This is a genomic window from Candidatus Finniella inopinata (assembly GCF_004210305.1).
Classification (GTDB): Bacteria; Pseudomonadota; Alphaproteobacteria; order Paracaedibacterales; family CAIULA01; genus Finniella; species Finniella inopinata_A.
This window is the reverse complement of the sequence record NZ_SCFB01000007.1, coordinates 1-115,343: the sequence shown is the minus strand read 5'-3', so window position 1 is coordinate 115,343 and position 115,343 is coordinate 1. Positions and strand designations below refer to the sequence as shown.

Below are 115,343 nucleotides of genomic sequence, written 5' to 3'. Positions count from 1 at the left end.
AGATTCCAACTTTCCTGAAAAATTTTTCCGATTATTAAAGGCCTGTGCTGTTTTCACAGTCACATCTTTTCCCACAAACTTTTTGTAATCGGCAATTTTTACCAAGGGCCGATCCAACCCAGGTGATGAAACCTCTAACACATATTGGCTTTTTATAAGGTCCTCAACATCTAATAATGCTGCAATTGTATAGCTAGCGGTTGCGCAATCGTCGACTATGATGCCTTCGCCATCAAGCCTTTCGATCATAATCTGTAAGGTGGGCCTTTGTTCCCCAGAAAGTTTTACCCGTACGATACCATATCCCTTATGAGAGAGAGGATCCGTCAGTAAGTCTTCAATTTTTTGGATAATCGTCACGAAACTTTACGTTTAAATTAATAATCAATCTAATACTCTGGAATGTAGGGTCTCACCTTTTGAAATTCAAGTCTTTTCGTCTTTTCGTTTTTTCTTTTACAAAAATGGCTGAAATTTCTTCTGGAAAAGCATATAAAGTTCTATTTTTCATTTATTTGAAATTTTTCTCGAAATATTAATACTTTATTAAGCATTATAATTAATAATTTGTATATGTGATCTGTTTTATAAGAAAGAAGAAGTGATGAGAATGCCTTATAAATACCTTTTATTTTTGGGGGCTTTTGTCAAACTACTTAGCTTTTCAACGCCTGTTAGTGCCTCCGATGGTCAAAATACCTTCAACCCTTATGCTTTCAGTAACAGAGAGCTGCTTACCCGAATAGGAATAGGGGATGGCAGTACAACAATCATGCAGAAATTGGACACGTTGCAACAGGCACTATCAAGCAGTATTGCGCAGGGGGGAGGGAACTCTGTGAATAACGCCGTGGCAGAATTAAATACCTATATGAGTCAGCTGGGCACATCACAACAAAGATTCTCAAGCACTTTTTCATCGGGGATGGAGAGTTCTATGAATGACACGATGACGGAATTAAGCGCTAATGTTGGCGCTATGCGGAACTCAATGGAAGCTGATCTGACAACCTTAATGGCTCAAATGACAGCTGCCAGTCAAGGAATTGTAACGACGGGTGCGCAAATTAAAACATTACTTTTGGAAAAAATAATAGATGACTGTTTCTCTAACTCCCTTATTGCCAATCAAACACCAAATGTTGTTTTTATAGGTGATTCCACATTTGCATTGGCTGATGGTGAGGGAAAGTATGTTTTAAAAGGAGGCGCAGTGCCTTACAGCCTGTTTTCTAGTAACGGCGCCACTCAACAGGTTGCGGCCTCACTTTTATTACCAGCGGATAAGGGCTTAACTATTTTAAGGGTTCTCTTTGGTCTTTCGCAAACATGGATAACTGCTAATATTTCTGCTGCTGATGATTTGAGTGCAATTGTTCCAACTGTTTTTGATTATGTGTTGGGCACAGGGCGTGATGGTACGGGAAGGTTTAAAGATGGTTCAACCGTAACCAATGTTTTTTCTAAGCATAGTGCAAGTGCTGGGACGACAACGATTGTGGGAAAGGGTGTACTTGCAACTGGTGCCCCAGTGACTACATTTTTGACAAGTCTAGGGGTCACAGCGGCAACGGACGACGTGAAACGATTTCGCATGTTGTGTCGGTATTTGTTGGCGCCAAAACCATAAGGCGAAAGTATTTCATACCATAACCCCCCCGAAGGCGGGGGGCTGGTCGTATTTGTCTGGGTTCCCGCCTAAGCGGGGATGACATCTGTTGACAGTGCGGATATATCACCGAAACCCAGTTCTTTTGAACTTTGAGCGGTCAGGTTTAGCAGCATCGGATTTAAAAGGTTTCTTAGCAGCTGGTTTGCCCTTAAAAGATGAGGCTTCTCCAGGTGCTTTCTTTTGCCAAGTGCCTTCTGGCTTTTGCGGGCCGTCGCCAGCTCTTCCCTTGAAAGGCTTTCTTGGACCTTGGAAACCACCACCAGAACGTTCACCACCGGATCTTTCACCACTAGGGCGGTCACCATAAGGGCGGTCTCCGCTGGGGCGACGCTCACCACCTGGACGGTCACCGCTTGGACGACGCTCACTATAAGAGCGGTCGCCACCACCACCAGAACGACGTTCGCTCCGCTCGCCACCGTTGCTAGGGCGGTTAGCAGGCCGTGTTGAGTAGGATTGCCTTTCCGGCTGTTGTCCGGGGTTCATCAAACGATCAATAGCTTTCCAATATTTATTATCCTCTGGCGAAATCAGACACAACGCGTTGCCTTCCATACCGGCACGGGCAGTACGTCCAATACGGTGGATATAGTCTTCGGCACAATGGGGTAAATCATAATTGATAACGTGGCGAATCTGGGGAATATCAAGACCACGGGCAGCAATATCAGTCGCCACCAAGATACGGTTTCTATTTTCGCGCGTGTTATGAATAACCCGATCCCGCTGACGTTGACGCAAATCACCATGAATGGCATCAGCGCTTTGATCTTTCTGCCTCAATTTGTCAGCCAGATGATCAGCCCCTCTTTTGGTTTTTACAAACACAATGACTGATCCATCCCGTTGGTTTAATTCATGTAACAGGTGTCCAAATTTATCAGCCGCTGATGTGTGAATGATTTCCTGTTTGATTTTAGGTGCTGCGCTCGCTTCAGGGTTTTCTTTTATGCTGGTCGGACTTTTTAGATATTTGTCTGCAACTTTGATGATCGCAGGCAATAAGGTCGCCGAAAACATAACTGTTTGTCTGACTTTTGGAAGATAGGTTACGATTTTGTCTAATTGAACACCAAACCCCATATCGAGCATGCGGTCGGCTTCGTCAATGACGACAAAATTGGTTTCTTTCAAGTTCACGCTGTTACGGGCCAGGTGGTCATTAATGCGGCCTGGTGTACCAATAATAATACGTGGACGTGCCCGCAGCTGCATGAATTGCTTCATCATAGGCTCGCCCCCAATAAGGACCGCCATTTTTAAGGGCATGGCTTTGCTCAAAAGCAGCGCCAGGGAAGCTCTCACCTGTACGGCCAATTCGCGAGTGGGTACCAAAATTAAGGCAGCAGATTCGGGTTCATTCAGAAGTTTTGTGATCATTGGCAGCGCATAAGCCAAAGTTTTACCAGTTCCCGTTTGGGCCGAGGCTAAAATATCTTTTCCTTCCAGGCCAATCGGAATGGCACGGGCTTGGATGGGGGTTGGGGCAGTAATGTTAATGTTTTTCAGGGCCTCGACTAAAGCAGTCGGCAAGTTTAACGTTTCAAAAGTTGTCATTATAAATCCAAAGTTAATAGTGTGAAAAGGGCTGTCGGCCTTTAAAAACCTAATACCCTATGATTTCGATATACAAATTCGAAAATCAGGATCATGCCCCCAGTACATATGAAAGGGGTTAAAGTCCGCAATTTTCAAAAATATAGAGATCGAAAGGCGAAAGGGTATTTCTTCTTCCAATTGCCATTAATTTCACAACGACAAATTCTTATACGAAGTCACCCTGTCCTTATAAGTGGGTATGGAAGGATTAATGTCAAGTTAAAGGGTTGGAATATTATGAAAACACCCAACAGATCTGATGTCTGTTGGGTGTAAAGTAGCTAACTGTCTAAACGATTACAGACAAGATTAAGAAAGTTAAGCAGAAAGGGTGCTAATATAACCCATCACTGCATAAGATTTGTCCTTGTCTGCGAGCTCAGCAGGCGTGAAGCCATCGCCTTCGCTGGTTTTCATTTTTAATGCGTCATCCAAAAGACTATTCTCTTTTAAAAGATCCGCTGCAAATTTAAAGAAATCGACCGTATTAGCTGCTGCGCTGCTATGAAGGGTTGTATTCTTAAGAGGGCCTAATGGGGCCGACAACTCGCTAGCGGGCATACCCAAAAGCAAGCAAACTTTTGCGAACAAAACGTTATTTTTTTCTGCCGCCACATTTAGGAACGAATTCTGGAACTTATTTTTTACTGATAAAGCTTGTGTCCAGAAAGCTTTACGCATATCGTCCCTGCTTGAGTAGCTGCCTTTTTCAGCAAATTTCTCTTGACTTTTCTTCAGCCCATCTTCAAACGCTAGCATCATCGGGACATCTTGTCTTTCAGCAAAAATGTGAGCCAACGAACCTACATTTCCTGTAGGAGGCGTAGGATTGTAATAGTAGTAATAATAGGATTGTTGATCTGGCATAGAAAGGGGTGCTACAATGTCGATACTTCTGTTATAGGTAACCAGGTCATAGGCCACACCCCATGTGTTGTTCCAATAGATATTGTAAGCACACTCTGATGTGTGTTGGGCTTTATCTATATCAAGGGCATCCAAAATAGTGGAAGTTTGAGCTGCTTTTGAGGCACAGTCTTTTGCGGCCTTGGAATACTCGTGATGGTTGTCTTCGTTACAGGCGTTAACCGATAGGCTTGTTGCCGCTGATAAGGACAAAGCCGCAAAGCCTAGGATCATATTCATTTTTAAGGTCATTTTTTACTCCAAATTTAAAAAATAAATGAAGCGGAACTTCTGCTTCATATAAAATTTTAGAATTTATTTAGTAAAAAATTAGTTAATTTATACGTGTTTTTGTTTAATATCGTTTTATCCAGCTGAGGCCAAAGTTCGAATTTCCGCTACCGCCGATGTCAACATCCAGGTTAAGGCTGGGTGTTATGGCGGTTGAGATGGTGGCCTTGCTGCTGCCTGTTGTGACGGCCTGATCCAAAGAAATGCGCACTCGGCCAAATTCCTTACCAATACTGAGAGCTTGCGATGTGCTGCCATCTTTATCATTAGTGTTTTCTTTGATTTCCAACGCATCTAATCCAAAAGAAGATCGTACCTTGTCCATAATATTTAACCCTTTTTGACCATGCATCGAGGCCACAGCGGCAGCCAGCTGTAAACTTTGTCCCACAGATATTTTACTAAGCTCTCTTCCAAACAAAAGCCGAGACAGAATTTCTTCTTCCGCCATGGCAGGGGTTGATAAAAACGTGAAACGCGGGCTAGAGGCTCGCCCTTCCACCACAAGGTTAATGGTCACACCATCAACATCACGAACAGCAGTAATGGACAGAAAAGGGTCGTTGGGGACAGCTTGATCATATCGTATGTGCCCCTGGCTAATTTTCATGGACTTACCTAATAAATCCAATTTGCCTTTTACAAGGGTAATTGAGCCAACCAATTGGGTGTCGCTTAAGTAATTAGTAACATCCATTTCACCTTCCCATAAACTTTCCAAACCAAATCCTTGAATCATAAAGCGTTTAGGGGCCTTTAATTTCAGAAGGATGGGGAAAATTTTTAGCTCTGCTGGTTTTGTTCTTTTGTCCAAATGCTGCAATGACGACTCAATCAATTTAATGGCGGGAATTGGCGGCGTGGGGTTAACTTCCTCTAGCATCAGTTTTGCTGGGCTCAACGTAACGGCCCCTTCAACCTTGGCATGATGACAGGGCCCCTTAAATGTGATATCTCCATCGGCCCGGGCAAAAAAACTGTCGCTGGCTGCCACTTGAAAATCTTGCACCTTCAGGCTGACATCCAAGACAGGGTTAAATAAATCTTTTATGTGAATCACCCCTTGGCCGGTCAGTTGTCCGCTGGGTGCAGATCTTTTCGTTCCGTCACTTGCTTGAAAATTTACGATGGTAAGGTTTGAACCTTTGGCTTCAAGGTCCAGGTTCACATTCCCAATGCAAGTGCCAAATTCGGCGATTTCGTAAAATCCTTTTTTGATTTTAATCATACCCTGTAAAATCGGGTTTGCATAAGTTCCCGTCAAGTCCAGGTCAACCAAGGCTTTGCCACTGATGCGGTCCCCGTTGGAGAGCCACGGCATGATAGCGCTTAGGTTGAATTGACCGTTAGCCGTTATACGACAAGGGCTGTGGGCCAAGGCTTTTCCATCGGTTAGGGTCAAGATCCCTTTCAAGTTTAATGGCTTAGCGCTTCCGGGTTGATAGAACGAATTCCACATCAGTTCTCGGTACGACCATTCAAAAGCTGTTCTGATTTCAATATTTTTCTGGGCCAACTTGCCTGTTTTCTTTTTCGAACGAGAAATAAAGGTTTTAAGACTTAATTCCCCTTTAATTTTCGGATTGTCTTTTTCCAGGCTTAAATGACCGGCGCTGGTAAGGCTTAAGGATGTTCCCTTATCTGCAGGGGTTAAATCCAATTGATACGTCCCGATTCCTTGATCAAGTTTCAAAGTGGCTGTTGATTTGCCAAAAGCCAGCCCATGGACCGAGCCCGCCCCCAGTTGCAAATTGGCCTGTCCTGTAAGGGCCGTCGTCATTGTTCCCTTTCCGGAAAGCGTATGCAGGTCGATGCCATGGGTTGCTAACTTTTTCACCAAAAAGTCAAAAGCGACTGTATCCGTCATTTGATCCCACTGGATATCCGCTGTTGCCTGATGATCGGGACAGTTAACCTTTAGGTGGGGGTGGGAAAGGGTACCATCCAGAGTTGTTGCCACGGGGGCCCCTTGGAAAATATTGGCTATAAAAGCGCCCTTCACTTCGCGGGTTTCGGTATTGAGCTGCCCAGAACCCGTTACATTTTTATCATGATACGACAGAACCATATCCTCGATCGTCAACAAGTTATGATCTTTTGTAAGGGTCAACGAACAGCTTCCCCCTTTTGCCTCTGACAAAACAACACTGGCTTCAAGGGGGTTGTTGCTGGGCGCAAAAACCTTCACGGTTCCCTTGATTGCAAAATCTTTGTAAAAAAGTTGAATGTCATCAATGGTCATTTCATCGGCCCTTCCCTGGGCCAGGGTGGCGACAAGGCTCCCAATCGAACTTTTTAAGACAACATTCTGACCCTTTATGGGATGCGGGCGCCAAGAAAGCGTGCCATCATAAGCCTTTCCTGTTAAACAAGCGTCGATGGTAATGGATCGGGCCTCAAATTCCTGAATAGATCGTTGAGAAACTAAAATGGCCATTAACTCGGACAGGCTGATTGAAACATTATGGAAAACCGGCCGTTTTAGAACTTTTATGGATTCTAGGCGTATAAAACTGATTTTAAAGGGAAGCCAGGAAACCTTTATATCCAGCTGCTTTAAGTTCAGCCACGGCTCTGCTTTGTCATCATCCCCTTTGTCATAAATTTCAAGGTTAGGAACATTTAACGTAAAGGGCAAAATACCATCAACCGTATCGATGGCAACTTTGTGGTTCGGTTCGCTCAAGGCTTTTTCGATAACCCAGATCAGTAAATCTTTTTTGATAGACGGTATTTGAAGCGTGGTCAGGCCAGCACACAAAAGAACTGCGAGAATGCCTAATGCCCTTAAGGAAGACTTGACCATGGTGTCATGCTTAAAAGTGAATAATCTTTGATGTATATGACCATAGTTTCAAATTTTGGTCAAAAAAGATACAGATACAATTTGTCGATTCTTGTCAAATATAAGGTTTAAAAGTGATTTATGCATAAAAAGCACCGAACTATGCTAAAACTCGCTTTTGTTTTATCTGTCCAGGCCGCATTTTGAAGGGTCCCTCTCCCATTTGGTACAGGTGAATTTCAGGTATTAATGTTTCATGGTATTCAGCCCAAGCCTCACGAAAATCTGCATTAATTCTGCATAAATTTTCCGTGATAGAACGTTGGAATTTAAGCCCCAACTCTTTGGTGGAAGGGACAGTGATTTCAAAGTAAAAAGCTGGCCTAACGCTATGATCTTCTTTATGAACAATCCCTTGGCAGAACGAGCGCGTAATTTCGCTTAAGCTAGCATCGGAATAAATGATCTGTTCGATATCTTCTGGGTAAATATTAGCCCCCATGACACTTATGGTGAAGTCACTCCGTCCATAGATCCACATAAATGGTAAATTCAAATGAAATTTAGATTTCTCTTCCAAGGACTTAATATCGAAACCTAAGTCTGATAACTTATCTTTCATATGAGTATAAGTATCTATGCCCCCTTGGTCGTGAATATTGTATCTGATACGAGGGGATAAAACATTGCCACGATTGATGGTAAAAATCAGCTCACTTTTTTCATTCACCTCGATGTGGTGCGCCAAAGGATTATATTGAAAAACCATTGGCAATCTTGAATCCAAGCCAAACAGGCTTTTCCTGACATCATCGTTGTCGCGTGCCAGGCGGCGAATAGCCACAGAAATTGGTGTTTCTCCGGCAATGCCAATTTCAATATCAGTTGCTCCATAACCGCTGTAGACCTCTTGAAAATACGACAGTAAATAGTCACGCAAGCCCTCGGACATGCCTTCGCCTCCAACCAAAGCATTCAACGTATACATCTGGAGGGGGAAATTGCGGGCCTTAGCCTCGTCAATAATTTGTTTTACAAACGGCGGATAACCTAAAATTAAGTATCTGTATTTGGGCCCAAAAAACTCTAAAGTTTTAAATATTTTTTCGATGTCTGGCCCTATGTTTTTAACGATGGTATTGCGTTCCAGCGCAATCCCCATATTCAAGCCCGTAGCCCATGCACCCAATGAGAACGCATTTATAGTAATATCAACGTTCTTTCCAAAGCAATAATTAACAAAATAACTGATTGAACCGTGGGACTGGCGACGTTCATCAAGACTGCGAATCCAATTGAAAGGCGTGCCAGTGCTGCCGGAGGATTCATCAATCATAACTTTATGGCCTGGTATGTTGCCATGCTTGCACCGTTTCTCCGGCGTATAGGCTTTTATGTAATTTTCCTTATCCATCTCTGGAATTAAATCTGACTTAAAATTGCCAATAAAGTTTTTATAAGCCGGGACCTTACGTAATGCCCGGGCGTAAGCACGTCTCGCACTAGCGGCGCTTATTTTTTCAAGGTACTGTGTGCTAGCAAACCGCATGATATTGGAAAAGAGAAAATAATTTAAGGATATCAAAAATGCAAATATATCCCGCAACATTAAGGCTAGAAACCCTAATCGCTCAATGAAAGAAATCTTCTTATTGCGTTTCATTTTTGCCTACTTTTAAAAACTTTTACTTTCCAAACTAGGGCGTGTCATCAATTAAGCCAAATAGCCGCAGCAACCAAATGTATGGCTCCCAGGAAGTTTCGAGCTGTTTTATCATATCGAGTGGCTATGGCTCTGTATTGTTTAAGTTTGTCGAAGAAGTTTTCGATGAGGTGCCGGGCCTTGTAGAGGTCTTTATCATACGAACAAGGGTTGATCCTATTCTTTTTTGGGGGAATGACCGCCTCACATCCTTTCTCTTCAAGTTTTTTTCTCATACGTTCGTCTGCGTCATAAGCCTTGTCAGCTAAGACGGCACCAGCTTGCGTAAGGTTATCTATTAAGGCATCGGCACCTTCTAAATCGTGATCTTGTCCGGCTGTTAAATAAAACCCTGTTGGATTTCCCAACGCATCACAGGTGGCATGAATTTTGGTGCTTAATCCTCCTTTGCTTCGTCCAATCGCTTGGTCAGCTGAGAATTCTTTTTTTTAGCACCAGCACTGTGCTGATGAGCACGCACTATACTTGAATCAATCATAGCGTATTCATTGTCAGCATCTTGGCTTAATAGCTCAAAAATTTTCTTCCACACACCTGATTGGCTCCACCTCGAATGGCGTAGATGAATAACTCTAAAATCCCCAAAACGTTCCGGTAAATCACGCCACGGAATTCCAGCTCGATATCGATATAGAACGGCTTCTATAAATAGGCGATTGTCTTTTGCTGTTGCACCAACATATCCTTCCCTTCCAGGTAGCATACCCTTAATGCGATCCCATTGATCATCCCGTAATGCGTAGCGTCTCACCGAAAAAAACCTCGTAAAATTTTTCTCAATTAAAACAGAAATCTATGACTTATTCAATTGATGACACGCCCTAGCATAAAGAAGATTAACAAATTTTTAAAACCTTTGTGGATTCCAGGGGTATAAAGCTTATTTTAAAGGGAAACCAAGAAATATAAGAAAATTATCTGAAAGCTTTAAATAACCGCAGATTATAGTCCCTGTCGCAACTTTTCCACCAACCCTTTAAGGGCTTTTGATCGATGGCTTATTTGGTTTTTGACACTGTCACCAAGTTCGGCCAGCGTTTGATCGAATCCTTCGGGGATGAAAATCGGATCGAAACCGAAACCTTGTGTGCCTTTTGGTGGGAAGGTAATGGTGCCATGCATTTTGGCCTCGTAAGGTATTAGAACGTCCGTTTTGGGTATATACAAAACCATTGCGCAGTTAAAATAAGCCGTTGGTTTCTTGTGGTCTTTTAACAGGCCTGCCAATCTGGCAAAAGCCTTTTTCAAGGTTCCACACTCTTCAACCAAGTCCTTGGTTTTTACCCCCGGAAAATCAGCAAGTGGTTGAATACACAAGCCAGAATCGTCTGAGAGCGTTGGTTGCTGGATATGCTTCGCATAATATTTGGCTTTGTGAACAGCATTTTCCAAAAAACTATTGTAGGGCTCGTCTGGTTCAGTGATGGCATAATCACGCAATGACTCAACCGCAAACTCTAAGTCCTTTAACGTATCCAGAACGCCTTTGACCTCTTTGACTTTGCCTTCATTGGTTGACGCGACAACAATTTTGTGAATCATATACCCCATTCTTTGTCGCTGACACAAAAGTTATTTTATTCCCATTAAAGAACATGATTGGTGAAAAGATGATGTCATTTGAGACATGTTCAAAGCTCCCGCCTTTAGTTTCGCATTCACAAGCAGGCCTTCGACAGTCCTGGGTGATATTTTTAGAATATGAGCGGCTTCTTTCGCGCTTTTTCCGTAAGCGATAAGCCTAAGGCATTCGGTTTCCCTTTTAGAAAGCTGCACAAATTGAGAGCCAACTAAGATTGGAATGTTATTTATTTTTGTGGCGTCTAAAAAAAATTCCGTATTGATTGATGTCACGCCTGCTTCATCAATCAATACAAGATCCAGCCCATCTTTGAACTTAGCCAATTTTTTTTTATCAGAAACATCGATAATGTTGCAGGCTTTTACATTGAAGAATGCAATGAAGCGCTCTAAATGGTTAAGAATTTTTATGTAACTGTTGGGATCTTGATGCTGTTCTGGGTTAGTTGAAAATGTCCAAAGTTCGATGCTGTCGTCTTTTTTCCTGTAAAAGTTAATTCCGTTCCACATGCCATATTGGTTAAGCGATTGCAGAAAATGGTCGGAGGGAGAGGAGGGCCACATGGTTCTATAAAAGGCGAATTCTGGTGTGTCGGCACATTCTAACATGGCATTTTTAAAGAACTGGCCATGGTTATGAATTTCATAAAGATGGTGCGATTGCCATTGAGTGTTTGTGGACAAGAAAAGGTAGGAACCGTCTTTAAAGATCCTTTTGTACCCAAAGGTCATCAGGCCAAACGTTTGAAATAAGGGGGCGCAAATATCCAAAAGAGTGAGCTGCACACTTTCATTATACGCCACAGAAATACTGTTTTCACCATTGAAAGACATATTCTCAAAGCCCAAGTTTCGGTACTATACGCTACCTAAAAGAAACGTTTAAGTTTGTTCCAATAGTTGGGTTGTAGCACAAAATCTTAGAGAAAGTCCCCAGAATAATTCACCCCCATAGCTGCTTAATCCGTGCTTAAAATTCTTGGGAATCAAAACAGTATCGCCCTCTTTAAAAACCTTGTTGACTTCACCGGTCAATAAACATGTTCCGGCACAGGCGATCATAAGGGTATCCACGTCGTGTTCGTGAATATCAACCTGTTCATTCTGGCTAATTCTAACCCATTGAATGGAAAGAAAACCTGAGTTTTCTTTAAAATAATCCTTCAATACTGGATGGGTTGCAAAATTTTTAATGGGGGCCTTGTAACTTAAAGACTCTGATCCTTTTTTTCCATGGCTCAATAGTTCCCTTGGTACAATGTGAAGGTTTTTAATTATGTTTGAATTCCCTCGCATAGCTGAGCTCCTTATCTGGCGATAGCCTCTTATCTTTAGAGAAATATATACTTAAAACCGTGATCAAGGCGCTTACCATCAGATAATAATTCGGGATGACGGGGTCGTGAAATTTATCAATCAAGTAGGTAATCACCATGGGTGCCGTGCCCCCAAAAATTCCCATGCTTAAATTGTTGCTTAAGGCCACACATGTGTAACGTGTTTTTGTGGGAAAGCTTTCCGCCAAGAAGGACGGAATCGAGCCCAAAAAACAGCCTGTCAAAGTTGATAACATGATATGGGCCATAAAAAATGACTCTACCGAGCCATGGGTTATCAAGGGAATAGTCAGATATGAGACAAAAAACGAGCAGATGGCTGAATAAAGAAGGACGTTTTTTCTTCCAAAGATGTCTGAAAATTTACCCGCCACTATAGCAGCCAATCCAATGGCTATAACGCCTGGTGTATTCAGCAGAATAGGGGACACAGAGCTAAGAGAGGCAAAATGCTCCCTTGCATAGTTTGCGTAAAATATCGTCATTGTGTACATGCCAACGCCAAGTAGGCACTGGATAAGGACGGTTTGGAACAACGGTTTTGAACTTTCTGAGAAGGCTTCTTTTATAGGAATTCTTGCCAAATTACCAGCTTCTTTAAGTTCTGTAAAAACCCCAGAATCTTCTAATTTTACCCTTAGGTAAAGTCCCCAAGCTAATCCCACAATACTTAGCAAAAAGGGGATTCTCCAACCCCAATCAAGCAATTGCTGTTTTGTTAATAAGGCATGGAATACGGCAAAAACAAGGGATCCCGCCGCCATTCCAAGAACAAGGCTAAAGGCAGCTAGGCTTCCATAAAGGCCTTTTTTTGATGTTTTTGTGTTTTCCACTAAATAGACAATGGTTCCTGCATATTCCCCCCCCATAGACAGCCCCTGTAAAACACGAATACACAAAAGGGCGATGGGCGCAAAGATACCGATGCTTTCATAGCTGGGTAATAAGCCAATGGCGACTGTGGGAACGGACATAAGGTAAATGGACACAAGAAGTGCTGTTTTTCGGCCAAATCTGTCGCCGATGTGTCCAAAGAGAATCCCCCCCAGCGGGCGCACCAAAACGCCTATGGCAAAAACGCCAAAGGCTTTGAACAGAGAACCCAGGGAAGATGATGATGGGAAAAACAAAGTTCCAATGATGGCGGCAAAATAGCCGAATATCATGAATTCGTACCATTCGATAATATTTCCAATGGCGCAAGCTGCTAAAAGCTTTTTTTGATTCATACTGACCCCCACAAATTGTACGCGTCAAATTTATAACCGCACTATAAAGGGTATGGGGGTTTTGTGAACAGGTGTTTTTCACCTACCTCACCTATTGGTGTTTTTTATTCCTTCGAGCTCGATGCCCCTCTCTTCAAATCAGTTTGTTTCATTACCACGCCGCAGGTGGGTTTTCTGGTACGGTTGCATCACCGTTAACCATATAGTGCCGCTCTCCACCCTTTTCCGATTGTCGAATAACACCTGTGTTAGCTACGCCACCGATATTCGATATTGCAAACCTATAACCAAAACTTGTTCCTGCCGGAAACCGTAAAGGCCTCGATTGCCAATTGGGAAAAAGTCCACCCAAATTTGATGCAGATTGACTGCACGTCATCCCGTTCAAAAGATCAAATCGCACCCACCAATCTCCCAACACAGGGTGGCTTCCTGCAACACAAACTTGGTCTGTTGGTTGTGTTGCACCGCACACTGTCTTGAAGACTATGTCATAAGACTTTTGCTCATAGGTAGGTTTGCTCAGAACCAAAAATTTTGCGTCCATGGGGCTAACTTCAATGTTTAAATTAGACAGTTGGTAATTCCCCCTGCGTTCGGTTCCAAGGTCGATCAAGTCGTCATAGGATCCATCGGGAATGTAAACGCTCGGAATAAATTTATCTCTAATAATCCCTTGATTTAACCTGTAAGAATGAGTTGTTCCTCTGTTGATGACAACAAAACCAAACTGACGCGCAATTAAAAATACGTCGTCTGCTAATTTAACGATATATTCGTGTGGTGCATTCTTTTCTTCCATTAAAACGCGGAAAGCCAAAGCCCGTTGAATTAATTTCTTATTGTCCCTTTCATCTTCAAAACGCAAGATAAGGGGAGATCCGTCTCGTTTTGCGCATAAATAGGCAATCGCTAAGTGAGATTGGGCTTTATCAAAATCATCGTCTGGATGTTGGGATCTGCTGTAAAATCCGTTTTTCAAGGTATTGCCAACTTTTGGATAAATATCATGATTTACAGAAAATGTGACGGCAGGCATATTACCAATGGCCTCGGGCTTAGTCAGATCAACTGTTTTATCATAGGCAACAAAGCATTCGGCTAATCGAAAATGAAATACAAAATCTTCCAAAGGAAAGACGGGGCCAAAAGCTGGAAGATGCTTTAGATTGCCGCTCCAAACTTCTGCGTACCCAAAAGGAAAATCAGGGCTTTTTGCTAAAATGGCCCAAAGCCCCCCCAATCCACCTTCATTAGCTGTAGCTATGACGTGGTCCAAACGCAGCCCTACAACACCTATATCGTGGAGCAGCTGCAGATACCCTACGGCCATTGTTTGTACCATAGGATCATTAACATTCAGAACAGGTCCGTGTTGCCAAACATCCCGATTATAAGGATCAAAGGGAACAATGAAATTTGTTGCAGGTGTTGGAATGACTTCAACCGGAGCTGGAGCAGCAACAGGAGCTGATTCAACAAGAGCTGCTTCAGCAGAAGTCGTTCCTGTTGAAGTTTCTGTTGTAGTCGTCTCTGTGGGGGTTGCTTCAACAGATGCTGCAGACACTAAAGGTTTTGGCTTCAAGCTGCTCACTTTTGAATTTAAATGCACGTTGGAAAGGCTACTTTGGTCAATAAGACCGATGCCGGTGGTCTTAATGGATCCAATCTTGGGTCCGGAACAGTTAACGGCATGGAAAGTATAGCCAACAGGGTTCTCAGAGAACTCCTCGTTTTGCCATCCAATTTGGTGAAAAACCACATCGACAATAATGCCAAGATTGTATGCTTTTGCATTTTTGATCAAAGTTACAAGATCTGCAGCGGAACCATAGCGATCCGATCCCAACCGGTATCCAACCACCCGTTCGGTTTCATCACTCATCTTAATTTTTACCCCATACGTGGAATAATCTTTTAATGGTTTTCCTAAAACGACCGCTGCTGCCTCTAGCTCTTTTTGGTAATAAGGGGATGTGGAGGCGTCAGCAGCATAGCCTAAATCACAGATCAGCGGTTTATAGGAAACCCACCAAGCGTCATGGTATTGGACGCTTGGTGTTGTTTGAATGGGCGGTGAAATCTGTATGTGAGTGTACCCCTTACTCGCGATATACTTTAGCCTGTCATTGATCGGCGTTGTATTAGCCCCCTCAAAGGTCGGTGGTATCAAAGGATTCACCGTCACATAAGCCAAGTCGAAGGCATGGTATATATTGGCTTTTATCTTTCCCGAATTAAAATAAGATGGTCCATCTAAAGTGGAGGAGGTAAGAGCACATAAAGGTGCACAAAAGCTTAACGATAAACACAATACGGCACCACAACGTCGATTCATTTTTAATATACCTTATAAAAAACTATAAGATTTATTTTAGACTCAGAAGGGTGAACAAATGGTTAAACAAAAAATCATACCAGATGAAATACATCAACCTTCGATTCCAAAATTGACTTGTTGCCAAACTTAGCTGAGATGCCCCAACTGTGGGATTGTTTAATTGTTAGAAATTGCCCTTCGGGTATGAACATAATCTTATCTGTTTCCTTACTGAACAGATCTAACATGATCATCAAATGATGGGACCCTGTCCAGGTCAATTGGCTGGATGCCGAAGAGGTTAGGGTTTTAACTGATTTAGGTAAAAGATGCAGAGTTTCTAAGCTGTTTAGATAGCGATCAAGAATATCATCATGGGGTTTTACAGCACACACACCATGATCAATATTTCCCCAATCGTACAGAAAAAACAGACGATCATAAATCTCAAGAAAAGGTGTCAAATCTTTTAAAAATGTACACCCCATGTCTGCATAAATCCCGCCTTGGTTGTGCAGTACATTTAACCTGAAAATATCATTGGCGTTACAAAAGCGTTTATCGTTGTAAAAAGCCTCAAAAATAGATCGCCCTCTCATGGACGGTAAAATATCTTTAATGTCACGGATTTGGATATTGAGGCCCAAACGGTCCTTTGCTTCTTGTAGAAACTTCACCGTCTGAGGCAAGTGCGTTTGATCCATACACCAAAAAATATGTTGCCAGCCAGGCGAAGCATCCAGCATTTGAATGCTATCAAGGTATATGTTCAAACGATCAACCGGAACTTCGACAGGATTGTCCTCGCTGGTTATCCACGTTCTATGGCTGATTTGGGGTATGGGGGCGCCGTTGGGCCCCGCCTGCAGATTGTAGTAGGTGTCTTTAAAGCCTTGGTACAGCGCCTGGCGTTTTTCCTCTAACTGGGCTTTTTCAACCTTATACAAACTTTTGGCCACGGGTAATGTAAAGCGTTCTAACAACGCATCCTCTGTAAAGCTCATTCGATAAGGTTTGGCTAACAAGGATCTGTCGCCAAAGATAATTTCGGGGGATATCGGCTGCCGTTCCAACGACGTTTGACCAAACTTCCCGTCGCCTAACCAACTGGCCATATGGTTCGCCTTGACCAAAGAATCTGAGCCATAAGGGCAGGGGAGAATGCGGTCTGTCTGCCGTGTATGAAGATCCATCATCACCGTCAAAATGCCAAGCGCTGTCCACGGGGGGGTCGCAATTCCATCGCCAAAATTTCTAAAGTCTGGATGAACCCGGTCCACGGTATCTAGGAACCTTAATAGATTGCTGATAACGAGAGAGTTTTTTGGGGCTGCCAAAAAACTGGTTCCAGCCAGGAACCCTTCTTGACCAAAAATATAGTCAAATCTTTCCACGTAAGGGCCAAGGTCCGTGTTGTATTCGACGCCGAAATCACTGTACACCCCACCCTTTAGATTGATGATATTAAAACGTGCGATATCGCTGGCGGCTGTGTAATATTTTGCCTGATAGAGGCGCCAAAAAATATCCCTGGCCCGAAAAGAAGGCATAACCTCATCCAGTTTGTGTATTTGAATGCCGCAATCCGATTGCTCAAGAATCTTGATGGTTGTGGGAATTTTAGCAGGATCCAAACACCAAAAATGGTGCACCCACTTTGCCGATTTTAACTGCTTAAGGCTTTGAAAATACAAACTCAAGCGATCTTCCGGTACCTCAAAAGGATTCGCGTCGCTGGTCAGCCAGATCCGATGGGTCAGATAGGGAATAGGACTTAACCGCTTGGACCCCGTTTCATGCAGGACGTCCAGGATAGATCGGGTCCGTTGCAACAGCCGGGTCCTTTTTTCGCGCACGTTATCAACCGTTGTTGAGAAAAGTTTTTCATAAACGTTGGTAAAAAAATGGCTGTAATAGGCATAATTTCCTGTGCTTTTATCATAAGGATCTGCCAACAATTTGCGCACATATGGGTTGATGGGGCGTGCTGACGAGGATGCAGGGTCAATCTCTAAAATATTGATTTTCCCTTCAAGAATGGTGGCGTTCCCGAAAAGGTTTCCTCTTCGCCACGATTGCGCATGGCTTATGGTCATCAGACTTTTATCCCCCTCTGGAACAAACAAAAATCGAATATTGTCCATGCTGAATTTGTCGATACACGCCATCAAATGAGGTTCTTCACACCAAAACCGTTGGGTTTCAAAAGTTGGAGTCAGATCTTTAGCTGCTTTAGGCATTTGGTGCAGCCGATCAAGGCTGTCTAGATAGGCCTTTATAATCGGATCATTTTGTTGATAGCCGAAAAAAGATTGGCTAAGACATTTCCCATTAGACGACCATATGTGGTCATAGGCTTTCGCAAACGGCGTCAGGTCCTCCTGCAATAAAGTACCTAGATTCGCATAAATGCCCCCGTTCAGATAAACAATATTATGGCGCACGATATGGCTAGCCAGGCAAAAATGTTTGTGGTCATAATACGCTTGGTAAAGGTGGCGACCCTTCATCTGGGGCAAAATCTCATTCAGTTCATGAATATGAATGTCGGCTTTGCTGTCTTTCAAAAATTGAATGGTTTTGGGGATTTGATCTGCCCGCAAACACCAAAAATGATGCTCCCACGGCAGGGCTATTAATCGTTTGATGCTTTGAACATAAGACTGTAAATGGTGTGGGTCAGCCTCAAAAGGGTTTTCTTGGCTTGTCAGCCATAACCGGTGGGTTTTCAAGGGGATTGTGCCGTTTTTCTCGTTGTACAAATTTTCAAAAATGGCCGCACTTTTTTGGCTTTGAGCCGTCCGTTTTTGTTTGATCTCGTCGACAGACATTCCATAAACTTCTTGGCCCATTTTTAAGGTGAATTTCCCCTCCCACCAATCGTCTGGGTGTACCTGGTACGGTAAAAGAGCGCTTTTAAGATGGGCTGGATATGGACTTTGCGAGGAGGGAAAGACAGGCGTGGCGGTTAGGGCAAATAAGGAAAGAAAATATAATAAATGATGCACGGTAAAGCCACAATTGTACAAAGGCGCTTATCTAACATCTTGCCGTATATTTATTAAGGTATTGTTTAAAAAACCAAACAGATCCATGTCGCCAGCAAAATGGCGGGGGCAAAGGGGAAAAAAGGTGTGCTGTAGTGTTTTTGGTAAAGGATGGCTGAAAGAAGGCCAAGGCCACCCAGGATGCTTAAAAACGCAGGAAGGGTTTCAGGTTGAAGCCATGCAGCTGTGATAACCAACAAAACCCAATCGCCACTGGCTAAGGGGAAAGGTCTGCCCCTTACGCGCCAAATCACACACAAGAAAAATAACAAGCCAGCCATTATCAAAGACGATACAGGGAAACGTCCCTTCATCATTAAATGTAAGATTGTTAATCCCCCAAGCAATGCCAGGTCGTTGATGGGAATTTGGCGCCAACGCCAATCCCACAGGCTGATGTGTAATCCTATAACGATGAAAATATCGGTGATAAGAAGGGGCCAACCCAGGGGTAAAACGCTGGCCGTTAGGACGAACATTAGGCCTGTCAGGGTCTCAACAAATCCGTAAAGCAAGCTTGGGCGGTGATTACAATGGTGGCAACGGTTGCGTAACAACCAGGATGACAGAACTGGGATCATTTGAAACCACTTTAGTGGCCGACCGCACCCATCACATACCGACCGTCGCCAAAGGCTGGTCATAGGCTGAGCCAGGACCGTCACAAAGCTTGCTAAACAGGCGCCTATTAAAAAAGAAGCAATCATCATAGTCATTATACCCGATTCAAATCATTTTTCGGAATTTCTTTGTTCGCAATTTATAATATTGTTTATGTTATAAAAACATATTGATTTTTTAACTATATTTTAATAAAAAACCTTCAAAATCACAATAAATAAGGTCTGTTTATTTTGGGGGATTTCTATGCGTACAATGATGTTTTTATTAGGCGTCAGCCTGTCGGCGTTAACGTGTGCGTATGGGGCGGATGTGGTGAACTTGCAAATTACCTCAGGCGGCACCAGCTATCCGTATATTAGCATAAATGATGCCCTTACGACTGGGGTAAGCGCCCACACTACAACAACCCCCATCCTTACCCTTACGACAGCGACCGATACAGTGGAGGCAACCAGCACTGATTTAACCAACTTCACTGGGGGCGTTTCTATCACAGGTGCGTCAAGCGGAACGACTATAACGGGTTCATCTACCTCCTCTGGTTCATCCCTTTTCAGGGGAACCATTCCGAACACCATTAATTTTCAAAACATCAGCTTCTCATCGTTTGTAAACAGCACGGGTTCGGGAATCATAACTATGCCTGCTGGGGGTGCCCTTGCTTACACAGCCGACTCAGGATTCACGAGTGTTCTAACTCCGGCCACAGCAGGGGCGGCCCACGATACAGACATTGCTTCTAATGGCACTGCTACATTTGCCAAAGGCGGTGCGGGGACATTGACGTTGAATACCGTTAACGCCAATTGGTTGGGTGGTACAACCATCAATGCGGGCAGCTTGATTGTTGGTGATAGAAGCCATACAACTGCCCAGTGGGGAAGCGCTGATACACAAGGGACAATTACCTTGACCAGCGGTACCTTTGGTGGCTATGGAAAAACTTACGCCCCAACGATAGATTTGTCGGGCGGGACTTGGCTTTTGGGCCTAACCCCCAGCACGGCAACACAGGCACGCTTGAATTTGACCGGTAAGCTGACCTTGCCCACGAACATCGAGATTGACGGACTATTGCTTGGCACAAGTTTTACGTTCCCGACTGGTGGTTATACCGTGGCGACAGGGTCATGGCGATTGCACTGACATCTCCTCAGCCTAGTTTTTAAAATTACGGTTTCTGCTATTTCCCAAACTTTTGTAGATTGATTTGATTTTGTAGGTTTTGAGAGATCTACTTCCTGTTTTTTTTATTTTTAGACACTATCCTCCCCTTTAAAAGACTTACCGTTTATATCAGTCAATCCGCTCAAACGCGCTTTAAATTGTGGTCAGCGGTTAGAATTTTCAATAAGTATTTGTTGTCCCAGCCTGCTACCTTCCGTCGACAGCTCACCCCTCGTTTATTCGTTTTTTCTTGCTTGAGTAGATTCAAAGCAATACGTCTCATGACAGCCAAATTCTTGGCCGCGTGGCCAACATGCACCTGGTTATGGTCTTCCCTAAAACCTACATCCAAAGACCAGTGCAGGTTAATTTCTATGTTCCAGTGTTTTCTGACAGCAACCATAAACTGATCAATATTTTCATAGGCTAAACTTGTTAGAAAGTAGCGGGTACTACGCTCAACCTGATTATTAGTTGTGCGTGTTGTTTCAAGCATGCCAACACCCTTTAACCCAGGCCAACGAAGTTGAAATACTGCCGGATCGCGTGCTGATACTAATGTATAGCGACGTGTTTCTATGCGACCATGATCATGGATCTTCTCTACTTTCCGTCGATTAAGCATCTTCTTGTACTGACGTGATTCTCCTATATGGAAAATTGCCTTGACCATTTCATGAAGCTTCGGTTGATTATCTTTTAGAGCTAATACGTAGTCTGCACCTTGAATTAAGATCTCTTCAGCAATTGACTGCTGACAACCCATGGCGTCAATGGTGACTGTACTACCAGTAACATCAATCATCTTGAGTAATTTTGGAATGGCTGTAATTTCATTGGATTTTTCATCCGTTTTAACTTGCCCTAAAAGAAGACTTTGATTGCTTGCCCAGGCACTTACAATGTGTAGGGCTTTTTTCTCTTTTCTTCTGTTGCCAGAACCCCGTAGCGTTTTTCCATCAATAGCAATAATCTCAGAATTAACATCGATAGAGAGTGACTTGATCCATGCATAAAAGCAGGATTCAAATTGCTCTGGGTCAAGTATGGAAAACACACGGCCAAAAGTATCATGAGATGGCACACCATTAGGCAGCTCGAGAAATGTTGATAACCAATCGTATTTGGCTTTGCCAAATTCACTAATATCAACCCAGTTATCAGCGCCACAAATTGTGGCCAATATTGTTATTACCAAGATATCGTGCAATTTGTGAAGCTTGTTGTGGTTATCAATACGAGGATCGGCAAGAGGTTCAAAATGTTTGAGGAAAGTATCTGATAACTGCATCCCTGTTTCCTTTTTCTTTATTGAGAAAAAAGAATAATAACAACGGATAGAACAGCAGAAAAGCCGAATAAAAAATTAGGAAATAATTTTTAGAATACTAAACTAATTTTCAGTGCAATCGCCATGGCGACAGGGTACGCTCCCTCTGTGGTTTCAACCAGTCCTTTTGTGATGCTGAATAAACAACTGGCCCAGTATGGTCTGTCCCTTGGTGAAACCAGTTCTTCCCCTGGTTATAAACTTGCCTTGCAGAAACTGTCCGTAGCTGACGGTTCCGGTGCCATGGACGGACTTGACAAAGTAGGCCTCGTGACAAGGCAGCAAGCCATAGATTATCCCTCTAACTTTATAGGGACGCATACTCTTCGTGCTATCGCCACGGCCATTGGGTTTCCCAATAGCGACACAAGCTCTTCGCAACGATCCCATAGATGCGCCCCGATTTCCGCGGTTGTAAATGATGTCAGTACAAATGTAACGGGTCAGACGCTTACCAAGGCTGTGGATAATTTGATGGATTCAGTGTTTGGTTTTGAGGCTCTTCAAAATGACGTACGCTTCAGCGGTCTACCCCCTTCTGCGCCTGTACTGTCTTCTGGGTATAAGCTAGGTGCTCCCAGCTTCAGCTCTGGTGGTGTGCGTTTCTTGTTTTCTGGGTATAAGACAGGCGAATGTTCTGGTGCCAGCAGTGTTAAAAGTACAGGAGAGGTTGTGCAAGGCCCCACTGCCAACGAGTATACTATATTAGCAGGTAAACAAGCCGCTACTTTGTTCAATCAGTTAAGTAACTATTCTCCCTTTTCAATTACTTTGGTCATTGGCGGCACAGTCAGTGACACTCCTATCTGCAAAACGCCAGCTGAGCAACTGTCCATTTTTCTTAGGGCTATTTTTGGAATTTCGGACAGCATATACCAGGGTTGGTTCACCAGTGATCCTCTAGGTCAAGAAGATTCTGGAACGGTATTGACGATTATTTTCGATAATGTTTTGGGTCGTAATCATCTAACTGCAGTCAATAATTTCGGAGGAACAGGCGTTTTTGGTCGCATCAATGCAAGACAAGGCTGTGCTCTAAAGCCATATGGTTCCAACACTGCTTCCCCCACTTCTTTTGATTTAAAAACACCTTCGGCTTATTTTGATTTCGTTCTAGGTTCCGGTAAAACAGACCCCAAGTATGACATCTTGCGCGTCAGAGCCTTGATTCAAGACTTGCTTGTTCATAACGCTTCTTAGCTAAAATCTCTCTCACAAAAATCCCGAAAAATGATTTGAATTGGGTATGTATCTTAAGTATGATGGGGATCGTTAGCCCTTGTGGCGGAATTGGTAGACGCGGTAGACTCAAAATCTACTATTCGCAAGGATGTGGGAGTTCGAGTCTCCCCGAGGGCACCACACATTACAGGTTCCAGGTATCAGGTTCCAGAAAAATACAAAAGTACGCGGGCATTCAAAACCATGTGAATTTTGTACTTCTCTGAAACTTGACTCCTGGCACCTGGAACCTGCCTCCTGGAACTAAATGACCGGCTATGTTTTAAAGCGCCTTTTGCTGATAATCCCAACCCTGTTTGGGATTATGCTTGTCAATTTCATTATCATTCAGGCAGCACCCGGTGGTCCGGTCCAGCAAATTCTGGCCAAAATACGGGGCGAATCGTCAGACGTTGAGAATCGCTTTGGGGGCGGCGGCCAAGATTTTGGCTTTGATAGCACCGCATCCTATGAAAGCAGTTACAGGGGCGTCCAGGGCATCGACCCCGCGTTCATCAAAGACCTAGAGCGGCAATTCGGTTTTGACAAACCCGCCTACCAACGGTTTTTCATAATGATTGGCAATTACCTGACTTTTGATTTTGGCAAAAGTTACTTTCGTGATGAAAAGGTTGTCTCGTTGGTTTGTTCAAAGGTACCAGTCTCAGCCTCGCTTGGCCTATGGACAACCCTTTTGGTTTACTGCATATCTATCCCCCTTGGCATTGCGAAAGCGGTTCGTGATGGATCGCGCTTCGATGTCATAACCAGCGGCGTGGTCATTATTGCCTATGCCATTCCCAGTTTTCTGTTCGCCCTATTCCTGATTATCATGTTCGCCGGCGGCAGCTTTTGGAGCCTGTTTCCATTACGCGGACTCACCTCTGATAATTGGCAAAGCTTAAGCCTTTTTGGCAAAGCGGTTGATTATTTGTGGCATTTGGCCTTGCCCATTTTTGCCATGGTCATTGCGGGGTTTGCCAAATTGACATTGCTGACGAAAAATTCATTTCTGGAAGAGATCAGCAAACAATATATTGTGACGGCCCGGGCCAAAGGCCTTAGCCAGAAACGCGTCTTGTATGGCCACATTTTCCGTAATGCTTTGCTGGTAGTCATTGCCGGATTTCCAGCCGCCTTTATTCATATCTTGTTCACCTCGTCCCTTTTGATCGAAGTTCTGTTTTCATTGGATGGGCTGGGGTTGTTGGGCTTCGAGGCCGCGATGAGCCGCGATTATCCCGTCATGTTTGGAACCCTTTATATGTTCACGTTACTGGGCATGGTGTTGCACCTTATTGGGGACTTGCTGTACATGGCGGTGGATCGCCGCATTGACCTGACAGCAGCACGAGGCTGACAGTATGAACCCTTTGATGCAACGCCGCTTAAGGCAATTCAAGGCGAATAAACGCGGATACGTGTCCTTGTGCTTGTTCATTTTTTTATTTTTAGCAACATTGATGGCCAAATTTATCGCCAACGACCAACCATTATTGGTTAGGTATGACGGTCATTTTTATTGCCCTGTTTTTAAAAGCTATCCTGAGACTACATTTGGGGGGCATTTCGAGACTGCCGCCAACTATCGCGACCCTTTGGTCAAAAAGCTGATCGAGGCGAAGGGATGGATGGTGTTTCCCCCCATTCCTTATGCCGCCTCCACCGTTAATTATCACCTGCCCACGCCAGCGCCATCGCCGCCGTCAAGGGAGAATTGGTTGGGGACGGATGATCAAGGCCGGGACGTGTTGGCGCGGCTAATCTATGGCTTTCGCATTTCCATCTCGTTTGGCCTTATTTTAACGTTTTCTGCCGCCGTGATAGGCGTCTGCGTGGGGGCCATTCAGGGGTACTTTGGTGGGCGTGTTGATCTGATTGGCCAACGGATGATTGAAATTTGGAGCGGTTTGCCCATTTTGTATCTGTTGATCATTCTCTCCAGCATGATAGAGCCCAATTTTTGGTGGTTGCTGGGGATCATGCTGTTTTTTAGTTGGATGCCCCTGGTCGGTGTGGTCCGAGCTGAATTCTTCAGAACGCGGGCGTTGGATTATGTGAGGGCAGCCGAAGCTTTGGGCGTGCCCACGCGACGCATCATTTGGCGGCACATGCTGCCCAACGCTATGATCGCTGGGTTGACCTATATCCCCTTTATTTTGAATGGGTCCATCGCGACGTTAACATCCCTGGACTTCTTAGGGTTTGGGTTGCCACCTGGGTCGGCATCCCTTGGGGAATTATTAACCCAAGCCAAAAATAACATCCACGCTCCTTGGCTGGGTTTGACCGCTTTCTTCTCGATTGCTTTTTTATTAAGCCTGCTGATCTTTATAGGCGAAGCCGTGCGCGACGCCTTTGATGCCCGAAAGACCAGGGTTTAGGTTTTTATCCACTATTCAAACCCGCCTTTCCCTTGACGCGACCAACAGTTCGGTATTTAATTAAAATTAAAGTTAAATAGCTTGTAATTCCGCGTAAAAGGAGATACCACCAATGGTTTCTACTGGCCAAAAAACTCATTCATTGTTCAAACTCGCCCTCTTTCTGGGATTAACGGTGGCTTCGACTGGATATGCAAGTGAAACCTCTTCATTGTCGATCGAAACGTGGCAGGGGCGGTTTGCCCGGTTAGCAAAAACCGCTAAGAGTTCAACGATTGGACAGGAATCTGCCACTGTCTTGGATGATCTGGCTAAAAATGCTGAAACTTTGGAAAATCGTCAGGCTGTTTTAAGCCTTATGCCTGATTTATTCAGAGCGGCCCCATCATTTACTATGGCCACCTCTATAAGGGAAACGTTGAGTTTTTTAATTAGTAATGCAACGGACAACGACGAAAAACTTCTTCAAATTTGGACTTTAGATCAGCTGGGAGACATACGTAGAGAGTACCCCCCATCACCGGAGGATGTTACCAATCAAGAAAGAGTACAAGAAATGTTGGTATTGCTGGCCAATGTTAATAATCCGAAAAGCGTCCGGATCGGCGCCATTAACGGTTTAAAAAAACTGATAGACCCCATGATTTTAAGTCCGAAAGTCCAGGAAAACTTAGTCGTCTTTTCAAATTCGTTATTAAGTGAGAATGGCTCGGCGGAAGCAGATAGTTGGATTCGTGTAAAAGGGGTGCTGATTTTGACCAGGCTTGGAGTCCCCTTGGAATTCCAACCCCTGATGGATGTTTTACAGGCCACTGCCTCACCAACCTTTATCCCTGATATGCTTTATGACATGGCCGAAGGGCTTAAGTATCTTAGCAAAACCGAGACTACCCTAGTGCAGCGATCTCAAGTGATGCAGGTTTTGCAACCTCTAACCCAGCACTTCGCCCCCCATGTGCGTCTACAAGTCGCTGAGGCGTATAGAGAATTATCGAAAAAAGCGTCAACATTGGCGGAAAGACAAGCCATTCGGCAAATTTTAACACTTTTAGCTAAGGATACGGAATATAAAATCCGCAAGAATACAGCTGCAAGCCTTCAATTGCTGGTTGAAAAAGAAACAGATCTTTCAGAACGAGGATTGATCCTGGCAGTTATACAAGACCTGCTTGGTGATAAAGTTGTCAATGTGCAAGAGTATGCGTCTTATGCCTGTAAAGCATTGGTGAAAAGTGCGCAAGGTGATGAAGAACGCCGAACGCTAATTAAATTCGCCCCGTCCCTTCTTAGTAATTCGTGTAACTATGTTGTCTTGAGTGGGCTTTCTAGTTTTAGAGCTTTGGCTGACAAGGCAATAACGTCTGAAGAACGGCTTTTCATAGCCAATCAGCTTCACCCCCGTTTTACTCAGTCTGAGAACGGTGATTTTCTTAACTATGCTTCTTCTATTTTTTCCATTTTAGCTGTGAGAGCAACAATACCATCAGAACGCCAATTGGTGGCAGATGGTTTAATACAGCTAATAGGGGGGCCGGTCGTTTGGGGCATAGATTTAACTGTTAATGGGTTGGTTATGCTTTTTGAAACAGAACAAAAAGATACAGTCAAGGCCTGCGCTGAAAAATTTATGGGTCATAACGGCCTTAAAATTCTAGAAGTTCTTTCAAGAACAGAGAAAACCACCGAGGACTTTGACTGGATTAAACAAACCTATCTGAATTATATAGAATTGGAAAACCCGCAAATATGGTACTTGCAGGAGGAAGTCATCTCTAGTTTTAAGAAACTTTGTCAAAGAATTTCTGATTCTGACGAACGAAGCGCAGTGGAGCAAGAACTTGCAAAAATTTTACAGGTGAAAGAGCAGAAGGAACGGGCTCGGCACAAGGCTTTTGTCGATTCGGTTTTTCGTTAATGACTAAGCCATTTACGTAATGACTGTGCCGTACACTACATAATCGACACTGAGGGATGAGTATTTTTACTGCCCCCCCTAACGAATCAGTATCCTGACCATCAATGGAACCATATATTGAATTTTGTCGAAAGCGGGCTGAATTCTTTAGAACGCGGGCATTGGATTATGTGAGGGCAGCCGAAGCCTTGGGCGTGACCACCCGACGCATCATTTGGCGGCATACGTTGCCAAATGCCATGATCGCTGGGTTGACCTATATCCCTTTTATTTTGAATGGGTACATCGCGACGTTAACATCCCTGGACTTCTTAGGGTTTGGGTTGCCACCCGGGTCGGCATCCGTTGGGGAATTATTAACCCAAGCCAAAAACAATATTCACGCCCCGTGGCTGGGTTTGACCGCTTTCTTCTCGATTGCGTTTTTATTAAGCCTTCTTATTTTTATAGGCGAAGCCGTGCGCGACGCCTTTGATGCCCGAAAGATCAGGGTTTAGGTTTTATCCTCTATGAAACGATTGCGGGGTTGTCCGGCAGAAATGGACGTCCTGGTGTGTTGATAATGAATTTTTTCTTTAAACCTGAAATTAAATGATATATATATCATTGTATAGACTTTTTTACTGTTGGTTTTTGTATGGCCTGTCGTTTTTTATTCTTTTTATACGCCTTTTTTACCTGCGCTCAGGCTTTATCGCCAACAGATGTTACAAGAATACGAGCTGATTTCGATATGCGTTATCAGATGAATCCGCATCTGACATGCCTTGGCTACGCCCAAATTTTGGCCAAAGAAGCACAGGACTTGATCGAGGATGATTCGAAGATTTACGATACTTCCGCGCAACAGGAAATAAAGAGAAAATTAACCGATGCAAAGAACATCATAGCGGGAGATGTTTGGGGTGTTTCTGATCGTCCTGCTACGGAAGATGAAAAGGACCAGTATTTTCAGGTAATTGGAACAGTAGGCTTTTTCGAAAAAGTTACAGGGGAAGACATCAATACAGGTTCATCGAAAGGGGCTCATAAAACGGTTGTCCTAAAGTTGTTGCGAGTATTAGCTAAAGCTGACGAGTCAGTCTTACTGAACCAGTTGTTATCAAAAAATGAAAGTGTCAAGTTTGCTGGAATTTTTGGTGAAGATCAGGATTGGCCGGATTACCAAGAGTGGATAAGTAATGGAGCTGACCAAAGCAAAGTTCAACTTGACGAGCACAAAAAGGGCTTATTCCAGGGGCAAGCCGCTGTCTTAAGAACACTGATTCCTTTCAAAGATAAGTGTTTTCGTAAAATATCCCTTCCTAAATTACGCCGCGCGTTGATTGACAATCACAGATATCCTTTTTTTGTTGATGAATACCTTTCTGACCATTCTTTTACCATTGGGCGGGATCCCATAACAAACGTTGTTTATGTCAGCTGGCGTATAGGAGAAAGAACAGCTGAAGAAGCTCCAAGACGCCTTGAGCCTACCGAAAAATACAATAATGCTGGACCGAACGCAGGTGACAAAAAATTCCAGGAAAGACTTGCCAGAATTTTAGGATATCTTGAAAGATTCTGTAGGTTTTTTGGTACAAACGTAGTCTTCAGTCTGCAAAATATACTAGAGAATGACGATGCTCGATTCGTGCCGCCTAGGGGATTTGTGTCTCGTTCTTTCAACACGCTATCGCATGGGGTACATGAATCGTTTTTATACGATGAGACAGCATTTTCCACCGAAGATATTGATAGTGGATCCCTGACAGGGGTTGGCAACCTGACTTCAAATAAATTATTGTCGGCTGTCGTTTTAAGTCGCAAGGGATCGCCCTCTTCACCAAAAACAGCCTTGTTTAACGTGAATTTGAACAGAAGGTTAGGGGTGAATCAAGAAAACTATGCCGAGAGGTTCCCTAATTATGATGCTAAGCCCGCTGATTTTCCCTCTGTAATGAATTCTTTAATAAGTTTAGGCAAGTCTTGTGATTCTTTGGCGATTATGGGTTGCACACCTAACGAACTTAGCGCCTATATTCCGCCAGCTGCTTATGTGGTTGCCGATACCGCAGGAGAAATTGCGTCGTCATTATCCTCTTACTCCAGGGGGGCAATCGTGATCAAGAAAACAGACTTTATGATAATCCCAAAAGCTGGTGCCACGGCTTAGTGGTATACAAGCCGCTGCGTTTTTATTAAGCCTTCTTATCTTTATAGGCGAAGCCGTGCGCGACGCCTTTAAGCCCGAAAGACCAGGGTTTAGGTTTTTATCCACTATTCAAACCCCCCTTTCCCTTGACGCGACCAACAGTTCGGTATTTAATTAAAAGTAAAGTTAAATAATAGGCAAATCTACGTAAAGGGGGTTATCGCCTGTGGTTTCTGTTGGACAAAAAATTCATGTACTCTACAAACTCAGCCTCTTGCTCAGCCTAACGGCGGCTTCGGGGCATGCAAGTGACGATTCCTCTCCCTCTGATACTCTTAACGGAACGGTTGAAGGACTTAGGTGTGTTATCACAACCGCAACTACCCAGGAAGAACGATCCAAATTGCTGGAATCCTTGCAACCACTGCTCATAGCGTCTTCCCCCCACGTACGTCAACACGGGGTTAAGGGTATTAAGGAATTAGCGCAAAAAGCTTCGGAATTTAAAGAACGACAAGTTATCAGGCAAACTTTAAGTCTTTTAGCAATAGATACGGATGATATGGTCCGTCAAGAAACGGCTAAAAGCTTTCAGTTCATAGCCAAAAAAGCAACAGAAGAGTCAGAACGAAGGTTGATTCAGACAATTTTAGAAGACCTGCTTTGTGATAAAAATGACCATGTGCGCCAATGGGCATCTTATGCTTATACGGCCCTTGCTGCAAATGCCGAAAGCCTTGAAGAACGGCGGTTATTAAGAGCAGCCGTTCCGCCTCTTCTTGATCATTCGTGTTCATCCATCAGATCAAGTGGGATTTCTATTTTTAATATTTTATCTGAAAAGGCAACAACCACTGAAGAATTGTATTTTATAGGAAAGGTTGTTCTTCCTATGATTCCCAAAGCTGAACTTCCCGATTTTTTTTATGAAATGACCCCTACTTTTTCCGTCTTAGCAGAAAACACAACGACATTAGAAGAACGAAATCTAGCCGCAGACGGGCTTATACAACTTTTCAAGAAATCGTATGACTGGTTGTTACAAGAGGTGTTTGAAGGTTTGGCCATACTTTATGAAACAGAACAAAAAAGTAAAATCACTGCCTGTATTGAAGAATCTTTAAAAAATCCTGCCGATCATGAAATGACCATCAGAGGTGTTAAGTTTTTAAAAGCTCTTTCTCAAAAAGAGAGAATTGGTGATGACCTAGCCTGGATTAGAACAAATTATATCAGCGTTATCATGTGCAAAGCAGCCGGGGCATCTTTCGTCCCTGCGCGGGAAGCAATCTCTGGTTTAAAGAAGCTTTGCCAGAAAGTTTCAGATAGTGAAAAACGAAGCGCCATGGAACAAGAACTTGCAAAAATTGTGCAATAGAAACAGCAGGCCCGGTACGAAGCCCTTCCAGATACTTAAAGTACGACAATGACTGACTAAGTCTTTTACGTAATGACTGTGCCCTAGAGTACGTAATCGATACTGAGAAGTGAGTATTTTTTACTACCCCCCCCAACAAAACAGTTGTCTGACCATAAATGGGACCATATATTAAACTTTGGCGAAAATTGTATAGAACGTATAACACGGTGAAAGGAAGAGTTTGTTAATGATTATCTTGCGTAAAAAGGCCCATTCGCTAATGAAAGTTGTTTTATTATTAGGGATGGCGTTGGTTAGTGGGAATGCAACTCAATATGACCGAGATGAATCTCATGAAGTTTGTGTTTTAAGAAGACACTTGCAGACACCTGAACCCTATTTCGTACCAGCTTGTGGTGATAGAAAAGAAGAAGAAAAAACCCCATATTCATCGCCTTCTTCAAAAGAGAAGGATGAAGAAAAAACAGAAGATGATCCATTGTCGTTTCAACTTGATGACGGTGGGTATTCAGCCGTAAATGATGCCTACGTTCGCTTGACAAAAGATCAGGCTAGCACGGATGATCTGCAATTGCTTCAAAGATCCGTTCCCATTTTTCTGCAAGATTCTGACCCTGATGTAAAGCTCAGTGGAGCCCAAATAGGGGGAGTTCTGGCTCAAAAAATCACAACACCAGAGGAACGATTGTTTATAGGCAAATCGCTTCTTTTTGCAGTTGGTTTGAACGATCACGAAAATTTTCGCCTTGAAGTCGCCGTCGTTTTTTATATTTTGGCACATTATGCAACCAGCGCAGAAGAGTACGCCTTAGCAACCCAAAGCATTATGCAACTTTTGCCCCGTACACCTGACGTTATGGTGCAGCCCCTAGTTGTAAAGCTGGCTGAGCTTTATGAAAAAGGAATGGATTGCACAAGTATCAGTAGATCTGCAATTAGAAAATCTGTTGAGGTGTTCTTGAAAGCATATGGCAGCTGCCTTGTTTCTAGAGGTATTGAGATGTTGAATGCCATTTCAAACAAAGAATTATCGAATAATGATCCTGCTTGGATTCACCGACAGTATCTAAGCGTCCTAGAAAGTAGCAAAACGACCCACGATGAATATAGAAAGCTGTTGCTGGCTTCAAGGCATTTTGGCCAAAGGTTTCATCTAATACTGCTGGTGTGGATGATGTTCTTGAGCATGTCGAAGCAGAAAGGGGCCGTGATCTATGGTCGGATCTTTTACGGTCAGGCCTTTCAGGAGAGGAACGTTTTGAAGGAAAAAGAAAGGCCAGTCCCACAAATTCTCCTCCCCGTAACCGATCCGGTCTTGAGGCTATAAAAGAATAAACGCCTGCGCAGTTGGAAACTGTTGTCTATATACTAAGAAAAAAGGCCTAAGGCGAATAGTCTTTATTAACCGTTTATTAAAGGGCTTCCTGTAACCTAACAGCAAGATTCCCGTATATATACAGGGTTAGCGGCTGTTGCTAGCAGTCCTCATTTTTTTATAGGATCATTTGTATGCAGTTCAATCAATACATCTTAATTCTGGGCCTTTCAGGCATTTCCTGGGTAAGTTCTTTGCATGCTAGCAGCTCTGGGGATATGGACGGTTACGTGCCCTCGGCTTCAAGCGCTTCTTCAAAGCCAGGAATCGCTTTGAATCAGGAGGGGAAATCATCCCCTAGTTTGACCGACGCCTTAAAAATACCATTCAAAACGTCTTATTTAAAACAGTTAATCGTCAATTACTTACCCCGTACACTTTTTGATAAATTGATCGACTATCATCCTTCTTTGATACTGTATGAAACTGAAAAATTACTCGGAAACTCCCTTGACGAAGAACCTTTTCTGAAAGCCCTTAACTTTATTGAAGCGTATGCCATCCGCCCCATTACAAGGGGATTACGAGAACCTTTAGAAAAACTAAGCAATAGGGCTACTTATCATTATATGTCTCCTAGTATGGAAGCGGCCCATCGTGATCATATTGACCGGCTTATGAATCAAACAAGCAACAGATGGACAAGTGAATGGGCGAAAGAAAAGAAAATAGGGGGACTAACTCATGGGGTTAGGGGTTACAAAAAGGATCTTGAAGAGGCAAAGAAATTGCAAAGTGAACTTGATGCCTCAAGACAAGGGGCTGCTAAATGCGAAATGGAAGCATTAGTCAAAACAATATATGATAGTCCCTATATTTACAGGCATTTTAACGGTTATTGTCACTTCTTAGCCTTTAGCGATAATGGAATAGGCGACTATGCAGGAAAATACGACCCTGACGCTGTTACGCCAGAACATCGGAAAATGATAGAGCTACTTTATGATAAGCACTGTCTTCGGACTGATTTACGGCCGGCACACCAATATATCGATGAACGGATTGCCGCAGGAGATGAAAATGCGATTAGGCGGAAAATAGTTGGGCTGACTGAAAAATGCGATGGGTATGAAAAAAAACCTCAGCAGGCAAAAGAGCTTTATTTCGACATCATGCGGAAAAGGGGCAGCGTTCTTCCTGACTTAATTAAGTTATTCGAAAAAACCGAAAAAGAATCGGGGAAAGATGCTGCGGAAGCTATCGATATTGTGAAGGTCGTGATGGACCTGCGCAGTCGGCTTACTGCTGCATCGTCGACTCAATAAATCTATAAACGGTCTGATATCAACCCATGCACCCGTTTCAGTTCATCCAAGGGTTTAAATGTTAGTTTATTGCCTGGATGTTCTAATAACGGGGCCGCGTGATGGTTTTCGTACAACATCGTTAGAAAATTCGAAAGGCGCTTGCTGGACGTAGGGATCTGGTGAATATAAACAGGTTTTCCGGTGATGCAGGCCTCCGACATCATGCTGATCGAATCACCCGTTACCATCACCGTATCGGCGCAGGCTAGGTACCGCAAATAGGGGTTATCGCCCTGATTATTCCACATTTCGAAATCAGTTCCCATCAGGATGCGCTTTAATTCAAGCAACAATTCTGGCCGTGATCGACGGGATGGGGTGATCAGCAGCTGCGCCCCATGGAAAGGACCTGGCGTCGTCACCAAGTTACGCAAAGTCTGACCCAGCGTTTGTATATAGGTTGACGTGTAACGATAATGTTGACTGTCGCCGCCAATCAAAACCGTTACTGTCGGCCCCTGGTAATGCTCGTGGCGCAAAGGGGCCAGTTCTTCCGGTCGTATGGGGTGCAAAGCGCCCAGGGTTGAAATGACGTTCTGGCCCTGCACGTTGTCATGATAGGGCGGAATAACCAAATCGAAATAACGCGGATCAATACGGGGATTTTGCAGAACAATGGTCTTGCACACGCGCCTTAAAACAAGGGCCGCGTTCACGGCCTGACGTCCGGCGGCAATGATTAGGTTGGGATAGGGTTCGCTTAGAACGGACTGTAATTTTGCCGGATTCTTACACCACAGCATCATTTGAGGCGGGAACCAACGATAAGGGGCGTTGAGGTTGATGGGCTTATGCACGGCCTCTATGTTCAGAATTTTGGCCAAGGCTAAACATTGGCGGTAGGTGCCAACTTTTCCCTCGTCACATAAAATCCAAGCTGGTTTCATTAACCCTGACCAACCAAAACATCCTCACACCTGTAGCAAACGTCTTGATGGGACCGTTCATCTCCAGCAGACGTCACTTCTTCGTTCACTTCGGGTAGAACCCGCCAGCATCGATCGCATTTGTGACCATTGGCGCTGTTCACAATGACCCCAACATCGGGTACATCGTCCAGGGTAATCGCTCCACCCGGTGATTGGGCAATCACCATCGTCGCAGCTGATGTAATGGCCAATTCTGCCAAGTCAACCCCATTCAACAAAAGGGCAATTTCTGAAGACACGTACACAGCCACATGGGCCTGCAAACTGGACCCAATGGTTTTGGCTGACCGTTCTAATTCCAAGGCATTGGTAATGACGCGGCGCACATCCCGAATGACTTGCCATTTCTCTGCCAGGGCAGGTTGATACCAATCAGCTTCTGGGGTTAAAAACTCCCGCTCGTGAATGCTGACCTGATTTTCCTTGGGCGACAGGCTATGGGCCTGCCAGGCTTCCTCTGCTGTAAAGCTGAGCACAGGGGCCAACCAGTGAGTTAACGCCAAGAAAACATGATTCATAACGGTCCGTGCCGCACGCCGTTTGGCAGAAGTTGGCGCATCGCAATAAAGACTGTCTTTTCGAATGTCGAAATAAAAGGCCGATAAATCAACCGAACAAAAGGTGTGCAAGGCCGTATAGAACGTGGAGAAGTCATACTCTTTCACGCAATCGGCGTGCAATTGATGCAGCTTTGTCAATTGGTGCAGAACCCATTTTTCCAAATCGGGCAATTGATTCGTGGTGACCTGTTCTTCGGTCGTATAATCAGCCAAAGCGCCCAACAAATACCTAAGGGTGTTTCTGAAACGACGATAAATATCTTCTTGATGTTTTAAGATTTCTGACCCAATACGCAGATCCTGGGTATAATCTGAGCCTACAATCCAAAGCCGCAGCAAATCAGCGCCTAAAGTGTTAATCACCTGATCGGGGCCAACCACGTTGCCGGTCGACTTTGACATTTTATAGCCTTTTTCATCCAACACAAAGCCGTGGGTAACGACCTGGCGATAAGGGGCCTTGTCTGTCAGGCCAACCGATGCCATCAGGGATGATTGAAACCATCCCCGGTGTTGATCAGATCCTTCGAAATACACATCCGCTGGCCACGCCAATTCTGGATGGTGTTTCAAAACAAAATCTTGGGTGCAGGCGCTGTCGAACCAGACATCAACAATGTCGGTTACTTTTTCAAAGTCGTTTGGATTGTGGTCTGCGCCTAAGAAATGCGCATCTTCTAACGTGTGCCATGCTTCAATTCCCTGTTCGCCAATGGCTTTCACAATACGGGCATTCACATGATCGTCTTTCAACGGCTCGCCCGATTGTTTATGTACAAATAACGGAATCGGCACGCCCCAGGTGCGCTGGCGTGACAAACACCAATCAGGGCGATTTTCAACCATGCTGCGAATGCGATTGCGCCCTTGGGCGGGGAACCATTCAATGCGGTCGATCTCTTTTAAAGCCTGTTGACGAATGGCATCAACGTTCAAAAACCATTGGGATGTGGCTCGGTAAATCAACGGGGTTTTCGACCGCCATGAATGGGGGTAACTGTGAAGCAACTTGGTGGCATGTAATAAGGCACCAGCGTCTTTTAACGCCTCTAACATTTTCGGGGCAACTTTGTAAATGTGCTGACCGGCAAATAAGGGAACGTGGGCATAATAGGTGCCATCAGCCTGAACGGTCGCGGGGACCTCTAGGTCAAAAGCCTTGCCAACCATGAAGTCCTCTACGCCATGGCCAGGTGCTGTATGCACCAAACCTGTGCCGGTTTCCACCGTGACGTGGTCGCCTGGCAACGCCGGCACGGCAAAATCGTAGCCTTGATCTTGAAAAGGATGGGCGCAAACAGTTCCCTGCAGCTGTTCGCCTTTAAATGTTTCGGCGATTTTATAATCTGCAAGACCAACCGTTTGGCAAAATTGGGGGACCAAATCTTTGGCCAGAACCAATCGTTGCCCATTTGCAATCAGATCGGTGGCCGTCAAAACCTGTATCACCGCATAGTCAAAATCAGGGCCATAGGCGATCGCGCGGTTCCCTGGTAATGTCCAGGGGGTTGTTGTCCAAATGACCAACGCCGCATCGACCAAGGATGACAAGGGTGACTTGACCACGTCGAATTTCACAAAAACGGCATCGCTGGTATGGTCTTTATACTCAACCTCGGCCTCGGCCAGGGCTGTTTTCTCGACCACGGACCAAAGGACGGGCTTTAACCCCCGGTATAAAAGGCCCTTCATCGAAAACTGCAACAGCTTTTCAGCAATTTTCCCCTCAGTGCTTGGCGTCATAGTTGAATAAGGTTGCTGCCAATCGGCCAGAATGCCCAAGCGTTCCAATTCGGACTTTTGGGTGTTCATCCATTTTTCGGCGAAACTGCGGCATTCTTTTAGGAAATCCAGCACAGGAATTTCGTCTTTGGATAAACCCTTGGCGCGATAATTTTCCTCGATCTTCCATTCAATGGGCAACCCGTGACAATCCCAGCCGGGCACCAACGGGGCATCATACCCCATCATCTGATATGTCTTGGTGACGATGTCCTTCAAAACCTCGCTTAACGCGTGGCCGATGTGGATGTGTCCATTGGCATAAGGGGGGCCAAAGTGCAGGATGAATTTTTTTCGACCCGCCGCCTTTGCGCGAAGGCGCCCATAAAGGTCGATACTTTGCCAGAATTGTAGGATTTCAGGTTCGCGTTGAGCCAAGCTCGCCTTCATGGAAAACGAAGTCTTGGGTAGAAAAACGGTATTTTTATAATCCATCATTTTAAACAATCGGTGGGGAATAGATTATTTATAGGGCAGCAAAGCCCTACCTGACAAGATGGGAAATTTTTTTCAGAGCGGGGCGGTCTGCATGTAGCCCTGTTGGCCATAGTTGATGATTTTTACATCTCGCGTAATCAACGTAGCCTGGATGACCCTGGCGGTTGCCACAATCATTCGATCGGTTGGGTCACCATGAAAGTCACCGGGAAGGAAGGCACTTTCAACGGCTATCGCTGGTGTTAAAGGGACTAGCTCTAGGCCTGGCATTTGCGGGGCTTGGTCGATCCATTTTAAGCATGGTATTTCAAGGGTGATTCTACCTTTCTTGGCAAGCATACTTATTTCCCATAATGAAATAGCCGACAAATACAAGCTGTGGTTGTTGGCATATTGTTCGATGTCGCTTATGTTTTTTTGGTTCAACTCAGCCTTGTTCCCCCCAACAAACCATAAAAAGGTGTGCGTGTCCAAAATGGCTTTAGAGGTCATCTTCAACATCCCACTTTTCTGGAATGGGTTCTAAAATGTCGCCTTTTATAGAAAACGATCCTGCCATAAACCCAAAAACAGGAAGCGGGGCATCGTCGTAAGGCACAAGCTTAGCGACAGGAATTCCCCTTTTTGTGATTAGGATGGTTTCTCGTTGGTCGCGGGCCAAATCCATTAATTTGAGGCAGTGGGTTTTAAATTCACCGGCAGATAGTTGCAACATCTTTATCACCATGGTTATATGACTATGACTATATTCAATATAGCTCATTTCATAAGAAAAACAAATTTTTTTTGTTCTTGGCCAAAATGGATGCTATATCCACGCAACTGATTTTGGGGTGTTCCAAGATTCCTGGGTCTAAGTCCAGTGTATTGGTGATTGTTAAACTTTTCAGTGTTGATTTGGTCAGCCGATCTAAACAGCCATGGCCAAAGACTCCGTGGGTTACAAACGCATCAATTTGATGGGCGCCGTTTGCCAATAAATAGTCGGTTGCCCGGAACAGTGTTTTTCCGGAATCAATGATATCGTCGACAAGGATGCAATCACGACCTTCGACCCCCCTAGTCAGCGATCCCATCACGATATCGCCATTTTCAAGTCGTTGTTTCGTTAAAAAAGTCCAGTCCGTCTTTATGCAGTCAGCTAAAGCTTTGGCGCGATGGATGGCCCCTTGGTCCGGGGCGACGATAAGGGCAGAAGACATTTTTGCCAAAACCTTTTTTGCAAATAAAGGAATCGGGCTGACTTCACATACCTTGAAAGGCGCATTCTTTAAAGTGTCGGGGCGGTGCATATCAACCGTTATCAGTTTGTCAATACCAGCTGCCGCCAATAAACGCATGACAAGCTTTGCTGCAGATCCTGTGCTGTCAGGGGTTGGGTGATCTTGTCGGCTGTAAGGATAACAGGGCAAAATAAGGGCCAGCGATTCAGGTTGCGCCGATTTCACCGCATCAATAATCAGCAACAAATCCATCAAGGATGAATCAACCGGCTTTTCCAGCACATGGGCAATAACAATCTGTTCTTTGAAAACAAGGTTTTCGTCAACGCGGGCCAACGACTCGCCATTATCACACCGTTTCAACGCCAGGTGTGTCAACGGAATGGACAGCCCTGTTGCCAATTGCTGAGCCAACTCAACCTTTGATTGTCCGGTTATCAATTTCAACGCGAGATCCTAAAACGCAAAATGATAAAGCTTACTTAAAGTGGGCAGCAACGACACCCAATCACCAATGTCGCCTAAATTTTTGGCACTATCAGCTATTTTCGCCAAGCACGCATTATCGGACCAGGTCAATAACCAATGCAGGGTTACGGCGTGCCTGTTGGTGGCGGAGTTTTTAACGAATGACCAAAATGCCAAGCTTTGAGGTTCATCGGGCAGCAAATCTTGAATGGAATAGTTATCGGGTGACGAAACGTTGTCATGCACGTTAACCTCTTGAATAGAATCCCTGTTGCCTTTCAGCGTTAAACCGCTAGGGGTTTTTGAAACCCGCGACCATACATCACCTCGGTGCCATGTTGACCCATTGGGCGAAAGCCAATAATGATACCGCATTAAATTGGGATTATTCGTGTCTCTGATTTGTGGCACCCAGTAAAGGTCCATATTGTCATCATTCTTATCGTGGATAACTTTTGCGATTTCATCAGGTAAATATTGGCGCATGGTATCAACCTTGAATTTCACGATAACGGGAAAATCCTTCAGGTCAGCACCAAAGAGGGAAGGGTCATAGGCATGCACGACAGGGGCCTGAGGAAAATAGCTTCGGTAATTGGGATTTTTCCCCACATTATTGATAGGTTCAAGCCTTTTTGCGGATTTAACATCGATAGACTGTTGCGACGCAGAGCCATCAGAACTTATGACGGGCCCATTCACCAAAACACATAAAATACCTAATAAAAAAAACCTCATAACCCGCAAATACCTTATAATATTTTGTTAATTATAAGGAATAAGGACTTAATATTTTGTTAATTCATGTCGCCAAAAAGTTATAACCGACTGACCATACTTTCGTTGTTGATCACATACCAAGCCCGCTATAACGGCTGGAACATCGTGGGGGGACGTTTCCAGGCAAATCAACGTCGCCGGCTTTAACCACCCATTTTTTTGCAGGGCCGCACAGGTGGGAAGGGCCAGCTGTTGGTGATAAGGCGGGTCTAAAAACACCAAATCGACCGCGCAAGGGGCTATGGGAACTTGCGAGCCTTTTAGAATGCGGCACCCTTCGGCGGCGTTCAGCGCATCAATATTCGCCTTTAAAACCTTTGAGACTTGAGGGTGATTTTCCATAAAATAAACGGATTCGGCGCCACGGGACAGCGCCTCCAGCCCCAAAGCACCTGACCCTGCAAACGCATCCAAAACTTTTAATCCCTTAAAATCAAGGGCATACCCATGCGCCAGTATATTAAAAAGCGCCTCTCGCACCCGGTCGGTTGTTGGGCGTGTCACAGACGGTGGCGGCAAGTGCAGGCGATGGTGACGCCAGTGACCAGAAATGATGCGTAACATAGAAAAGGAATCCTTTGTGACCGTTTATATCATTTGGTGGGCATGGGACAAAATAAAATTTGACCCGGGATAAATTTGTGTTTAAAAATTGGCATGCAAAAAACAACATACAGGCATGCATTAAATGCAAATGAAAGGAATTTAAGGATGGACCGCTTTGCAGAATGGACCGATTCAGACATCGAACAAATGAAAACCGCCTTTTTGCAAGGCAAAACCATTAAAGACATGGCCAAACAGCTGGGGCGCACGCCAACGGCCCTTAACAAGGCCCTCAGTCGTTTTGGTGTTCGTCGAGATCGAAAACCGACCAAAGTAACGGCCCAACCCTGTGTGGATTGGCGGCGCTATTTAATTCCTGGAGGCCAGTCACCCAATTCACTTGATGATGAAGCAATTTTGCTTCCAGCTTCATTGAAGGACAGTTTTTTGTCTCATCGTCTTTTCTTGAAGGCGACCGAGCCCAATTGGGTTTCTTTGAAAAAAGTCATCACCTATTTGGAACGGCAAGGCCATCGAATTCAGATTCTGGATGCCGATTCAGGGGACTATAAAATTGACAATAAAGCGGCTAAAGCCGGGGCCTTATTATTGCTTGCCAATCGGTTGCGCATCGAAGAGAACAAGCCCATTTTTTTGGTAAAAGAGGTCACATGCTGACAGTAAAAAGAAGCCATCGGCAAAAAGGGAGACCTCGCCTGGTAAGGGTGGCCATTGATTCCGGTACCCCCGAAGTGCAAGCCAGGCGGCAAATTGTCATCAACACGTTGGGGTTGGACGGCCCCGTCCCCTTGAGCCACGGGCATAGTGCCGCCCTTGATGGATGTTATCTACATCAACTTTTTTATAAAGGCGCCATCAATCAACAACAGTTGGACGCGGGCCTATGGGTGCGTAAACTTTATCATCAGTGCCTTAGAAGCCAAGGAATCAAGAATCGCCTGTCCTGTTCGAGTAAACGTTGGGATGGGTTGACGGGCACAAACGTTGATGTTTTTGAAAAACCGTTGGTTGAAAAACAATGGTATGTGCTGAGCAGCGTCATCGAGGGAATGCAGGGCGATCGTGCGGCCAACTCTTTAATTCTAAAAGTTATACTAAATGATTCTATTTCAATGGATGTTTATGGTAAGCTTTTTGCTGATTATAATTTTTTAAAAAGCTTACAACGCAGTCTTGATGCCTTTCTTGTTTGGTTCTCGACAACTGCAGCTTGATGAAAGCGAGATGAACGTGAAATTTTGGACAATCGATTCTTTTACTAATCAACTTTTCAAAGGCAATCCGGCAGCGGTTTTTGTGGTGGATACTTTTCCGACCCCTCAACTGATGCAAAAGATTGCCACCGAGATTAATCTGTCCGAGACAGCATTTGTTGTGGCGAAGCCCAATGCCCATTATGACATTCGATGGTTTACCCCCCTTAAAGAGGTTGAATTGTGTGGGCATGCGACCCTGGCAGCGGCCCATGTTTTGTGGAATGAATTAAAGGTTGACGATAACCCCATTTATTTCGATTCCCTGGGGGGGATTTTGATGGCGTCAAAGGCGGGTCACGAAATAACCTTGGATTTTCCGGCCTATCATTCAGAACCCATGGCGGTTCCCGATGGATTGGTGGAAGCCCTTGGTGTCGGGCCCGTTTGTGTTAGTAAAGCCCACGATGACTGTATTGTTGAATTATACAGCTTTGCGGACGTGGTTAATTTGCAACCCAATATTGCCGGCCTTAACGAGATTGACTGCCGGGGCATTATTGTGACGGCGGACGGCAGGGCAGGGGGCCAATATGATTTTGTGTCCCGTTTTTTTGCGCCCAGAGTTGGGGTCACAGAAGACCCCGTCACGGGATCAGCCCATTGCAAGTTGGCCCCCTATTGGGCGGACCGGTTGGGAAAGACCGACATGGTGGCCTATCAGGCGTCCAAACGGGGTGGGGTTATTAAAGTTCGGTATGAGCATAATCGCGTTCATCTTGCAGGCCAAAGCGTGACGGTCTTAGAGGGGCGATTTTTGAATTTATAGGGTGAACCTAAAACGAAAAAAGGCGATCCCATCATTGAGATCGCCCGTGAAGAGGTGGGGTGGTTGTTTGACCCAAGTGTTAGGAAGGGGTGACAGGAGTTAAATTAGAGTTTGAAAATCCTTCATTAGGCGTAATCTGGTATGTTACGTTAAGAATGCCTGTATTTGTCAAAATCAACTTCCCCTGAGCAAGCCAGCCACCCGTATATGAAGAAGCTACCCCGTCTTCAACATCAGTGCTCTGGTACGTGCGCGTTTTCCAAAGTTGCCATGCATAGGTCTGTCCAACGGGTAAAGCTACGGATCCCGTCCACGACCATGGGGTAACTGTGCTAAATCCACTAGCCGCGGTGAGCTGATTGTTCATTACGGCAAGAGATGTTACGTAATGGTTATTGAGCTTGATTTGACCAATAAAACCTTGATCACCAGCAACTTCTGGACTAAAAAAATAGGAGCCAGGGGCGGGCAAAGAGGCGCCGTTCCATGCGGTATTTTCGTTACCATACCGAACCAAAAGACCCTCTCCAGGAGATGGCACAGAGCTCGTAATCGGTTTTGTTGTGTCAACATTTTTTGTTGTTGAATTCCAGTATCCCGGCACTTCAAAGGTGACCATGACATTTTGGGTAAGCGGTGCCAAAGTGCCTGGCGCAAAGTTGCCCAGGAAGAGACCTGGTGAGATTTGGGTTTGCGTTAGGACAAGGGGAGTATACCCCCCAGAAGCAGTACCTGGGCTAAGCAACAGGTTGTATGGAGCCAGTTGAGTATTTAGGTTGCTTAGAGCACTAGTAAAACCAGCTCCCTGAGTGACATAGTTTGCTACGGTGTAGCCTCCTGTTAATGATATTGGCAAAGTTGCGTCAATCGTAATAGCCGAAGGAAGAGTCAACGCACCTGACACAATTAAGCGTGGAGTTGTATTCGCAGAGTTAAGACCCAAAAGCCAGGTCGCACTGCCTCCTGAGTAGGCAAAATTCATATTATTGGCATATACAACTCCGTGTCCCCCAAATGTGGTCCCATTCAATACTAAATCTCCTGCCCCTATTTTCGAGAAACTGGCGCCAGAGGTTCCGGCGATATCATTATCTCCTAACGTTGCGGGAGTGGCAGAAGGATTCACTGTGGTTGTTCCTGTTGCTGCGTTGTAGGTGAGCGTGTTACCCGACATGTACACAGCACCACCACCGAGGCTTCCAGATGCTGAGTTCCCGACAAACTGCGTGTTAGTGAGAGTCACCGGACCGACGGCATTAACAGCCCCACCCTGACCACTGCTGCCAAACCCTTGAAGAGTTAAGCCAGAAAGAGTAAGAGCAGGAGTCGTGGATGACGTGGTAATAAGGGTGAAGGGTGATATTCCTGTCGCCGGCTGAACCGTTGTTCCACCTGCGGCACCATTGACGGTAACTTGGGAAGGTGAGTAGCTTGGTCCTGTGAATGGAAAGCTATCCCCAACTGATTCAAGTTGCGTGTTTGTTCCAAGCGTTATGACGGGCAATGTGTCTGGCGATGGTGTCTCAGCGGCAGCTGCCAAAAGAGCAAGATTGATGCTAGGATAAGTCGTACCTGAAGTACTTCCCAATTGCACAGGTTTAGGAATCTGTATTTGTTTCAGGATAAGACTACCCGATGTTGAGGAGTCAAGGGTCAAATTAGACTTAAGCAAAAGTTTATTCAAACCCACCAAATCGCCTGTATAACCTACAAAAGTTGCCACAGTATAGCCAGCAGTTGGTATTGATGTTGCCATCAGTCCATCAATCTCAACATTCATATTGGGAACCAAAGCCAAAGTGCCTGTCAGACTTAAAAGTCCTGCCGTTTGCGTATTGGGATTAAGACCCAAAAGCCACGTGCTGCCTGTCTGAAAAGTTACGCCGCTGGCATTAATCGTTCCATATCCGCCTAGGGTAGCAGTACCACTCACGGTAATAGCGCCAGCTGGAGTTGTAGAGCCGCCCCATGTGGCACCGGTGTTTTCTGGGTTTTCTCCAACAATGAATCTGCCCGCGTTAACGTTCGTTGTTCCCAACCATCCGGGGTTCATCGTGTTGATGGTTAAATCACCCGCCCCTGTTTTGTTGAACGTGGTTCCGGCAACACCAGCAATATCGTTATCCCCCTGCGAGGCACCAGTTGAGGGATTCATTATGATAGATGAGTCTACTTTATAGGTAAGGCTATTAGCGCTGGACATATACACAGCACCGCCCATCCCAGCCGTGTTCCCCATAAACTGAGTATTCGTCAAAGTCACTGCACCTGCAGCATTAATGGCACCACCGTTCTCCAGGCCGGTATTGTTCGTAAAGACGGCGGGTACATTGCCAGAAATGGTCAATGCTCCCCCCGCATTAATGGCACCACCGTTTTGTGAACTGTTACAATTAAAACTCACAGGACCAGTTCCAGAAAGATTTACTGCCCCAGAGTCTGTATAAATGGCACCGCCTTCACTTTGGGCTTTGTTACTTGAGAAATTAACCACACCTGTGCCATAAAGGCTGACGTTGCCAGAGCCAGAAACAGCAATGGCTCCCCCACTATCTGCACTTTGGTTCCCCCTGAAAGTTACCGAATCTTCACCAGAAAAAATCACGCTGCCATTATTGGCATAAATGACTCCGCCCTCATTTGTTGCTCTGTTCCCCATAAATGTCACTGGACCGGAACCTATACCACCAACCGTCACACCAGGTTGGTCACTAGACTTAATGATGGCCCCGTTGTCCGCAGAAAACCCCTGAAAGGTGAGGTTATTGAAATCCAATTCTAGGGTGGTCGAAGTTGAATCTTTAAAAAGGGAATAAGGGAGGCCTGTTCCTGATGGTGCTATCTTCGTTCCCCCTGAGGCGCCATTAATAGTAACCTTGCTGAGAGCCAGGATATCACTGGTCCCCGACTCCAACTGCACAGATTGCATGAGGTTTAGGGTAGCTGATCCAGTGGCACCCCCAAGGGCTCCAGAGATGGTTTTATCAACCCCAGTCTGATCAGATCCCACACTCGTACCATAAGCACACGAAAACGCCGACAGGCTGACGCCCAAAAAAAACAAACAGGATCGCATAAAAATCACTCCATCAATTAAAAAATAAACTCGCATTTATTTAATTCTACTGTTTATTTCTTAAGAAGTGGTTAATGCTAAAATGTATATAAAATTTTATATATTAAAGTGACAAAACTATACATGATGGGTAGATTCAGGGTCTCAGAAATTCCCCAAGGTCTGCAGATCGCCCATCGTGATCGCCTGCAAATTTTCGGTGATTTTTTCGATGGGCCAGTCCCACCAGGCAAGTTGCACCAAAAAATCGATGGTCTCTTGGGGGAATCTTTGCCGAATAAGCCTCGCGGGGTTTCCGCCCACAATCGTATAGGGCGCCACATCTTTCGTCACCAGCGCGTTCGTTCCAATAATGGCGCCATGGCCGATCGTTACGCCCGACAGAATGGTCGCTGAATTGCCAATCCAGACATCGTTGCCGATCACAATATCGCCCTTGTAAGCTGTGTTCAGGGGCGCGTCTTTCCAGGCTTGTCCAAATACCTTGAAGGGATACGTAGAAAATCCGCCCATAACATGATTGCCGGTATTCATCAGGAACCGAACGCCCGTGGCGATTTGGCAGAATTTGCCAATAACAAGCTTGTCCTTCATAAATTCGAACACGTACAAAACGTTTTTTTCAAAGTTATAAACGCTGTCCGGGTCGTCATAATACGTGTAATCGCCCACGATGATTTGGGGGTTGGTGATGATGTTTTTCAAAAAGCAGGTTCGTTCGACGCCTTGAATAGGGTGAAGGGTGGTGGGGTCTGGGGGCGTTTGGAGAGTCATTTTGGTGGTCCTTCTGCTTTCCTTGGGTGGCAAAAATATGATCGAAGGAATGATGGCAAAAAGGATGGGGTTTGGCTAGATTTAAATGCTTTGAGGAGCCCCCGCCGCAGGTGGATTTATTCACGTGGGGGCGAGGGGTGATTTTTATTTAGTAACTCTTAAAATTTAACTCTTTGCGCTGTTACTTTTTTAGAACCAGTCGTATCGGCACCTAAACTGGAGGCACTAGATCCTTCTGATTCACTTAGCTTTTTCAACTTCCCCTTTACTTCTTCCAGCTCTCTCTCTAACAAACCTACCTGCTCGGTTTTAGTGCCCAATTGAGACTTTAAGCGTTGTGCTTCTTGTTCTATAGCTGTACGTTCTTTCTCTGATTCTTTATACTCTTTTAACACTTTTTCCCTTAAAGCAGCTGTTCGGAGTCTATCCGCATCTCGCTTCTTGCTTTCTTGATCAGCTTTTGAAAGGGCATTTTCTTTTGCTTCTTTTTCTGTTCTTGCCTCTAACAGAGCATTTTCTTTTGCTTCTTTTTCTTTTTCACCTGCTGCTTCAGCTTCAGTCCGTGCTCGTGCTTCATTCTGAGTCGCTTCTTCAGCTAACTCGCGTGCTCGTGTTTCATTTCGGGTCGCTTCTTCAGCTGCAGCCCGTGCTAGTTTTCCAGCTTCAACCGCTTCCTCAGCTTTCCTAGTCGCTTCCTCAGCTGTTTCGCGTGCTTTCTTTTCTTCTTTAGCTAATTCCTCAAATTCTGTCATTCGAGTCGAAATACTTTTCAGGTCATTTTTAGCCCTTTCTTTCTCTTCCTCAGCTAGTCGCAAAATTTCCCGAATACTTTGTAATTCCTGTTCGTGTTTTTGTAGCATATCCTTTTTCAAGGCAGAACTGCTTGCTGCCCCTTCTAGCTTAAACAATTCGCTGTTCAACCCTTTGAGTTTTTTAAACTTATCAATCGTTAAATTAGCAGCCAAATCAGCTACAAGCTCTTGCTCTGTGTGAGGTGTTACCCCGGGATGATTAGCTGCTTGTATTTGCGCTTTCGCTTGTAGAGTGATTGCAGGCGTGTTCAAAGTTTGAAGCTCTCTAATCTGACTTTTGAGCTGACTAATTGGTTGAGTAGGGCTGGCGATATCAGGTGTATCAGATGAATTTGATCCAAATGCGGTTATTGGTAATAAAACACCACTAGGCAAAACAGTGGTAAAAAGTAATGTGTAAATAAATTTTTTTCTCATTATTGTATTCCTTATGTTATTGAGTTTTGTTATTAGTAATTTTTTTAATGATGCACTGTTAGGTAAACGGCTAAAGTTGTAGCTGAGGCGAATGCTGCGCCTAAAGCGAAGAGGCCATAATTTTTGTACTGGTCACATTTTGCCCTCCTCAAGGATTTGGCTTTTAATTTTTGATAGTTCTGATTTAATTGATCATATTCTTTATTTGCTTCTTTATAATGATGAATTGCAATTTTATAATGATGAATTGCAATTTTAGTCTTTTCACTCAGGTTCTTATATTTAGTGCGCACACCATCAAATTTAGTACGTACAGATAAGAAATATTGTATTAAGGGTGAGCCTTCGCCTTGAGCAGACGCCCAGGCTTTATCTAGGGTCTCATCTTTTTGTTCACCATCTTTGTTCATCTGAATTTCCAGATAATCTATTATATGGCCTAGCGAAGCATTTGCAGGATCGCTATTAAGAGGCCCTAACAAAGGGTCGTCAGCATTGTAAAGCAATTGGCCCGCATCGTTTAAAATACCATCAAAAGTTGAATGCGCTGATGATTGATGGGTCGCGCCGTACGTGATGACCAGAGCGTCATCAGACAAAAGACGATCTTTTAAATCACTAGATCCCATGCTTTCGGTACCACCGCCTGCCAAATACAGAAAAACAAAAAAAAGATTACAAAGTTTATTCATTAAATGGCCGCCATCTAAATGTATGCGTAAATTTCATTAAAACTTGTAATAATTTTTTATTACTATACAATCTCAAGTCTTAATCCTGTGGCAATGTTTGAGATAGAACTTTTATTATGTCAACACTTTTATTAAAACAGCACATACTGGTTTTTGGGCTGAGTTTGGAGAAATATTTTCGCTTTCTCGTGCCACTTCCTCGTTGACAAAAACATAAGCCTTCTGTTAGCTAGTCTAGAAATTGTTTTAGAGTATAGTGATCAAAAATTTAATTTAATTAATATATAAATTTTTGACAATTTAGACGTTTAAAATTTGATTGTTGTAAAGGTAGAAAAAACTCAGAATGAAAATTGTCCCTTGTTTCCTTTTTATTGTTTTGCCGGTTTTTGCCTCCCCTGTTTTGGCTGGCCAGCAAAGCTCCCAATCCCCGTCTTCGTTCCCTCTTCAAGGACGTATTGGAGTGGGGGGCGCTTTGGAATATATGAGCACAGAGGCTAATTTAAAAATTAAACCTGCATCTGGTAACCTAGGCGACATATCTTCTAATCAAAACCAAATTAGCAAAAAACTCCAGTTTGCACCTTGTTTGGAATTTGGCCTAACGATGGGAAATGATTATTATTGGGGCCTTCACATCAGTTGGCGTCATTCGGGTGCCAAAAACACGTCAAGATCCCCCATTCGGGGTGCTTATTACTTTTTGCATCAATTTAAAGTTAATTCTTATATTGATCTATTAGCTAAGGCAGGATATAAACTCACTCCTCAAATTATGGTTTATGGGTTAATTGGACCTTCCTTTGCGAATTGGTCCTATACAACACAACAAATTAACCAAAGAGACGATACTTCCCCTGCTAAAATTATTGATCAGCTCAAAACCAGAAGAAACTCAATGGGGTTAGGTCTGGGGGCTGGCTTTGAATATCTTATTCAATCCAAATATGCTGTTAGCTTTGATTATATCTGTCATGTTCACCGTTCAGTCACAGAAACTAATCGCATAAGTTATGATGAACCAAGGGTTCGTGGAACAAGCATTGTGAATGTCAATCATACCGGCGACCTTAGGCGCACCATCCGCCCCTCTTACTCCACAGTCTCTTTGCGCTTCACATACTTCTTCTCCGTTTTTTAGCGACGCCCCCTTTACCGGGACTGACTGCAATCCAACATAACGGGAAAATGCACCACCTCGCGAAATTTCTCCAACCGGATTGTGCCAGTTACTTGAATCTCTAAGCTCTGCTTTAATTTATTGAACTGGTCCACCTTCACCTGCACGTCACTGATGCGGGGTTCAAAGGCATTAATCGCACGTTGGCACAGCTGACAAATGCGCCCCCATTGGCTGGGGCTTGATGCATCAAACGACTGAAAATCCTGAAAACCAAAAAGGGAAGGCAACCCAAAATTTAAAGGGTTTTGGATCAGGTCATCATAGTCCGCATTCTTGGCCGTCAGGCGGGTGCCAAGGATGGCCCCGATTTCCCGTTGAATCGATTCAATTAATTGCCGGGTGGTTAAGACCAACTTGTGGGACGGGTCGATTTTCTCCACAGGATTATCATCAATTAACCGGTCGAATAAGGGCGGTTTTGCGCCCACTTGATTTCTGGGCTCGTGATAAATTTTTTTCGAGGTTTGCTTGGTTGCCTGCATTTTCCTTACCCTTCTTTCTTGTCTTCTTTTTCCTTGTCAGGTTCGGCCACCTTCTCCACTTCAATCTTCACTTCAGGTTTTGCTTTAGACGCCGTGGGGAACGGATTCTGATCAATCTCTATCTTGACCGCCTTAATATCCCCCTCGGTTAAAACGGCCTTATCGGCATATCTCAAAACCTCCGCCGGCAATGCAGGTGCCAGAACAGGGAAGACAGGCATCCGCACCACCTTCCCAGGCGTTTTTGGATTGGCCGATGGCAACGTCAACGTCACCACGTTATAAACAACGGCCTTATCAGCGGGAGTTGTTGGAATGGTGAACTTCAACACATGGGGATTGGGATCTTGAAGGGGCGTGTATTCAGCGTTATTCGCCATATGAAGCCTTAGCAACCAAAGCAAAGCCCACCGACTTGAAAATGTAAACGTGGCCGTCCTTTCATCAATCGATAACAAAGGTTGAGCCGGATCCTTGGCGGGTTTTACAGGAACGCTGTCGCCTTGGGGCCAACGGAAACTAATCTTGATCGGGTTACCGTAAATCCAGCGCCCTTGACGGACCTTATCGTTTTTATGAATCAGAGTGTCCTCATCAGGTTTTATGGTCCAATCAACAATCATGTCGCCGCCAACCTCTCGGCTTCTGTTCGCCCTAAAATCAACGATGAAATCAAAAGTTGGAAGATCCCCTTCACCCTGACCCTTTAGATAGGTTTCAAAGAAATCCCTTACAATCTGCATTTGTTTTAAGAATTCAACGGCAGGATTTGCCATGGACCCCAGCTGATAGATTTGGTTGATGATTTCTTGCGCAGATCCCCCAAAGTCTTCAAACTTTCTGAAAAAGGCACGAATATCTTCAGGGTCTGCCTCGGCCATGGTCAAATTCAAACTGGACCCCACGAAGGGGAACTTGTTTTTAAGGTCACTGTTAAAGGCAATGACAAGCTGTTGATAATGGTCAATGCTTTGTTGACGACGCATAATCTCGGCCCGGGATAAAGCTGCCTTCTTCAGTTGCCTGATGATTTCAATAAAGTAATCCCCCGATGGTTTTTGCACTTCGGCCACAGGAACCATCGTGAAAATATTTTTCAGGTCATAACCGTTCATGGTTTTGACAATGAAGTCTTCCAACGCGGCGACAGAATTACCAGGCTGTTTTTTGCCATAAGCTTCCATTTGGTCAATAATGCGGCGCCATTTTTCCAAAATGGCCTTGTCGCCCGTTGCCTCGGCCATGGCTGGGACTACCAAAAAGGTAACTAAGGGTTTGGCGTAATTTAAAGCCATATTCTGCATCTGCTGGCGTTGCAGTTGTAAATACGTTTTTAAATCTTCCAGGTCATGGGATGAATACCCTGCCAAAGATGCCCCTGCTTGACCATTCCACCAACCAAAAGTGATGTCTTGTATCGCATACGGGGTTAGGTTTTGCAGCATAATCTCAACCTGCGATAGCAACCAGTATGCTGTAGAGGATAACAGGTCTCTTAACTCGACAAAGGAAAACCCCAGTGAATCTTGGTTTAGAATTTCTAATAATTTGGCAAACTTGGGTGCCACCTCTCGCACATCCGCGACTTTTGATCGCAAGATATCTTCAGCCGCCAACCCTTGTGATAAATTGGAAGGTAAGTCTATAAAGCTTTGGGCCCGTGCCAGATAATCCACAATGTTCGCTTGCAAGTTCTGACGCGCCAACAGCTTTAAATTTTCATGCAACAAGGGCGGAAAGGCTGCAATTTCTTTAAGGGCAAATTCATCATATCGCTTACACATGTCGTACGCCAATTGAACCAGCATGCTATCCCAATAAATAATTTTCCCTGGTGGGATGATCGTTGTAAACGAACGACCTGTGGGCACAACCATATAAGGTTCAGAAAATAGTCTGATCAAACTTTTTGACAGGGCCATTAAACCTTGCGAGGGGAAATAGTTCGGCCCCAAAGCTGCACTCATCACCGGAGACAGCGGCTGATCGGACAACAATTGGTTAAAGGGCCGCAAGAATTGCTGTAAATTATTAAAACCAACGGCCGTTTGGTCTACCAGCGATTGCGTAAACTCTTTGCCAAACAAGCTAAGCCCGTCAATTTTATCCAAGAAAATATCAAAATCCGCCGTCGGATTGAAGAATTCCTTATCAAGCCATGTTTTCCCTGCTTCACCGAAAGTCGGCATGCCTTGGGCCAGCTCTAAACTAAATCGCCGCAAAGTTTTGATATCTGGCAGAACCTGCGTATCTTGTTGATTCAGCTGCCTTAAAATTTCATTCAAACGACTGGGCAATGTGTTGGGGGTTGTCGATGTAAACAACACATTCAAAAAGTTCTGGTACAAAATCGTTAACGTCTCGCGGGCCAGCGCTTGATAGGGTTTTAAATCAATAGGTGGAAAAATGGTGTTGTTCAGCAGTCCTTGGAACCGGTGATACTGCTCAGCAAACTGTTTGGGCAACTGGCCGCCAAAAGTGTACGTCACCAAATCATTCAGATCACTGAAACTGGCTGCATTTTTTAGTTTATTAAATTTATTGATTTTATCTTGCAGGGTTACCAAACCATCCACATATTTTTGCACCAAAAGGTATTCCGCACTGGAAAGGGGGGTTAGCAATTGGGTCAGGGATAAAGACTGATCCTGGGGGGCAGGGCGCAGGTGCAAAAGGTCACGGGCCTTTAACAAAAGATCAATGTAAATGGTTCGTATGATGACTTGCTGGTAAGACACTTTTAACGTCTCGTGCAGGTCAGTATGCAGCGGGCTGAACCAAGAGGCCGGCACGAAAATCGAAAAGAAATTTGTTTGCTGTAACTGATCCATCATTTCAATCAGCTCACGCGCATACACATCAAACAGCTCATTGGAATGGGTTGGGTTATTGGTCCTAAGGTTACGCAAGTCGTGCAGCAAGCTGTTCATTTTCCCAAGGACTGGCATAATGTAATCGCGGCTTTTGACGAAACTGTCATAGGCGTTAAATAACCCATAACTTCCCAAAGTCACAAAAACGGCCGTTGCAATTTTGGCAATGTTCAAAATACGATTGATGGTAAAGATTCTTTTTTCCTGGGGGATGGCAAGGCCGGGTTCTTGCAAAACTTTTTGCGTGATAAGGTCTTCCACAAAAAAGATTTTGCGCTTAACCGAATCGTTTGGGGACGCCATCAGGTGGAGGCCAATCGATTCAGGGGCTGAGGTAAGATTTTCAAGTGTGCTGACAACAGCCAGCGTATCGTTTTCTGGATTTTCCTGCTCATCCAATATTCTAAGGGGCGTTAGACCGCTATCTCCACAAAAATAAATGCCCCGTAAGATCATGGACTGCTGATAGGACGTGCTCTTGAAGACGTGATTCAGATAAATGGACAGGTTATCCTTCATCGTCATCAATTCGCTGGGGAAGACAAAAACCCCATCTCGAACGGCGGCGCTGCCACTTGTAGCAAAAATTTCCAATCGCAACTGGTGAAGGTTTTCTTGAACGGTGGAAAACGCCTCCTCTACCCATTCTTGGGTATAGGCAGTGTTCAAGTTATATGGCGACGACCAACCCAGCATGTTGTGCCGATTGCGGGTTGGGATCTCCGAACAAAAACTTTGAAAACCGGGAACAGTATCAGTTTTTGTAATCAAGATATAAACGGGCAATCGAAGACCCAAACCATTTTGGGCAGTCGCCAGTTTTTGCGCCAGGTATTCAGCCCGGGCACTGATTTCGTCAACACTAAGTCGCTGACGACCATATAATTCGGTGGCAGGAATGGTCAAAATTATGCCGTTTAGGGGCCGCGCTGACCGGTACCGTGCCAACAAAATAAGCAAAGACCTCCAGGCTTTCTCGTTAGAACTAAGCGATGTTTTCCGCATCAAAAAAGTACCACGGATATCTAAAAAGACACCCCGGTTTAAAAACCACCACTGACAGTCCGGATGGCCATGATGAACCCCGAAATCTTGGCGACCGAAAGGCAAGTTCAGCTCTGCCCCCTCTAACAAACTTGTCTTACCCGACCCTTCAGCCCCAATCAGCAAATACCAGGGCAGCTGATACTTGTAGTTAAAGGTATCAAGGGTTTCTTTTAAAAATTCCAGGGCTTTTAAAAAGGATAAACTGAGAGAGCTGACCCGAAAGAACCCCCTTCGAGACAACAGTTCACTGATCCAACCGCCAAAGGGTGGCAGCTTGTCACTGGGGATTTCCTCTTGGTCAAAAGGCATCGCCCCAGGCGCCTTTGATGCGGCTTTTCGCATGCCAGCAACGGTCAAGATGACGATGACAACAATCAGGATAAGGGCCAGGACCAGCAAAACGACAACAACCCACGGCAGCCCCTCTAGCGAATGCACAAGGCTGTGACCCAGGTTTCTAAAAAATCGAATGATAATCTCAGTCATGCTTGTCGATTGATGCCTTACCCTTTTAAGGTTTTGAGGGGCCTATACCCATTTCGAATCATTTTCCGGAAGGGTGGTGTCCCTATCGTCTCTGCATTTACCCCATAAAAACCTGTCACCCCCGCGCGGGCGGGGGTCCAGTTGTATTGTCTGGATTCCCGCCTGCGCGGGAATGACAAGAAACTCCCGGAATGATCCAAAACGTGTACATTGCCACGCACTTTTATTTTTAGTTTAATAAAATTTTATATAAAAGGGTAGTATTATGATTTTGGTGGGTTTCATCTGGCATTTTGATGCAACCAATCGACAAATTAACGCAAAATCCCGCCTAATCATTTGAAAGTAGTACACACTTCTCCGCCATTTCTTTTTCCCACAATAACCACGTAGACGAGCTTCCTCGATTCATCCACTCCATAGATAATACGGTATTCGCCGCAATCTCCCCGCCGGTAAGGCTCGTAATTTTTCAATATCGCCGAGTCTTAGCATCTAATTTGCGTAAGGAGCTTTATGACGAAATGCTGAGTCTTCTAAGGCAGAATATATAATAACGGGAACAAATGTTCCTGCGGCTAATGTTTCTTTTGTAAGTTCTACCTCCAAAGTTTTTTCATCATCTGATTCGTCAAATGCCTTTAACTTTCTTTGAGCCAGAGTCATTTCAAGGTGAGCTAGAACAGTTTTATTAAAAGCAGCCTTCACTTTTTCATCTTTATTTAAGGCGACTAAGTGATGTGCGGCAGCAGAAACTTTGACAGGAAGGCACCATGTATTGCCCTGCACCCCAAAAACTGGACACAAAGTTAAGAGAGTTTTTTAGCTCCTGAGTGTTGTATAAAAGACAGCAACTGAAGGAAATAAAAAATGGGAAAGATCCGCCAACAACACAGCGGCAAAACGAAATTAGAAGCAGCGATTGCGATGATCAGTGGCAAGAGCCCCGTATCAGAACTTTCACAAAAATATGGCGTTCATCAAAGCGTTCTCCAGAGGTGGAAGAATGAGCTTTTGGATGGTGGGCCTGAGATTTTCAGCCGTCGCAAAAAACCTAAAGAAAATGGCCCCACAGTTGACGATCTTCAACGCAAGATTGGCCAGCTCACCATGGACTTAGATTTTCTAAAAAAAGCGTTGGGGAAATGAGCGTTAGAGAGAAGCGCTCCATTATTTCCCCGGACCAAGGCCTGACAATTCAAAGACAATGCGACCTTCTAGGGCTTCACCGTTCAAGCTATTACTATGCCGAAAAGGAAGATGAATCTTACACTGAGATTATGAACGAAATCATGGACATATGGAGGGAACACCCCTTTTTTGGCTATAGGAGAATCACCGGCTGGCTTTTGGATCGGGGAATACGCATCAACCACAAGTGCGCCCTGCGATTGATGAAACTTATGGGATTGCGGTCCATATTACCCAAACCCCGGACAAACACCTCCATCGCAAATCGTGAAAATGCTGTCAGACCGTATCTTTTGAAGGAGCTTGTGATTGATCACAAAAACCAAGTCTGGGCCACGGATATCACCTACATCAAGCTCCCCGGCGGCATGGTCTATTTATTTGCCTTGATCGATTGGCACACACGATTTGTTGTGGGCTGGAAGTTGGCCAACACAATGGAAGCAAGTCATGGGATTGAAGTTTTAGAGGAGGCCATAAAACGTCACGGATCGCCGGAGATTGTGAACTCGGATCAAGGCAGCCAATTCACAGGGGAAGCTTGGATCCTAGCGGCAGAAGCCCATGGGATCAAGGTGAGTCATGATGGCGTGGGGCGCTGCATTGATAACATTCGGATTGAACGGTTGTGGTGGTCCATTAAGTATGAACATATCCATCTTTACTGCCATCAAACCATGTGGGAGCTCGAAAAGGGCTTGGAGCACTATTTGATCTTTTACAATACGAAACGCCGCCATCAGGGGATCAAGAACAAACGTCCGGCTGATTTATATCTGGTGGGGGAGATCAAAGAGGCTGCCTAATATGGCGGGGGTCTGCCCCCCACCCCGGAATATTTAAAGCATGCTTAAAGGTGAGCTTGAAGGAAGGGGGTCACCGAAGCAACCCTTCCCTTAACCATGCACGGCCATCGGCTTTCCAGCCTGTTCCGTGGGAGAAAAATAGCATCGTCCCGTGGATTGATAAAGGGAATTTGTTGGAAAAGTGAAGGGGAAAATTAGGGGAGTCAAAAAAGAAAAAAAGTACTGGACGGAGAAAAATGCCCGTGGTAACAATCATCAAAACTCAGGGACGGAAACTCTCTTAAATAGTCCTCAATTATGTCCAGTCCAAAGGGTGCACCGCATATTATCGCTAAGATTTCTTCCCTTTTCTATATTCTCAAAACGATCAGTCAAGCCTATTTCCTTGTAATGGGCCCAGGTCCCACCCCGCAAAGAAGGGATGGCTATGCCTATGACCTTTGGCTGAGAAAAGATATACCTTACCCAATTATAAATCGTACTCGGTTGTCTGTAACGGTCCCAACGTGTACCCAACAGAGAAGGAACAACAGTATTATAAGAGAGAGACGATTGAACCTCCCTTACCAGGCCAAAACAAGCCACGGGAGTTTTGAGGACATCAAATTCGGACCCAAGCTTAGGAAAACTATCAACATAATAGGACTTTGTTTTATTCAAATAGTCTTCATACGTCATCGCAACCGGCTCTTTACCATAAAACCCTTCTAAAGCTTTCCTCAACTCAGAATCAACAGGAAATCGGGTATTATAGAGAGTACAAGCCCCATTTGTAGGAATAGAAGTTGAGAATATTTCCGAATCTGCCGAACCGTGAACGTCGGCGCACAACAGATAAAAAAGGGGGCCACTCTTAACATAATTGACTGAAACATTTTTAATTTCTTTCTATGAATAACTGTCGATATCATTTCTATATAATCAAAAATTATTCAAAGTCAATTAATATAAAACAAAAAACTATTGCACCTACTACTTAAGTTGCGATTTAGGTAAAATTATGAGAATTTGAAGAAACTCTCTTGGTCGGTTAACGTTCCCCAAAATGCGTTTTCTAATTCTACATAATGTTCGTCGGAAACCATAAAGGCAAACTGCTAATATTCCTTCTCATAACACTGTAAGCACGACTCATTAACTGTGCACAGAGCATAGAAATCTCAGCCAGAAAAACAAACAGCCAGCCTATCGTTACGGCCTCCGCTTTATCGACAGAAGCATCATATCCTTTTAAATAATCTTTAAACTCATTAGAATCTTTGAATTGTTGCAAATCAATTTGCAGCATTGAATCATAATTTTCTGGATTTTTTTTGGCAAGTTCCAGTTGGTGATTTTTCTCCAGCAAAATAAATTGTTCTAATCTGTGGTAGCCAGCATTTTGAACACCACCTCCACCCACAGACGCAACAAACAATACCAAAAATAAAATTACGTGATAGCAGCAGACAAAAATTTTCCCCCTAACAAACAAAGACCTAATCGTAAAAAGAACAAAGAACGAAAGTAACGTTAAAAAAAACAATTGACTAACTGAGGAAAGAACATTGAACATTATTTTACAAAACCTTAAACATAATAATCAAAAGGCCGGCGATGAACGCCAAAATTATGAAAAGCTGTCGATTCCTCACTTGATTTTAAACGGGGCTGGATAGCCCCCATTCGTTCTAAGTTATGCAGCCTCCCCAGCCTTTCCATCTCTCTCAACTAAAGGGGCAGCGGTTAACAGTGCCCTAAGTTTTGCTTGTGTTTCTGCATTCGCCTGTGTCCAATCAACCCGATTCCTTGACAGAAAATCAGCAACGTAAGCAGCACCACCCGGTACGCTTTTTATGAGATCACAAGCCTCTACCAACTTTGACAAAATTGCTTTTGAGGAAAGCACAGATGTTGTCTGAAATAATGTCATCCACGCTGGCAATACAACCTCAGGGTTTTCTCCAGATAAGGCCTGCGCGTACATATACAGCAGTACGCTTTCTTGTTCATGGTCAAAAGAAAGTTTTTTTCCATCAGCACCAAAGGGATATCCAAAGTTAGTGGAAATATTCTTAACCCATTCAATAACTCTTTCGTAGTGATCATCCAAAAAGAAGTCACGAACGACTTGTATGGTGACCCTACTAATGTTCGCTGCACTGGTTTTTGGACTCAAAAAGGCCTTGCGCAGACTTGTATACTTATCCTCTGATGAAACACTGTCATCATTTGCCAGATCTTTGAAGATATAGTAGATTTGTGCATACGATAATTCAGCAGTTCCAAATCCATATATTCCAGCAGGTTCTGTGCCTGCCGCCGGATACGAGGAAGGATTTAAAATCCATTCTGCATATGCATTGTATTCTGCGACGTCGGTATTAATTTCCAATAGAAGGTTTTTATAATCACCTTGTTTAACAACGAAAGTTTGCTCAGGTTTTTCAAACCTCCCCAAGCAACCTTGAGAAATTTGTTGTATCGCATGGTTTAATAAAAGGGGGAAATAGAGATAAGCGTCTCCATCAACTGGACCCTCATCATATTTATAACTATGCAAAATACGGTCTTTGCTTTTGCGTAATAATTTGACTAATCCAAAGACTGAAAATTCTTTGGCAGGTGCAACCTGTTGGTAAAGATTTGTCCATGCGTTAAGGTCAGGTTTGTAAAAAAGTTGTTGAAGCGCTTTGCCATCACCTCTTCTCATATATATGGCAACCGTGTCCGCAAGCTCAATCATAACCTTTTTACGGCGACGCATAAGCCATAAAGGTGAGTCTGACCTGTCATCAGAAAACAACGCATGCATTACTGAACCGATCTTTTTTTGTTCTTCAAGGTCTGAGGTTTGAGAGTCAGCGGCAGCTGCCCCTTGTACTGAATGACTTTGAATACTAACAACACTGACGAAGCCCAATAATAGGGCCAATTTACACGTACGCTTCAACTTAAAAATCCTTTCCATCATATACACATCCTTTAAACTGAGATTTATATACTGTTTTCAGATCATTTTGCTGGAATTTTTTCGCAAAACCATTTGAAAGAAGTACATGGCCAATATAGGGATTGTTTCTTAACATTCAAGAGAAATAATTATGTAAAAGCTTACAAAACCTTAAACATGATAATCAAAAGGGCGGCCACCAGGGCAACAGGCCCCCCATCATGGCGAGCCCCGCAAGGGTGGGCAATCCATGTGTTTCCTGGATTGCCGCGTGGAGCAAGGGCTTCTCGCAATGACGGGTTATCGTTGTTACCAAGCGAAATCACTCACATACAGTAAAACGCCAAGATCAAAGAAAGCTGTCACTTACTCACTTGATTCTAAACGGGGCTGAATAGCCCCATTCGTTCTAAGTTATTCAGCCGCCTCAGCCTTTCCATCAATTTCATGTGATGTGGAATGGGTAAAGGTTGACAGTGCCCTAAGTTTTTCTTGTATTTCTGCATCCGCACTGTTGTAAATTGGACTCTTTGACAGAAAAGAAGCAATATCTTCGCCCGGAAGTTTAAGTTTTATATCCCCAACAGCAATTTCCAGCTTTGACAAAACTTCTTTGGGAGAAAAAAATGATACTGGATTCAATAAGTCAACCCACAGCGACAAGACATTTTTTTTAGGATGTTGCAATAAAGCTTTTTCATACAAATCAAGCATTGCTTTCTGTTGTTCAGACGTAAAAGAAACTTTTCCTCCAAGTTCACGCGATAATCTTAGAACGCATGTAACAATATAGTTGACTGGCTTATTAGGATCTAAACCCGAAAACATTTTAAATACTGCTTTATTAAGTGCTCTTAAATTGATATATGGGCGCAAAGACAACGCCTTAAGATAAAAATACTTATGTAGGACTTCCACTCTGTCATCGGTCGGAAGGTATAACAGGATGTTCTGGATGTTTTCTTCAGACAAAGCTTTTAGCTCACGAGGAGCTAAAAGCGGTGGAAACCCAGAACCATTACTGTTCGGATTCTCTTCTATAAATTTCATGAAAAGCCCATGATACCAATTCATTGTAGCCTCAATCTCCGTTTGAGTCTTACCGATTCCTTCTGGGGTCCCATACATTGAAATTGAATCTTGGGTATGCTCAGTCGTACCTGTCTCTTTATCATCGGGGTTGAAAAAGCGCGACGCAAGACGGCACTGAATGCCCTTGTATGGGTTTTCATAACTTATTTTCTTAAGGGTTTCTTTGAAGGAATCTTGTGAAAGGGATATGCTGTGTTTTTCCTTAAATTTATCTATAAATTGGGAAACATCTTCGTCCTCTGGTTCTGTGACACTGTACAGAACGGCGGCTGCACACTCTTGCAAGGCGGCGAAATGCGCTTTATTCAAACCTGAAGAAGCATTTTGTTTTTGCTTTTCTAAAGATTCAAAAAGATCACCAGCTCCCCCCACTTCTCTGGTCAACATCCCCGAAACAACACGACCATAAACCCCTTTCAGACGATCAACAACACTGGCAGGTGCAGGTTCATCAGAAATACCCCAGCATCCTGCAAAAATTTGTCGCATTGCGTTATCGAATAGCTTTGGAATCTGGGAATAGATTCCTGCGGCTTTCGCCGTTGTTACATTCCTGCAGGCATTTAAAATATCGGCTTTTGTTGTGTCCAATAAATCGATCAGATCAAGAGTCGAGAATGACTTTCCAGTAGCTTTTGCATAAAGTTTAGCCCACACATTGACATCAGGATTTTTAAAAAGAGGATCGCAATTTGCGGAAGGACGTGAGTACTTAAACACTGCATCCAAAAGCCGACTGCTAGCGCTATCCTTATCCTGCAAAGGTGATATTGATGGCGCGCCACGCTCATCAAAAATTGGAGCATCCATCTGTGCCGAATAGTTTTCCGTGCTAACACCGCCGATGAAACCCAAAAATAGAAATAACTTAAAAAAAATTTTCATCATATACATATCCTTTAAATTGAGATTTATATACTGTTTTCAGATCATTTTACTGGAATTTTTTCGCAAAACCATTTGAAAGAAGTATATGGCCAATATAGGGATTGTTTCTTAACATTCAAGAGAAATAATTATGTATAAGCTTACAAAACCTTAAACATAATAATCAAAAGGCCCACGATCAAAGCCATAATCAAAGCAATATTTCCACCACTCACCTGATAAGAAAAGGCCGGTTGGCTTCTTCTCCACTTTAATGCCACTGCCGTTGGTATAAGAACAGCCAAAATGCTAAGCGCAATCGCAGCATAGCCCAAGGCAATAATAAATCCATCATGGTAAAATAAGGCAAAAAACAGAGGGGGTAGGAACGTTAATAGCGAAATTTTTAAACGCTCAAGTTGCGTGGTTGTGGGCAAAGACAGCCCTTCTGCTAGGGCATCAAACAGGCCAATGGCCACCCCTAAGAACGACGTTGTAATCGCCAAAAAGGTGAACAAAGTCATCATCCCCCCCAACAAAGGATTGTTGGTTACTGCATTTAAATGATGCACAAATCCAGCGACATCAGTTTGGGCAATCGCAGCAGCCTGCGAGGGTGGTAAAATCCCCAACGTCGCCATCTGCCAAAGCAAATAAACAATTAAGGGGAATAAACTGCCCAGTATAATCACAAACCGCAACTGGCGGGGATGCGGCCCTACGTAATTGATCAGGGTTGGAATGCTGCCATGAAACCCGAAAGAGGTGAAAAATATAGGAGCCGCAATGCTTAAAGCTGACAGGCTTCCGTGGTGATACGTCAAGTTTTCTAAGCGAACATACGGCATCAGAAAAACAATCATGCCGACGAAAACGATCATCTTGATGGTAAAGAAAAAGCGATTGGCGTAATCAACCATGCGTACGCAAGAATTAATGGCCCACCCCAAACAAAGGGTATAGATGATGGCTGCTAGGCTGAAGGGGCAATGAAGGCCGACCGCCCGAAACCCATCTTTTACAAGCGAACTGCTGCCCGTGATGTAGGCCGCCAACAGGGCATAAAACAATAACAACAAACTGGCTTTGGCAACAACTTGTCCCCCTCGGCCAAAGGCATTGTAAGCCAGGCCCGCTACACTGGTTCCTTGAACGGGGCCTTTCCCTGCCATCCTTAAATTGATTTCCAATGTCACCAAGGCGGTAAAGGCCATCAGGACCCACATACCTGTTAACAGCCACACAGTGTTAAAAAACCCGATCTGGATGGATGTCATTGGCAACGCTAACATGGCGGCCCCAATCGTTGTTCCCGCCACAATAAGCAAGGCGCCCGTGACGCGGCTGCGGGACAAGGTACTCATAAAAACTCCTTTAAAACGTCGGCGACAAAGGGTTAAGCTGAAGGCAGATGATTTGAAACGTGCCACATGGGTTATGAAAAAACAAACGCTTATTTTCTTTTTCCTAAGCCTTATCATTTTAATGAATCTCAGCGCCAACAGTTTGCCTGATGCTTCGCCGGTAAAAGTTGAGCTGGCAAGTTCAACAGCGAAGCCAGCGGTTGGAACGCCCTTTTGGGTTGCGTTAAAGTTCACGGTGGAACCGGGTTGGCAAGTCTATGCGCCTGATGGATTGAAAACCAATTCATCGATCACCTTGGATTGGGTAGTACCAGCGGGCCTTATCGTGCAAGAGGTGAGGTGGCCCCCATCTGTCAAAAAAGATCTTAGCTCCATATTTGACCAAAGTTTTTGGGTGTTGGCAAAGATGGTTCTGGAAAAGCCGCTTCTCGCGTCAGATTCAATCCTTAAATCCACCGTCAGTTGGGTCGCCTGTCAGGATGTTTGCAAACCCGACCAGGCCACATTAACCCTTGATTTAAACAATCCCGCCTCTTTGGCAGAAGCCGATGAATTGAACAATTGGCTAGAGCTAATCGCCAACCAAGATACTGATTTAAATCCAGACGACGATTGGTTATTTGCCTTTTTCCTGGCATTCTTAGGTGGCCTTTTATTGAACCTGATGCCCTGCGTCTTACCGGTTTTATCGTTAAAAGTTCTCGACCTTTTAAAGCCTCAACAAAACAGTCTTTCTTTAAAAGCGCACGGGTGGGCCTTTACCGCTGGCGTTATGATCAGTTTCTTAAGTTTAGCGGGATTTTTAATAGCATTAAGAGCGGCAGGGCAAGAGATGGGGTGGGGGTTCCAGCTGCAATCCTCTTTATTCGTCGGTTGTTTAGCCTGTTTGTTTTGGGTGATGGCTTTAAACCTGTGGGGGGTGTTTGAGATAGGATTGGTTTTCACCCGTTTGCGGTCAACCTATCACCACAGTTTGTTCGCCACCTTTGCGAATGGTGTTTTGGCGTGCGTCGTGGCCTCGCCTTGTACAGCCCCTTTTATGGGAACAGCTTTGGGGGTTGCCTTGACCCGTTCATGGCCGGTGGCATTGGTTATTTTTAGTGGGCTGGGCTTTGGGATGGCTTTGCCCTTTTTGCTGATTTGTTTATGGCCTTCCCTGGCACGCCTTTTCCCCAAACCAGGGGCTTGGATGGAAAGCCTGAAGCACGGATTGGGATTCGCCCTGGCGGCCACTGTCTTGTGGTTGTTGTGGATTATTGGTCACCAAAAAGATCTGGATACCTTATTGGCCGTCACGGGCACATTGCTGACGATGAGCCTGGGGACATGGGTTTGGGGTCGTTGGGTTGTACCTTATAGGCCGTTGGGTGTGCGGGTCGTCGGACGTCTGGTGGGGGGCCTGTTGCTGGGGACGTCTGTAACGGGCATGGTCATGACGCTTGCCCCCTCAGCCTCTAAAGCAATTCAGATCCACTGGCAGCCCTACAGCGCGGAGCGACTAAACCAAGCCCTTCAAAATCATCAGCCTGTGTTGATTGATTTCACAGCCATTTGGTGTTTGACATGCCAAGTGAACAAGAAAACAACCCTGAATCACCCAAGCGTCGCCAAAGCCCTTAAAAAACATGGCGTTGTCACCTTGCGCGCGGATTGGACTCAACATGACCCTGTGATCACCCAAGCCCTGGCTGAATATGGGCGCAACAGCATTCCGCTGTATGTTTTGTATGGAAAAGACAGAAAGCCAATTTTATTGCCCGCGTTGTTAACGCCCGATGTTTTCCTGAAAGCTTTAGGGTCTTTGAGCGAATAAAAGGGCGGCGATGACGACATCATCAAATGATTGATCACCGCCCTGGATTAGTCCATTGCGTCCGGACTAAGAAAACGCAGCCCCTCCAGGAGCCCGCTGTTGCTGATCAAAGTCAGTGGCGGCTATCGCTTCACTTGGAAAAGTACTGAAAAAGTCGTCATATGTTTCTAAGGGCCAAGGCCTCACATATAAACTTACTAAGGCCCTGACAACTTCTGGATAATCTCTTTCCATTCCTTTCCTAAAAGTCAAGTGTGCCTCCAGCCTTTGTTGACACAATAACTCTGCTGATGATAGCCTATCACGGCCCATTTGCTCCAGTTCAGAGTCTTGTTTCAGGAGTCTCTGCAAGATATAAGGCCTGGCCCCATCCTCATAATGTTCATAAAGATCTTTTAATGAATTAAGACGACGCCTTCCCCGCACAAGGTTCGGTAATCCACTATCGGCTTTGAGGAAGGAATCCACTAAAGTCATGGCTTCCGCATGAGAATTTTTCTCTTCATATACTTTTAGTTCCTCACGCGCTTTCAGTATCTCCGAATGTCGCGGCACGTCCCCCGTGTGGTAAATTCGTTTTACGGCTGTCTCAAAATTCTTCCATAACCTTCTTTGCTCGTCGCTTGAGTTCTGGTAATGGGCCATTAGGGCATTCCAAGATCGTTCGTGGGCGACCTCTGCTTCAGCGACCTTTGCTTCTAGATTTGCCAGCTGCTGTACAAGGTCCGTTATTTTATTGAGACTATGCGCTTTTTCTCTTTCTTTTCCTGTCTTTGTTACCAGCTGTATTTGCTCATCTAGGACAGCACGTTTATCAAGAAAAGATTTGACACAAGGTTGGAGGTCCTTCAATTGTCCCCAAATTTCACGAGGTTGGAGGCCCTTCATTGGAACAAAATCCTCTTGATGCAAAATCCCTTTGGTATCACCCCGTTCACGCAAAACCTGTGAGGTATTTGACTTTCCAGACGACTTGCCATTACCCGGGCTATCAGTGAATGCCGCTGAAGCTATGACCATGTCTTGAAGTCCACTTGCCGCTAGCATCACGACTGTTGCCGCATTTAATAAAAATCTCTTCATTATAATCCTCTTGATTGATTTTATAACTGGGCCTGTACCACTCAGATATAATGTAAGATGTAAAAAAACAAATAAAAAAAGATTATACTATAAAAAAAGCATGACCCTGTGATCACCCAAACCCTGGCTGAATATGGGCGTAACAGCATTCCGCTGTATGTTCTGTATGGAAAAGACAGGAAACCGGTTTTGTTGCCCGCATTGTTAACCCCTGATGTGTTGCTGAAAGCCTTGGGGGCTTTTGGTGAATTCTAACCTTAGAAAATCGGAAGAAATGGTTAAAATTTCTTTGAAGGATATAAATATTTATTATTAGGAATTCTTCAAAATGACTGCTAAAATTGTACATAGTTTTGTTTCAAAGAAGAAATCTTAATCATGGATATGGAAAAAACCGCTCGTAAATATGTACAGGATTTAAAGGGGCTTTATACGAATGTCATCATTTACGCCATCGTTTGGGCGTTATGCATTCTATTATGGCTAAGTTTTGGGGGCTCGGGATTTTGGCCCATTTGGGTGCTTGTTGGCTTTGGAGCTGCCACGCTTTTACAAGGCTTCGCCATGGGCTCTAGCAAACAATTGGAAGACTTTCTTCCCTTTTTAAAACCGGAATGGGAAGAGCAGCAGGTCAAAAAACTTTTGAAAAAGCCTTTTGCTGCCGACATGCATCAACCAAAGGCTGCAGCATCGGCTGAGCCAAAAGAAAAGCCAGCCAAAGAGGTGGTAAAGGAAGTTGCAAAAGCCGAAGCTCCAAAAGCAGCCCCAATTAAGAAAACAGCTCCCAAAAAAGAGCCAGTCCTTAAAAAAGAAGCAGCCCCTAAAAAGGCACCGGTAAAAAAGAAACCAACTGTTTAATAAATGACCCTTTTTAATTTCAGATCAAGCAGCGCGGCCATTGTTGGGGTCGTGCTGTTTTTTGATCAACTGACCAAAATTCTCATCACCCAAAACATGTCCGTGGGGCAAGTCATTCCCTATTCACCCTGGTTCAATTTGGTTTTTAGGCAAAATCGGGGCATCAGTTTTGGATTGTTCCCCGCTTACACATGGCTTGCCAAATTTATATTGATTGGGTTCATCATCGCGTTGACCTTTTGGTTATCATACCAACTTTGGACAGCGGTAAAACGGCTAGAAGCAGCCAGTTATGCTTTGATTTTAGGGGGGGCTTTAGGAAACTTGATTGATCGCTTCTGCCATGGTTCTGTGGTCGATTTCCTTGAATTCCATATTCATCAATATTATTGGCCGGCCTTTAACGTGGCTGATAGCTGCATCGTTGTGGGAGTTGTCTTGATTTTTGCCTGGCAATCATGGCAGTGTTGGGGCAAATCGAAAGGCAACGTTGAAACATGACCATGCAAAAGTTTTTAAAATCACGAAATATAATTTTAACATTACCCCTTATGGGACTGCTGGCGTTGTCTGGCTGTGACACGATGCGTAATACGTTAGGGCTTGATCACTATCAACCTGATGAATTTCAAATTTCAGAGAATCCTCCGTTAAGCATGCCAAAGGATTACAGTCTAAGGCCCCCTTCAGAGAATACTCCCGCGACGTCGGTTCAACCCGTTAATGTCGCCACTCAAAAAGCAGAAGTGGCTTTGATGGGCAAGGCGGCTCCTGCCAAGGTCGTCAGCACGGACAATAATGCTCAAGGTCTTGTGAATCAAGCAGCAGCTGGTAAAAGTGTGGACCCCAACATTCGTGAGGAAGTTAATAAAGAAGCAGCATCTGAGCCCAAATCAACTTTGGAAGCCAAACTTGCTGAAATTAAGAAAAACGCCACAACTTTAGAAAATAAACCTGTCCCTGGTGGGGAAGATAACAAAAAAGTTTCATAAACCATGCGTAAATTTTTGATTTTAACGTTAATTGTTATGGGGGGGGCTGCGGCCTACTTCACCTTTTTCACGCAAGCTTCATCCAAACATTCGTTAACGGAGAAAAACCATTCTATGACTGAAGCTTCCCCGACCATAAAAGAAGTCACAACGCCCGAGGGTCATTCTGTTTGGTTGGCGCCTTCTGATACGCCTGTTGTCAGTATTGGCATTGTCTTTTTGGGGGCAGGACGCAGGGCAGCTTTTCAAAGCCCAGGTTTAACTGATTTATTGACGTCTGTCTTGGATGAAGGGGCGGGGCCTTATAATTCACAGGCTTTTAAAACGCGATTGCTTGAAAAGAATATTCAGCTTGGAATCTCAGCCAACCATGACAATCTAGTGATCACCTTCCGCACCATAAAGGAAAACGTAAAAGAAGCCTTTCAGTTGGTGCAGCTTATGATGACGGCTCCACGCTTTGAAGATGAAGATATGAAGCGCGTCAAACAGCAAGTCGGCGCCAGTTTAGAACAATCTTTGAACGACCCCAAGCCTGTTGGCCTGGAGGCTTTGCACGGATTTGTTTTGGGTGATGTCCACCCTTATAACCCCAGAACGGCCGAATGCATCAAAAACATTCCAACCATCACAGCGCATCACCTGCGCGACTATATGGCGGGTCATTTGACCCAGTCTACTGTGCAAATTGTGGCGGCTGGTGATATTTCATCAGGCGATTTAAGCGATTTGGTTGATCCCTTTGTCTCCAGCCTCAGCAACCAAATCAAACAAACCACTCCTGATCGCCTTCCTTATCAAAATCTTGGGGGCAACCTTAATGTAGAGATGGATATCCCTCAAACGGTTATCTATTTCCTGCAAAAGGGTGTAAGCGTCAATCACCCTGATTTCTATGCCTTTTTTATGATTAATCGCATTTTAAGCAACGCCTTTGAATCACGCCTTTGGCATGAAGTCCGTGAAAAACGGGGCCTGGCTTATTTCTGCGCAACAAATCTTTCCAATAATGATTTAAATGATGTGTTGACGGGTATCACGGCTACAAAGACCGAGACTGTTGCTGAGACCATTCAAATTATCAAAAAAGAGTGGGACAAGTTGGTTGCCGGGGGCGTTACCCAGGAAGAATTGGATTTCCATAAAAAGAACGCTATAGGGGCGTATGCCTTGAACTTTGGATCAACCCTTGAGATTGTTTCTGTATTGTTATGGTACCGACAACGTCAGCTAAGTCTGCATGACCTTAACCAACGCAACCTTCGCATTCAAAATCTAACGGTTGAAGAGATCAATCGCGTCATCACGGAACAAATTAAACCCCATGAATTAGCCTTTGTCACGATTGGCAAATATCAAGAAGTTGGTAGCAAACGATGAAAAACACTTTTGCGCAACTTAGTTTCATTTTTTTCATGATGATCGGAAACGCTATGGGCGGAATTTTTAACCCTCAAACAAAAACACTGGCGAATGGATTGCAAGTGATTGTAGTTCCTAACACCATGGCCCCAATCGTCAGTGTAGGTGTTCTTTATAAGGTGGGGACGGCTGATGATCCCTTACCTTTGATTGGCATTTCACACTTCCTTGAACATATGATGTTTAAAGGGACGACCTCGATTCCCAGCTCCCAGTTCAAAAAAACAATTTTGGAATATGGCGGAAACACAAATGCAGCCACAAGTTTTGATTACACGTTGTACGAAACATCGATTGCGGTTGAGCACCTGGACCTTATTTTAAGGCTAGAGGCGGATCGCATGGAAAACCTGGCCTTTTCAGTGCAAGAGGTAATTTCCGAAAAAGAAGTGGTGATGGAAGAACGCAGAATGCGCCTGGAAAACCACCCTTTTGGACAAGCTTACGAGACCTTGCTGCGCGCACTTCGCTGGTATCACCCCTATGGCGTCCCGCCCATTGGTCACCCCTATCACATTCAAAACTATACTTATCAAGCGACTCGCAATCATTACCAGCAATGGTATGTGCCCAATAATGCGGTTTTAATTATTGCCGGCAAGACAACCTTGGAACAGGCGCTGCCCATGGTTGAAAAGTATTTTGGCGGATTGAAGTCACGGCCCGTGCCAGAACGCCAACGGATAGCGGAACCCCCGCATCAAGGCATCACCCAACATATTGAACAAAAAAACCCACGTAATTCTTTGATTCTGCTGAATTGGTTTTACGAGGCGCCCAACCATCGATCAAAAGACGCCGCTCAGCATTATTACCCCTTGATCATTTTGGGACAACTGTTAGGGGGGAACAGCACCACTGATTTTTATAAAACATTTGTTGAAGACAAAAAGCTGGCCCTAAGCCTTTCCGCCACCTATGAATCTGACAGTTATGATACTCGTCCTTTTAGTATTTCTGGGACTTTGGCGCCGAATATGGATGTGGCGACATTTAAGGCAGCCTTGAAGGAATATCTGGAAAAACTGCTTGTGAAGGTATCGGCAGACGAGATCAAAAAGGCCAAACGAGACATCCTGGCCCAACTTGCGTTTATGAAAGACGGCAACATGAATAGTTTGCATGTTTTTGGTAATTTGTCTGTTGGCTTAACCATAGAAGAGATTGAAGGGTGGGCAGAGTCCATTCAGGCCGTTACGGACGAGCAGGTTCTGCAGGCTGCCCAGCTTGTTTTGGGAACGCCCCCTGTTGTCACGATGGATCTGTATCCATTTTTTCATAAATGACGTATTCTTTTTAGACAAGCTGATTCGTTTTAGAAATAGATATAGACGCATGGACAAGATGATTGCTAAAATTTAAGAAACTTTTTACGGAGAATGATAATGGCAAACGAAAACGAACAAACAACAACCCCACCCCTTCCGCCTCTGATGATTCATGGGCAATATGTAAAAGACTTTTCCTTTGAAAACCCCAACCCTTTGGCCGTTTTTGGTGGTGAACCCAGCGATAAGCAACCCCAAATTGCGATTGATATTCAGGTGAATGCTCAACCTGTGGGCGAGAAGTCATTTGAAGTTGTTTTGAATATAACGGCCAACGCCAAACGCGAAGAACAACAATTCTTTCTGACAGAAATCAGTTATGCCGCCCTGGTCAGCATAGGCGATGTGCCAGAGGAACATGTGGGACCCTTGCTAATGATTCACTGCCCGGCGATGCTGTTCCCTTTTGCACGCCACTTAATTGCTGATGCGACCCGAAATGGTGGCTTCCCGCCCTTGATGCTGGATCCTGTTGATTTTGCCCGTCTGTTCGAAGAGCAACAAAAACGGACAGTTAACTAAGCTGCGCACCAACCATGCGCGCCCCTTCCTGGGGCGCGACTATCCCCCCTGTGTCCCTCTTTCCTGCCTTGGTGGGAATGACCACAAAACTTGACTAGGCTGTAATACATGTTATACTTGCTAACATAACCCTTTAAAAGGATGCTTCTCATGTTAGCCGTAAGACTCTCTAAAGCCTTGGAAGAACGTCTAAACAACCTTTCCACAAAAACTCATCGGTCAAAAAGTTTTTATGTAACAAAGGCTTTGGAAAAATTCTTGGGTGAGGAAGAAGATTATGCGGAAGCCATTGCTTCCTATGAAGAGTATTTAAGATCCGGCAAGCAAGGTTACACGCTTGAGGAAATGAAAGAACGGTATGGCGTTGAGTAAACAGTGGCGCCTGATCTTTAACAAAACAGCCGACCGTCAATTTCAACGCTTGGAGCCTGCTCTGCAAAGCCGCATCCTTCATTATTTTGATAAAATTATCCAAGAACCCAACCCTAAGTCCAAAGCAAAGATTATGAGGGGGAAGCAGTGAAAATTGGCCATCGACGGGACATTTACGATTAATCAGTCTTCTCCATAAAGACCCCCTATTGTCATGATACTTCGTCATGCGGGACCCCCTAGCGGCTTCGGTCATGGCGAACCCTCGCAGAGGGTGTAGTCATCCATGTATTTGATTCAAATATAACGCTAAATAGCAAATTAAAAAACTACACCATTAACAATAAATTAATAAACAAATAGTATTATCATTCATAAGTTTGATGGTTGTATGTAAAGGGTTTTTATTATGCGTTCCTGTGTGTTTTTGTTGGGGGTCAGCCTGTCGGCTATGTCGTGTGCGTATGGGAATGTGGTCGGTTTGCAAACTACCGCTGGCGGAACCACTTATGGACCATATCCTAGCATCAATGAAGCCCTTACGACGGGTGTAGCTGCTCATTCCACAACAACCCCCGTCCTCACTCTTTCAGGGGATGACACGGAAACAATAGGAACCACCGTACCATCCACCATAACCTCGCTTAGTATTATAGGAAGCTCTGGTGCCATCAGGACGATCATCCCGGCAGCTAGTCTCACCTCTTCCCTTTTTACCAATCCAAATGACAACCCATTGACCCTTAATCTGTCTAATCTGACCTTTAGTGGGTTTAGGAATGATTCTGTAGGTGGAGGCGTTTTATATGCCAGCGGCAATGGCACCATCACACTTAATGTCTCGGGCCCTGTGACCTTTACGCGCAACAGTGCCATAGGATCAGGAGGAGCCATTTTTGGTAAAATGGAGGCAATTTCTGGACCTGTGGCCTTTACAGGTAACAGTTCAAGTGCTTCTGGAGGAGCTATTTTTAATAATAACAACAATTCAACGATGACTATTTCTGGACTTGCGACCTTTACAGGGAACAGTTCAAGTGTTTATGGAGGAGGAATTTACGCTGGCAGCAATGTGACGTTGACCGATACGCATTTTGCGAATAACACAGCCAAAACATCAGGTGGGGCTGTGTATATGGAGGGTGCCAGCAAGACCCTCACCTACAACGTGACGACTTCTGTCACCCTGGGTCCTACATCTCCTGCTACGAGCGCAGCAGGAGATAACGACATCGCCGGTGTTTCTGATGCCATGTTCACCAAAAGCGGCACAGGGACGTTAACGTTGAATACAAACAACCTTAATTGGGTGGGTAATACAACCGTCAATGCGGGCAGGTTTATTATTGGTGATAGTAACCATCCCCATGCACAATGGGGAAGCTCTACCACGACAGAAACCCCCTATATTAATTCGAACAGTGGCACCCTAGGGGGATATGGAACGATTTATGCCACAACGATAAACTTATCGGGTGGAACGTGGCTTATCGGTATTAACCCTGCTGGCACCACACCACCCTGTGGCATTTTGACTCTGCGGGGAGGCGGGGCTTACCTGACCCTTCCGGCGAATATTGAAATTGACGGACTTGTGGGATCAGGCTTCCCACCTTATGGCTATACAGTGGCGACAGGGTATGGAAACTCTTTATCTGGTAGTTTAGATACCCTGAACGCCAAACTGGCAAAGTATAACGTGACTCTTACAGAATCTTCTAATCCGCCTTTTTCTCTAACCCTAAAGGAACTCCCTCCAGGGGTCTATCTCGGCTCTCCTCTCGCCCAAAATGTGTTGGTCACGTTCGAGGTGCCTGGATTTTACAATGGACGGGCGATTACAACGTATGGAGAGGGGCTGGTGGTGTGGTATGGCCTAGAAGGTCCCGCTGCGTCAGGTGAAGCGGGCAACTTTTTCTCCTCTGGAACACCAACCTCTGTTGTCTTGAATAACCGTAAGCAACAAGTTCTTTCAAGAAACGACGCCAATGATGGCACCATCAATGCTGTGAGCAATGAATCTGTTACGCCCTGGTCTTGGACGGGGTCAGTTGCATTGCCCATTTCTGGGCTGCCTTGCGCCTGGCAGTTATGGACACATACATATGGAAACACCCCAGCATATCCAACTAATGCGGCGCAGCGTGGCAATAATTGGGTAGCCCAGGGCCAGTTAAACTTGTCTGGCTATGTGGGCGCTTTTTTGAACGTAACCCACCAAATCACCCCTGGGGAGAAATAAGAAACTTATGACAGCCGGGCCCCCATCCAGAAAAATCTCTGGATGGCCCCACCCCCTTCAGGGGATCACCATGACAGGGACCCTTTGATTTTGAGAGGCATCAAATGCAGAAATGGCCATAAAATCCTGGCGATGAATTTTAAAAAAATCTGTTTTATATTTTTTATTGTTTGCATTTGTTTCGTTTCTGTAATCTAATCCAGTTATCTAAGGAACAGAAGTGTTCCTTTTAGATGATACAAAACAATGACACTAAAGATAGAGAAATTAAAATATGGCAGTAGGTACAGTAAAATGGTATAGCCCCGAAAAAGGCTATGGGTTCATTCAACCCGATGATAAAACCAACGATGTGTTCGTTCACATGAGCGCATTAGAAAAATCAGGTCTTTCGAATCTGAACGAAGGACAAAAAGTCAGCTATGACATAGAAAACAGCCGTGGCAAAGCCGCTGCCGTTAATATTCAAAGCGTCAGCTAAGAAGACTAAATTATAATAAAAACAGCTTAAAACTAAGCTGTTTTATTAGTCCCAAACTCCCCTTTCAAAAACTGCATTCATTCTACAAATTCTGAATAGCCACCAGTTCATAGCAAATTCTTGCAATGTTATCCAACGCAATCGCTGCATATTTATTAAGATGATCGGGGTTAGTCCTTCTAAGGCCATAGCTGCGCTCAGCGGGGGCATCACCGATTACTTCTATGCGAATACCAGGCCGTTTGTTTTGTAACAAAGCATCTTCAAGCACCAATTTTTGGTAAATGTTAAACGGCTGAATTGAAACAGCCAAGTACAAACCGTCTTTAGGGTTAGTCTTCAACCATTCCTCGGCCGTGGTTTTTGTGGTGGCCCGCTTTCGATCTTTATCTATGCCTGCATAGACAAGCTCCACTTGATCTTTGGCAATTGCATCTGATCGCGACTGGTCAAAAACCCATTGGATCATGGGCCCTTCGTCAGTGGGAAGCTCTCCCGCGGGTTTTTTCCAGTCAGACCTGACAGCGATAGATCCCTTTGGATCCAAAAGGCTTTCTGGTGTTTCACCTATTGAAAGGTCAAGGGCGCGCGTTCCCGTCAGTATGTAGACTTTGTTGAAGACATACTTGCGTTGTTCGAGGCAAGTGTTTAAGAATTTTAGGCGATCTCGCACATCTTCTAATGAACTACCTAAGAATAAAATGCCGGCATATTCCGTTTGTTGGGGTTTCATAGCTTGGTCAAATTTTAAGTCTTTCAAAATGAAATCAAGAATGGCCATAGCCTGTTCAGGGGTAAGAGTCAGATAACCAAGGCCATTTGTTTGCCACCTTTTACCTGGAATTATCCAGGTTATAACAGGGTCTTTCTTACCCTGAATAGCCTTGTTGATTTCTTCTAACGATCGTGAAGGTAAAGTCAGCTTAGCCGCTGGCCAATTGGCATCTGGGGCCAGAGGATCATTTTGAATGCGAATGCCCGCCAACCCCAAAAGCCGAACAAAAGAATCGGTCGCCTGGCCTTTGTGTGAGAAAGGGGTTGATTCATAATGCGGATTTTTTGTGGCGACGTTGTTATAGGCTAGAAATCCCAAACCCATACTAACGGCAAAAATAGCGATGAACTTATAGAACCGTTTAACTGACATAATATCACCTGAAAATCTTGTTCTTAGGTCATAAAATAGCACACTATCGTCAGAAGGGAAATTACGAAGGATGTGAATGTGGCAAACAAACTTTTTCAATAAAGTTAAGAAAGTATGTTACAGTACAAAATGTACAGTGGACATCTGGCTAATTAAACAAAGAATAAAGCTTATGCTAACCAAATTCTTAGACCCCAAAAACGATGTCGCCTTCAGACGCATCTTTGGTACCGAACGGAATAAGGATATTCTGATCGATTTCCTGAACGACATGATCACGTTTAAAGGCGGGGAGCCGATCACAGAGGTGACGTTTTTAAAGACGGTCCAAGACCCCGAGATTGCCGCCCTGAAGACCAGTATCGTCGATGTTTTGTGTCAGGACGAGAAAGGCAATACCTATATCGTGGAGATGCAGGTCGCCAAAGAGCGGGGCTTTGAAAAGCGTGCCCAGTATTATGCGGCCAAAGCTTACAGTGCCCAGTTGCCCATTAACGGAAAGTATCATGACTTAAAAGAAGTTATCTTTTTGGCGATTGCTGATTTCGTGATGTTCCCCGATAAACAGGCCTATAAGTCCGACCACATTATTTTGGACAAGGTCAGCCATGAACATGACCTGAAGGATTTTTCTTTCACCTTTTTGGAATTGCCCAAGCTGGATAAAAGCCTTGAGGAGTCCACCACCAAGATCGAGAAATGGGTTTATTTCTTTAAGCATGGGGAAGATACGCCTGAAAAAGATGTGGAGCATTTGCTGAAAAACACCAACACACTCTATCGGGCCTATGAGGAGTTGAACCGCTTTTCTTGGAACGAAGAAGAACTGCGCACGTACGAGCAGACCGAGAAATACGAAGGCTGCTATATCGCCTCCATGGATCAAAAATATGATGAGGGGATGGAGAAGGATAGAGCCGAGGGTGAAAAGAAAGCCCAATTAGCCATTGCCAAAAAGCTTCTTAACTCGGGCATGGATATAGATACGATTGTGTCTATCACCAATCTTAGTCGAAAAGATATTGAAGGCTTAAAGTAAAGGGGCTTGTTATGGACCTCCCCTTTCTCTACCAACAATGGCTTTTGAACCTAAAGTCAGGCCAAGCTGTATCACGCCATACCTTGACAGCCTATCAACAAGACTGGCAGCAGTTTTCAATGTTTTTCCAAAATCATTTGGGCGAGCCGCTAACTTTGGAGCTGTTGAAAAGCTTAAAAATAATGGACCTTCGAGCATGGTTGGCCGACAGGCATCATCAAAACTTTCACAATCGGTCAACGGCACGCAGTTTGTCAGGCGTGAAAAGTTTTTTTACGTACTTGCAGCAAGAAAACCTTTTAGAAACCCATCCTTTATTAACGTTGAAATCACCCCGTCTTAAAAAAACGTTGCCACGACCTTTGTCCATCCAACAAGTCATGGATTTGTTGGATCATATCCATCAGGTTTCAGATAAAGACTGGGTAGGGCAACGCGATAAAGCCTTATTTACCCTGCTTTACAGTGCCGGTTTGCGCATTAGCGAGGCCCTGGGGTTGCATTACAAAGATGTGAGCAGAACCGATTACCTGGTTATTCACGGCAAGGGAGAGAAATTTCGCAAAGTCCCCTTTCTTGAAAAAGCGAAGAAGGAATTGCTGCATTATTGTCATCTGTGCCCTTTTGTCTTTACAGAAGAAACGCCTTTGTTCCTAGGGGTAAAAGGGAAGCGCTTGACGACGGGCATTGCCGACTTGCAAATGCGCTCATATCGACACCTTGTAGGTTTACCCGATTGGGCAACGCCCCATGCTCTGCGCCACAGCTGTGCGACCCATTTGATGGAATCATCCAGTGATTTAAGGGGCATTCAAGAACTGTTGGGGCACGCCTCTTTATCAACAACCCAGATCTATACCGATATCAACCAAGACTATTTGATGAAGGCTTACAAAAACGCCCACCCACGAAAGTAAGTCATATCTTCCCCTGATTCGCATCTAATGCGAAATAATTAAAAATTACTTATCGTTTTTTCGGGCCCTTAGGTTTATTAACTTCGTAAAGCATTTCTCTTTAAATTCTGAGGCTTTCTGCATGTCAAATATCGTTTTTTCTCCACTTTTCTTACTAACCGTTGCAGTGATTTTCACCTTTAGCTTATTAGATTCGTCCAGCCTAAGCATGACATTGTCTTCGTTGGAGAATAAATAATGGCCATTTTTAAATCGCTGAATCGTGAGCAAAAGGAAGCCATTGGGCTTCTGCAGGTTGGGACGTTCCTCGAATACTTTGACCTCATGCTGTATGTCCATATGGCGGTCTTGCTAAATGAACTGTTTTTCCCCAAAACCGATCCTCACACAGCTTCTTTAGTCGCTGCCTTTGCTTTTTGTTCAACGTATATTTTAAGGCCTTTTGGTGCCCTTATATTTGGGTACTTAGGAGACCGAATTGGGCGAAAGTCGACAGTTATTATAACAACCAGCATCATGTCTTTATCTTGTTTAATAATGGCAAACGTTCCCACATACGCTCAGGCTGGAATTGCAGCCACCTGGATCATCACAGGATGCCGAATTGTTCAAGGGCTATCTTCCATGGGCGAAATTAATGGGGCGTATATTTACTTAACTGAAATTACAAAAGCGCCCTTTCAATATCCGGTGGTTTCTTTAATCGTTTTAGCCTCTTCTCTTGGATCTATGAGCGCCCTTGGGGTGGCGTCTCTGGTAACTCATTTCGACTTTAACTGGAGGCTAGCTTTTTGGGGAGGGGCTACAATTGCTGTTATCGGTTCCCTTGCTCGCACACGTCTAAGAGAAACACCCGAATTTGCGGATTACAAAAGAAGAAGAAAAAACGAGATAGAATCGAGGATAAAAGATCCCTTGCGTAAGGAAGAATTGATTAGCAAGGCAAATGACTACGCTAAAGGGAAGCAGACTCCTTTCAAGACCATGGCAGCCTATTTCTTTGTGGAATGTTCTTATGCCATGATTTTTTATGTAACCTTTATATATTTCAACGCCACCTTAAAAAGCTTTGGCTATTCTCCCGCTGACATCATTGCTCACAACTTCATGCTTTCAATCGTTGCTGTAATATTGAACATCGTGGCCATTTGGCTTGTTACCTTCATTCATCCTCTAGCTATTTTAAATGTTAGGGCTTTCTTAGCTGTCGTAACATTCGCAATAATTCCACTTTGTCTCGCTTTTGCTACATCCCCCTACCATGTTCTTTTTTTGCAGTTGCTTCTTTCCATGGCAAGAGGAGGCTGCGCACCAGGCGATTCGATCTTTATAAAAAAGATTCACGTGGGCAGAAGGTTCACATTTATAACTTTCAACTACGCGCTTTCAAGGGCAGTCATGCACGTTCTTTCTGCCTTTGGCCTTGTATATTTGACGGATTGGTTTGGATACTATGGCGTTTGGTTCATAGGAATGCCGGTATCTTTGGCCTATTGGTGGGGGGTTAGGCATTTTCAAAAATTGGAAGAAGCTAATAATCCAAGCAGTTTTGTTTCCTATAAAAGTGGTTTCTTGAAGCAAGCGGCTTAATCCATTTAGGAACTTTATTTTCTCTTATGCCTTTGTAGCGTAGATACTATTTTGATTCTCCCGCCCTAAAAACAACCATTAAATTGACATCGCGGGGCTTCTTCTTGGCCGTAATCCATATATTTTTCACGATGCTATGCTTGCTTTGGTTGTTCGTGATGACCAGGGGCATTCGTTTCAGATGAAATGCCCTTAGTATATTCGAAGATCGTTCATCTGGTTCCTGCACAAAAACCCTTCATGATGACACCACCATCACACACCCAAGTACTAAGCAGTAAGTGTTTGGCGTAGAAAAGGCACAATACTCGTATTCTGGATAATTTCCTCGGCGGTAGTCATCATAAAGGCACAGCCTAGTCTCATTGACCAACTAGGTTGGTGAACATCTTCACTAAAAAGGGAGGTTACAACGTCCAAGAAGGCACAGGCACTAGCAACCACCCCATAGTTCTTTATGAAACGCCAACCCAGCAGGGGGGGTTGACAACGTATCGTTCAACACGTGTCGCTAATTCAGCAATATGTGCTGGAGCTGCCTCAAGGCTTTGCTTGGCGGTGCAAGTTGCTTTTGCGAATCTAAGGCTGCTTACAACAGTTTGAAGGCTGAGTCCTTGTGTTGCGGCCGTGGTTGCTAAATTTTGTGCAGCGGCTCCTCTATTTATGACAATTCCAAAATCTTCTTGAATCTTCCGGGCTGATCCCTCAATGCCGGTGATACGGCAGTAAAGGATTGGTGCTTGCGCTAAATATTTCAAATAGGGGGAAGATTCACCTTCAAAAAACCATCCAATACGACAAAATAAAATACGCTGATCTTGCCATCTTGTAAAAGATTCATAAATGGCACGGCCTTCATGACCAAAATCCATATGATTTCCAATCGATTGCATCCCAGCTAACTGAATAGGCAAACGAGTCAAATCCAAGCGTCCTGCAAAATCACTATCTTGGACAAGACCACCTACATAGGATCCTAAAATTCTTGCGAAATAATATTTATAAACCAGGTCATCAACGAATTCTCCCCTTAACACATACCTGTAACATTCCTGCGACGTTCGGGTAGGCAGTCTGGCTTCAAGGTCGGATGAAATATCTTGAATGCTGTGGTTTAATAGGTTGTTGAAATTGGTGAGTTTTTCAGCGGCAGTTCGTATCTTTTCATCAGGTATAAAGATTGGTTTCAGAAAATTCGCCGTCAAAAGCGTTCCCAAATATTTCCCCAACCCCTTTGGTCCATATGCCACTACAAACTGGCGTGTTTGTCGGTCTACGACGTTGGCTAAGCAGCAATTTAATTGGTCATTCGAAACCTCTCCTGCTCCAACTGCTCCAAATGCTGCTTGGGCGCCCCTTCGAATACCACTCCCCCAAGAGGAACTGGAAGAAGAATCTTCTTCTGAAAATGTTTGTGTGCTGAATGTTATGCTCATCAATCCTAAAATGCCCAGGATAGAAAAGTTTTTGAAACGAGATTTGCTCATGTTGGTTAAACCTTTTTAAAAAATCTGTTGATTACAATAAAAATGATTAACCCCTGTTGGGCAGATACTTGAGCCGAAACAACCACGCGCAATACCTAAGGGGTACAAAGGAAAAAACGCGGGCGTTGGATACCTCGAAAAACCTACTTTCGGGAGCGATGCGCCTAAAATCAGGTTTTTAGAAGTGCCCAGCTTAGAAGGGACACCTTGGGAGTCAATCATTAGAGTCTCAGGCTATCAAACTTATGTATAGAATGCATCTAATATATTCAATATTCATTAATTCAAATATCTTGTGATTAACCAATACCCGTGAATAGAGTATTACCAGTATATTGCATAAAATTTTCCCAAAAGCTTTAACATTTTCCCGCCTAGCCTTGCTCCTTCTTCCATGGAAAAGCATTTATAAAATCTATAAAGTGACTTCATGAAAGATAAAGAACAACAACAGCTGTTTACGCGCCGAAGCCTGATTTTGGGGGGCATTCAGGGCGGGCTGGCGCTTGGCTTGATTGGACGCCTGTATGTGTTGCAGGTCGTGAATAGCCAGCATTACCAATTGTTATCGGATAAAAACCGCATCCAGTCCCTTGATTTGCTGCCGGCAAGGGGGGAAATTTTTGACCGGTCTGGCGTTCTTTTGGCGGGCAATCACACAACCTATGGCTGCCTTTTGAATTTATCAAAGGCGAAAGAGGTTCAAAGTTTGTTGGAAAGTTTAAAGTCGCTGATCGACATTGACGCCCCAACGCTGGAGCGCGTGACAGGACAGCTTAAGAAACAGCGCAAGGCTTTTGCCCTGTTGTTGAAAGAAAATCTTAGCTGGGATGAGTTGGCGACGCTTGAGCTTCATGCACCGGACCTGTCGGGGATTTTGATTGAAAAAAGCCAAAGCCGTTTTTACCCGCACCCCCAGCAAACAGCCCATGTGGTGGGGTATGTGGGCGCCGTCACGGAAAAGGAGGCGGCTGCCAATGATCAGCTGGAGATTCCTGGTTTTAAAGTGGGAAAGACGGGTCTTGAGAAACATGAGGATGATCGTATGCGGGGTCAGCCCGGATTAAAACGGTTAGAGGTGAACGCAAGCCAGCGGGTAGTTCGGGTTTTGGAGACGGTGGAAAGTGTGAAAGGGCAAGATCTGCACCTGACCCTGGATTTCCCGTTACAAAAGGCTGTGGGGGATATTTTGCAACGGGCCCAAAGTGCCTGTGCCGTGGTTTTAGACGTGTGGACGGGGGCTGTTTTGGCCCTGGTTTCTCACCCGACTTTTGATGCGAATTTGTTCATTGGTGGCATTGGGAAAACCCCTTGGAAAGACCTTAACGAAAACCCCCATCTGCCTATGAACAACAAAGTCATCAGCGGCCAGTATTCGCCCGGATCTACCTTTAAAATGATTGTGGCGCTGGCTGCCTTGAAAAAGGGTGTAGTTAATTCTCAAACATCGTTTCATTGCCCGGGCCATTATGATTTTTATGACCATCGATTCCATTGTTGGAATTGGCGCACGGGCGGCCATGGACATATGACGCTTGAACCAGCGCTTAGTCAATCTTGCGATGTTTATTTTTATAACCTGGCAACGACGTTGGGTATCGATGCCATGGCCGAGACGGCAAGGGAATTTGGTTTGGGGGTCGCAACTGGCATTGAATTGACATCAGAAAAGGCCGGCCTTGTCCCCAATAAAAGCTGGAAACGGTTGATCAAAAAACAAGTTTGGACACCGGGCGAGACGATTAATATATCGATCGGGCAGGGGGCTATTTTGGCAACGCCGATTCAATTGGCAAAAATGACGGCGATGCTGGCCAACGGTCTGTGCCCCATACAGCCGCATCTTTTGAAGAACGCGCCTCTGATGGGTGCAACGCCCTTGCCATATTCAAAAGATTTTCAAAACCTTATTAAGGCAGGTATGCGCGGCGCTGTAAATGAACCGCGTGGCAATGCCTATAGGGCGCGTATCGAGGATCCTGCAAAACAAATGGCAGGTAAAACGGGCAGCACACAGGTTGTCAGAATCACCCAGCAAAATCGCGACAACTATACCCATAATGATCGCCCTTATCATCTGAAAGAACACGCGTTATTCGTCGGCTATGCCCCTGTTGATCATCCACGATTTGCTGTTACAGTGGTGGTGGAACATGGCGGGAGTGGCGCTAAGGCAGCCGCCCCCTTGGCCCGTGATATTTTGCTGGCAGCCCAAACATTAGTTGTATAAATGATTCGTTTTTCCCTTTTAAAGCACCTTAGCCGTTTTCCCTTAATATTGATTTGCACCCTGGTCGCGATTGGCTTGCTGATGCTGTATTCGGCCGCGAACGGCAGCTTGCATCCGTGGGTGACTAAACAGGCGTGGCGATTTGGGGTGGGGTGCATTCTGATGATGGGGGTGGCCATCACGGACAGCCGTTATTGGTTCGCCTGCGCCTATACATTGTATGTTGTTGCGCTTATCTTGTTGGTGGCCGTTGAAACCCTTGGGTTTGTAGGGATGGGGGCGCAACGGTGGATCGACTTGTACGCGTTTAGCTTGCAACCATCGGAATTGATGCGGGTGGGGTTGGTGTTGGCCTTGGCGCGGTATTTTCACGGATGTTCATTGGCAGATGTGGCGCACTTAAGAGCCCTTGTGGTGCCTGGTCTAATGATTTTGTTTCCGACTTTATTGGTGATGCGCCAGCCCGATCTGGGGACGGCCCTTTTGCTGGTTTTAAGCAGTGCTGCTTTGTTTTTTGTCGTTGGCGTTAAAATTTGGAAGTTCGCGGTGGCGGCAGGCGTGACTCTCTCGTGCATCCCCGTTTTATGGTCGTTTTTGCACACCTATCAACAACAGCGCATTTTAACATTCTTAAATCCCGAAAGTGATCCTATGAAAAGTGGGTATCACGTGACGCAATCGAAAATTGCCCTAGGGTCAGGGGGCGTTTTCGGCAAAGGGTTTTTACAGGGAAGTCAAAGCCATCTGAATTTTCTGCCCGAAAAGCAGACCGACTTTATCTTTACGATGTACAGCGAAGAATTCGGGTTGGTCGGGGCGATTATTTTGGTTGTGTTATATGCCCTGTTGATTGCGTTTAACTTTAACGTCGCCTTAAACGCCCGGACTCAATTTGGCCGATTGGTGGCGATTGGCCTGACCACCACCTTTTTCCTGTATGCCTTTATTAATATGGCGATGGTGATGGGTTTCTTGCCGGTGGTGGGGATTCCGTTGCCTTTTATTTCCTATGGAGGGACGGCCCTGATAACCCTGTTGGTTAGCCAGGGGTTGATTTTCTCGATTGATCTTCATAAAGACATTCGGGTGCGACGGTGAATGAATATGTGCCTATAATTAACTTCTTGTTTACAGTATGTGATATATTGTTATAAATGAAAAGAAGGTTAAATAATGTTAAGGATGGTTTTGTGTTAAATTTTAGTAAATATGCTCTTTTGATTGTTGGGACGTTGTCGGCCAGCATTAGTGGGGTGTGGGCTGAGTTTAAAAAAGACATTCTTAATGGCGCCCTGAAGATGGCGTCCGATAAGTATAAAATTGATGGGAACCAGGTTAATCTGGCCGTTCAAGCCGCAAATTTCCTGGCCCATGATCTTAAGAGGGAGTCAGACCCAACAAGGGCCAAAAATATAGCGGATACGTTGTTTGGATTAGTCAGCAAAGGCGAAGGTGTTGGAGGCATTAGCGAGACGCCAGCCAATGACCGCGAGCGTCGTTGGATGATTGATGCTTTGCAGGAAGGCACAAGGTTTTTGAAAGCACATCAGAATTTGCCAGAAAAGGCAGAGCCGTTAACTGAGGCAAGTTTAGCTGAGAAACTAAAATCATTGGCTGTCGCGGCTAAGGCTCATGAACAACAGCACTTGGATGAGGTGAAAAGAATTATTTTAGGGGCGTTAGGGGCAGGTGCTGGCGGGAATGTTTATAATGCGGCGATTCAAAAGCAAATTGAACAGCGTGTTAAGGACGAAGTCGTCGCGTTTGGAAGAGAACTCGATACTTTGAAAGGTGCTAAAAACCCATTAAAAAAGAGCAATCCAAAAGATATTATAGATTTTTTAACTGAAAAATCTAAAAGCCTAGTGGTCCCATTGGCTTTGACTCAAGCTGCAATTGACCAAACTACAGACTTAGCTGCCAAGCCAGACGCTTTAATAAATTTGACCAACATCCTAAAAGAAACAGTCATTCCCCAAAGAGCTTATCAGAGTGCCGAGGCGATTCGTGAAATCTTAAAGAAAATCGATTTTTCTGATCTAAGTCATATGCCGGCAGGAACCATAGAGGCTCTGATTGCCGTTGAAAAATACCGCATGTTTGAGACTAAACAGAGTTCATCCGATGCAAAGAAAGAAGGATTGGCATGGAATGACCCCACAGTTTTCGATTACCAAGGGACAACTCAATCCGCTCAAAGCGAGGCTGTTTTGTTGGCGTTAGTCAGTGCCATTCAAAACTATCTTTATAATATCGCGAGGACACCAGAGGATTTGATTAGGCTGTTTAAATACGAAATGAATAGCCGAAATTTAAAGAGTGAATATGTGCGAGATACTGTTAAGGATATGCTTCAACAAAAGATAACTGATCGTGTTATTGACGAAAAGTTGTTGCAGGATGTCAATACGGCACAGCTGAATATTTCTAAAGTCCAAAAACTAGCCATCGATGCGGTGGCGATGAGGCAATCATTGATGTTCTACAGCATTCCCAAATTTAACATAGGCACTTTGCATCAAGAGACAGCCCTTCCTCCCAAATTTATTCTCTACTTTGGCTCTAGTGGATCTGGATTGCAATGTGGATTCTTTAGCCTTGGATTTGCAAATCGTGATGAGGCACTTGAACTTATTATTGATAACCTGTGTGAACCAGAAATCTTAGCTATGGCGGATAGCAATCTTCAATCTGGAAGCGCTGATATAAAAGCAGTTTTAGGGAATTGGCAAAAGCTTAGAGATAAAAGTGACACAGACATTAAAGATGATTTTCTGAAAGAGGCCTTAGTAACGCGGAGAAGAACATTAGAAGGAAGTAAAGCTTTTGCCTTAGCAGTCTCTGAAAATAAACGTTCTGACCATCAAAAGAAGATGGCAGATTTGGATATTGACAAAACCTTAGCGATTGAAAAAGAAGAAATTCGAAAGAAGCAAGAGGCCCGAGCGTTAGAAATACTCAAGCAAAGGGAAGCCTACTTGGAATTGTATGCTAAAAACAAAAATATCGATATAAGTCGTTATAAAAAAGGTGAGGCAACAGCAAGAAAAGAACTTCTTGATCGTTTTTTTGCTGAATATGACATAATCATAAAAGCAATTTCAGCAGATGAAAAACGCATTGATAGTGCAATTGAGCAAAGGAAGACAGAACTAGGAATGGCAGGCATTGTATCGGAAAGTAACGCCCACAATGTCGCAATTGCAACAATCAATCTTCAACGTCAAAAATTGCAGGCCCAAAATCGACTTGTTCAGTTTATATACCCTATTGAGGATTTTAAAAAGGTCGTTGAAAATGACATGAAACAAAAGTTTGATGATGGTGAATTAGAATTTGATCCAAACCCAGACTGGGCTCTTCGCACACCATCCTATCCACAAATTATCGCCGAAATGAATAACTATAATATCTATGCGTGGGTCACAAAATCCCAATTTGACAGAATGCAACGCGAAGAAGGGGCGGACGTAGCAAGCCCTGTTTATCAAACCAGCGACGGTGAGTATGTATTGGTTCAGTATTTGCCTGGAGGTGAGCGTGGTAAGTCCATTAGCCTTTTGAATAAATATGGTGGTCACTTTGAAAAGTGGATTGAGGCTGATGATTATCCTCGTTTGGCCAGAGCGGTTCGACATAAGCAACTACACGGGGTAGATGATACGCGTCGATGACCACTCTATCCCTTTACGCCCAAAATGACCAATGCCAGGTGGCCCTAAAGGCTGACGAGCGGGTCTATGCCGAATCAGTTACGTTAACGCCCACCGTTAGTCAGGCCATGGCCTTGGTGCCTCTTATCCAGCGGGTTTGGCAACAAGCCGGCAGCCCAGACATCGATGCGATTATCACAGCACGAGGGCCTGGGACTTTTACAAGTCTTCGGGTTACTTTGGCCACCGCCCAGGGGTTGGCCATGGCCTTTCCCGGTGCCCAAATTTTTGCCCCCACCCATTTTGACGTGTTGGGCTATGCCGCACGCCAACTTTACCAAGGGCCGATATTGGTTTTGATTGATTCAAGGCGTGGTGATTGGTATGGCCAGGTTTATGGTGAGATACCGACAGAAATCCAGATTTTCAAAGCCCCTGATTTGCATCGGTTCCTGCAACAAAACCCAGCTTGCCGCCTGATGGCTGATTTTGAGGTGGGGGAGGGATTGCAGACCCATCTTATTGACCACCCTTTGAGCCTAGCCCTTACCCAATTGCAGTTGTTTGAAGACGCGAATTTTCAAAATCTGAAAACCAATCCGCTTTACCAAGACTTAAAGCCCTATTACTATTATCAGCCTGCCTATGTTAAAAAACGCTAGTTTGTCCCCCCTTCACTTGGCCCATGCACCCCTTTTGGCCCAGATCCACCGGGAATGTTTTGACAAACCGTGGAGCGAAACATTTTTCGCCAATCTTCTAAGCGAACAGCAAACGGCCTGCCCCGTGGCGGGGTGGCTGGCTGTATCCGATGAGCAACCTGCAGGCTTCATCCTGGCCCGCAACCAAATCACCCAAGCCGAGATTTTAACGTTTGCCGTACGCTCCTGCCTTCAAAGGCAGGGCATTGGAGAGACTTTATTAAAAACCCTGCAACAAAATACGCCCCTTCCCATTTTTCTGGAGGTTGCCGTGGATAACCAGGCAGCCATTAGCCTTTATGCAAAACACGGTTTTAAGACTGTGGGAAACCGCCCCGGTTACTATACCAATGCCCACGGCGCGGTCCTTGATGCCTGCGTTATGCAATATCCTTGAATAAAAATCATTACGGCTTTGCGTAAATATGGCTTGATTGTTTTCCATTAATTACTAAGTAATACCTAAATCAATTTTTTAAGGATTCAAAAGATATGGACAACAAAATTATCAAAAGCTTCTTATTCGCGGCCTGCTTTGTTGTGCAAGCAACGGGGGCAATGGGGTCGTCATCTGCTTCTCAGCCAGCAGAAACTGAAACATCGCTACAGCAGAAAATAGATTTGAAAGCGGCTGAGTTATCAAAGTTACCTAATCAAATTCAAGCCTTTATTAAACAAATTAAGACTGAGAGCGCAGGTATTGTAAACAACGCTAATGAGATTAGCGACATAATAAACAGTAGTGGCTATTCCCTTGCGAGCAGCTTGAGGGCATTTTCTGACGCAAACTCCACGTCATTAGGTAATTTTATTACAAGAACTCAAAGTGCTATTAAAGAAGCCCAACAGATAAAGGAAGCAGCATGGCTATCTAAGGATAAAAAACAAGCGCATTGGGATAAATTAAAGTCACTTGGCCAAAAACTTACAGCACTTCAAAATTTAACAACTACTCAACAAACCCTAGAAGCGACGCAGTCTAATCTATCCAGGCAATTGGCAACTCTGAAACAGCAGAAAGAGGAACAAGAACGCAAGGATGCGGAAGAAAGAGTTCGTGTTGAAAATGAACGCAAAGCTGAGGAAAAACTAAAAGCGCAAGAGGCAGAACAGATTGAGACAGCCCGGATTGAGGCAGAACGTCTTTCAGAAATAAAGCGTAAAGAAGCGGAAGCTCTCCAAGTTGCAAAGGCAGAATGGGAAGCTAAACTAAATGAAAATGCCCCAATTGTCCAAGGCCTCTGGAAGGTACGTAAAGCCCGCCAGCAACTTAAAGAACTGAAAACGGTAAAACAGCAAGAAAAAGCCTTTGTTTCTAACTTCCTTGGTTTCTTAGGTGGTGCTCCTTCTTCTTCATTAACCACGAATAGCCGGGAAGAGAAATTGGTATCGTGGTCTGGCAGTAGTTATAAGCTTTTTAGTGCTTATTCCTGGGATTCAAACCCTGATTACACGTTTGTAAAAACTCAAGCCAAAGCCAATCAATATGGCGACTTGTTCGACCTGGCCGTCAGCCATCGCGCTCATAGCCTCAACGATAGTCATGCGGACAATAATTGGACCCTTAAAGCCAGAGAGATGGGAGACGATAACCTGCCCGCCGCTGTGAAGTTGGTTCGTCGTTGTACTCAGGTCTTAAGCAAAGACAATGAAGATGCTTCTCCAGATGTTTTAAAAGCAATTGCGGAGATGGCAGAGGATACATTAGCCACCGGTGGGCGCATTGGTATTGACCTTCGTCGCCAAGCCACGGCGGCTGAATTGGCCGTCATGATCCCAGCTTTACGCCAGAGCGGCCAAAGAGCCTTACTAGCTGCTGCTAGTAAAGTTGAGAATGCCCTTGAAAGCCTGGCCAGAATATACCTGGATGCGGCATTTAAATCTGCAGGCTTTTTAAAGTCCCGCGATCATGAGAACCTATTCAATAGCCACAAAGCCCATTGCTTTATTGCGGCGACTCGGGGGTTGAAGGACTGTGATGATCTGATTGATTCAAACTTTGGCTCAAGGCTAGGAATGAACAAAGCTCAAATACAATCAACAAAACAATATTATGACAGTTTCGATTAGAAGTAACTCTCTCAACCCAATAAAAAAGCCCACTGAATTTCAGCGGGCTTTTTTTTCTTTGGTATTCGGTGGACGAAAAGAGGGCTAGATTAACTAGTACCCTTCTCTATCAAAGCGCTTGCGCATCAACTTGCGATGACGACGGGTGGCTTCTGACTTCTCGCGCGCACGGCGCTCCGAAGGTTTTTCAAAATGCCGACGCAACTTCATCTCTCGATAAATTCCTTCCCGCTGCATTCTTTTTTTTAATACACGCGACGCTTGGTCGACATTGTTATCACGAACGATAACTTCCACTGAAAACTCAACTCCTTTCTAAAATTTGTATAATCAACCTTTGTACCACGCCTTTAAAAAAAATTCCATGACTAGATATTTATTTTTGGTACCTTGGTCGTTTCCGCGCGCTTTCTTTGCCTTCACTAAATATAGGATCATCAACATCAAATGTTTGAGGGCTATTTAAATAACTTGTGGCTAACACGTAATAAAGATGACAAAGATGCCATCTGACTCCTTTTCTAACATTAATCGATGCGAGTGCGCCGCCTCTGCTTCCATTTCCAATGCCATATTGCAGCTGAATATTCACATAATCATCGGTGTGACCCTGTATATCCAAACGCCACGTATTAAATCCAGGCAGGATACCGTCGACACTTAAGCCATTAAGAATGTTCCTTGCACCTGGAATTTCATGAAGCCTATAAAATTCATACGAAACAGGCCACCGAATTTCCTGCGGGAATTTAAGGAATTTCCCGGTATTGTCTCCTGGATATTCCTCGATCATTTTTCTGAATGCACAATGAACAAAGGAACTTTCGAATTCATTCTTGTCATTAGGTTGCCAAATTTCATTCGGCTTAAGATCGGCTAATTTCCGCTCTCCCGCGCTATTGCGGGGGATTGGCAGTTCGTTCGGGTCTAACCCCACGCAAACAGAACTTAAACAGGCAAGCAAACATGGCAGCAACAAAAACCTTTTCAACACTTTTCTCCATTTAAAACAATATAAGTAAAAATTATTTATCGAATTCCTGCTCTTATTACATGTCTCCATTGGTTGAAGGCGCTGGTGATAAAGAATTTGTGAACCCGATAGAGTTGAACATAGACTGGTTTTGGGAAAGTATCTGTCAGAAAAAAATACTTAGGTATATATAAACTAGGACTTAGAGGCCTTTAGAGTCGTCAGAGAGTATCATTCTGGGGCCAGTTGGATTGTTCTAGATTCGAGTGTTTGCGGGAATGAAAAACTGGCACCTGCCGCCCCTCGTTATGGCGCGTCCGCCCAAAGGGCCTGGCCATCCATGTATTTTTATTATCAAAAACCCCCATCATTAACAATATATTAAACAATATTATCCATAATCACAATAAAAAAGATTTATTTACTATGGGGAATTACAATGAAATCCAGTGTGTTTTTATTAGGCGTCAGCCTGTCAGCTTTTTCGGCGGCGTATGGGGCGACTGTGCAACTGTATGATAGTTCAACTTCTAATCAACTTGATGTAAATGTTAGTCCCGCCACAATTGCAAACGCGCTTACAGAGGCTGCAGCTGGTGGTAGAACAGGCCTAAGTTTTACTCCCACAACTAGGCCATACATTGTCCTTACAGGGGATGATACTGCAGAAAACAGTCAAGTAGATGACTCTTCCTCTTTTACGGATATTACCATTGCATCCGATGGATCTACTGTTAGGGTCATCAAATCTTCAGGATCACCTGGATCATTTGGATCATCGACTTCGAATGATGATGCTAGACTACTCAACATTGGTAATGGTGCTAGCGTTACCCTCAATAATGTAACTTTTCATGAATGGAACTTGCAAAAAGGTGTCCTTACCATTGCTAATGGAGGGTTACCAGGCACTCTTAATATCATCGGAATTGTTCTTTTTCAAAATAACAAGGGCGATTCTTTCCCGGCGATTGATGCTTATAATGGTCTAAATCTTAACATAAATGGCTCTCTGACCCTTGAAAATAAGTCAGCCAATGGATTTGGGGGAGCCATTTATATGAATCCTCAAAGCGTCTCGACTTTCACTTGTACATCACCTACCAGCCAATTGATTTTTAGGGGTAATAATTGTATTGGTAGGGGCGGGGCTGTTTATGCTGTAGCAAATAGTCTAACAATTACAAGTGGCGCAACCTTTACTGGCAACTTTGCGACTGGTGGCACCGGTTCTGCCAGGGGCGGTGCAATTTATTATGATAACGGTAATTTGGCATTAACCGATACCGTTTTTAGCGGGAATTATGCTTCTGCCCAAACTGGCGGCAATGCCCTTGGTGGGGCTGTGTACATGAAGGGGAAAGATCTTACCTATAGGGTAAGCGTTACTCATCCTTCCAGTAATCCCCTTGTAGTAAACCCAGATGCTGTAAATAGTGGTAGTGCGGTAAGCTTTAGTAATAACGATATAGCCTGCGAGAGCAATTCATCCACATTCACAAAATCAGGGCCTGGAACGTTGGTGTTGAATACGAACAATTCTAATTGGTTGGGGGATACCGTCGTTAGTGAAGGGACAATGATTGTGGGGCATGATAGCACCGTAAGTGGTACCACTTACCCCGGGGCTAATGCTGTTTGGGGACCCAGTTCAGGGGCAGGCAACATCACCGTGGGTGATGGAACAAATCCGGCCACATTGGGCGGGTCGGGCACGATTAACGCCAACACCCTTACCTTGAACAGCGGAGGATCACTTTCGGGAACTGGGGCCATTACCGTTACCACGTATGCCCTGGGCTCAGGGGTCACATTCAGTGGGTTCTCAACAGCGCCTGCCCTTACTGCAACAAACCTGTTGTTTAATCTTGGCAGTACCTGGAAGATGTCCGCCGCGAACCCCTTAATCATAACCGGTGCGCTGACTTTGCCCTCAACACTTGATTTGACGGGCCTAACTAAGACGACTTATTCAGCTGTTGCCTATTATCCTGTCGCTAGTTTTGGAAGTTGTACAAACTTAGGTAATTTGACAACTTTGAATTCTCTACTGTTACCTTACAGCCTACAATTTGTTCCAATAGTTAATGGTAACACTGTGAGAGGTCTTTCACTGCAAACCCAAGTCCCTACTGTTAGTTTATCTAGTACTCCAAGCGCTCTTTATTACAGCCTTCACGATGCCCTTCGCGCAGCTTCCCAAGAAAGTTCTCCCGATACCGCGCCTTCCATAACACTCACAACTGCAGCCCTTTCAGAGCCACCGGCGACCGTTACTTACCAGCCGCCGCAAAATTACGTGACGACAGTAACGACCGTCCCTCTTGTAAGTGATCTATCCTCTTGCTCTGCGCTGACTATTACAGGTGTCTTGTCTGGATCTGGAACAACGATATCACCCGCATTAGCAGGTTCGACAGCTACAGCTGCAAATCCATTACGCCTTTTTTATACATCAAATCCTCTCACTGTGACGCTTAATAATATAACCTTTAAGGGTTTTTATTCTGAAGATTGTCATTATTCAAGCATTCTTGGTGGTTCTGGAAACTTAAGTGTTACTGCTGGTGGTCCTGTAACGTTTGATGGCAACTCCAGCTCTTATGGTGGGGCTGTCAGAACAGAAGGGACCCAAACATTTAACGGTGTTGGTCCGGTCACTTTTCAAAACAACAAGGCTTTCAGTGGTGGAGGGGGTGTTTTCTGCACGGGCACATATGGAAACTTAACCTTTAACTGCCCAACCGCCTTTACAAATAACCAATCTATCTATGAAGGTGGGGCCATTAATACGCAGATTTCAGTTGGTAGCAACAGCATAGTGATTAACAACACGGCAACATTTACGGGCAATACAGCCGTGATAGGGGGGGCATCCATTCCTCTAACGGTTTAACCATCAGTCCGCCAGGCGCCTCGACTGTGCTCTTTTCTGGGAACAGTGCCTCTGGTGCAAATTCCAACGGAGGGGCCATTTATGCCGAGCATGGCCTAACTGCTTCTGGTGCCGTGACATTTACCGGGAATACAGCTTTAAGCCCAGGTGGTACTGGTGGGGCCATTTATTCATATGGTGGCGACGTGAATCTGACGGATACTCAGTTTAGTCGGAACACTGCGACAACAGCAGGCGGAGCTTTATACATGGCGGGTGGGAACCTCAATTACACATTAAATAATTTTGTCGAGATACGTCCCAATTCTACCCCTGCGATGGTAGGGGATAATGATTTCGCCGGTGTAGCTGCTTCCACATTCAATAAAAATGGAACCGGGCAGTTGAACTTTGAAACGAACAACGGCCAATGGTTGGGCAATACCAATATCAATTCTAGTCAATTTTTTGTTGGATACTTTGCTGGTTCAACAGCCCAGTGGGGACCCAGTTCAGGGGCAACTGGAACGATCACTGTAGGTCATATTAATACCGGAAGTTCTGATCCTTTACCTACATCGGAAGGTACTCTGGGGGGATATGGGCGGATTTATGCCAACATCGTAAACTTTTTATCTGGCAGCGTTTGGCATTTGGGCCTTGGTACTCCGTCAACAACACCACTACTTTTGAATGTAGGTGCTGCGCTGACTCTTCCTACAAAGATTCGATTTCTTAATTTTGGGCTTGAAGGAGCAACCATCCCAGCTGGCACTTATACGGTGGCGACGTATGGGTCCTTGACTGGAACGGTTGATTGGCCAAGCTATTCTCAGCTGGTCTTCAATCCACTGGGTATTCGTAACATGAGTTTTTCGAGCCAAAGTGTGGACGGTTCCAATCAGCTTATCTTGACCGTTACAGCACCAGCTGCTTCGGTTCCTCTTGCCCTTTCTGCTGCTTCGTCCCCTATTCACCAGGACCAGCTTGGATCTTCGAAACTTTTGGGTTCAAATCCCTCTATAAGTACGCCGCTGGTTTCGGGGGGACCATACAACACCATCCAGAATGCCGTTTCCAACACAACAAGCCCCTATTCCATACTTCTTACTGGGACTGCGCAATCTGAAATCGTGTCAACCACATTATCAATCCCAGCCTCGCTTACCCTTGCGGGTGCGTTAGGGGGGACGACGATATCACCTGGAACAGCGGGAACACCATCAAATCCTCAGTCACTTTTTACCTCTTCAGCGGCGGGAAGCATGGCCCTATATCCCTCTAACCTAACCGTTACAGGCTTTTCTAGTACAAATCAGGCGGGTTTCATTAATGCTGCCAATACAGACGTGAGCATTTTTGGCTATCAGGTTAGCATTGCAGGCAACTCAAACGCAGGAAATGGCGGGGCTGTGTCTGTCAAGTCGTTGCTAACATCTTCTGGCCCAATGACCTTTACGGGGAACAGGGCTACAGGGCCTGGCGCCGTTGGAGGGGCCATTTATTCAGCAAGTGGCGTGACCCTTACCGGTGTGGCGTTTAACAGCGATACTACTTCGGCAGGGGGCAGTCAGTTTGCCGGACCAGGGAACACAGCGACAACAGCAGGCGGGGCTGTGTACTTGGCTTCTGGGAACCTTGCTTACTCCTTCTACGGATATGGTATGTCCCAACCGAAAGCGATCATCGTGAATCCTTCTAACATTGCCGTACCAGCAGTAGGCGATAACGATTTTGCCTGTAAAGACTCCAGTGCCAGCTTCATTAAAATGGGGACAGGTTTTTTTGGGGCGGAGGTGGCGCCGGATTTGGTCTTGAACACGAACAACGGCCAATGGTTGGGCAACACCAACATCACGAGTGGCAAACTCATCATTGGTGGGACATCATCTAATTCGGCTGCCAAGTGGGGACCCAGTTCGGGGGCACAAGGGACCATCAATGTAGGTTCTGTTCCTTATGTAAACCCCAATCCTTATTATAGAAGTGAACCTTTGCCTGCCACCAAAGGCACCCTGGGCGGATTTGGAACGATTTATGCCAATACTTTGACGTTTAACCCAGGAAGCAGCTGGCTGTTATCGGCTGGAAACGGAACGGCTGGAAGCTTGAATGTGACTGGTCAGCTGACCCTTCCAACAACTTTGGATACATCAGCAATGTCGGCAACGACCTTCCCAGGTTCAGGCTTCGTGACCGTGGCAACCTATGGATCTTTGCCAACGGGTAGTAATATTACAAGCCTTTTAGCGCCCCTGAACGCCCTAATTACAAAATATAACCTGAAGCTTAGCCCCGTAACAAATGGCATTGTGTTAGGACCCTTGAATTATAATCCGACAGGGCTTTGGAGTGGTGTATCTGGTGTCCAATATGCAGCGGTTACCTTTCAAGCGCCAGTATCAGTAACAAAAGTTGGAGAAGGTCTTTTGATCAAGTATGGTAAGCCAAACACTAGCTGGAGAGGCTCTGGGGTAAATCAGCCATTTTTTAACACCTCAGAATCAACGCCGACTAACATTCTCCTCAATAATAGCAATAACACAGCTATTACTGCGGCCAATCTTGCAAGCGCTTCTACCTCTAGCCTTGCTTCATGGGCATGGACGGGTTCTGCAGCCCTACCCGTAGGATTACCATACGCATGGCAGCTTTGGAAAACCACGAATTACCTGGGCAATACGACTACAAATTGGGTCGCCCAGGGGATTTTGGACCTGACAAGTGCGGTGGCTGTAACTCTTACCATTAATCCTGGCCAAGGAGATAAATACCCTATTACTGCATCATAAGAACTAAAGATGGGGGGCCGGTCCAAATACTTTTTTGGGGCCCCTCCCTTCTTTTGTTTCCGTCTCCAATTTTCATCCAAAACCGCAAAAAATCCCCTTTAAGTTTTTTATTTTTTTAAATTCCATTGCTTTTGAAAAATAAATGAAGTAAATATAACTCAATACTTTTGACGCGGGGTAGAGCAGCCCGGTAGCTCGTCAGGCTCATAACCTGAAGGTCGTTGGTTCAAATCCAGCCCCCGCAACCAAATTTCCCTAATTTATGATTTCCACCCCCCTCTTTCTGGCCTCGTTTGCAGGTGTCGGTTTTTTTCCAAAAGCGCCGGGAACGGCTGGAACTGTGGCTGGTTTCTTTGTTTTTCTATTTTTTGCATCCTTAAACCTTCCCCCGTATGCTTTATGGCTTGGGTTGGGAGTTTTATTTGTAGTGGGTTGGATAAGCAGCCATCAATTTTTAAAACAATCGCATTTCATAGATTGTGACCCCAGCTGCGTCGTCATTGACGAGGTCGCGGGCATTTGGTTGACACTGTTGTTGGTGCAGCTTTTTTGTCCGTTGACTTGGCCTTTGTACGTCTTGTGTTTTTTGGCATTTCGGTTTTTTGACATCGTAAAGCCGTGGCCCATTGGTTGGTTGGATCACCGTCTCTCCCAAAGTCTATCAACAGCTTCGTTTGGGATTATGATTGACGACGTTATGGCGGGTATTATGTCGGCTTTGGTTGTTATTCTTGGCAAAATATTATCGACTTAGGAAGCCTTGTCCCATCCCATGATGAACTCTACAGGGGAAACACGATAGGGCTTTACAACGAAGCAATTTCATCAACATAATTTATCATAGTCGAACTGAAACTTTATTTTTATGCGTAACCATTTAAGGGGCCCCCTCTTAATCATCCTTCTGTTCATTATTGATACAAGTCTCCTTAAAGCTTCTGAATCCCCCGAAACCTCTTTATCAGGTAACAAGGCAACAAAGTTACATGGAGAGAAAAGAAAGCGGGAAGAAACCCCCTATACAAGGTCCGCCCCCTTTATTGCGACAGAAGTTTTTGTCAACCCAGTTCCTGCTATAATTCCCGCGCAGCATCACAACCAGCCCGCATCCGACCTAGTGAGGGTTCCGCTTAGAATTGATTCTTCTATCTTCTTCAGAAATCCTAAAGACTTTCTAGAAGATAACTTCTATAGATTGCTTCAAAATCGACAGAACCTTAGTCATGACACTGATTTTCTTCATCGTTTAAAGGCTGGTTGTGCGCCCCAAATTTTCATGGCCTTACGAGGTTATCTTTTGATGGCTGCAGAACGGTATGCTGAAGGTTTCGAAGTATTTACAAAAGCCGGCTCTGCAATCACCATTGAAGCCAAACGGAATATTGCAAAAGCCATCTCTGAAAATTGGTCAAGAATTGATTGTAATACAAAGTTAAAGTGTCTGTTGTACTGCCTACAAAGAAAGGATGTAAATGCCTTCCAACAGCTTGTTGATGTTGTAGATAGGACTCCTTCAGCACCTCTTAATTCTCTTTCTCAACCCCAGGAAACCATCATTCAAATAAATCCTAAATTTTGTAATGTGAAAGCATATCGAGCACTACAGAAATTGGCGCAAGCTGGTGACCAGCAAGCACAAGACCAGATTAATTATGCCGCAGCGACTCGACAGCTTGGATTCGATGATAAGATAGGACTTTGGTATCTGGTGAGGCGGGCAAAAATTGGAAAAAAAGACGCTCAAGAAACTCTTATCAAAGCCGAAAGTAAAGGTTTGCTTGGTCTTCAAAAAAACTCTTCTATGCGTTGGTTTTTCATATTTTACAATGCGATTGTGGAGTCGCAGAACATTCAGTCTTAGAGGAAGAGCAGGGGGGAATACCTCATATTTCCCCCGCTCCCCGTTTTATGGGCAGCTTCGGCAGTCAATCGGGTTAAGCACTCCTAAACCTTTAAAATCAACGACTTTCCCCGTCATATCCCCTTTGTCTTTGCCCATCAAGGCAAGAATCGATGGCACCACATCAACAATAGAAAGTGGTTCCTTTATCTCATGATGGTTGATCCCAGGCTCTGCCACAAAGACGGGAATATTTCTAACCGTTTCGCAATATAGGCAGTCATGTTTTTTCCCCGGTGCCCAACAGCTTGGAATAATACAACTAAGGGCGAACCAACTGTGTCGACCATGATCTGACGTAATACACAAATAATCACGATTTTTAAAATCAAGGTTTGGATTGTCCAAAATATCCCCCAATCCCTTATCAATAACCTTTAAAGCATCAGCATAGGCACCATTTGTTACGCTTTCATGCCAGGCAACACTATCCGAATAATCAAGATGGGCAAAGATCGATGTATATTTTTGACTGTTGATTGCGTTTTGAATGGCGGCTAACACAGCTGTGTCGTTTTGTTCGTCGCCAGTTGATGTTGAAACTATAGGCTGTTTGGTGGTTTCTGCATCAGGAATAATATTTGTGAGAATCGGCCAATTCGTTGTTACAAAAGTTGAAGCCGCGCCCCCCATAGTATTGCACAAATTTGTTTTCCCATGGTTACGCGTTGTAACCTCTTCTCTGCCAACATCGTAAAAAGTGTCTTTCACTTTTTCCCCAACCGTCGGCTCGCGACCATATAAAAAGGCGCTCCATACAATCAATGAATGCGGTCTGTAAAACGTATGCGCGTCAAGTTTCCAGGCTGACATGGTTCGGGCCCGTTCAAAGTTCGGCAACTGACCATTTTCCATCATATCCTCGAAAAGGGGACCATAAATTCCGTCAATACCCAATGTAACCAGCGTTGGTGCTCTACCCTCTGTCTTCTCTTCCTCTTTACCAGCAGCATTCAAGCCAGCAATCGTGAAAACAAACAGGACAAAACTTAAAAATAGGGAATTTATCTTTTTCATCACTTGAAATCCATTCGTAAAATTAGTAAATTACAAATGTATTTTAATTCTTAATCGTTAATATAACGTAAAGATGGATTGTTTTTTAATTCTAAAACAATTCCGGATGTAGTGTTGGAAGTATTTTCTTGCAAAAGCAAAATGAAAAATCAGCGCATAGCCAAAACTAAAGCTAATTCAATATCAGCGCAAAAAGCCCAAGAATCGGGGGCAAGGCCTACGAATCATAAAATTTTAAACAATTTATTTTCAAATCGTAGGTGCAATATTTAGAGAATCGAAGCAAGGTGACATCCAGGGAATCCCTGGATCTCAGCACTATTTTTATAGTGCACAATAATTCAGGCGCTTTTGTCTCTAAGAAAAATGAAATGCCGCACGCCTAAACCTATAATGAGTAGAAATGTTAGCTTTTATTAGGATAGATTTTCAAAGCAGAGGGACAATGTAACTCTGAAACCATAGGATATGTAAGGTTTTGATCATCTTTTATGGGGAGTGATCCAATTGGAAAGCTTAAGTTTTTCACCTGCCATGATCATCTATGATTTGCAAATAAATTGTTTAAAATTTTACGATGCGTAGCCCTGGTGTTACCCCTTGACTCCAATACAGTAGGCAATCTCCAAAAGAAAAACCTCAGTTGCCTAGAAATTCAGGATGATTCGAGCCCAAGCAGTATGGGTATCACGGTATTTAGATATAAAGTTGTAATCGTATCGCATTTCAAACTGACATTTCTTTTTTTTAATTAATCTTATATGTCCTCCTACCGTATAGCTTGTTCTTTTTAGTTTTTCTGCATTAATTAGCATTTCAGTATTCTCAACTTTTAAACGTCTAGGGAAGTTATCCTGAGAAGAAAAAATGTAGTTTATAGATATGTATATTTCAGGAACTATAATATGATCATTTTTCACAATTATTGATTGGAGATGAATTCCAGGATTTATAATGAATCTTCTTTCAATATGAGAAGAGATATTAACGTGAGTATTATAGCCAGGCCAAGACCAAGATTCTTTATAGCTAGGATTCCTAACGTAGTCATTAGAAAGGCCAAGGAAGGGGGTCAATATGATTGTGGGAAGGAAAAATATGGGATATCCCACTCCCAGGGTGGCTCCGTAAATATAGGCTTTATTTCCTCCCGAAGCTCTTGAATCATCATTGTAATTAAAGCTGAACTTATCTATAAAAACTTGTCCATATTTTAAGTAGCCTTTTAGAAAAAATCCGGAATCAAACCTATATTCTCCATAGGTTGTAAGTATATGGCTATTCAGATTATATTGGGTTTGACTCTGACCATCTTCTACTTTGGTCTTTATATTGGAATCACCCCTATTATAACTGAGGCCTAATCTTAAACCATTTTCAAATTCTTTATCGCCCCCTATAACAATTCCAAGATAATGATTTTTATAGCCAATAGCTTCATGAGTAGATTTTGTATGGGAATATGATCCGACTGTTTGGACCCAGAGATGGCGTTTATGAAGTAAATTTACCAGATCTAAGACATCCTCCAATTCTTTGAGGTTTTTGCCTAATTTTACATAATAAAGAGGGGAATAATTTATGTTTAAGTTCATTTCTGAAACAGGTGAAGAAAGAACATCAAATAATTGAGAAGAAACAATTCTTTGAGGGCTGTCATAAATAGGAGGTAAAGAAATTGGGGACGCCTTTGAAGGGGCTGGCGTAGAGGCGGTAAACGTAGGAGTGGGAGGAGGGGAGGAAGAAGCGGTAAGGATAGAAGCAGAAGGGGATGTAGGGGGAACAATAGCAGAAGGAGCGGGAGGAACAGAAGAAGCTGTAGGAGCAGGAGAAGGAGAAGGAGAAGGAGAAGGGGGAGAAGTAGAAGGCAATCGGCCACGTGCCCCTAAAACAGCGCCACTAATGGTGTATCCTCTGAAAAGAGAACCCGTAAGTACAGTTGGCCATTTAGCACCTAAGCTTGAGGTGGTTGTAAGAAAAAGAATGATTACCACCTTATAAAACAGCGACAGCCTAAGTAGGAATTTTATTAGATTCCTCAGAAAGCTATAATTATAATTACCGCAAGCCATCTATGTACTCAGTAATTAGCAAGAGATGGAAAAATGTTTTTAAGGCCTTGATCTTCATGGCTCTCTCCATCAATTAAATCACCGTGTGGCTTATTTAAGTTGAAAGAACATTCATCTTCAAGTTGAATTTTGAATAAAAAAACACCTTTTTAAAGAACTCTTATTCTTAAACCTTTCAGATATATGGTTTTCTCTTTGACTCTGGCAGGTATGTAGCCAACCTTGGCTGATTTCTCATAAAATTCCAAGCAGGCCCCCTCCTCAACCTTATTCTCGTTGAATAAATACATTAAATTAAAAACACCCATTCCAAAATATTCATTTGAAATGGGTGTAAGTATCTATATTATTAGATGAGGGTGGGAAACTATTGGCGAAACGTGTAATCTAACCTATTTCACGCTCCGTTCGGCCCGTTTAGGTTCATTAGGATCCAAAAAGGCCTTGCGCAATCGCCGGTTCCAACCCTTAACAGCTTTATAAAACTAAATGAACCATTCATGATAATATTAAGCGAGGTAATCTTTATTATCATAGACCAAAAAGGTTAAGAAAAGATGGCCCCATTATCATCCATTTTGTGTTTTTCAGTGAGACAATCATGACTTTCAAAGCCAATTGGGAAAAAGCAGACAAACAGTACTTTTTATCTGCAGAGATCATCGAAGAAATGGTCAGGCGTGCTTACACTCCCAAAAAGCTATCTTCCTGGTCCGTTATTGCGGGAGGGTGTGCCAACCTCAATATTAAAATTAATTTTGAGGGTAACAAGCTGCCTTCTATCCTGCGCGTTTACTTACGCGACAAAAAATCCGCTTATCATGAACAGAAATTGGGCACCCTATTAAAAGGAACAATCGCTCTCCCTGAAACCAACTATATAGGTGATTACAAAGGATATCGTTTTGCCATTACAAGCTTTATCCCAGGTATCCCCCTTCGTGACCTTTTACTGAGCCATGAAACCTACGACATGGATTCTATCCTATTTAAGGTGGGGGGATTATTGGCAAAAATTGCAACCTGTCCAATTTCGAAAGATCTGGTGCGTATTCCGGCGAATTCGAACGGCAATTCTGGTTTTATCCGAATGGCCGTTCCGGTTTAATTCGAACGGTGAATCCGGTTTTATCCGAACGCGGATTCTGGTTTAATTCGAATACGAATCAAAGAGAAGCGAACTCTCCGATTTTATCTCATTTTTTCACCCCTTCATTGTTTGTGATTTCCGTTGTGTCATGCAAAGGACCCTCGATGTTTTTTTGTTTGGTGTTTTCCTGATCCTTTTCTTTACTCCTCACTTTTCTCATAGATTCCCCTTTAATTTCAAGCCTATAAGAATTATGAACCAACCTATCGAGGATAGCATCCGCTAACGTCTCATTTCCTATGGTTTCGTGCCAGAGTTTGACAGGAATCTGACTGGTGACAATCGTAGAGCGTTTATCATGTCGGTCATCCAAAACCTCCAATAAGTCACGGCGTTGCTCATCTGTCAGAATAGACAATCCAAAATCATCTAAAATTAAAACCTCCGTTTTAGCAAGTTCACTCATTCTTTTTCCATAACTCCCATCCCCCTTTCCAAGCTGCAATTCGCTAAGCAAGCGACTGAGGCGGCAGTAATGAACTTTATAACCTTGAAGGCAAGCCTTGTGGGCCAGAGCACAAGCCAAGAATGTTTTCCCCGTGCCACACGGCCCAACAATCAAAATATTATGATGAGAAGCAACCCATTGGCATTGAGAAAGTGTGGCCAACAAAGATTTGTCTAGGTTACGCTGACATGAATGGTCAATATCTTCAAGGCAGGCCGTCTGCTGTAGTTTGGCACTGCGCAAGCGTGCCTGTAATTGCCTGTTTTCCCGGGCGATGACTTCTGTATCAACCAACAAGCCAAGACGTTCTTCAAAGCTCAGCTGCGTTATGGTTGGTTGCTCCAGCTGTTCTTTAAAGGCTTTTGCCATAGAATGAAGACGAAGTTTTTGAAGGTTGTAAACAATTGGATTCAGTAACATGAAAGGGTCTCCTTTTTTAGATTATTTAAAGTATTTTTGGCCACGAATATATTCGTGAGAATCAGAGAGGCTATTGACTTCTGAGGACGAGGATAAAGACTGTTGATCCATCTTGTTCTTCAAAATAGATTCAACATTTTTGTAACTGTGGCCTCCTATCTCTAAAGCCCTTTTACAAGCCAGCTCTAAACGGTCTTCACCGTAACTCTTGCCGAGCCTTAAAATCCCAAGACACGTGCGAAACCCCTGTTGAGGATGGGCGCGTGAAGCCATGATGACTTCTATCAATTTTGCCGTTGCTTCCCCCGTTTTCTTGGCCCAAGAAACAATTCGTTCGGGTGTCCATTCCACCTGTGCTTGATGAGCTTTTGGCATGTGCAGAGTATTTGTCGTATATCCGTTGGCACCATAACTTCTGACATGGGTCGCGACACATTTATTCTGACAAAAAATTTCAACAATCGTCGGTCCATAGCGAACATAGAGAGATTCCTTTGCCAAGGCATAGGGAACACTGTAAAAATGCTTGTCTAACTCAATATGGTAGTTGAAGCCGGCTTTAACTTTTTTCCACTCGGCGTACTCATACCGAGTTGTTGGAAGGGATTTTAATGCCTGTTTCTCAAGGTCTTGAAAGTGGCTTAAACGGGATCCTGGCAGTTTTTGGAAAGGACGTCGGTTTAAGACATCCAAAAGTGGCTGAATAGCTTGGTTTAACTCGCTCAAGCTAAAAAAGGTACGGTTACGAAGCTTGGCCAGAATTTGTCTCTCGACTTGTTGGACTGCATTCTCAACTTTAGCTTTATCCTTCGGACTTCTTGACCTTGTTGGAATAATTGCGACGCCGTAATAAGAGGCCATATCTTGATAGGTTGGGTTGATATCAGGTTCGTAAAGATGCGCCTTATGGACCCCACTCTTTAAATTGTCTGGCACAACAATCTCTGGACAGCCACCATAATATTCAAACGCATTCACGTGAGACTTGAGCCAGTCTGCAAGCGCTTGGGTCCATGTGGCCTCCACGTAGGTAAAACTGGACGCACCAAGCGCAGCTACAAAAATCTGTGCTTCACCGACTTCCCCTTCCGACGTATCCGTTACAACGGACATCGTTTGACCGGCATAATCCACAAAAAGTCTCTCTCCTGCTTTGTGGGTCTGGTGCATCCAGACATCAAGTGTTGAATTACGCCATCCTCGGTAAACGTCGCAGAACTGGCTGTAGCTAATCCCTTGGGGGTACTTTTCTTTATACTCACTCCATAATAATTGTAACGTAACATGCTTGCACTTGAGTTCTTTATGAATATAAATGCAATCAATCTCTCCCCGTTGTTCTTTATTGATTTTTTGAGCAGGCGGATACAGCTTGATCTCCAACTCTTCGTCGCCTAGATTGTCGGGCACAGGCCAGCTTAAGTTAACTGCTTTTGCCCTCTTGACGCCTTCAACCGCCGTACTCGCGCTAATGCCAATGCTCTTGGCTATCTCCTGGTAACTACATCCACAGCTGTACCGTAAACGTAAGATTTCTCTGATCTTTCTCATTGATATGTGACTCCGTGACATGGGCTGTTCCTTTCATGTTTTGTTGAACAAAAAAAGGATACAGCGTTCATAAAACGCGTTTTATAACCAAAGGTCTCCTTGATACAGGAGGTCAAAGGCCATCGCTTCGTCTTGGAATCGTTATTCGATTTAAACCAGAATCACTGTTTGATTTGAACCGGAATCACTGTTCGATTTGAGCCGGAATCACTGTTCGATTTGAACCGGAATTGCCGTTCGGATTAGACCAGAATCACCATTCGAATTGAGCCGGAATTGCCGTTCGGTTTAGACCGGAATCACTATTCGATTTTCGCCGGAATACGCAGATCTGGCTTACAAACATGTTTCTCAAGAAAGTTATCTCATCTTCGTTAAGGAATGTCTAAAGCATCCAATCATTGCTGAACTGTTTGGTCATGATGCAATTTCTAAGATTAATTTCTATCTTGAAAAATATGACCCCCTTTTTCCAGATGGGGCAGAAATTCATCTTGTTCATGGTGATTTTGATCCGGCCAATATTCTTGTCGATAAGATCAATGGGGCCTAGGATGTAACAGGCGTTTTAGACTGGGAATTTTGTTTTTTAGGATCGGTTTTGTGGGATGTAGCCAACATGTTGCGCTATGCTCACCATATGCCAGCCATTTTTGAACAATCTTTCTTGCAAGGTTTAAACAACGGAAGTGTTCAATTGGCTGGTGATTGGCGAATCCGCGTTCATATATTGAATATACTGTCTCTTCTTGATTGCTTGGTAAAAGGGACCCCTAAAAAGCGGCCGAACCAATGCGCTGATATCCAAGAGTTAATTCATCACATTCTTGAACAGTTGGATAAAAACAATGATCGGAACCCCTCCTCTCCCGGGTAAACGGGAAAGAAGGTTTCAGAACAGCTAACCTATTTCGCGCTCCGCTCAGCCCGTTTACGCTCATTTGGGTCCAAAAAGGCTTTACGCAAACGAATCGATTTCGGCGTGACTTCCACGCGTTCATCGTCTTGAATATACGCAATCGCTTGTTCCAACGTCATCACACGAGGGGGGGTTAGGCGAATAGCCTCGTCCTTGCCAGAGGCCCGAACGTTGGTCAATTGTTTTGCTTTTAAGGCGTTTACTTCCAGGTCGTTATCGCGGCTGTTCTCGCCAATAATCATTCCTTGGTAAATCGGCACACCAGAAGGAATAAACATTTGACCGCGCTCTTCCAGGTTCCACAAGGCATAGGCAACGGCATCGCCATCACCGTTGGAAATCAACACGCCATGACGACGTCCCTCGATGGGGCCCCGATAATTTTGGTAACTGTGGAAGACGCGGCTCATAACGCCTGTACCCCGGGTGTCTGTCAAGAAAGGCCCATGATATCCGATCAGTCCGCGTGACGGTGCCACAAACAGGATCCGGGTCTTTCCACCGCCCGATGGGCGCATGTCTGTCATTTCGGCCTTGCGCGCGCTCATGGATTCAACGACGACGCCAACATATTCGTCATCAACGTCAATTTGAACCTCCTCATGGGGTTCTTGGCGTTCACCTGTCACAGGATCATTTTGATAAAGCACGCGTGGTCGGCTGATCGACAGCTCAAAGCCTTCGCGGCGCATGGTTTCAATCAAAACGCCCAATTGTAATTCACCACGGCCTGCCACTTCAAAGGCATCGCGGTCTTCGCTTTCGGTAATCCGAATCGCGATATTCCCTTCGGCTTCGCGTTTTAAACGGTCAGCCAGCATACGTGACGTCAGTTTCGTGCCCTCGCGCCCAGCCAGCGGAGAATCATTAATGGAAAACGTCATCGCCAAGGTAGGGGGGTCAATAGGTTGCGCATGCAAAGGAACTTCAACCTCGGGTGAGGTAATGGTATCAGCCACGTTGGCCTTTTCCAAACCAGCCAAGGCCACAATGTCGCCGGCTCTTGCTTCTTCAATCGGCACCCGCTCTAACCCTCTGAACGACAGCAACTTTGATATTCTGCCCGTTTCAACAATTTGCCCTTCGGGCCCCATGACTTTGATGGGCATATTGATTTTCATGACGCCGCTTTGAACGCGACCTGTTAAAACACGCCCTAAATAGGAATCATATTCGCGCGTCGTTACCAACATGGTAAAGGGCGCTTCATCGTCACCGATAGGAGGGGAGACATGGTCTAAAATTAAATTGAATAAAGGGGCCAGATCGGTGCGTTCATCCTCCAGCTCTTTCACCGCCCAGCCGTTCCGGCCAGACGCGTACACAACCGGAAAGTCAAGCTGTTGATCGTTAGCTTCCAAGGCTACGAATAAATCAAAAATTTCGTCTAAAACTTCGTCTTGACGGGCGTCTTGACGATCAATTTTGTTAATAACAACGATCGGGCGCAAATTCAATTTCAGGGCTTTGCCCAAAACGAACTTGGTCTGTGGCATCGGGCCTTCTGCCGCATCCACCAGCAAGACAACACCATCCACCATGCTTAAAATACGTTCAACCTCGCCGCCAAAGTCCGCGTGTCCTGGGGTGTCCACGATATTGATCCGCGTATCATTCCACATCAACGACGTACACTTGGCCAAAATCGTAATTCCGCGTTCGCGTTCTAAGTCGTTCGAGTCCATCGCGCGTTCGGCAACATTTTGATTGGCGCGAAACATGCCACTTTGTTTCAAAAGGTTGTCAACAAGGGTTGTTTTTCCGTGGTCAACGTGGGCGATGATTGCGATATTACGCATAGCAGTAGTCATAGTAATCTTTTCATTCTGGTGATATATACCCTTCGCCTTTCGAAGTCTGTCTCGAAACTCACAAGGTATGGTTGGCGCGTCCTAGAGGATTCGAACCTCTGACCTACGGCTTAGAAGGCCGCCGCTCTATCCAGCTGAGCTAAGGACGCAATATTACATGACTTTAAACAGGCTTGGCCTATTGTTCAATATTATTTTGCGAATGTATTGTTTTGCAATGGGTCATTCTTACTCTACCAACTAGGCGTAGCTGCAGCAGGCCCAGTGCCACTAACTGTATATGATCGGTTACTTCCACTTTCCCATCTTGTGATTTTACCACCGTTGGCTACGACAAACTTATACTGCAACGATACATTCTGTGGAAATCGCAAGGGAAGCGATGTCCAGGTAGGAGGAAAAGTTAAACCGGTAGCGGTAGGGTTATAATAATTCTGGTTGCGCAGCAAACCATTCAAAAGATCAAGCCTGGGTGCCCAATTTCCCAATAAGGGATGGTTCCCAACAACAAAAACCTGATTTGTTTTATATGTATTGCTTATAAAACTTGGCGAGGGTACTGAGAAGGTCACATCATAGGCGGTTTGACTTGATGCGTCCGAAAGAACGAAGAACTTTGCGTTCCTGAGAGGAATGGTAAAAATCGAGGTTGATGAGGATGAGGTGGGGATGGTTGTCGCGGCGCTTAAATTCCCGGTCGTTGGTGTTGTTAAGCCTAACACCTCCTGATATGCATTATTAGAACTGATGTTGGGGATATAGGCTGACGGTACCCCACTGATGAAACCTTGAGTTATTGTATAAGGATTGCTCCCTCTATTGATCACAGCAAAGCCATACTGACGGGCTATCAGCAGGACATCAGGTGTTAAAGCCACCATATATTCATGGGGGGCATTTTTTTGTTCCATCAGCACGCGAAAAGCCAGCCCACGCTGAATGATGCCAGCGGTATCCCGTTCATCTTCAAAACGCAAGATCATGGGGTTACCGTCCCGTTTCGCACATATATAGGCAATCGCCAACTGGGACAGGATTGTGTCCGTTGGATTATTTGGGTTTTTAGAATTGCTGTAGAACGTGCCCGATCCTGGTTCCCCTGCTACAAAAGGATATTGATCGTGATTTGTTGAAAATGTAGCCGTTGTCATATTGCCAATACCAGTGGGCATAACAAGTGTACTCATCGATTGCCCCCCAACGAAACAGTTGGCCAAAGAGTAATGCAATGGATGATCTTCCACAGGGACAACGGCCCCATAGCTTGCCAAGGCCGTTAAAGATTGGTCATTTTCCCCATACCCAAAGGAAACGGGTACAGTGGATGATTGGAACAAACCAGCCGCATTGGCTTGTGTGCAAATAGCCGTGGTATCAGCGGCGCCAAGCCCATACAAATAATCAAAACGCACACCACTGATTCCAATGTCACTAAGAAGCTTCATGTAATTTACCACCATCTGTCGTACCATTGAGCTGCTGGTATTCAAATCAGGACCATAATCCCAAGAGACGGTTGTATAAGGTGGGTTTTTGTTATAGGGATTGAAAAAAGTCGATAAATCCACACTTGTATCCCAGGTATAGGTAGCAAGAGCTGTCCCAGTGGCTGCCACATAGGTGAACGGATGAAATTGCCCTCCTGAAGATGAAGGTTTATCGGTCATATATCCAGACGTTTGATTAAAAACCACATCCGCAATAATCCCTAGGCCCTTGTCCTTTGCAGCATTGATAAGAGACACAAGATCAGCCATCGAACCATAGCGATCGGACCCCAAACGGTATCCAACGGTTTTCCCATTGACGGTCACCCCATATGCCGCAACAGAAGATGGTTCGGGTTTTCCCGCCGCCACAAAACCAGCCTTTAACTCATTTAGATAAACCGAATTCGAATCCAACACACAAATCAGCGGTTGGTAGGCAAATTCCCATCCATTGTATGAATAAGGGGGGATTACGGCTTGAACAGGAGTTGTTGTCGAGCTTTGAAACACCTGTGCCTGCTGTGCGTCTGTATCTTTTCGATCGATGGGGGGTGGCATCATCTGTATAGACGGCGATGTCAGATGCGGCGGTGAAATTTGTATGTGTGTATAACCCTTATTTTTAATAGCGTCCAACATTGTGCTAATGGGAGCCGTGGCTGTTTCCCCTGGAAAGGTCGCCCCTATGTTTGTTTGGGTTACATAGGGCAAATCAAATGCATGATAAACCCGGAAATTGTTAACAAGCCCCTTACTTTGGGGATTAAACAACAGCGTCCCATCCAATGCGGCACTCGTAATTGCCTGCACAGGCACGGGAAGTGTTAAAAGCCATAAGGCTGACAGCAATAGTCTAGGTTTACATTGTATCATTTCAAAACCGACAAAATAAAATAATATAAAACTAACTTTACAGAATAAAAGTTAACAAATAATTAAATAGGGAGCTTTATTAGGATATATACCTATTTCAGGTCATTTTATGGAATTCCTTTGTCACTCCTCTGCAGGCGGGGGGCCAGTTGTATTTCCTGGATTCCGGCCTGCGAGGGAGTGACAAACAGGGGTGAGATAAATTATTTGCAATGGGTCATTCTTACTTTACCAACTAGGCGTAGCTGCAACAGGCCCCGTGCCACTAACTTTATAGGATCGGTCTGGCCCTCCTGATGATGAAGGAAGATCACTTTCCCACTTTAATGAACCATTAACTTTTGCGACAAATTTGTATTTTAATGATACCCCTGATGGAAACCACAAGGGAAGCGACGTCCAGGTAGAAGGAAAAGGTGGATTACTGGAATAAGACTGTTTGCGCAGCAAACCGTTCAAGGAGTCAGGGCGGGTCGACCAATTTCCCAATATGGGATGGTTCCCACAAACAAACACCTGGTTTGTTTGATCCGTATTGATTATAGAACTGGGTGAGCCAACCTGAAATGTTACGCTGTAGGAATTCTGAGGGGTGATTACAGGCGTTTGAAGAACAAAAAATCGCGCATTCTGGCCAGGTACAGACAGACTATCTATGGCGGTTAGACTTCCCAAGGAGGTTGCCGGACTAAAACTGTAAGTCTGTGTAGCTGGAGTAACTGTACGTGAATTCAGTGAGATAGAAAATGAGTTGGATGGTGATGAACCACTTGTTGGCACATACATTGCGGGGAAAACTCCAGTCCGTGTGGGTGGTGCTGATAGAGTCTGTGATGGCAATGGCAACGGGCTTAAAGAATCCACTTCTGCATATGTCCCAGCGGGGATGTAAAGCTGCGCGTCACTGGTGGAGAATTTATTTAAAATATCCGCCGTCGCTGTCGTATATGTCGTTATCGCCCTATTAAGAATTACAAAACCAAACTGGCGCACTATCAACAACACGTCCTTGGTTAAATCCACGATATATTCATGGGGGGCATTTTGTTGACCCATCAGCACACGAAACGCCAGCGCACGTTGAACGATGGTGGCAAGAGTGTCTTGTTCATCTTCAAAACGTAAGACCAGGGGATTACCGTCTCGTTTTGAGCATATATAAGCAATCGCCAATTGGGATGTAACTGTATTGGTGACCAGCTGAGCTGCACGGATTGGAGGGCTGGTTATTCCTGAATCTATATAATAGAACCCCGCCTCATTTTGGTTTGTCGACACCCCAATGTACTGGTCGTGGTTTGTTGAAAATGTGGAGGCTGTAATATTACCAAGGGCTGTGGGCATAATCAGATTACTGATGGGCGGCAAGGTCGGTTGATACGGCGCGCTGCCACCACCGATGGTATCAGGATGGTATGTCAAACAAGAGGTTAGTGAGTAATGCAAGGGGTGGTCTTCCACAGGCACAGTGGCCCCATAGGTTGCTATGGCCGATAAAGATTGATCATTTTCCCCATACCCAAACGAAAGGGGGAAAGTGGATTGGAACAGACTGGAAGTCTTAACGCCATTAAATGTACCTGCCAAAATACTTGTGGTGGCCTGAGCACCGACCCCATACAAAAGATCAAAACGGACGCCGGCAACTCCGATATCACTTAGCAGTCGCAAATAACCCACCATCATTTTTTGTACGTCTGATTTGGTGCTGTCCAAATGGGGGCCGCCCCCCCATGACTTGGGTCCGCCACCACCGTAAACATAAGGGTCGAAAAATGGTGTTAAATCCACATTTGGATCCCAGGCAAAAGTCGCTGGGCCTGTTCCACTGTTGGTATAGTTATAGGGATGAAATTGCTTATAGTTTGTGTCAAGTAATCCTGGACCTGAATGATACTTGCCGGTGCTGTCAGGTTGTGGTCCAGTAGGCCCACCTGCATAATTTGTCATGTATCCAGACGTTTGATTAAAGACAACATCAACGATGATTCCAAGATTTTGTGCCCTTGCATTCGTGATAAGAGCCACAAGATCGGCCATCGACCCATAACGATCACAACCCAGACGGTATCCAACAACTTTTCCATTGACTGACACCCCATACTGGGAAACAAGTTTTTTACTGCTTCCATCTCCATTTTTCCCGAACACACCGTCCAATTCGTCTTGATATGATTTACCACTACCACTAGGAGGCTGATAATCCAAAACACACAACATGGGTTGGTAAGCACATTCCCAGGCATTATAGCTGTAACGGAATATGGGCAAGACGGTGTTTGCACCTCCACCAGATAATGGTTGAGTTACTAATTGCTGTGTTAGCTTTTGCCCATATGATGCGTTTAGAGGTGGCAATGGTATCGAGGGGGAAGAAGCTTGGGCTGGCGAGACCAATATATGGGTATACCCCCTGTTCGCGATAGTCGCCAGATTACTGTCAATTGGGTCTGTGGCTGCTGCTCTACCCGGAGTATAGTCACTGTATTTAGGGGTTTCGGCGAAACTTGGCCCTATAGAGGTTGGAGTGTGATAAGGCAAATCAAATGCATGAAAAATCCGGCAACTGTTAATCAGCGCTTTGGTTGGACTGGCGGCGCCAGGATTAAACAAAAGCGTCCCATTCAATGTGGCACTGGTAATCGCCTGAACAGGTTTTGAAAACCCCAGAACCCCTAAGATTGATAACGATATTATAACTTTAAGCTTCTTCATTTTAAAAACTCCAAAAAAATTCAATTTATACAATTCAGATCATTTTCCAGGATGCGAATGTAACGCGAATTATTGATCATTTTATTACCAGGTGTCATTTGTCTGAGATTTTGAAAGGGGTGAAATAGTCAAATTATTTCCAGAATACCAAGTTATATTGCTGCCATTTTTTGTGATATACTTATAGGACACACTAGAATACGGATTGTTAAATTTTATAGATGCAGCTAATAACGGCACGCCAGCTGTGGTTTTATTTCCGGTAGAGGTCATGGCTATCGCGCCTGTGGTGGTGCTCCAAGTACCCAATTCAACAACTGATCCTGTCAAATAAACATTTGTTTTTCTAGTCGCCAGCGAAAAGATCGTTGCCGAACTAATATAGGTACCGGTTACCACTTGATTGCCTGTCCCGCTTAAGGTCCGACTTTGTGGCTTTTCAATATCTTGTATTGTGGTTGTCGTCCCCGATTTGTCTAAAGACATTGCTCCAAATTCATAGGAAATAGAATTCCCATTCGGAAGAGCTACACCAATCGGGAAAGTGATGGGGAGGGTCTTCCAAATATTTGTGCCAGTTGGATTATTGGTAGTGTTTATCATGACGTTTAAAAAGTCAGGACGTGCTATGGGGTTAGACGTCATAGACCCATCAACCTTAGACGACGCAGAACCACCCAATAACGGATGGTTCCCCAAAACGCATACCTGTTGACCGAAAGCAGAGGGGATGTTTGCAGGGGTGGTAACATGGCGATTGCACTGAAAATTAGTTTAGTATTCTAAAAATTATTTCCTAATTTTTTATTCGGCTTTTCTGCTGTTCTATCCGTTGTTATTATTCTTTTTTCTCAATAAAGAAAAAGGAAACAGGGATGCAGTTATCAGATACTTTCCTCAAACATTTTGAACCTCTTGCCGATCCTCGTATTGATAACCACAACAAGCTTCACAAATTGCACGATATCTTGGTAATAACAATATTGGCCACAATTTGTGGCGCTGATAACTGGGTTGATATTAGTGAATTTGGCAAAGCCAAATACGATTGGTTATCAACATTTCTCGAGCTGCCTAATGGTGTGCCATCTCATGATACTTTTGGCCGTGTGTTTTCCATACTTGACCCAGAGCAATTTGAATCCTGCTTTTATGCATGGATCAAGTCACTCTCTATCGATGTTAATTCTGAGATTATTGCTATTGATGGAAAAACGCTACGGGGTTCTGGCAACAGAAGAAAAGAGAAAAAAGCCCTACACATTGTAAGTGCCTGGGCAAGCAATCAAAGTCTTCTTTTAGGGCAAGTTAAAACGGATGAAAAATCCAATGAAATTACAGCCATTCCAAAATTACTCAAGATGATTGATGTTACTGGTAGTACAGTCACCATTGACGCCATGGGTTGTCAGCAGTCAATTGCTGAAGAGATCTTAATTCAAGGTGCAGACTACGTATTAGCTCTAAAAGATAATCAACCGAAGCTTCATGAAATGGTCAAGGCAATTTTCCATATAGGAGAATCACGTCAGTACAAGAAGATGCTTAATCGACGGAAAGTAGAGAAGATCCATGATCATGGTCGCATAGAAACACGTCGCTATACATTAGTATCAGCACGCGATCCGGCAGTATTTCAACTTCGTTGGCCTGGGTTAAAGGGTGTTGGCATGCTTGAAACAACACGCACAACTAATAATCAGGTTGAGCGTAGTACCCGCTACTTTCTAACAAGTTTAGCCTATGAAAATATTGATCAGTTTATGGTTGCTGTCAGAAAACACTGGAACATAGAAATTAACCTGCACTGGTCTTTGGATGTAGGTTTTAGGGAAGACCATAACCAGGTGCATGTTGGCCACGCGGCCAAGAATTTGGCTGTCATGAGACGTATTGCTTTGAATCTACTCAAGCAAGAAAAAACGAATAAACGAGGGGTGAGCTGTCGACGGAAGGTAGCAGGCTGGGACAACAAATACTTATTGAAAATTCTAACCGCTGACCACAATTTAAAGCGCGTTTGAGCGGATTGACTGATATAAACGGTAAGTCTTTTAAAGGGGAGGATAGTGTCTAAAAATAAAAAAAACAGGAAGTAGATCTCTCAAAACCTACAAAATCAAATCAATCTACAAAAGTTTGGGAAATAGCAGAAACCGTAATTTTAAAAACTAGGCTGAGGAGATGTCAGTGCAATCGCCATGTCTCAGTCAGTGGGCACCGATCTTGATGGGGGCAGGGGGCCACGATGACTGCTCCTTTACCCAACAATTCATCGCGCACCCTTAAAAGATACTCAAAATCATGGGGCGTTCCAGGCGTTACAATAAGAAAGTATTTCATCGTCTTTTGCCAAGCCTTTAGAATGGCATCTTGCTGTTGACCTGCCTTCAATTCGCCCAATACATAGGCCAAGACGACTATGTCAAACCCTTCATCAAGAAGCTTCTGCAGGGAATCGACGGAATCATGAATAGGCTGATAGCTTGGCCCAGGGTTTAAATGCTCCCACAAGGCCCTTTGAAAATCATACATTAACCGGTGATTTTCAACCAATGTCAGGCGTCGCAGGCTTGGCCAATAATCCAAGGCGGCCAAGCTGGCTGTCCCAGGGCCGGCGCCTAAATCTAGCAAAGACTGGGGATGAAAATCCGCTGGTAAGTGCTGATAGCAGGACTGAACGGCATGGTAAGTCGCCGGCATGCGGGCGGCGGCATAGATGGCCATCGCCTGGGCGCTTTTCAAGGCTGACGTGGAAAGCTTTTGACGATAGGCTTCGGTTAGCTGATTTTGGAAAGTTTGCAAGGCTTTCGTTGTTAGGGATTGGCATTGTATTTGCGCAAACGCTAAAGCTTTTTCATAGAACATTTTGATTCAAGATGTATATTAGATCTTACAGACCTTTAAACTAGATAAAAATCATCATGAACACAAACCCCCTTTCTCAAAAAGCACAACAAACCCTAGAGTATCTGCAAAAACTGGTGACGACTCTGCCATTGTTCCAAAGATTGACGGATGACATGACGGCGATTCAAGAAAAAGCCGATCATTTTCGCCAGTTTCAGGATGTTCTTATTTTAGGCACCGGGGGGTCAAGTCTGGGCGGGCAGGCCATCACGGCTTTGCAAGAATCGGCCTCGCCAAAACTGCATTTTTTGGACAACATTGATGCGCACACTTTTGCCGACGTTCTAAAGACGGTTTCGCCCCACAAGACGGGGGTTATTGCCATTTCAAAGTCGGGCAATACGGCGGAGACGTTGATGCAGCTGTTGACATGCCTAAAGGTTTGGGATGAAACGCCACTTGCTCATCATTTTTTGATTGTAAGTGAACCCGGTCAAAACGCGATCCGCGAGGTAGCATCAAAATTTTCTCTGCCCACTTTGGATCATCCCGATGATATTGGGGGGCGGTTTTCGGCCTTTACTGTGGTTGGTATGCTGCCCGCCTTTATTGCGGGTATTGATGGACAAAGCTTGCGTCAAGGGGCACTGGATGTGTTGGCGAACCTGAAAGAGGCGACTGTTCACGACAGCCCGGCATTGGTGGGCGCGTTGACGCAATTCAGCCTTTGCCAGCAACACGTCAATCAGTCGGTTTTGTTCACGTATTGCGACCGGTTGCAGTTATTGGCCAGTTGGTATTGTCAGTTGTGGGCTGAAAGTGTGGGTAAAAAAAATGCGATCGGGCTGGCGCAGGGGACGACGCCGATCAGGGCGGCCGGGGCGACGGATCAGCATTCTCAGCTGCAGCTTTATCTTGATGGTCCACGCGATAAATTCTTTACGGTTTTAACGCTGGCTCAACAGCATTCATTGGATTCTGCACAGGCGGACTTTTTTGATCATCCGGCCTTAACAACGTTGCACAACAAAACTATGGGACAGTTGATGATTGCCGAGCAAATGGCCACCATTGATACGCTTAAAGCAAACAATTGCCCTGTGCGCGAATTAAAGCTGGAGCAGCTGACGCCCAGAAGTTTGGGGTCCCTGATGATGCACTTTATCTTGGAAACTCTTGCCATGGCTCATTTGTTAGAGGTTAACCCCTTTGACCAACCCGCCGTGGAACAGGGGAAAAAATTAGCCCTGGACTATTTATCCAGGGCCGGTGGGTGCGCCAAGCATGGTGCAGAGGTCCTTATTGAAGAATAAGGACGCTATAGTTTAGGTGGTGAGAGTCCACTGCAC

Annotated in this window: 95 protein-coding genes, 3 tRNA genes and 1 pseudogene (1 of these 99 running past the window's edge); 48 read left to right on the top strand and 51 right to left on the bottom strand. The window is 44.5% G+C overall.

The window, feature by feature from the left end:
• Positions 1–360, bottom strand: the 5' portion of a protein-coding gene (locus EQU50_RS06415; protein WP_130154306.1) for a ribosome maturation factor RimP. It extends 114 nt beyond the left edge of the window; the window shows 360 of its 474 coding nt (coding positions 1–360); its start codon is at positions 358–360; the stop codon falls past the left edge of the window.
• Positions 361–604: 244 nt separating this feature from the next.
• Between EQU50_RS06415 and EQU50_RS06410 the strand changes: the two genes are divergently transcribed.
• Positions 605–1,630 (top strand): hypothetical protein, encoded by a 1,026-nt coding sequence (locus EQU50_RS06410; protein WP_165380377.1) that lies wholly within the window; start codon positions 605–607, stop codon positions 1,628–1,630.
• 105 nt (positions 1,631–1,735) lie between these two features.
• Here the strand turns inward: EQU50_RS06410 and EQU50_RS06405 are convergent, their stop codons facing one another.
• From EQU50_RS06405 to EQU50_RS06350, 12 genes are all read right to left on the bottom strand, one after another.
• The gene (locus EQU50_RS06405) at positions 1,736–3,229 is read right to left on the bottom strand and encodes a DEAD/DEAH box helicase (protein WP_130154304.1); all 1,494 of its coding nucleotides are present in this window, start codon (positions 3,227–3,229) and stop codon (positions 1,736–1,738) included.
• A gap of 360 nt (positions 3,230–3,589) precedes the next feature.
• Positions 3,590–4,429, bottom strand: coding sequence for a hypothetical protein (locus EQU50_RS06400; protein WP_130154303.1), 840 nt, complete (start codon positions 4,427–4,429; stop codon positions 3,590–3,592).
• A 103-nt stretch (positions 4,430–4,532) separates the two neighbouring features.
• On the bottom strand, positions 4,533–7,274 hold the full coding sequence (locus tag EQU50_RS06395; RefSeq protein ID WP_130154302.1) for a translocation/assembly module TamB domain-containing protein: 2,742 nt from the start codon (positions 7,272–7,274) through the stop codon (positions 4,533–4,535).
• Between the two features lie 139 nt (positions 7,275–7,413).
• A complete protein-coding gene (locus EQU50_RS06390; RefSeq protein ID WP_130154301.1) occupies positions 7,414–8,916 on the bottom strand; it encodes a phenylacetate--CoA ligase family protein in 1,503 nt (500 codons plus the stop codon).
• A gap of 47 nt (positions 8,917–8,963) precedes the next feature.
• Positions 8,964–9,727, bottom strand: a protein-coding gene (locus EQU50_RS06385) for an IS5 family transposase (protein ID WP_130153426.1) whose coding sequence is annotated in 2 segments (ribosomal slippage) — positions 8,964–9,392 and positions 9,395–9,727 — 762 coding nt in all. Because the reading frame shifts where the segments join, the coding sequence is not laid out codon by codon here.
• A 191-nt stretch (positions 9,728–9,918) separates the two neighbouring features.
• Positions 9,919–10,518, bottom strand: a complete 600-nt coding sequence (locus EQU50_RS06380; RefSeq protein ID WP_165380376.1) for a non-canonical purine NTP pyrophosphatase — start codon at positions 10,516–10,518, stop codon at positions 9,919–9,921.
• 30 nt (positions 10,519–10,548) lie between these two features.
• Positions 10,549–11,391, bottom strand: coding sequence for a LuxR C-terminal-related transcriptional regulator (locus EQU50_RS06375; protein ID WP_130154299.1), 843 nt, complete (start codon positions 11,389–11,391; stop codon positions 10,549–10,551).
• A gap of 48 nt (positions 11,392–11,439) precedes the next feature.
• Positions 11,440–11,799 carry a cupin domain-containing protein gene (locus EQU50_RS06370; RefSeq protein WP_130154298.1) on the bottom strand — a complete coding sequence of 120 codons (360 nt, stop codon included), beginning with the start codon at positions 11,797–11,799 and terminating at the stop codon, positions 11,440–11,442.
• A 28-nt stretch (positions 11,800–11,827) separates the two neighbouring features.
• On the bottom strand, positions 11,828–13,123 hold the full coding sequence (locus EQU50_RS06365; protein ID WP_130154297.1) for an MFS transporter: 1,296 nt from the start codon (positions 13,121–13,123) through the stop codon (positions 11,828–11,830).
• A 151-nt stretch (positions 13,124–13,274) separates the two neighbouring features.
• Entirely contained in the window at positions 13,275–15,461 is a 2,187-nt protein-coding gene (locus EQU50_RS06360; RefSeq protein ID WP_130154296.1) for a carbohydrate-binding module family 20 domain-containing protein, read from the bottom strand.
• 74 nt (positions 15,462–15,535) lie between these two features.
• A complete protein-coding gene (locus EQU50_RS06355) occupies positions 15,536–18,451 on the bottom strand; it encodes a glycosyltransferase (RefSeq protein WP_130154295.1) in 2,916 nt (971 codons plus the stop codon).
• Positions 18,452–18,516: 65 nt separating this feature from the next.
• A complete protein-coding gene (locus EQU50_RS06350; protein ID WP_165380375.1) occupies positions 18,517–19,200 on the bottom strand; it encodes a prepilin peptidase in 684 nt (227 codons plus the stop codon).
• Between the two features lie 157 nt (positions 19,201–19,357).
• On the opposite strand from EQU50_RS06350, the gene EQU50_RS06345 reads away from it, so the two are divergent.
• Positions 19,358–20,260: a hypothetical protein gene (locus EQU50_RS06345; RefSeq protein WP_130154293.1), complete on the top strand. Its 903-nt coding sequence runs from the start codon at positions 19,358–19,360 to the stop codon at positions 20,258–20,260.
• 163 nt (positions 20,261–20,423) lie between these two features.
• On the opposite strand, the gene EQU50_RS06340 is transcribed toward EQU50_RS06345, so the two are convergent.
• On the bottom strand, positions 20,424–21,572 hold the full coding sequence (locus tag EQU50_RS06340; protein WP_130153184.1) for an ISAs1 family transposase: 1,149 nt from the start codon (positions 21,570–21,572) through the stop codon (positions 20,424–20,426).
• 123 nt (positions 21,573–21,695) lie between these two features.
• Here EQU50_RS06340 and EQU50_RS06335 point away from each other — a divergent pair, with 123 nt between their 5' ends.
• The 10 genes and pseudogenes from EQU50_RS06335 (at position 21,696) to EQU50_RS06290 (ending at position 33,286) form a co-directional block, all read left to right on the top strand.
• Complete coding sequence (locus tag EQU50_RS06335; RefSeq protein WP_130154292.1) at positions 21,696–22,811, top strand: hypothetical protein; 1,116 nt, start codon at positions 21,696–21,698, stop codon at positions 22,809–22,811.
• 75 nt (positions 22,812–22,886) lie between these two features.
• A tRNA-Leu gene (locus tag EQU50_RS06330) sits at positions 22,887–22,973 on the top strand.
• 127 nt (positions 22,974–23,100) lie between these two features.
• Complete coding sequence (locus EQU50_RS06325) at positions 23,101–24,192, top strand: microcin C ABC transporter permease YejB (RefSeq protein WP_130154291.1); 1,092 nt, start codon at positions 23,101–23,103, stop codon at positions 24,190–24,192.
• 4 nt (positions 24,193–24,196) lie between these two features.
• Positions 24,197–25,216 (top strand): ABC transporter permease, encoded by a 1,020-nt coding sequence (locus EQU50_RS06320; protein ID WP_130154290.1) that lies wholly within the window; start codon positions 24,197–24,199, stop codon positions 25,214–25,216.
• A gap of 175 nt (positions 25,217–25,391) precedes the next feature.
• Positions 25,392–27,131, top strand: a complete 1,740-nt coding sequence (locus EQU50_RS06315; RefSeq protein WP_165380374.1) for a hypothetical protein — start codon at positions 25,392–25,394, stop codon at positions 27,129–27,131.
• A gap of 134 nt (positions 27,132–27,265) precedes the next feature.
• A pseudogene (locus EQU50_RS06310) lies at positions 27,266–27,628 on the top strand (ABC transporter permease subunit); the annotation flags it as partial.
• 140 nt (positions 27,629–27,768) lie between these two features.
• Complete coding sequence (locus EQU50_RS06305) at positions 27,769–29,286, top strand: hypothetical protein (protein ID WP_130154287.1); 1,518 nt, start codon at positions 27,769–27,771, stop codon at positions 29,284–29,286.
• Positions 29,287–29,491: 205 nt separating this feature from the next.
• Entirely contained in the window at positions 29,492–30,643 is a 1,152-nt protein-coding gene (locus EQU50_RS06300) for a hypothetical protein (protein ID WP_130154286.1), read from the top strand.
• Positions 30,644–30,872: 229 nt separating this feature from the next.
• Entirely contained in the window at positions 30,873–31,973 is a 1,101-nt protein-coding gene (locus EQU50_RS06295; RefSeq protein ID WP_130154285.1) for a hypothetical protein, read from the top strand.
• Between the two features lie 182 nt (positions 31,974–32,155).
• A complete protein-coding gene (locus tag EQU50_RS06290; protein ID WP_130154284.1) occupies positions 32,156–33,286 on the top strand; it encodes a hypothetical protein in 1,131 nt (376 codons plus the stop codon).
• A gap of 2 nt (positions 33,287–33,288) precedes the next feature.
• Here EQU50_RS06290 and EQU50_RS06285 read toward each other — a convergent pair whose 3' ends face one another.
• The 7 genes from EQU50_RS06285 to rsmD form a co-directional block, all read right to left on the bottom strand.
• Entirely contained in the window at positions 33,289–34,215 is a 927-nt protein-coding gene (locus EQU50_RS06285; protein ID WP_130154283.1) for a mitochondrial fission ELM1 family protein, read from the bottom strand.
• Entirely contained in the window at positions 34,215–37,037 is a 2,823-nt protein-coding gene (ileS, locus tag EQU50_RS06280) for an isoleucine--tRNA ligase (protein WP_242508837.1), read from the bottom strand. The genes EQU50_RS06285 and ileS overlap by 1 nt, the downstream gene beginning before the upstream one ends.
• Positions 37,038–37,109: 72 nt before the next feature.
• Positions 37,110–37,529 carry a type II toxin-antitoxin system VapC family toxin gene (locus EQU50_RS06275; RefSeq protein WP_165380373.1) on the bottom strand — a complete coding sequence of 140 codons (420 nt, stop codon included), beginning with the start codon at positions 37,527–37,529 and terminating at the stop codon, positions 37,110–37,112.
• Positions 37,519–37,752, bottom strand: a complete 234-nt coding sequence (locus EQU50_RS06270) for a type II toxin-antitoxin system Phd/YefM family antitoxin (RefSeq protein ID WP_207216328.1) — start codon at positions 37,750–37,752, stop codon at positions 37,519–37,521. The genes EQU50_RS06275 and EQU50_RS06270 overlap by 11 nt, the downstream gene beginning before the upstream one ends.
• A 49-nt stretch (positions 37,753–37,801) precedes the next feature.
• Positions 37,802–38,707: a ribose-phosphate diphosphokinase gene (locus tag EQU50_RS06265; protein WP_130154281.1), complete on the bottom strand. Its 906-nt coding sequence runs from the start codon at positions 38,705–38,707 to the stop codon at positions 37,802–37,804.
• A gap of 9 nt (positions 38,708–38,716) precedes the next feature.
• Positions 38,717–39,466: a hypothetical protein gene (locus EQU50_RS06260; RefSeq protein ID WP_130154280.1), complete on the bottom strand. Its 750-nt coding sequence runs from the start codon at positions 39,464–39,466 to the stop codon at positions 38,717–38,719.
• 48 nt (positions 39,467–39,514) lie between these two features.
• On the bottom strand, positions 39,515–40,072 hold the full coding sequence (gene rsmD / locus EQU50_RS06255) for a 16S rRNA (guanine(966)-N(2))-methyltransferase RsmD (protein ID WP_130154279.1): 558 nt from the start codon (positions 40,070–40,072) through the stop codon (positions 39,515–39,517).
• Positions 40,073–40,219: 147 nt separating this feature from the next.
• Between rsmD and EQU50_RS06250 the strand changes: the two genes are divergently transcribed.
• From EQU50_RS06250 to EQU50_RS06240, 3 genes are read left to right on the top strand one after another with little or no spacing between them, the layout of a single operon-like run.
• Positions 40,220–40,732: a hypothetical protein gene (locus EQU50_RS06250; protein ID WP_130154278.1), complete on the top strand. Its 513-nt coding sequence runs from the start codon at positions 40,220–40,222 to the stop codon at positions 40,730–40,732.
• Entirely contained in the window at positions 40,726–41,289 is a 564-nt protein-coding gene (locus EQU50_RS06245; RefSeq protein ID WP_130154277.1) for a hypothetical protein, read from the top strand. The genes EQU50_RS06250 and EQU50_RS06245 overlap by 7 nt, the downstream gene beginning before the upstream one ends.
• Positions 41,290–41,299: 10 nt before the next feature.
• Positions 41,300–42,097: a PhzF family phenazine biosynthesis protein gene (locus EQU50_RS06240; protein WP_130154276.1), complete on the top strand. Its 798-nt coding sequence runs from the start codon at positions 41,300–41,302 to the stop codon at positions 42,095–42,097.
• 79 nt (positions 42,098–42,176) lie between these two features.
• Here the strand turns inward: EQU50_RS06240 and EQU50_RS06235 are convergent, their stop codons facing one another.
• The 4 genes from EQU50_RS06235 to EQU50_RS06220 form a co-directional block, all read right to left on the bottom strand.
• Positions 42,177–45,173 carry a beta strand repeat-containing protein gene (locus EQU50_RS06235; RefSeq protein WP_165380372.1) on the bottom strand — a complete coding sequence of 999 codons (2,997 nt, stop codon included), beginning with the start codon at positions 45,171–45,173 and terminating at the stop codon, positions 42,177–42,179.
• A gap of 144 nt (positions 45,174–45,317) precedes the next feature.
• Positions 45,318–45,947 carry a CatB-related O-acetyltransferase gene (locus EQU50_RS06230; RefSeq protein ID WP_130154274.1) on the bottom strand — a complete coding sequence of 210 codons (630 nt, stop codon included), beginning with the start codon at positions 45,945–45,947 and terminating at the stop codon, positions 45,318–45,320.
• Between the two features lie 158 nt (positions 45,948–46,105).
• Complete coding sequence (locus tag EQU50_RS06225; RefSeq protein ID WP_130154273.1) at positions 46,106–47,176, bottom strand: coiled-coil domain-containing protein; 1,071 nt, start codon at positions 47,174–47,176, stop codon at positions 46,106–46,108.
• Between the two features lie 44 nt (positions 47,177–47,220).
• Entirely contained in the window at positions 47,221–47,868 is a 648-nt protein-coding gene (locus tag EQU50_RS06220; protein ID WP_130154272.1) for a hypothetical protein, read from the bottom strand.
• Positions 47,869–48,214: 346 nt separating this feature from the next.
• Here EQU50_RS06220 and EQU50_RS06215 point away from each other — a divergent pair, with 346 nt between their 5' ends.
• Entirely contained in the window at positions 48,215–49,009 is a 795-nt protein-coding gene (locus EQU50_RS06215) for an outer membrane protein (RefSeq protein WP_130154271.1), read from the top strand.
• A gap of 11 nt (positions 49,010–49,020) precedes the next feature.
• On the opposite strand, the gene tssE is transcribed toward EQU50_RS06215, so the two are convergent.
• The 3 genes from tssE to EQU50_RS06200 all read right to left on the bottom strand — a co-directional run bounded on the left by tssE (position 49,021) and on the right by EQU50_RS06200 (position 54,728).
• Entirely contained in the window at positions 49,021–49,533 is a 513-nt protein-coding gene (tssE, locus tag EQU50_RS06210; RefSeq protein ID WP_130154270.1) for a type VI secretion system baseplate subunit TssE, read from the bottom strand.
• A gap of 5 nt (positions 49,534–49,538) precedes the next feature.
• Positions 49,539–53,939 (bottom strand): type VI secretion protein IcmF/TssM N-terminal domain-containing protein, encoded by a 4,401-nt coding sequence (locus EQU50_RS06205; protein ID WP_130154269.1) that lies wholly within the window; start codon positions 53,937–53,939, stop codon positions 49,539–49,541.
• Between the two features lie 495 nt (positions 53,940–54,434).
• The gene (locus EQU50_RS06200) at positions 54,435–54,728 is read right to left on the bottom strand and encodes a hypothetical protein (protein WP_130154268.1); all 294 of its coding nucleotides are present in this window, start codon (positions 54,726–54,728) and stop codon (positions 54,435–54,437) included.
• 81 nt (positions 54,729–54,809) lie between these two features.
• Between EQU50_RS06200 and EQU50_RS06195 the strand changes: the two genes are divergently transcribed.
• Positions 54,810–55,088, top strand: coding sequence for a helix-turn-helix domain-containing protein (locus EQU50_RS06195; protein ID WP_130153492.1), 279 nt, complete (start codon positions 54,810–54,812; stop codon positions 55,086–55,088).
• Complete coding sequence (locus EQU50_RS06190; protein WP_130153610.1) at positions 55,085–55,936, top strand: IS3 family transposase; 852 nt, start codon at positions 55,085–55,087, stop codon at positions 55,934–55,936. The genes EQU50_RS06195 and EQU50_RS06190 overlap by 4 nt, the downstream gene beginning before the upstream one ends.
• Before the next feature lie 291 nt (positions 55,937–56,227).
• Here the strand turns inward: EQU50_RS06190 and EQU50_RS06185 are convergent, their stop codons facing one another.
• The 6 genes from EQU50_RS06185 to EQU50_RS06165 all read right to left on the bottom strand — a co-directional run bounded on the left by EQU50_RS06185 (position 56,228) and on the right by EQU50_RS06165 (position 62,191).
• Positions 56,228–56,659, bottom strand: a complete 432-nt coding sequence (locus EQU50_RS06185) for a hypothetical protein (protein WP_130154267.1) — start codon at positions 56,657–56,659, stop codon at positions 56,228–56,230.
• 337 nt (positions 56,660–56,996) lie between these two features.
• The gene (locus EQU50_RS06180; protein WP_130154266.1) at positions 56,997–57,491 is read right to left on the bottom strand and encodes a hypothetical protein; all 495 of its coding nucleotides are present in this window, start codon (positions 57,489–57,491) and stop codon (positions 56,997–56,999) included.
• Between the two features lie 120 nt (positions 57,492–57,611).
• Complete coding sequence (locus tag EQU50_RS06175; protein ID WP_130154265.1) at positions 57,612–58,889, bottom strand: hypothetical protein; 1,278 nt, start codon at positions 58,887–58,889, stop codon at positions 57,612–57,614.
• Positions 58,890–59,029: 140 nt separating this feature from the next.
• Positions 59,030–59,194, bottom strand: coding sequence for a hypothetical protein (locus tag EQU50_RS08390; protein ID WP_165380371.1), 165 nt, complete (start codon positions 59,192–59,194; stop codon positions 59,030–59,032).
• An 88-nt stretch (positions 59,195–59,282) separates the two neighbouring features.
• Entirely contained in the window at positions 59,283–60,848 is a 1,566-nt protein-coding gene (locus EQU50_RS06170) for a hypothetical protein (RefSeq protein ID WP_130154264.1), read from the bottom strand.
• Between the two features lie 140 nt (positions 60,849–60,988).
• Complete coding sequence (locus tag EQU50_RS06165; RefSeq protein ID WP_165380370.1) at positions 60,989–62,191, bottom strand: aromatic amino acid transport family protein; 1,203 nt, start codon at positions 62,189–62,191, stop codon at positions 60,989–60,991.
• 52 nt (positions 62,192–62,243) lie between these two features.
• Here EQU50_RS06165 and EQU50_RS06160 point away from each other — a divergent pair, with 52 nt between their 5' ends.
• Entirely contained in the window at positions 62,244–64,004 is a 1,761-nt protein-coding gene (locus EQU50_RS06160) for a protein-disulfide reductase DsbD family protein (protein ID WP_165380369.1), read from the top strand.
• A gap of 66 nt (positions 64,005–64,070) precedes the next feature.
• Here the strand turns inward: EQU50_RS06160 and EQU50_RS06155 are convergent, their stop codons facing one another.
• Positions 64,071–65,087: a hypothetical protein gene (locus EQU50_RS06155; protein ID WP_130154261.1), complete on the bottom strand. Its 1,017-nt coding sequence runs from the start codon at positions 65,085–65,087 to the stop codon at positions 64,071–64,073.
• Positions 65,088–65,195: 108 nt separating this feature from the next.
• Here EQU50_RS06155 and EQU50_RS08385 point away from each other — a divergent pair, with 108 nt between their 5' ends.
• The 11 genes from EQU50_RS08385 to EQU50_RS06110 all read left to right on the top strand — a co-directional run bounded on the left by EQU50_RS08385 (position 65,196) and on the right by EQU50_RS06110 (position 73,304).
• Complete coding sequence (locus tag EQU50_RS08385) at positions 65,196–65,342, top strand: thioredoxin domain-containing protein (RefSeq protein WP_165380368.1); 147 nt, start codon at positions 65,196–65,198, stop codon at positions 65,340–65,342.
• 129 nt (positions 65,343–65,471) lie between these two features.
• Entirely contained in the window at positions 65,472–65,945 is a 474-nt protein-coding gene (locus tag EQU50_RS06150; RefSeq protein ID WP_165380367.1) for a 2TM domain-containing protein, read from the top strand.
• 3 nt (positions 65,946–65,948) lie between these two features.
• The gene (gene lspA, locus EQU50_RS06145) at positions 65,949–66,446 is read left to right on the top strand and encodes a signal peptidase II (RefSeq protein WP_130154259.1); all 498 of its coding nucleotides are present in this window, start codon (positions 65,949–65,951) and stop codon (positions 66,444–66,446) included.
• Between the two features lie 2 nt (positions 66,447–66,448).
• Complete coding sequence (locus EQU50_RS06140) at positions 66,449–66,937, top strand: DUF3035 domain-containing protein (protein ID WP_165380366.1); 489 nt, start codon at positions 66,449–66,451, stop codon at positions 66,935–66,937.
• Positions 66,938–66,940: 3 nt separating this feature from the next.
• Positions 66,941–68,317 carry a M16 family metallopeptidase gene (locus tag EQU50_RS06135; RefSeq protein ID WP_130154257.1) on the top strand — a complete coding sequence of 459 codons (1,377 nt, stop codon included), beginning with the start codon at positions 66,941–66,943 and terminating at the stop codon, positions 68,315–68,317.
• On the top strand, positions 68,314–69,645 hold the full coding sequence (locus EQU50_RS06130; RefSeq protein WP_130154256.1) for a M16 family metallopeptidase: 1,332 nt from the start codon (positions 68,314–68,316) through the stop codon (positions 69,643–69,645). The genes EQU50_RS06135 and EQU50_RS06130 overlap by 4 nt, the downstream gene beginning before the upstream one ends.
• A gap of 99 nt (positions 69,646–69,744) precedes the next feature.
• Positions 69,745–70,209 carry a protein-export chaperone SecB gene (secB, locus tag EQU50_RS06125; protein WP_130154255.1) on the top strand — a complete coding sequence of 155 codons (465 nt, stop codon included), beginning with the start codon at positions 69,745–69,747 and terminating at the stop codon, positions 70,207–70,209.
• Positions 70,210–70,359: 150 nt separating this feature from the next.
• Positions 70,360–70,581, top strand: a complete 222-nt coding sequence (gene relB, locus EQU50_RS06120) for a type II toxin-antitoxin system RelB family antitoxin (protein WP_130154254.1) — start codon at positions 70,360–70,362, stop codon at positions 70,579–70,581.
• A complete protein-coding gene (locus tag EQU50_RS08380; RefSeq protein WP_165380365.1) occupies positions 70,568–70,732 on the top strand; it encodes a type II toxin-antitoxin system RelE family toxin in 165 nt (54 codons plus the stop codon). The genes relB and EQU50_RS08380 overlap by 14 nt, the downstream gene beginning before the upstream one ends.
• Positions 70,733–70,990: 258 nt before the next feature.
• A complete protein-coding gene (locus EQU50_RS06115) occupies positions 70,991–72,823 on the top strand; it encodes an autotransporter outer membrane beta-barrel domain-containing protein (protein WP_130154253.1) in 1,833 nt (610 codons plus the stop codon).
• A 274-nt stretch (positions 72,824–73,097) separates the two neighbouring features.
• Positions 73,098–73,304, top strand: a complete 207-nt coding sequence (locus EQU50_RS06110; protein ID WP_130154252.1) for a cold-shock protein — start codon at positions 73,098–73,100, stop codon at positions 73,302–73,304.
• 82 nt (positions 73,305–73,386) lie between these two features.
• Here EQU50_RS06110 and EQU50_RS06105 read toward each other — a convergent pair whose 3' ends face one another.
• Positions 73,387–74,451: a hypothetical protein gene (locus EQU50_RS06105; RefSeq protein WP_130154251.1), complete on the bottom strand. Its 1,065-nt coding sequence runs from the start codon at positions 74,449–74,451 to the stop codon at positions 73,387–73,389.
• Positions 74,452–74,623: 172 nt separating this feature from the next.
• Here EQU50_RS06105 and EQU50_RS06100 point away from each other — a divergent pair, with 172 nt between their 5' ends.
• The 3 genes from EQU50_RS06100 to EQU50_RS06090 all read left to right on the top strand — a co-directional run bounded on the left by EQU50_RS06100 (position 74,624) and on the right by EQU50_RS06090 (position 77,997).
• Positions 74,624–75,490, top strand: a complete 867-nt coding sequence (locus EQU50_RS06100) for an Rpn family recombination-promoting nuclease/putative transposase (RefSeq protein ID WP_130154250.1) — start codon at positions 74,624–74,626, stop codon at positions 75,488–75,490.
• Between the two features lie 11 nt (positions 75,491–75,501).
• On the top strand, positions 75,502–76,407 hold the full coding sequence (locus EQU50_RS06095) for a tyrosine recombinase XerC (RefSeq protein ID WP_242508836.1): 906 nt from the start codon (positions 75,502–75,504) through the stop codon (positions 76,405–76,407).
• Positions 76,408–76,644: 237 nt separating this feature from the next.
• A complete protein-coding gene (locus EQU50_RS06090) occupies positions 76,645–77,997 on the top strand; it encodes an MFS transporter (RefSeq protein WP_130154249.1) in 1,353 nt (450 codons plus the stop codon).
• Positions 77,998–78,043: 46 nt separating this feature from the next.
• On the opposite strand, the gene EQU50_RS06085 is transcribed toward EQU50_RS06090, so the two are convergent.
• Genes EQU50_RS06085 through EQU50_RS06080 form a run of 3 tightly spaced genes read right to left on the bottom strand, consistent with a single transcriptional unit; the run spans position 78,044 to position 79,484 of the window.
• Positions 78,044–78,226, bottom strand: coding sequence for a hypothetical protein (locus EQU50_RS06085; RefSeq protein ID WP_130154248.1), 183 nt, complete (start codon positions 78,224–78,226; stop codon positions 78,044–78,046).
• 41 nt (positions 78,227–78,267) lie between these two features.
• Positions 78,268–78,441, bottom strand: a complete 174-nt coding sequence (locus tag EQU50_RS08375; RefSeq protein WP_165380364.1) for a hypothetical protein — start codon at positions 78,439–78,441, stop codon at positions 78,268–78,270.
• An 11-nt stretch (positions 78,442–78,452) separates the two neighbouring features.
• Positions 78,453–79,484 carry a hypothetical protein gene (locus tag EQU50_RS06080; protein ID WP_130154247.1) on the bottom strand — a complete coding sequence of 344 codons (1,032 nt, stop codon included), beginning with the start codon at positions 79,482–79,484 and terminating at the stop codon, positions 78,453–78,455.
• Between the two features lie 430 nt (positions 79,485–79,914).
• Between EQU50_RS06080 and mrdA the strand changes: the two genes are divergently transcribed.
• The 6 genes from mrdA (at position 79,915) to EQU50_RS06050 (ending at position 88,138) form a co-directional block, all read left to right on the top strand.
• On the top strand, positions 79,915–81,714 hold the full coding sequence (gene mrdA / locus EQU50_RS06075) for a penicillin-binding protein 2 (protein ID WP_130154246.1): 1,800 nt from the start codon (positions 79,915–79,917) through the stop codon (positions 81,712–81,714).
• Entirely contained in the window at positions 81,715–82,812 is a 1,098-nt protein-coding gene (rodA, locus tag EQU50_RS06070; protein WP_130154245.1) for a rod shape-determining protein RodA, read from the top strand.
• A 92-nt stretch (positions 82,813–82,904) separates the two neighbouring features.
• A complete protein-coding gene (locus EQU50_RS06065) occupies positions 82,905–85,388 on the top strand; it encodes a hypothetical protein (RefSeq protein ID WP_130154244.1) in 2,484 nt (827 codons plus the stop codon).
• The gene (gene tsaB, locus EQU50_RS06060) at positions 85,385–86,029 is read left to right on the top strand and encodes a tRNA (adenosine(37)-N6)-threonylcarbamoyltransferase complex dimerization subunit type 1 TsaB (protein ID WP_130154243.1); all 645 of its coding nucleotides are present in this window, start codon (positions 85,385–85,387) and stop codon (positions 86,027–86,029) included. The genes EQU50_RS06065 and tsaB overlap by 4 nt, the downstream gene beginning before the upstream one ends.
• On the top strand, positions 86,013–86,465 hold the full coding sequence (gene rimI / locus EQU50_RS06055) for a ribosomal protein S18-alanine N-acetyltransferase (RefSeq protein ID WP_130154242.1): 453 nt from the start codon (positions 86,013–86,015) through the stop codon (positions 86,463–86,465). Before tsaB ends, rimI begins: the two co-directional genes overlap by 17 nt.
• A gap of 95 nt (positions 86,466–86,560) precedes the next feature.
• A complete protein-coding gene (locus tag EQU50_RS06050; protein WP_130154241.1) occupies positions 86,561–88,138 on the top strand; it encodes a hypothetical protein in 1,578 nt (525 codons plus the stop codon).
• A gap of 93 nt (positions 88,139–88,231) precedes the next feature.
• Here the strand turns inward: EQU50_RS06050 and rpsU are convergent, their stop codons facing one another.
• Positions 88,232–88,435: a 30S ribosomal protein S21 gene (gene rpsU, locus EQU50_RS06045; protein ID WP_130154240.1), complete on the bottom strand. Its 204-nt coding sequence runs from the start codon at positions 88,433–88,435 to the stop codon at positions 88,232–88,234.
• A 79-nt stretch (positions 88,436–88,514) separates the two neighbouring features.
• Positions 88,515–89,132, bottom strand: a complete 618-nt coding sequence (locus EQU50_RS06040) for a hypothetical protein (RefSeq protein WP_130154239.1) — start codon at positions 89,130–89,132, stop codon at positions 88,515–88,517.
• A 418-nt stretch (positions 89,133–89,550) separates the two neighbouring features.
• On the opposite strand from EQU50_RS06040, the gene EQU50_RS06035 reads away from it, so the two are divergent.
• From EQU50_RS06035 to EQU50_RS06015, 5 genes are all read left to right on the top strand, one after another.
• Positions 89,551–92,007, top strand: coding sequence for a hypothetical protein (locus tag EQU50_RS06035; protein WP_130154238.1), 2,457 nt, complete (start codon positions 89,551–89,553; stop codon positions 92,005–92,007).
• Positions 91,953–94,778, top strand: coding sequence for a beta strand repeat-containing protein (locus EQU50_RS06030; protein ID WP_320409988.1), 2,826 nt, complete (start codon positions 91,953–91,955; stop codon positions 94,776–94,778). The genes EQU50_RS06035 and EQU50_RS06030 overlap by 55 nt, the downstream gene beginning before the upstream one ends.
• A gap of 171 nt (positions 94,779–94,949) precedes the next feature.
• Positions 94,950–95,026: transfer RNA gene (locus EQU50_RS06025), tRNA-Met, on the top strand.
• A 14-nt stretch (positions 95,027–95,040) separates the two neighbouring features.
• A complete protein-coding gene (locus EQU50_RS06020; RefSeq protein ID WP_130154236.1) occupies positions 95,041–95,532 on the top strand; it encodes a phosphatidylglycerophosphatase A family protein in 492 nt (163 codons plus the stop codon).
• 111 nt (positions 95,533–95,643) lie between these two features.
• Positions 95,644–96,639 (top strand): hypothetical protein, encoded by a 996-nt coding sequence (locus EQU50_RS06015; protein ID WP_130154235.1) that lies wholly within the window; start codon positions 95,644–95,646, stop codon positions 96,637–96,639.
• 45 nt (positions 96,640–96,684) lie between these two features.
• Here EQU50_RS06015 and EQU50_RS06010 read toward each other — a convergent pair whose 3' ends face one another.
• Both EQU50_RS06010 and EQU50_RS06005 read right to left on the bottom strand, forming a co-directional pair.
• Complete coding sequence (locus EQU50_RS06010; RefSeq protein ID WP_130154234.1) at positions 96,685–97,695, bottom strand: alkaline phosphatase family protein; 1,011 nt, start codon at positions 97,693–97,695, stop codon at positions 96,685–96,687.
• Positions 97,696–98,342: 647 nt separating this feature from the next.
• Positions 98,343–99,767 (bottom strand): autotransporter outer membrane beta-barrel domain-containing protein, encoded by a 1,425-nt coding sequence (locus tag EQU50_RS06005; protein ID WP_165380363.1) that lies wholly within the window; start codon positions 99,765–99,767, stop codon positions 98,343–98,345.
• Between the two features lie 601 nt (positions 99,768–100,368).
• Here EQU50_RS06005 and EQU50_RS05995 point away from each other — a divergent pair.
• Entirely contained in the window at positions 100,369–100,875 is a 507-nt protein-coding gene (locus EQU50_RS05995) for a phosphotransferase family protein (RefSeq protein ID WP_130154231.1), read from the top strand.
• 88 nt (positions 100,876–100,963) lie between these two features.
• On the opposite strand, the gene istB is transcribed toward EQU50_RS05995, so the two are convergent.
• Together istB and istA are read right to left on the bottom strand one after the other, a co-directional pair.
• Entirely contained in the window at positions 100,964–101,785 is an 822-nt protein-coding gene (gene istB, locus EQU50_RS05990) for an IS21-like element helper ATPase IstB (RefSeq protein WP_130153461.1), read from the bottom strand.
• A 21-nt stretch (positions 101,786–101,806) separates the two neighbouring features.
• Positions 101,807–103,336, bottom strand: coding sequence for an IS21 family transposase (istA, locus tag EQU50_RS05985; protein WP_420886604.1), 1,530 nt, complete (start codon positions 103,334–103,336; stop codon positions 101,807–101,809).
• Between the two features lie 619 nt (positions 103,337–103,955).
• Between istA and EQU50_RS05980 the strand changes: the two genes are divergently transcribed.
• The gene (locus tag EQU50_RS05980) at positions 103,956–104,213 is read left to right on the top strand and encodes a hypothetical protein (RefSeq protein ID WP_165380362.1); all 258 of its coding nucleotides are present in this window, start codon (positions 103,956–103,958) and stop codon (positions 104,211–104,213) included.
• A 29-nt stretch (positions 104,214–104,242) separates the two neighbouring features.
• Here the strand turns inward: EQU50_RS05980 and typA are convergent, their stop codons facing one another.
• From typA to EQU50_RS05955, 5 genes are all read right to left on the bottom strand, one after another.
• On the bottom strand, positions 104,243–106,066 hold the full coding sequence (typA, locus tag EQU50_RS05975) for a translational GTPase TypA (RefSeq protein WP_130154228.1): 1,824 nt from the start codon (positions 106,064–106,066) through the stop codon (positions 104,243–104,245).
• 72 nt (positions 106,067–106,138) lie between these two features.
• Positions 106,139–106,215: transfer RNA gene (locus EQU50_RS05970), tRNA-Arg, on the bottom strand.
• An 84-nt stretch (positions 106,216–106,299) separates the two neighbouring features.
• Positions 106,300–108,429, bottom strand: coding sequence for a carbohydrate-binding module family 20 domain-containing protein (locus EQU50_RS05965; RefSeq protein WP_130154227.1), 2,130 nt, complete (start codon positions 108,427–108,429; stop codon positions 106,300–106,302).
• A gap of 228 nt (positions 108,430–108,657) precedes the next feature.
• Entirely contained in the window at positions 108,658–111,144 is a 2,487-nt protein-coding gene (locus EQU50_RS05960; protein WP_130154226.1) for a carbohydrate-binding module family 20 domain-containing protein, read from the bottom strand.
• A gap of 84 nt (positions 111,145–111,228) precedes the next feature.
• A complete protein-coding gene (locus tag EQU50_RS05955; protein WP_130154225.1) occupies positions 111,229–111,843 on the bottom strand; it encodes a carbohydrate-binding module family 20 domain-containing protein in 615 nt (204 codons plus the stop codon).
• Positions 111,844–112,019: 176 nt separating this feature from the next.
• Between EQU50_RS05955 and EQU50_RS05950 the strand changes: the two genes are divergently transcribed.
• Positions 112,020–113,168 (top strand): ISAs1 family transposase, encoded by a 1,149-nt coding sequence (locus tag EQU50_RS05950; RefSeq protein ID WP_130153184.1) that lies wholly within the window; start codon positions 112,020–112,022, stop codon positions 113,166–113,168.
• A 163-nt stretch (positions 113,169–113,331) separates the two neighbouring features.
• On the opposite strand, the gene EQU50_RS05945 is transcribed toward EQU50_RS05950, so the two are convergent.
• Positions 113,332–114,012, bottom strand: a complete 681-nt coding sequence (locus EQU50_RS05945; protein WP_130154224.1) for a small ribosomal subunit Rsm22 family protein — start codon at positions 114,010–114,012, stop codon at positions 113,332–113,334.
• A gap of 56 nt (positions 114,013–114,068) precedes the next feature.
• On the opposite strand from EQU50_RS05945, the gene EQU50_RS05940 reads away from it, so the two are divergent.
• Positions 114,069–115,307, top strand: a complete 1,239-nt coding sequence (locus EQU50_RS05940; RefSeq protein WP_130154223.1) for a glucose-6-phosphate isomerase — start codon at positions 114,069–114,071, stop codon at positions 115,305–115,307.
• Positions 115,308–115,343 lie beyond the last annotated feature (36 nt).

What these genes read in the sequence shown, in the direction of transcription:
- EQU50_RS06215 (WP_130154271.1), top strand. Translation starts at nt 48,215, where the DNA reads ATGAAAATTGTCCCTTGTTTCCTTTTTATTGTTTTGCCGGTTTTTGCC.
- EQU50_RS06230 (WP_130154274.1), bottom strand. Translation starts at nt 45,947, where the DNA reads ATGACTCTCCAAACGCCCCCAGACCCCACCACCCTTCACCCTATTCAA.
- EQU50_RS06285 (WP_130154283.1), bottom strand. Translation starts at nt 34,215, where the DNA reads ATGAAACCAGCTTGGATTTTATGTGACGAGGGAAAAGTTGGCACCTAC.
- EQU50_RS06295 (WP_130154285.1), top strand. Translation starts at nt 30,873, where the DNA reads ATGATTATCTTGCGTAAAAAGGCCCATTCGCTAATGAAAGTTGTTTTA.
- EQU50_RS06225 (WP_130154273.1), bottom strand. Translation starts at nt 47,176, where the DNA reads ATGAGAAAAAAATTTATTTACACATTACTTTTTACCACTGTTTTGCCT.
- rimI (WP_130154242.1), top strand. Translation starts at nt 86,013, where the DNA reads ATGTTAAAAAACGCTAGTTTGTCCCCCCTTCACTTGGCCCATGCACCC.
- EQU50_RS05940 (WP_130154223.1), top strand. Translation starts at nt 114,069, where the DNA reads ATGAACACAAACCCCCTTTCTCAAAAAGCACAACAAACCCTAGAGTAT.
- EQU50_RS06275 (WP_165380373.1), bottom strand. Translation starts at nt 37,529, where the DNA reads ATGACCTCTAAAGCCATTTTGGACACGCACACCTTTTTATGGTTTGTT.
- EQU50_RS06245 (WP_130154277.1), top strand. Translation starts at nt 40,726, where the DNA reads ATGCTGACAGTAAAAAGAAGCCATCGGCAAAAAGGGAGACCTCGCCTG.
- EQU50_RS06150 (WP_165380367.1), top strand. Translation starts at nt 65,472, where the DNA reads ATGGAAAAAACCGCTCGTAAATATGTACAGGATTTAAAGGGGCTTTAT.
- EQU50_RS06365 (WP_130154297.1), bottom strand. Translation starts at nt 13,123, where the DNA reads ATGAATCAAAAAAAGCTTTTAGCAGCTTGCGCCATTGGAAATATTATC.
- EQU50_RS06175 (WP_130154265.1), bottom strand. Translation starts at nt 58,889, where the DNA reads ATGATGGAAAGGATTTTTAAGTTGAAGCGTACGTGTAAATTGGCCCTA.
- EQU50_RS06080 (WP_130154247.1), bottom strand. Translation starts at nt 79,484, where the DNA reads ATGAGCAAATCTCGTTTCAAAAACTTTTCTATCCTGGGCATTTTAGGA.
- EQU50_RS05995 (WP_130154231.1), top strand. Translation starts at nt 100,369, where the DNA reads ATGACTTTCAAAGCCAATTGGGAAAAAGCAGACAAACAGTACTTTTTA.
- EQU50_RS06165 (WP_165380370.1), bottom strand. Translation starts at nt 62,191, where the DNA reads ATGAGTACCTTGTCCCGCAGCCGCGTCACGGGCGCCTTGCTTATTGTG.
- EQU50_RS06345 (WP_130154293.1), top strand. Translation starts at nt 19,358, where the DNA reads ATGCGTACAATGATGTTTTTATTAGGCGTCAGCCTGTCGGCGTTAACG.
- typA (WP_130154228.1), bottom strand. Translation starts at nt 106,066, where the DNA reads ATGACTACTGCTATGCGTAATATCGCAATCATCGCCCACGTTGACCAC.
- EQU50_RS06350 (WP_165380375.1), bottom strand. Translation starts at nt 19,200, where the DNA reads ATGATGATTGCTTCTTTTTTAATAGGCGCCTGTTTAGCAAGCTTTGTG.
- lspA (WP_130154259.1), top strand. Translation starts at nt 65,949, where the DNA reads ATGACCCTTTTTAATTTCAGATCAAGCAGCGCGGCCATTGTTGGGGTC.
- EQU50_RS06130 (WP_130154256.1), top strand. Translation starts at nt 68,314, where the DNA reads ATGAAAAACACTTTTGCGCAACTTAGTTTCATTTTTTTCATGATGATC.
- EQU50_RS06335 (WP_130154292.1), top strand. Translation starts at nt 21,696, where the DNA reads ATGGCGACAGGGTACGCTCCCTCTGTGGTTTCAACCAGTCCTTTTGTG.
- EQU50_RS06325 (WP_130154291.1), top strand. Translation starts at nt 23,101, where the DNA reads ATGACCGGCTATGTTTTAAAGCGCCTTTTGCTGATAATCCCAACCCTG.
- EQU50_RS06135 (WP_130154257.1), top strand. Translation starts at nt 66,941, where the DNA reads ATGCGTAAATTTTTGATTTTAACGTTAATTGTTATGGGGGGGGCTGCG.
- tsaB (WP_130154243.1), top strand. Translation starts at nt 85,385, where the DNA reads ATGACCACTCTATCCCTTTACGCCCAAAATGACCAATGCCAGGTGGCC.
- EQU50_RS06290 (WP_130154284.1), top strand. Translation starts at nt 32,156, where the DNA reads ATGCAGTTCAATCAATACATCTTAATTCTGGGCCTTTCAGGCATTTCC.
- EQU50_RS06095 (WP_242508836.1), top strand. Translation starts at nt 75,502, where the DNA reads ATGGACCTCCCCTTTCTCTACCAACAATGGCTTTTGAACCTAAAGTCA.
- EQU50_RS06190 (WP_130153610.1), top strand. Translation starts at nt 55,085, where the DNA reads ATGAGCGTTAGAGAGAAGCGCTCCATTATTTCCCCGGACCAAGGCCTG.
- EQU50_RS06105 (WP_130154251.1), bottom strand. Translation starts at nt 74,451, where the DNA reads ATGTCAGTTAAACGGTTCTATAAGTTCATCGCTATTTTTGCCGTTAGT.
- ileS (WP_242508837.1), bottom strand. Translation starts at nt 37,037, where the DNA reads ATGATGGATTATAAAAATACCGTTTTTCTACCCAAGACTTCGTTTTCC.
- rodA (WP_130154245.1), top strand. Translation starts at nt 81,715, where the DNA reads ATGATTCGTTTTTCCCTTTTAAAGCACCTTAGCCGTTTTCCCTTAATA.
- EQU50_RS06260 (WP_130154280.1), bottom strand. Translation starts at nt 39,466, where the DNA reads ATGAGGTTTTTTTTATTAGGTATTTTATGTGTTTTGGTGAATGGGCCC.
- istB (WP_130153461.1), bottom strand. Translation starts at nt 101,785, where the DNA reads ATGTTACTGAATCCAATTGTTTACAACCTTCAAAAACTTCGTCTTCAT.
- EQU50_RS06010 (WP_130154234.1), bottom strand. Translation starts at nt 97,695, where the DNA reads ATGAAAAAGATAAATTCCCTATTTTTAAGTTTTGTCCTGTTTGTTTTC.
- EQU50_RS06155 (WP_130154261.1), bottom strand. Translation starts at nt 65,087, where the DNA reads ATGAAGAGATTTTTATTAAATGCGGCAACAGTCGTGATGCTAGCGGCA.
- tssE (WP_130154270.1), bottom strand. Translation starts at nt 49,533, where the DNA reads ATGCAGGCAACCAAGCAAACCTCGAAAAAAATTTATCACGAGCCCAGA.
- EQU50_RS06140 (WP_165380366.1), top strand. Translation starts at nt 66,449, where the DNA reads ATGCAAAAGTTTTTAAAATCACGAAATATAATTTTAACATTACCCCTT.
- EQU50_RS06050 (WP_130154241.1), top strand. Translation starts at nt 86,561, where the DNA reads ATGGACAACAAAATTATCAAAAGCTTCTTATTCGCGGCCTGCTTTGTT.
- EQU50_RS05950 (WP_130153184.1), top strand. Translation starts at nt 112,020, where the DNA reads ATGCAGTTATCAGATACTTTCCTCAAACATTTTGAACCTCTTGCCGAT.
- mrdA (WP_130154246.1), top strand. Translation starts at nt 79,915, where the DNA reads ATGAAAGATAAAGAACAACAACAGCTGTTTACGCGCCGAAGCCTGATT.
- EQU50_RS06170 (WP_130154264.1), bottom strand. Translation starts at nt 60,848, where the DNA reads ATGATGAAAATTTTTTTTAAGTTATTTCTATTTTTGGGTTTCATCGGC.
- EQU50_RS06395 (WP_130154302.1), bottom strand. Translation starts at nt 7,274, where the DNA reads ATGGTCAAGTCTTCCTTAAGGGCATTAGGCATTCTCGCAGTTCTTTTG.
- EQU50_RS08380 (WP_165380365.1), top strand. Translation starts at nt 70,568, where the DNA reads ATGGCGTTGAGTAAACAGTGGCGCCTGATCTTTAACAAAACAGCCGAC.
- rsmD (WP_130154279.1), bottom strand. Translation starts at nt 40,072, where the DNA reads ATGTTACGCATCATTTCTGGTCACTGGCGTCACCATCGCCTGCACTTG.
- EQU50_RS06360 (WP_130154296.1), bottom strand. Translation starts at nt 15,461, where the DNA reads ATGAATCGACGTTGTGGTGCCGTATTGTGTTTATCGTTAAGCTTTTGT.
- EQU50_RS06180 (WP_130154266.1), bottom strand. Translation starts at nt 57,491, where the DNA reads ATGTTCAATGTTCTTTCCTCAGTTAGTCAATTGTTTTTTTTAACGTTA.
- EQU50_RS06240 (WP_130154276.1), top strand. Translation starts at nt 41,300, where the DNA reads ATGAACGTGAAATTTTGGACAATCGATTCTTTTACTAATCAACTTTTC.
- EQU50_RS06250 (WP_130154278.1), top strand. Translation starts at nt 40,220, where the DNA reads ATGGACCGCTTTGCAGAATGGACCGATTCAGACATCGAACAAATGAAA.
- EQU50_RS06195 (WP_130153492.1), top strand. Translation starts at nt 54,810, where the DNA reads ATGGGAAAGATCCGCCAACAACACAGCGGCAAAACGAAATTAGAAGCA.
- EQU50_RS06020 (WP_130154236.1), top strand. Translation starts at nt 95,041, where the DNA reads ATGATTTCCACCCCCCTCTTTCTGGCCTCGTTTGCAGGTGTCGGTTTT.
- relB (WP_130154254.1), top strand. Translation starts at nt 70,360, where the DNA reads ATGTTAGCCGTAAGACTCTCTAAAGCCTTGGAAGAACGTCTAAACAAC.
- EQU50_RS05945 (WP_130154224.1), bottom strand. Translation starts at nt 114,012, where the DNA reads ATGTTCTATGAAAAAGCTTTAGCGTTTGCGCAAATACAATGCCAATCC.
- EQU50_RS06375 (WP_130154299.1), bottom strand. Translation starts at nt 11,391, where the DNA reads ATGTCTTTCAATGGTGAAAACAGTATTTCTGTGGCGTATAATGAAAGT.
- EQU50_RS06410 (WP_165380377.1), top strand. Translation starts at nt 605, where the DNA reads ATGAGAATGCCTTATAAATACCTTTTATTTTTGGGGGCTTTTGTCAAA.
- EQU50_RS06015 (WP_130154235.1), top strand. Translation starts at nt 95,644, where the DNA reads ATGCGTAACCATTTAAGGGGCCCCCTCTTAATCATCCTTCTGTTCATT.
- EQU50_RS05960 (WP_130154226.1), bottom strand. Translation starts at nt 111,144, where the DNA reads ATGAAGAAGCTTAAAGTTATAATATCGTTATCAATCTTAGGGGTTCTG.
- EQU50_RS06220 (WP_130154272.1), bottom strand. Translation starts at nt 47,868, where the DNA reads ATGAATAAACTTTGTAATCTTTTTTTTGTTTTTCTGTATTTGGCAGGC.
- EQU50_RS06205 (WP_130154269.1), bottom strand. Translation starts at nt 53,939, where the DNA reads ATGACTGAGATTATCATTCGATTTTTTAGAAACCTGGGTCACAGCCTT.
- EQU50_RS06115 (WP_130154253.1), top strand. Translation starts at nt 70,991, where the DNA reads ATGCGTTCCTGTGTGTTTTTGTTGGGGGTCAGCCTGTCGGCTATGTCG.
- EQU50_RS06305 (WP_130154287.1), top strand. Translation starts at nt 27,769, where the DNA reads ATGGCCTGTCGTTTTTTATTCTTTTTATACGCCTTTTTTACCTGCGCT.
- EQU50_RS06110 (WP_130154252.1), top strand. Translation starts at nt 73,098, where the DNA reads ATGGCAGTAGGTACAGTAAAATGGTATAGCCCCGAAAAAGGCTATGGG.
- istA (WP_420886604.1), bottom strand. Translation starts at nt 103,336, where the DNA reads ATGAGAAAGATCAGAGAAATCTTACGTTTACGGTACAGCTGTGGATGT.
- EQU50_RS05965 (WP_130154227.1), bottom strand. Translation starts at nt 108,429, where the DNA reads ATGATACAATGTAAACCTAGACTATTGCTGTCAGCCTTATGGCTTTTA.
- EQU50_RS06400 (WP_130154303.1), bottom strand. Translation starts at nt 4,429, where the DNA reads ATGACCTTAAAAATGAATATGATCCTAGGCTTTGCGGCTTTGTCCTTA.
- EQU50_RS06270 (WP_207216328.1), bottom strand. Translation starts at nt 37,752, where the DNA reads ATGTTGCAACTATCTGCCGGTGAATTTAAAACCCACTGCCTCAAATTA.
- secB (WP_130154255.1), top strand. Translation starts at nt 69,745, where the DNA reads ATGGCAAACGAAAACGAACAAACAACAACCCCACCCCTTCCGCCTCTG.
- EQU50_RS05980 (WP_165380362.1), top strand. Translation starts at nt 103,956, where the DNA reads ATGTTGCGCTATGCTCACCATATGCCAGCCATTTTTGAACAATCTTTC.
- EQU50_RS06035 (WP_130154238.1), top strand. Translation starts at nt 89,551, where the DNA reads ATGAAATCCAGTGTGTTTTTATTAGGCGTCAGCCTGTCAGCTTTTTCG.
- EQU50_RS06005 (WP_165380363.1), bottom strand. Translation starts at nt 99,767, where the DNA reads ATGGCTTGCGGTAATTATAATTATAGCTTTCTGAGGAATCTAATAAAA.
- EQU50_RS06100 (WP_130154250.1), top strand. Translation starts at nt 74,624, where the DNA reads ATGCTAACCAAATTCTTAGACCCCAAAAACGATGTCGCCTTCAGACGC.
- EQU50_RS06390 (WP_130154301.1), bottom strand. Translation starts at nt 8,916, where the DNA reads ATGAAACGCAATAAGAAGATTTCTTTCATTGAGCGATTAGGGTTTCTA.
- EQU50_RS06235 (WP_165380372.1), bottom strand. Translation starts at nt 45,173, where the DNA reads ATGCGATCCTGTTTGTTTTTTTTGGGCGTCAGCCTGTCGGCGTTTTCG.
- EQU50_RS06405 (WP_130154304.1), bottom strand. Translation starts at nt 3,229, where the DNA reads ATGACAACTTTTGAAACGTTAAACTTGCCGACTGCTTTAGTCGAGGCC.
- EQU50_RS06340 (WP_130153184.1), bottom strand. Translation starts at nt 21,572, where the DNA reads ATGCAGTTATCAGATACTTTCCTCAAACATTTTGAACCTCTTGCCGAT.
- EQU50_RS06320 (WP_130154290.1), top strand. Translation starts at nt 24,197, where the DNA reads ATGAACCCTTTGATGCAACGCCGCTTAAGGCAATTCAAGGCGAATAAA.
- EQU50_RS06090 (WP_130154249.1), top strand. Translation starts at nt 76,645, where the DNA reads ATGGCCATTTTTAAATCGCTGAATCGTGAGCAAAAGGAAGCCATTGGG.
- EQU50_RS06380 (WP_165380376.1), bottom strand. Translation starts at nt 10,518, where the DNA reads ATGATTCACAAAATTGTTGTCGCGTCAACCAATGAAGGCAAAGTCAAA.